Below are 115,343 nucleotides of genomic sequence, written 5' to 3'. Positions count from 1 at the left end.
TCTTTAACATTGCTAATGGTTACTTTGGAAGGAAAAGATGCCCTGATATTGGGATCTGTTTCATACACTTCATTTATGGTGTATTCGACCCAATTGAAGCCCTTTTTCAATTCGATATCAAATTTGTATTCAGTTTCTACCTCTTCATTATCGGCTGCATACACACTGCTGTTGCAGGTCATATTTAAATTGACATCATCAGCAACGTACATCACTTCATAAAATGATCCTTTTATGGCATTGTTATAGCCGGAGTCCTCTATCCATGGTCTTAGGCCTTCGTCAGAAACCAGGAATACTGTCCCAGCCCAGTCTCCGCCTTTAGTCAACCTTACAAAATCCTGCCTCGCAGCCGGTTTTTCTGCATTATCACCAAAAGCATCTGAACTATTACAACCGAAGAAAAAGTTAAAATATAGTGGACCTATAGACAACGACTTGTTATCTTCAGGTATATGGTCCATGGTCAGATTGGCCAGGTTAACAGTAAACTGACCCTTTTTATCAACCTTACCTATTGAGATCGGATAATCCATCCCAAATAGCATCAGAACCATATCCATATCAGATTTACCATGATTTTTGATCTTTCCTGTAATTTCCTGCGCATTTGCCCAGAAAAAACAACACATAAAACATAAGATTAGAATAGGCTTCATATTTATACTGTTTGTTATTGGTAAAACATTTAATAGTTTGAATAGTCAAATTTATTTCATTGCATACCCTTACAATATCAATTATGTATCAAAGAATATTACTGTTGTAACATCGTGGGGAATTCTGTAAATAATTGTGAAAAATGTTTGATGATAGATGACCGATGTTGGAGAGGGTACAGAAGACGGAAGACGGGAGACAGAAGAGAGAGGCGAGATGCTAAAGCCGAGATCCGAAATTTGAGAACCAAGAACCAACCAAAGCCTGTCTCGTACCGATAGCTATCGGCACGGGAAGTCAAAGAGCGAGAGATGATAATTGAGACCTAAGTAGCCGAAAGAATGGGACGAGATCTGTCAGTAGCGAGGAAAACGAGAGGGCAAAAGCCGCTTATTTGAGAGTTCTAAAATCCAGGTAGTCCGCAAAAGACCACAATTCCTCATTTCGAAGATGATGGCCCTTTAGGGAAACCAGAAATCTACTCTCATATATGAATTCAAGTTCTGAGATCTCTTCTTTGGTATTTTCTGATTCCCAGACTCTATGGCCTTTTCTTTTATATATTCTTGAATATGCACCCTCTTTCAATTCCTCAAAATCAAGATTCAATTTTTGAATACTGCCCGACAAAAGAACAGAAGCCACTGGACCTGCACCATCAAGGATTTCCATTACCACCTGTTTTGATGGATCAGATTGATTGCTATAAGTACCTTTGATGGCACTCATGTCCACCGATTCCTTATACCCAATGACGGTTTTAATTATTTTGTATTCGCCAATTTGATTCGGGATCCAATTTTTAAGTTGTTCTCTGGTAATGGGTATGATTGATGCCAAATCCTGCGTTGACAATTGGGTAGTTTTTCCTGATTTTTCAACAATCGCTTTTTGGGAGGATTCATTATTTTGACAGGAAATCCCTAAAATCAACAATAGAGCTATCAAAGCTTGAATTCTGAAAATTCTCCTTTTACATTTTGGTTTATCAATCATCATTATTGCCGAGTTTAATAAAAATGATGGCAAATATAGATTTGCAAAAATCAACAGGATATATCCATTGTACCACAGGATAAGAATATTGTAACATTACTAAAGGGATTAAAGAAATAAATTGAAAATAACTTACTTGATATTTTTCCCAAAATGCTTCCTTTGATAGACACATCGATGTTATAAAATTAAAAGGTGCTGATCATAAACGTTTTCGAACGCATGAACTTGAAATAAATATTTTTTTTGAAACTTAAATACCATATTTTTAAAAAAATGAAACACTTTTCCAAAATAAAAAAGGCCTCATATTTAATTGCCATTATACTTATTTTGGCAATTCCTGTTTTTGGCCAAACAGAACTTTCCTTCCGTCAGCTATCTGTCAATGATGGCCTTTCCCAAAATTCTGTGGTTTCAGTTACTCAAGATGTTGATGGTTTTTTGTGGATTGCAACACAAGAGGGGCTGAACAGGTTTGATGGCATTGAATTTAAGATTTACAACAAAAAATTTGCGGATATCACCCAGGAATCCCATTTGCAGTTGGGCAAGGTCATCGCCGATCGTAAAAATAGGATTTGGATCATTCCGGAATCATCAGTTCCAGAACTTTTGGATCCCCTAAAAAATGAATTTATCCCTATAAAAGGTATTAATGCAGCAAACAGCATACATGAAGACCTGAGCGGAAACATCTGGATCGGGACCTTTTCAGGACAGTTGTTTAAATGGAATGAAAATATCCAATCTCCGGAAATGATATGGACAGACCCATCCCGTCAGATATTGGATATCTCTGATTTTGATACCCAGCAACTCATCCTTACATTTAATGATGGCGTAGTATTGCTGAATAAACAAAATCAATCAGTCACTGATTTTCAATCGCCCGATAAAAACAATATCTATTCCTGTGCTATTACCGATTCTGATGGAAACATTTGGATTGGCACCTTGAATGCAGGAATCTGGCTGGTCCCAAAAGGCGAAAAATCCATCAAACCGATCAATACCCTTGTTGACAATCTTCCTGATGACATCAAAAGACAGATGATTTTGGATATCATGAAAGATTCCAAGGGCAGGATTTGGGTAGCTACTTATGGACAGGGTCTCATACAGCTGAATACAAAAGATGGTACTTCTCAAAATTATGTTTATCAAAAACAGAATCCGAGATCGGTGCATTACAATGATGTTTTATGTCTTTTTGAAGATTACACAGGCACTTTGTGGTTTGGAACTGATGGTGGAGGCTTGAGTTTTCATGATACTTATCTGGAGAAATTCAATTTTTTTCACAACCAACAGGTCCCAGAAAATATCAATATTGATGTGGTAAGGGCCTTGTATGTGGATGAAAAGGATAAAATTTGGGTAGGAACCTCGGGGAAGGGTCTCACCTCATTTGATCCAAAAACTAAAACTTGGGAAACCCTGTCAAGTACCGGAAAATCCCCTCTTAGCATTTCAAGTGATAGGGTCATGAGTTTGATGGGAGATGGTCAAGGCAAGCTTTGGATTGGCTATCAGGAACAAGGACTCAGTATCATGGACCTTGAAAAAGGTGTTTTCAAACACTTCAATACCGATAGCAAGGTTCCATTACCTAGTAATACGGTCTGGAAAATATTCAAAGACAGTGAAGGCAGGTTTTGGTTAGCCACTCGAAATGATGGGCTGATCCAGTTTGATCCACAAAAGGGTGTTGTCCAACAATTCAACCATGATCCAAATGATCCTAACAGTATCCCAAGCAATAATATCAGGGCCATTGAAGAAGGTCGAAAAGGTCAATTGTGGATTGGAACCGAAAATCAGGGAATAGCAAGCTTTGATATGGACTCGGGAAATTTTGAGCCCCTTTCCCACCAACAAGATGATCCCAACTCAATTTCTTCCAATAGCATTAAATCCCTTCATTTTGACGGAAAAAACACCTTGTGGATAGGAACAAATGGATCTGGAATCAATGCTTTAAATATTGACAGCAAGGAGTTTACGCGAATTTCTACCAAGGAGGGCTTGGCCAATGATGTGGTTTACGGTATTTTGCCTGATGCTGCAAACAACATCTGGCTGAGTTCCAACAAAGGAATTACAAAAATAACCATACTACCATCTCAACCGCTTGAATATTCCATCACCAACTATACCAACTATGATGGACTGGCAACGGAATTCAATACAGGGGCATATTTCAAAAATAAAGATGGTTTGCTTTATTTTGGAAGTTTGGAAGGCTTCTATTGGTTCAATTCTGAGGATATATCCCTGAATGAAATCCAACCAAAAACAGCTATTACTGGTTTATATGCTTTTGATCAACCCATCCCTACTACTGACAAAATCAAGCTGAAGCACAATGAAAATACACTTACCATCAACATGGCAAGTTTGGTATTTTCTTCTCCTGACAAAAACGAATTCCAGTACAAACTTGAAAGCCATGATGAGAATTGGATTCAGGCCGGAAACAACCATCAGGCGAGGTATACAAACCTTGCACCAGGTTCCTATAATTTTTTGTCCAAATCCAGCAATTATGACGGAATTTGGTCCGCTGAACCCGTATCGCTTCAATTCACGATCCTTCCGCCCTGGTACCTGAGCATTTGGGCTAAGTTGGTATATTTGGTATTTTTCATTTTAGCAATAGTGTGGATTTACCAATACCTCAAATGGCGCTGGGAAATAAAGTTTCTGATCAAGATGAAAGAAGACGAAGCAGAAAGACTCATGGAAATAGATAGGTTTAAAACAAATTTCTTTACCAATATATCCCATGAATTCAGAACGCCCCTGACCCTGATAGCTGGACCTGTTGAAAGGCTGATGAGTCAGTCAGAAAATCCTGTATTCAAATCTCAGCTTAACCTGATAAAACAAAATTCTCAACGTTTGCTCAACTTGGTAGATCAGCTGCTGGAAGTTTCAAAAATCAAATCCGGCAAACTACAACTGGGCATCCGAAAAGGAAATATGGGGCTGCTATTACAGTCTATTGTATCCAACTTTTTCTATTTTGCTGCAGAGAAGGACATTAGAATCAGAACCGAAATCCCATTGATGACAGAGGTATGGTTTGATCCTGATAAAATTGAAAAAATAGTGGGTAACCTTTTACAGAATGCTATCAAATATGGCAAATCAGGAACAGAGGTCTTGGTCAGATCAAAAATTCAGGAGAACCAACTGCATCTCACAATTTCTAACCACAGTATGGTCAAATATTCCAAAGAAGAAATTTCTCATCTATTTGATAAATTCTATAAGCCGGATACCAAAATAGAAGGTTTTGGTATTGGACTTCCTTTGGTCAAAGACCTGGTTGAGCTCCATAAAGGTAAGATTAACCTATGTTTAGAGGATAAAGATTATTTTGAAGTGAACATCATTATCCCTGTTGAAAAGTATTCATTCAGACCCGAGCAAGTAATAGAGGAAGAGGAATACCCTGAAGACCAAAAAATGAAAGGACATCAAATCACTGCAAGCGAAGATGCTCCGCTTGTTTTGCTTGTTGAAGATAATTACAAGGTCAGATCTTTTATTATCGAAGAACTCAAACCGTATTATAAAATCATTGAAGCTGAAAATGGACGTGAAGGTCTTTTCCTGGCTCTAAAAAAAATCCCTGATTTGATCATTTCGGATGTGATGATGCCTGAGATGGACGGGATTGAACTCTGTCAAAAGCTCAAATCTGATGAAAAAACTTCCCATATCCCGATCATCCTTCTTACAGCAAAATCCGAAGAAGACACCATCCTTAAAGGACTTCAAGTAGGTGCAGATGATTACATGCTCAAACCCTTTGGCATCAAACAGCTTTTGGTGAGAATCCAAAAGCTGATCGAATTGAGAAGGAATTTAAGAATAAGGTATTCTGGCAAAACAAGTATTGCACCCAATGAAATCGCGATCACTTCCACAGACGAGAAATTCCTTGAAAAAATCCAATATATAATAGACGAAGATCTTGGAGACGCTAACTTCACCGTAGATGAATTTTGCAAAAAGCTTGGCATGAGCAGAATGCAGCTTCATAGAAAACTTACCGCCCTCACGGGTCTTTCGACTTCAGCTTTTATCCGCGACCAAAGGCTACGACTTGCCCTCCAAAGACTTGAAAAATCCGGCGAGTCCATTTCAGAGATTGCTTATGCCGTTGGCTTCAGTTCGCCCTCCTACTTTATCAAATGCTTCAAAGAAACCTATCAGATGACACCAAATGAGTATCTGGCCAAGGAAAAATAAGACAGGAGACAGGAGACAGAAGAAGATTACTTTGTTAACCGATGACGGATGTTGGGCAAGAAGGCAGAAGGAACCTAGGAATTAAAATTTATAGGATATCCTGAAGTCAATATTCTCGGCCACATGGCCATGAACTTTAAGTGAAAAACCCATTGAAAAACCCTGAAGAACCTGATACATCAGGCTATATCTTTGGTAAAAAATAAAATCGTGGTAGCCGGCAGGTTTTTGTAGATAAACGGCCATCCTTTGGTTAAAATCAAACCTTCCGAACAAAAAATGATGGGCGATAAATGGTGCCGGCATCAATGCCTCTATCCTGCTATTGTCGACTTTCAAAGCGTAATCTTTAGTAAATTCTATACCTGCTCCTAATGCATTAATGGCGGAAATATTTTTATAAAAGCCCCCCAATACTGAAAAAACCGGTTTTCTCCCCTCAGACCAATTTGACTCTCTGTTGGTGTAGGCTGTTTCCAAATACCATTGGAGTTTATTGGCTAAGATGGACTTTTCATAGATTGGGAAAGGCCCTGACTCAAAATACCGGTTGATCCCGATCCCAACCATAGGGTAATTGATTCCTTTATTGGGTTGACTTTGGCCACCATTGGAGATATGGTTATAGGCCAAGGAAAAATTTATGCCCCAATCTTCCCCAATCCTATATTCGAATTTTGGACTAACAAAGAGCAGGAAACTTAATGGAGCGGAAAAGAAGAGATTATTCGGATTCTGCACGGGATCATATACCTGATCCATGTAGCTGAATCCCATACCCGTAGACAAACTAAGAAACAATGGGCCTTTTTTCCATAATATAGGCTCAAAAGTTCCTGAAAGATGGTAAGCCGAACCTAATACATCCGGATTTTCAAAGTTGTGATAGGAAGCCTGAATGCCTAGAAAATGAAAACAATTGCAGGCATTCCAATTTTTTTTATCCTGTTTCAATAGCTGATAATGTACCGATAGACCAAAGGGATTACTTTCCGAAATGGGGCGGAGTTCTGAGGAATGAGGTATGATGAAACCATAACTCCCTTCCAACCCCAACCGTCTGACCTGCTGCCCCGTCGCGGCAAAGACTGTCGACAAAAAGAAAATGTAGAAAAGGTGCTTTTTCATATCTGAGTTCCCAAATTGGGGAATAAAAAGTTTTCCCACAACATGATGTGCAAATCAGCAACTGCAACAAATCCTCCCGAATACGAAGGGATTTTTGCAATTATTCGGACAGAGACGGATGAAGGTTACGCTTTGATAACAGAAATAAGGTTCAACTAGGAGGAAAAACATCTCTACAACCAATCCCTTAGAAATTTTAATATATCCGCCCGCATCTCAGCTGTTTCCTCATGGGCCACATCATAAATTTTTAATTTCCATGCCTCAGGTGCTCCGTCTTTAGTATAAATTTTCTTCAGGTTTTCATCGATGATTGACAAACCTTCCAACGGGGTAAGCGGATCAAATTTTCCCGCTAGACCAAAATGCGGGCGGGGTGAAATCAATCCATTGATTTTTGAAGTAGAAAAGTGGTTCAATAAATCAGGAACGTAATAATAAATACCATGAAGACTAAGGTCATTTTTTTCCAAAAGGGTATGGAAGTCCGTTAAACAATTCAGATCCACCACCACTTGAATACGCTCATCCAATGCAGCAAGCCACCAAGCCATGGTACTTCCCATTGACATGCCCATAGTGGCTATCCGTTCCGTATCAATATCTTCTCTGGAATCCAAATAATCCAATGCCCGCAAATTGTCATATACCATCATCCCAAAAAGAACCTGTCCCTTCCACAACATTTCTTTGAACAAATCCAATTCGGACTTTCCCGATCTCTCGCCAAATCCCCAGGAATCCAAACAAAAACCTGCATACCCTTCCCGGGCCAAAGCAAAAGCATACGGTGGCGCCTGCATTTCTTTTCTGCCATTTACAAATTCATTCTTTCCCACCTCATATTGACCGAAATGAGAGTGGTTAAAAAGGACCACCGGCAACTTCCCTTTGTCATCCTTTGGTTTGGTAAAGAAGGCAGGCACCTTCTCCAATCCATTGATGTCCAGCAATAATTTTTCAATGACGACCCCATCCTTTTCTTCAGTGGATACCAATTCTACGGAAATATGCCTTTCCCGATCCGGAAGCTTCCCCAGGAGCTCATACAGTTCTTTTCTTAAGCGCTTTTTATCTTTGATTTCATACATATCTTCAGTCATAGGTAATGGTTTGTTCTGGGAACTGGCTTCAGGTATGCCAATGAAACTAAGGAATTGCAACAGGAATAAAGCGAAGAAATAATACTTAAAACGTCTCATTTAAAATTGCTTTTAGTTTATAATCTCTAATCCCCCATTCCAAACCATTTCACTGCATTTTGATAATATACCTTATCCACCACTTCTTTGGGCAATTGTAAACCCATAAATGGTTGTGTGATCAGATTGCTTTGCATAGCATGATCCGTCACGAAAAACTCCCAATCCCGTCTCCAATTTTCATCTATGTTCCTGTACAGATTTTCCTGAGAACCCGCCCCATTATCGCCCAAGTCAGTACCATACAAAATCCTGTCCTGGTATTGAATGAAAAAATTCCGGACTTTTTCCCGATCATTGGCCGTTTGATAAAACAATTGCCCCATTCGTGCGGCCAAATCAACGGCCATGTTTGGGAAACGATCAAGGCGTTCTGCCAACACGTCAACGCTATATTCCAGACTTCCCAAATGAGCCCCTACAAACCTTAACTCAGGATGCTTTCCCAACATTCGATCCCGGGCGTCCATCAAATCCTCATGAGAAGGCATCTCCGGTTGAAGGTACATGTGGTATTGGGGATGGTTATTGAAATAGTTGCGGTCATTTTCCGTTGTCATGGAATCCAATGGCAACCAGCAGTTTTTGGGTTCACCAAGATGACCCATCAAGGTTTTTCCACGCTCCTTAATGAACCGGAAAACAGGATCAAACCTATCATCATCAATCGAGATTAAATTGCCTGAAGTGTCTCTGGAAACCATTCCTATATTTTTCCAAACCTTTACTCCCAAAGCCCCCTGATTAAAGCAACTGTCCAACCAGGAAATCACCTTTTCTTCCCAATTTTCATCATCCCAGTCAGAAACTGCAAAAGAAGTGATCATATCCACCGTTTTGGGAAAAGACTGATACTGATGTAACCCATCCCCATATTTCCTATGAACATCATTCCAACCGTCATCAACCTCCAGACTCACATTGATAAGACGAAAATTATCTGCCGTTGCCTTTTCAACAAAGGCTGACCTGTCTGTATCAAGATGTACATGTGCATCGATTTTGTTGACCTTCGAAAAGTCTTCAAGCGAATACCATTGTTCATTTTGGCTGCAGGCACTTAGCATCAAAAGTAGCATACAAAACAAGACATATATTTTCATGATTTTTTTCTGGATAATGGATTACCTGTAATTCGGTGGTTACAAATAGCCATTGTGAATTAATAGTAAAAGGGATCAAATAAGACAGGATGCCAATTTACATCAAGTCTAGCATGTATGAATATATAAAAGAAATAATCAATAATGTATCTGTCAGATTAAAAAAATCCTTTTTCAAAGGTTGTTGGAAAGGTCATTTCACTGTCATCCGATTTTTACAGAGGTCATGGTCAGTGAACCCGCCAATGCTTTGTCGTTGAACAAACACACCTGGTCATTTTCATCTTTCAATGCCAGTGAATAAAGTAAAGGCAAATAATGTTCCGGTGTCGGGATGGCTAAATCAAATACCTTTCCGTGCGACCGATAGTTGATAAGTTCTTGGTGGTCTCCACTAAGAATATATTTTTTCATTTTTTCACTGGCTTCAATTGCCCAGTCAAAGCCAAAGTTTTCATTGAGCTTTTGCCATGCCACCATGCGGAGGTTGTGCACCATATTGCCGCTTCCGATTATCAATACTCCTTTTTCCCGTAAGGATTTGATTTGTTGCGCCAATTCATAATGATATCGCGGTGTTTGGCTGTAATCCAAGCTCATTTGAATAACCGGAATATCTGCATTTGGATATAAATGCTTGATGACACTCCAAGCACCGTGGTCAAGCCCCCATTTATCATCCAAACCTACTTCTGTTTTTGTGATCAGAGATTTTGTTTCTTCGGCTAAGCCAGGGCTTCCCGGTGCAGGATATTGCACTGCAAACAACTCCTGTGGAAATCCCCCAAAGTCGTGAATGGTTTTAGGATTTTCCATGGCCGTCACAAAAGTACCCTTTGTTTCCCAATGGGCGGAAACACACAATATCGCATTTGGCTTTGGGATTTCTTTGGCTATATTACTAAAGCCGGTGACAAATTCGTTTTCCTCAATGGCATTCATTGGACTGCCATGGCCCAAAAACAAGACAGGCATTTTTGCTGTGTAGCTCATTGGGGCTGTCAGTTTGTTTAAATCTTTCAGTTTCATTGCTATTGATGTGATGTTCCAAGTTGAGCCTTAGCAGCCTGAAGATGTTCTTCACTTTGGGTTTTAATAGCAAAAAATGCATAGTGCAAAGGAGATGCGGCACTTCTCTCTATGGCCTGTTCAAATAGATGGTTCCAGACTCTTCCTCCGAGTTTTTCATACTCAGTGATCAATTCTTTGAGGCTTTCTTCACCGAATACTGCCACATGCCCAGAAAAATCCATGGAAGGATCTCCCACCTGACCCTCCGACCAATCAATGATTCCTGTGATGTCTCCTTCGGTCGCGGATAAAATATGACCAGCATATAAATCACCATGAATAAATGTGGTGAATTCAGGCCATAGCCTGTCATTGTCAAGCCACTTTCTCCAGCGCCTTTCTAATTCAGGCCCTATACCCACATCCTTTTTTACCAAGTCTACCCGATCCAAAATCTCTTGTCTTACCATTTCAGGGGTAAGAGATTTGATCCCAAGGGATTTGGCTTTTTGTACCGGAATATGATGTAATTCTACCAGTACTTTTGCCAAAGAAGGTACAAATCGGGCACTTTTTTGATCCATATTCCAGGTCACCTCATAGGTGTGTGCATCATAGGTTAGGACGGGTTTGTCTTCCAACAAAGGATAAGAAATCAACTCCTGATTGGCTATTTGCCAGTCAGGTACAGCTACAGAAAGGTGTTGTTTAGCAAGAGACAGTATTTTTCCTTCTTTTTCTATTTGATCACCCAAATCCTTTCTTCTCGGAATTCTAAGCACCCAAGGCTTCCCATCCATAGTAGTCACAAAACAAACCTTAAAGTCAATCCCCATTTCATTGAAAGTCATTTCATCTTTCAATTGGAGACCATTTCGTTCGGCGAGTTTTAGAATATCTTGTGGGGTCATGCGAATTCCGAAGGGTTTTTAGGGAATTAAGCCATTAATTTTAAGTTATTTAAATTCATATATCACAAATTGGTTCCGATGGTTATTCCGATGATTAATTTAATTAAAAATCAGGTGGTCTATTTTTTTTTTACAAATTAAACAAAATGGAATAGGAGGAAAATCAAAATGGAAAATGATTAATGGGATAATACAAAAAGTAGCCAAAACCCACTATCACAAATTTAAGGCAATTACCAGAGCTCAAATCACTTCACCATCTCCTGTTTTCCATCTAGTTCATAAGGTTGGATAAGTACTTCTACTGGTAAACCCAGCAATTCTGTAAGATTCCAGCCATATCCCTCACCTCCAAGCACTAACCCAATCTACCTTCTACCCTCTAAAACCTGCCTAGCCGGCAGGCAGGTCTACCTTTACCCTTCCCCAAAATCAATCCATAGCTGCTTCCCAAAATGTATCCGCTCCTCCTCCACATTGAGGTTAGAAATACCAATACCGAAAAGGCGGACGGGGGATTTCAGTTCTTCTTGGGCTAACAGCTCCATTACCGTTTCCCAGATTTTTTGTTCCTCGGGATATTGCTCGAAGGTTTTGCTTCGGGTTTGGACCGTGAAATCATGGTATTTGATCTTGAGGGTGACTGTCCTTCCCTTCACACCACTGCGGCTGATACGCCGTTTCAGTTCCTCAAAAATGTCTTCCAAGGCATAAATCCATTGTTCTTCTTTGCCCAGATCGGTCTCAAAAGTGTTCTCTGCGCTGAGGGATTTTCTCAGTCTGTTGGGTTGCACTTCACTGAGATGAATGCCTCGGACAATATTGAAAAAGTGCAGGCCGGACTTCCCAAATCGTTTGGTCAGAAATTGTAAGGAATACTGTTTAAGGTCAAAACCATTATGAATGCCCAATTCCTTCATTTTTTCGGCAGTCACTTTACCAATACCAAAAAACTTTTCTATGGGCAATTTCTCCAAAAATGCCTCCGCATCTTTGGGCAAGATGACCGCTTGCCCGTTGGGCTTGTTGATATCGGAGGCAGTCTTCGCCAGAAACTTATTATAAGAAATGCCAGCCGAGGCACTCAGCCCGACTTCGTCTTTGATTCGCTTCCTGATTTCCATGGCAATCAAGGTGGCTGAGGGATTATTGACCTTATTTTCGGTCACATCCAAAAATGCCTCATCGAGGGAAAGGGGTTCCACCAATTCTGTATAGTCGTGAAAAATCTCCCTGATCTGATTGGATATTTCTTTGTACCGGTCAAATCTTGGCCTGACAAAAATCAATTGGGGACACTTCAGTGCTGCCATTTTACCCGACATCGCAGATCGCACTCCAAACTTTCTCGCCTCATAGGAAGCGGCTGCCACCACTCCCCTTTCCTGATTCCCTCCCACTGCCAAGGGTTTGCCACGGAGTTCAGGATTATCCATTTGCTCTACGGAAGCATAAAATGCGTCCATATCCACATGAATGATTTTCCTGGTTTTTTCCTCCATTACATTTTCTTTCCTTCAATTCCCTTGCAATACCTCAACAATGGCAGAGGCTTTTAACAAACACTCTTCGTATTCATAGGCGGCATCGGCATCATAGGTGATGGCCGAACCCACTGCAAAATAGCCTTTCCCTGAATCTTTATCGAAAACAATGCTCCTGATAATCACACATAAATCAAAATCCCCATCTGCGTCAAAATATCCCAAGGTACCGGAAAACCAACCCCTTTTAAAATCCTCGTATTGATCGATCAACTCCATACATTTGATTTTTGGGGCTCCTGTCATACTTCCCATTGGGAAAGTGGCATGGATGACTTCCATCAGGCTTTTCTTTTCAGAAATGGTAGAAACCACCGTTGATATCATCTGATGTACCCTGGTAAAAGGGTATACTCCGAAAAGTTCTTCAACTTTTACTGAACCTGTTTGTGAAATCCTACTGAGATCGTTGCGCATCAGGTCTACAATCATGAGATTTTCTGCCCGTTCCTTTTCGGAGTTCAATAGTTTTTCTTTGAGCAGGCTGTCTTCCAATTCATTTTTACCCCGTTTAATTGTCCCCTTTATGGGTTGTGCAATCAGCTTATCTCCTGTTTTTTTGAGAAAACGCTCCGGTGAGGCACAAATTAGATAGTTGGATTCAGCTTTGAAAAATGCTGAAAAGGGCATGGGAGATTTTTTCCTCAGATCAAAAAATCCCTGAACGGGATTCCATCCATTTCCTCCAAATTCAAAACCCATACAATAATTCAATTCGTACATGTCCCCTTCGACAATGTTATTTTGTATGGCCTTTACATTTTCCAAATAGGTATTTCGGCTGGTAAGTGCTGAGATTTCCAATGAAGGGTTTTTGATAGGGTTTTGATTAAAAGAAATTATTTCATCAAAAATTCGCTGGGCATCGGGATGATGAATTTTAACCTGATCAACAAGTATTTCTATTTTCACCTCAGGAATAAAGAAAATTGATTCAGGACAATCCAATGGCGATCGATTATTGCTTTGGAGTTTTTCAACTTTGTTTTTGTAATCATAAGATAGTATGGCAGCCATTTCTTTTTCACCTAACCATTGGTTTGCAACTTCTAGGTCAAAAGCCTGTTGAGCTGCCAATAAAATCCTTTGAAAACCACCATAGGGGTACTTTATATCATTATGGTCAAAAATACTAACATAGGGATAATGCAAATCCGCCCAATAAAGTAATTGCTGGACAAATTGATTTTTCGATGACAAATGAAACTCCTTCATGATAGACATATCCCAAAATTAACTTTTAGACACAAAAAAAAGGGAAATCTTTCGACTTCCCCTTTAGAAACAAACATTAATCTTTGATTAGTTGGCTTTGATGTCAAATCCAATACTAACAGTGTTGTAAATAAACTGATCTTTTGCCTTGTCAACGGCACCACTCTCGTCATTATATGACAAGCCCCAGTCAGTTCTATCAATATTGAAACCAGCTTTGGCAGCTACAGTTCCATCTGCTATTGATACATGTGCTGGGAATTTGATATTTTTGGTCGTACCTCTCATGGTCAGGTTACCTGAAACCCAATGAGTAGGATTTTCTGGAGCTACTTCTGAATCGCTTTTTGGCGTATTTTCAGTTTCAAATTCTTCTTTATCTTCAATCGTACCTGCTGAATAAGTCTCAACGCTTGTCAATTCAAATACTGCTTCAGGATGATTGGCTGTGTCAAAAAAGTCATCTGATTGCAAGTGGCCCCAGAGTTTAGGATAATTTTCATTTGACTCCTCCATATCCTGGATTTTCAAACCTGTAATATCAAAAACAAATCTTGCACCTTTCAACTCATCACCATCAATGGTAATTTCGCCGTCAGTTAATGGAATGAAACCATAATGCTGCCCTGTTGGCTTGTAACCTCTCCAATCAATTTTGCTCGTAGATTGATCAATCGACAAGGTCGAACCCGATGCCTCAGCTACATCTTGAGCCTCACCCGTTTCTACTGTGTCTCCTGGTTTATTGCAAGAAGCCATGACCAATGCCGCAGCAAATAATAAACCTGTATTTTTAATTAAATTCATAATGTTGTGTTGTTTGTTTAGTTTCACAAATTGTGTGTATATACATCAAAACTATTTAAGCTTAAAAAAGTTCATTTTAATCTAAAAAAAAATACTTTTGAATTGAGACCTTTCATTGACACACTATAACCAATTGGAAATTAATGGCTTTAATTAAGAATGTAAGGGGTTTTTCCCCTGAATTTGGAGAAAATTGTTGGCTGGCAGATAATGCTACCGTAATCGGTGATGTTGTCATGGGCAAAAACTGCACAGTTTGGTTCAATGCAGTGGTAAGGGGTGACGTCCATCAGATACGTATTGGAGATAATAGCAATATTCAGGATGGAGCAGTAATCCATGGAACTTACCAAAAATCAGGAACTTATATTGGCAATAAAGTATCCATAGCCCACAATGCTGTTGTTCATGGCTGCACTATTCATGACAATGTATTGATAGGTATGGGGGCCATTGTGATGGACAATGCAGTCATACATTCCGGTGCGGTGATCGCAGCAGGCGCCATCGTATTGGCAGGGACAATTGTTGAGGCTAACAGTATTTATGCCGGCATGCCAGCAAAAAAAATCAAGGATACTGGACCAGAAATGCTGGAAGTTATTGAAAGAACTGCCAAAAACTATCCTATGTATGCTAAATGGTATGGTTGAAACGATAATACAATAACTTCTCTCACAGATGGCTCATATTTGAGCAGATATCTGTTTTTTCTATCTGAAAAAATCTGTGTGATCAGGAAGAAATTTAAATTTTTGAAATAACATTGAAAGTGGTTTTTATTTACTCAACAATTTAATTCCCAAAAAGTATATTTTGAAAAGACTTCAATTTCTGCAAAAAGGAGATACTTCAAGTACCTATTGAACAAGCAACGGAATTTTATATATATAAAGGAAAATTTTGGATATTTAATTTTAGCTACTATCGAAATGAATCAAGCCAGATTATTATGGAATAAATAAAATTCTTTGTTGATTTTTTTTTGCGAATCAATAAAAGCCAACTATTTTTATTCAGATTAGAAAATTGATTTTATGAAAGAAGAATATTTCAAATGGTACTCTCCTCATCTTCACCGGGATGTGGAGATGTTGGTTTTTGGACACGCAGGTTATCCGGTTATTTTATTTCCTACCTCAATGGGCTCCTTTCATGAAAACAGGGATATGGGTCTTATCGGTTCAGCAAGTTGGTTTATAGAACAAGGATTGGTACAGGTGTATTGTCCAGAAAGCAATGATAAAAATAGCTTTTACAATAAACACGTTCATGCACATCAAAGGATACAAAACCATGTCGCTTATGACAAAATGATATTACATGAAATTGTTGAAAAAGTTCGGTTAAATACTGGAGTTGGAAAAGTTGTGGTAGCCGGATGCAGTTTTGGTGGTTTCCATGCTGCTAATTTTGCTTTTAGGCATCCCGGGTATGTCAGTCACATGTATTCCTTATCGGGCGCCTTTGAAATCCGCAATTTTATGGATGGCTATAATCATCAGGATATATTCTATAATTCTCCACTCGAGTTTTTGCCCGGTCTTCATGATGGAGAGCTTTGGAAAATGGATATTGTTTTGGGCACCTCCAATTGGGACATCTGTTTTGATGCCAACATCAAATTGAGTGACACATTGGAAGGGAAAAGGACCCGTCATTGGCTTGATGTGAGAAAAGACCGTCATCATGATTGGCCTCTTTGGAAAGAAATGTTTCCCCATTATTTATCAAGAATTAAATTTACATAATTTATAATACCAACCGTTTATGAAAAAGATAGGAATTCTATTTGGCATGGAAGACACTTTTCCCCATGCATTTGTCGAAAGGGTCAATGAAAAAAAAGAGAAAGGCATCATCGCCGAACCGGTGTTGATAGACAAAGTTGTACAGAACCGTTTGACGGATTATGCTGTCATTATTGATAGAATTTCTCAGGATGTACCCTTCTATAGGGCATATCTAAAAAACGCGGCTTTAACCGGTACCGCTGTTATCAACAATCCTTTTTGGTGGAGTGCTGATGACAAGTTTTTCAATAACTGTCTAGCAGATCAGTTGGGTGTCCCACTACCCAATACAGTGATTTTACCATCTGCAGAACATCCTACAGATACCACAGGAAAATCATTCAGAAACCTTAAAATGCCTCTGGACTGGCAGGCAATATTCGATTACATCGGATTTCCTGCTTACATGAAACCTTATGCAGGCGGCGGATGGAAGAATGTCTATCGGCTGGAAAATAAAGAGGAGTTTTATGCCAAGCACAAGGAAACAGGGCAGTTGGTCATGCTGCTTCAGGAAGAGATCAAATTTACGGATTACTTTAGGGTGTATTGTTTAGGTGGAAAAGCCGTGCGCATCATGCAGTATGAACCCAGGAATCCCCATCATCTCCGTTATGTCATTGACGGACCTCCTGCTTCCAAAAAACTACTTGCCCTCGTCAAGGATTATACCTTGAAGCTCTGCCATGGTTTGGGTTATGATTTCAATACTGTAGAATTTGCGGTGAGAGATGGTGTGCCTTATGCCATAGATTTTGGAAATCCTGCACCTGATGCTGATGTCAATTCAGTGGGTCAGGCCAATTTTGATTGGGTGGTAGAAGAATCGGCCAAAATGGCCATAGCTTATGCCAAAGCCCAAAAACCGGGTCAGGTCAACCTCACTTGGGGAACATTCATGAAGGATGCAGTCAACTCAGCAAAAAGATTTTAAGCTATGAAAAAGTTACCCGTTTTTACTTTGGGGGTTGAAGAGGAATACCAGATCATTGACCCCAATACCAGAGAGCTCCGGTCCCATATGTCCAAAATTGTGGATGGTGCCAAAATCATTTTAAAAGAACAGGTCAAGGCAGAGATGCACCAATCTGTAGTCGAAGTGGGTACCAATATCTGCCAGAACATCTCTGATGCCAGAAAGGAAGTTTCATTTCTAAGAAAGAAAATTGTAGACCTTGCAGCAGAACAAAATCTGATTGTCGGAGCTTCCGGTACGCATCCATTCTCCAAATGGCAGGATCAGCCCATTACCGATGATCCCAGGTATGATATGATCGTCAAAGAACTACAGGACACGGCAAGGTCAAATTTGATTTTCGGATTACATGTACATGTGGGAATCGAGAACCGTGAAACCGCCCTGCACATCATGAATCAGGCCTGTTATTTCCTGCCTCATATTTATGCGCTTTCCACCAATTCCCCATTCTGGGAAGGAAGGGAGACAGGATTTAAAGCCTATCGAGCCCATATTTTTGCCAAATTCCCTAGAACAGGATTACCTGAGTACTTTGATTCTGTTCAGGCATATGATAATTTTCTGGAAACATTGGTCAAAACCAACTGTATCGACAATCCTAAAAAAATCTGGTGGGATCTTAGAATGCATCCCTTTTTCAGTACCATTGAATTTAGGATTTGCGACATGTGCCTTACGGTGGATGAAACCATTTGTATCACCGCTCTCATTCAGGCTGTGGTCGCAAAATTATATAAAATGTGCATGATGAATACCAGCTTCAACATTTACCGGATTGCACTCATTAGAGAAAATAAGTTTAGAGCAGCAAGGTATGGCACTGAAGGCCTGATGATTGATTTTGGGCAAAAGAAAGAAGTGGAATACAAAGCCTTGATGCTCGAGTTATTGGAATTTATTGATGATGTGGTTGATGAATTGGGCAGCAGGGAGGAAATAAATTATATTCACAAGATTCTGGCAGATGGTACAGGGGCAGACCGGCAACTTAAAGTCTTTGAAGAATCAGATCATGATCTCGTTAAAGTAGTTGATTTCATTACAGGCGAATTCTCTAAAGGTCTTTGATCAAGAACCAATTATTGATTAGGTTTCTAAAAAAAGAATCTCTTCTCTTTGATCTCTGCCTGTAAACCATACTGTTTCGAAAAACAAAAATTGCACTTTCTTTATTGTTCATTGAACATTTTCGTTTGGAAACTTTAAATTGCGTCGGCTTAATCAATTAAATCATGCAGGAGAAAATAAAGGTGGCAATTTTGGATATGTATAATGGCATTACCAATCAGGGTATGCGTTGTATCCATGATATTGTGGGAAGATTCAGAGATGAACTTTCCATCGAAGTATTTGATGTCAGACAAAAAAACGAGGTTCCGAATTTAGAAGAATTCAATCTCTATATCTCCTCAGGTGGTCCGGGAAATCCTGTTGAGGGAGATGGTATTTGGGATAAAAGTTATTATGGTGTCATTGACGGCATATACAACTGGAACCTGACCAATGATCGTAAAAAATATATACTGTTTATTTGTCATTCCTATCAGATGGCCGTTCAGCATTTTGGATTGGCAAAGGTGACTAAAAGAAAATCAACCTCTTTTGGTGTAATGAACATTCATAAAACCGAGGCTGGAATGGTAGATCCATTATTTGAAAATCTGGACAATCCTTTTTGGGCCATTGATTCACGTGATTATCAGGTAGTGCAGCCGAACCAAAAGAAATTCCGGGAGATGGGAGCAAAAATAATTGCCTTGGAAAAAATCCGAAATTATGTAGAGTATGAAAGGGCTCTCATGGGAATCCGTTTTACCTCTGAGATGGTCGGGACACAATTTCATCCCGAAGCTGACCCCGTGGGTTTTTTACAACATCTCAAAAAAGCTGAAGTAAGGGATCAAATCATCGATTTGAGGGGTAAAACAAGATACTTAGCCATGCTGGAGCATGTTGTGGAAGAACACACAATTTATAAAACCAATGCCACCCTTATTCCTAATTTTCTGGAACGATCCATACAAAAAATCAAAGAACAGGAAACCATCTTACATTAATCATTCATGATATGATTCAGAATTACAGAAACCTCTTCAATGGAAATTTTTCTGATGAAAAATACCAATCCTTTCTGATTGACCTGGCATCAGATTTTGGAGGTCTGCCAACTTTCCGTGTAGCTGAATCACCATTTTTTATTCCCAATGAACTCAAAGAACAATTGCTGGAAGGTTCCCAACAGATTGTTGATTTTATCAAAAGGGAGGATTTCAACCAACTCACTCAAAGATCCCTGAACATCAATTTCAATGTCCCCAATCAGGATTCCCATACACAATTTCTGGCCATTGATTTTGGAATCTGCGAGGAAAACGGAAAAATAATCCCCAAACTGATTGAAGTCCAAGGATTTCCCTCAGTATTCAATTTCCAGTACAATTTGTTTGAAAAGATAAAAAACGCCTATCCATACTTATCTGAATTGACTCCTTACTTTGGAGGCTTGGATGAGACCGGCTATCTGAACAAATTTAAAGAGACAGTATTGAATGGACATCAACCGGAAAACGTGGTTTTGCTGGAAATAGAACCTGAGAAACAAAATACAAAGGTTGATTTTTATTATTGTAAAAAGGATTTGGGAATACCCTTTGTCTGTGTAACGGAAGTCATCAAAAAGGGGAAGCAGCTTTTTTACAAAAACGATGAAGGTCAAGAAATCCAAATCAAAAGAATTTACAATAGGGTGATATTTGATGAATTGGATGCCCGAAAAGACCTGAAAATGGAATTTTCCTTTTTGGAAGAACTTGATGTGGAATGGGCAGGTCATCCCAATTGGTTTTACAGGATAAGCAAATTTATACTTCCCTATTTGGAGGGACCCTATTTCATTGAAACCACCCTTTTGAGTGACCTGAAAGAAATCCCAGAAGATTTGGAAAATTATGTATTGAAACCACTGTTTTCATTTTCAGGAAGCGGAGTTATTTATCATGTCAAAAAATCAGATGTAGAAGCAGTCACTGAAAAGGACCTCTTTATACTTCAGAAAAAAGTCCATTACCTACCCGTACTAAAAGCAATAGAAGGAGAAGTTAAAGTGGAAGTCAGGATGTTGGTAGTTTGGCCAGAAAAGGACGAAAATCCGACCATCATAGGCAACCTTGTCAGGTTAAGCCGCGGCGAAATGATCGGTGTCAAGTTCAATAAGGACCGTAACTGGGTCGGAGGGACTATTGGGTTGATGGAAAAAGAGTGATCCTATTCTGTCTCATAAATTACCCACTCATTTTATCAAGTATAGTGAGTTTTCAAAAAAAATTTCTTTTCATTCTCCCACTCCCAACAAGTCTTTCAAAGGCACTACAGAATATCCATTATCTTCCAGCCAATGCAGTAACTCGGGTAGCATTTCGTAAAATTTATCTTTTCTTTTTTCACCTACCCCAACATGCATCAACAACAAAAAGCCATTAAGTCCTGTAGATGAATTAGCTTCATACTCTTGAATACTTTTAAAAATAGCTCTTGAAGAAACATAATTACCCATGGATGGGTCAGTGTAATCTGCATGGCTTCGTGTTCCGCTGGAAAAATTGATCAATTGTAATCCTAAACTCTTTGACCAATGGCTGATGCTATCATTGTACCATTCATAGGGCGGTAGAAAGTAAGGTGCATCCTCAAAACTTATCCCAAATCGCTTCATTTCCTTATAATTTGCTTTTAGATCATTAAAAAATTCCTCTTTACTTACTAAAAGCTTATCCCTGTCTTCCCAAGTACAATACAAAAGATGTTTGTCCGAATGGGCTCCTAGGTAATGTCCTTCTTTTTTCATTCTGATCAATAAAGTCTCAAAATCAGGGTTCCTATAAAAATCTCCTGTTAAAAAAAATGAACCTTTGGCATCAAACTGATTTAGCGTATTCAAAATATCTTCACCACCTTCCGCAAATTCATGTCCTGTAAAAATCAAACTTATATTCTTTTCATTGGAATCACCACGAACAATTGCCCCATAGTGATAGTTTCCTTGGCCAATAAGATTCGTGGAAGCAATGCATTGCATTAGAATCACTAAAGTAATATGATAATAAGTGGCATTAAATTTCTGCATACATATCAAACAAATATTTGCTGGAATATAAAGTGTAATTAAAATAAATAACCGAAATATTAAACTGCACATATAAAAAAACTTTCATTTTCGATTCTTTTTAATAGTTTCATGACTTCAAATTTATATTCAAAAATATTTCTCGCTTTATCCTAAAAAGCAATGATTATAGGGATTTTAAAAGAACCCACAACCGAGGCCCGGGTAGCATTGTTACCTGAAGCTGTAAAAACTTTGATCAGCTGGAAAGTTTCGGTTTGGGTAGAAAACAATGCTGGGGCTAGTGCCTATGCCTCAGATGAACTTTACAAAGAGGCCGGTGCAGAAATTCACCAAAGAGCAGAGATTTTGCAACAATCCGACATGATTCTGGGTATTCAGCCCATTGCTCAGGAGGAGATATCAAAAATGAAACCTGCAGGAGTCCTAATGGGACAACTTAATGCATTGTTCAATCCGGAGCTCACCAATTATCTGGTTCAGGAAAAACGAACGGCATTCAGTATGGAACTGGTTCCAAGAACCACCCGTGCCCAAGCGATGGATGTACTTTCTTCCATGGCGACTGTGTCGGGATATAAGGCTGTTCTGATGGCTGCTGATCTGCTTCCAAGGTTTTTTCCAATGTTTATGACAGCGGCCGGTAGTATCACTCCTTCCCGGGTATTGATCCTTGGTGCAGGAGTCGCAGGACTTCAGGCCATTGCTACTGCCAAAAGATTAGGGGCTGCGGTTTTTGCATTTGATGTTAGGCAGGCTGCCAAGGAGGAAGTCCTTTCAATTGGAGCCAAATTCGTGGATGTGGAAGGTGCTACTGAAGACAAAGGTGCCGGAGGATATGCAGTAGAACAATCTGCAGAATACCTTCAAAAACAAAAGGATACCATCCATGAACACGCCATGAAGGCTGATGTAATCATCACCACAGCGCAGATTCCTGGTAGGAAAGCTCCTCAATTGGTGGAAGAAAGGACCGTAAGGGCTATGAAGCCTGGGTCGGTCATCATCGACTTGGCAGCATCCTCAGGTGGAAATTGTGCGCTATCACAACCTGACCAAACTGTAGAGGTCAATGGCGTCAGGATTGTAGGTGTTGGAAATCTCGCCGCCAATATGCCACAGGATGCCAGCAAGATGTATGGGAAAAATTACCTGAACTTTTTAAAACTGATCATAAAAGATGGCAGCTTAAACCTGAATTTTGAAGATGACATTGTAGCAGGTACTTGTGTGTGCCATGATGGAAATCCTGTCAATTCTAGAATCGTTCAAATGCTAAACACTTAATCATGGAATTATTATTGGAATACCTAGGCAATAACATGGAGATGATATATTTCCTTGTTTTGGCCATTTTGTTGGGGGTGGAAGTAATTTCCAATGTCCCCGCCATATTGCATACCCCGCTGATGTCAGGAGCTAATGCCATACATGGTGTGGTAGTGGTCGGGGCGATCATTGTCATGTTACAAGCTTCTCCTGATAATTATTTGGCACTGTCGGTAGGATTTTTGGCTGTCGTGGTCGGGATGCTCAATGTAATTGGCGGCTTTGTGGTCACAGACCGGATGCTGGAAATGTTTAAGAAAAAACCCAAGAAATCATGATAAGTCTGAATATTCTGGAGATCACCTATCTGATTGCTTCTCTCACATTTATAGTGGGATTGAAGATGCTCAGCCACCCTGATAGCGCGAGGAAAGGAAACCTAATCGCCGCTGCCGGTATGCTGATTGCTATTGTAGCCACACTGACTTTGTACCAGGAATTTGATTCAGGTAAAGGTCTGAATTATGGTTTGATATTTTTGGGACTTGCTGTGGGTACAGGTATCGGCACAGTTATGGCCAAAAAGGTGCAGATGACTTCCATGCCTCAAATGGTATCCTTCTTCAATGGAATGGGAGGCGCATGCGCTGCATTGATCGCCATCATAGAATTCCAACACCATCAGCATGCTACTGTAACAGGATTTGACGGGGAACTGTTGGTGATGCTTTTGGGACTTCTGATCGGTTCAGTTTCTTTTGCAGGCTCCATGATTGCTTATGGAAAGTTGGAGGGGAAAATCAAGGACAAAGTTCTTCCTATGAATCAGGCGATCAATATGTTTTTATTGGCAGTGATCATTATCCTGATAGGAATCCAAATGTTCAATGGGTCTGATCCATTGTTATTCTACGCATTACTTGGCATCGCGCTTATTTATGGAATTCTTTTTGTAATGCCGATAGGTGGTGCAGATATGCCGGTTGTGATTTCCTTGCTTAATTCCTTTACCGGAATGGCCGCTGCATTTGGCGGATTCCTTTATGGCAACAAAGCCATGTTGACAGGTGGGATTTTGGTAGGTTCAGCGGGCACTATCCTGACCATATTGATGTGCAAGGCAATGAACAGATCCTTGACCAATGTGCTATTGGGCGCTTTTGGAGTTGGTTCTCCGGGAGCAGCCAAAACAGGCAGCAGCGACCAAACTGTCCGCGAAATCACCATTTCAGACACAGCAGTATTGCTTTCATATTCTCAAAGTGTAGTGATTGTACCGGGTTATGGATTAGCTGTCGCTCAAGCTCAGCACGTGTGCCACGAGCTGGAAAAACTACTGGAAGAAAAGGGTGTCGAAGTCAGTTACGCCATTCACCCTGTTGCCGGTAGAATGCCGGGCCATATGAATGTACTTTTGGCAGAAGCCGATGTGCCTTATGAGAGATTACAGGAAATGGAAGAAATCAACCCTAGATTGGCCAATACAGACGTAGTGGTTGTCATAGGCGCCAATGATGTGGTCAACCCTGCTGCAAAAAATGATCCCACCTCTCCTATTTACGGTATGCCGATTTTGGATGTGGATTTGGCCAAAAATGTGATCATTCTCAAAAGAGGTATGGCTTCAGGTTACGCAGGAATTGAAAACGAACTTTTCTTCTATCCCAAAACCAGAATGCTCTTTGGAGATGCCAAGGACTCCTTGCAGAAATTGACAGCAGAGGTGAAGGAAGTCTAGGGAAGGATGAAGGAGAAAGGATGAGGGATAGGGGATTGTACCAAGTACTATGTACAAAGTACAAAGAAGGGGGTTAAAATTTGGAATAAGGTTATGTGCTTCTGAACTAGCTTTGGGGGATTCTTTCCTAAATAAAAATCTGTTTTTAAATGAACCCCTTGTTCAGAAAGACAAATAGATGAAGCTGTAATTCAATAACCTGAAATTTTATAAATCATAGGCGTGGGATACAACCCATGCCTTTATTTTTTATTGGTTTTAACAGGTGTATTGAGACTAAATAAAGGTATTTATACCATTTCTATGATGTATTGAGACAGCGTTGTTTTAAATGGCTTCATTTTTGGCATTGAAAAAGAAAAAACTTTACCAACAATGAAAAAAGTATTTATTTATGCTATTGCGGTCACTATTTTGGCCGGTTCATGTGTTTCTAAAAAGAAATATGTGGAATTACAGAATGATCTGTTCAAAACAGAAGTTACGCTTGCCGACACCCGAACTGAAAAGGAAAAGCTTGAAGAAGAAAAAAGAGTCCTTGAAGACAAAATGGGTAAAATCGAAGCCAGGGTTGAAGAGTACAATGCCCGTATCAATTCCTTAAGATCCGAAAGCGATGCCAAATTCTCCCTTGAGGGTAAGACGCCAATGTCCAATATTACAAGAGAAAAATTAAAAGCAACCCTCACTCATGTAGATCAAGAATTGTTAGCCCAAGCACAGACTTTGGAAGATTCCATCAATCTCGCTATTGCCCATAACATGAAGAAATCAATTTCAGATGGTTCATTGGAGCAGGAAGATGATATTCAGATTGATATTGACAAGACTGTGGTAATGATCAATGTTTCAGACAGGTTGTTGTTCAACACAGGAAGTTATCAGGTATCCCGTAATGCAGATGGATTATTGAAAAGACTTGCTGAGGTGATCAATTCTGAACCTTCTTTGGAAGTCATGATTGAAGGACATACTGATCCAAGGACAATCCAAACAGTAGATCTTCAGGACAACTGGGATCTGAGTGTAAAAAGAGCAACTTCGATCGTCAGGATTTTGGAGAAGAAATACAATGTAGCTCCAGAGAAACTGATTGCAGCCGGTAGGGCAAGCTACATTCCTCTGGTGGAAAATGACAGCAAAGACAATATGGCCAAAAACAGAAGAACAAGAATCGTTTTGATTCCTGATCTTGACAAATTCTTTGCAATGATAGAATAAAAATAAGAGGGGGAAAGACGCGACGTGCCTGTCCCCCTCTTATTTTTATTCATATACCTATTGGATGTAATTTTTTCAATTACTTGAATTAAAAAAGAAAAAGATCTCTCCTTGTCAGTTCAATGAAAGAAGATACCTTTTTTATATCTGACTTAATTCAACTGGTAAAAAGCCGAATTTTAATTTAGCAATAATTTTAGAGTCTTCTAAAAACTCCCTCTTGCATTTTCAGCCTTGTAAGGTTCAAATGGATAAGTTTTTGGCAGCACTTCCACTCCTGTGGTGAACTTGATAGGCGCTTCTCCTGGATAGGTGATTTCTACAAAGTATCCTGAATAACCTTTTGCAGGTTCTTTCAACTCCACCTCATATTTTCCACTTTCGTTGATTAGAATTTCAGAAGATGTCCATTTAGGTCCTAATATATCGATTCTAAAATCCCTTGATTCCTCATTTGTAGCAGACCATAACTTGATAGAAGCAGGTTTTTGGTTTGGGTCAGTGGTGATTTCTATGCTATTGTCATTGACTGACCAAGTGTATTCCGGTCTTGGAACATCATTCAGGATTGAAGCATAAAAAGCAATCAAATTGGGAAAGGCATCTGACTCACTGAGGTCATGACCATAATTAGGGACATATTGTATATGCTTTTCTCCAACCAGTTCGTCCCAATAAAATTTCCAGCTATCTGGAAGGAAAAACTGATCTCCTGCAGCGTTGATCAATAATTTGGGAATGTCCTTATATTCTTCCAAATAAGAATATGGCTCGGTGATTTCCAAAAGTCTTTCGTATTCTATGGAGCCCATCCAATCCATTATCCCCTCCCGCACATAATCATCCACAGCTGGGGCCCAAAAACCATAATTCCGCCAATGATGCTGAAATGATGGCACAATATTGAGTAAATCAATCACCACAGGAACCATACCCACTACCCTATCATCCACTGCCGCTGTGGTCCAAGTGGTCCAACCTCTTTTTGAGGCACCAGCCACCACGTATTTTTCCAGCGTTTTCCCATGCTTTTCTTCGGAGATTTCAGTCACCACGTCCATTGCCAATTTCACTGCCCGTGTCATGGGCAATCTTGCCAACCAAATGGCATCTTCATCTTTGGCCCCTCCTTCCAAAAACTTTCTCCAGCCATAGGCTATGATGGCATCTTCATAACGCTCGCCAAAAGTATCATTGGCGAATACCAAAGGTTGAAAAGGGACATTGTGGATCTGGGCAACAATGGAATTGGTGCGTAATGCGGCTTCATAGATTATTGGATCCGGTTTTTCAGGAATCTTGGAGTTTTTACTTCCTCCTCCAATCCACATCATACCTGTTTCATGCTGGGTTTCTCTTGGAATCACCATCGAGACATAGTGCCACCATTCGGTTTCATTGACGATATCATTTTTGAGCCAATGCTGAGAATACATTTTTGCCACATGATAGTCGAATCCCTCCCCCTCAAGGGAATGAATTATTTCATACCTAAAAGTAGGGTCTTCAGCATGGACATAGTCTTTGAGGATTGTTGCCGACCTTTCTAAAGTGCTGATCTCCACATCCGCATTCTGTGTCTGACAACTCAAAAATATTGAAATAAAAAAAGCTGGAATTAATCCTTTGAGGATTATTTCATTAAATTTCCTGACCATATATTATTTTGGGTTGAGTTCAATTCAAAAGGTAGTTAAAAAATAAAAAAGGCACAAAAGTGACTTTTTTTTAGTGCCTATATTAGAATTATTTTAGAAATTCAAATTATGCACTGATTATCTTATCGAACATTTTATCTATATCAAATACTTTGTCTATAACAACTTGATATAAATCCTTAAAAGTTTCAAATGCTTCTTTAGATTTCAACTCTTCGGTAGAATACTTAACATAATCTTCTTCCATCCAAACAAGTGGATTTGAAAATTGATCAATTAATAACTCATTTGAAGGAAAAAAATATACTGCATAAACCCCGCTATTATCCCTTTCAATTGCCCATTTAAATTCTCCATCAAATAAAAAGAAATATGCATTTCCATTTGGTTTAACATTAGAAATTTTTTCTTTTTTCTCAATAATTGAGTTCAAAACCTGTATAATTTTCATTTTAACCTCCTTTAGTCTTGATTAAGATCTTTGAACCGATCCAATTCTAAATTTCTCAAACTTTCTCTTAATTCACTAACCAAACTTCTTTTTTTTGGTTCACTTAGATTGAAAGGGAATTCATTAAAATCCTTTATTTTCATGAATTGTTTATCCATCAACCCCCTTAATTTTTCATTCCCTTGAAATTGGCCCTGAATTTCGTGTAAGATTTCAATAATGGCCTGTTTACCTTCATCCGAATTTACATTATAGTCATTTAAACGTTCGATTTTATTTTTCAACTCAGATATTGACAATTGAAATGTATATGAAAGAAGCAAATTGAAAGCAGATTTTATTTTGGATCTATTCTTGAAAAATAAAAATATTGCCAAACCTGATGCAATTATGGTCATCACATTCGAAAAAAAACTAGCAAAATTTACAAAATAATCCATTTAATAATTTTTGAAGCCTTCAGGTTTGATAAAAATAGTAACTCAAGAATATTCAGGACACTCTCTTTTCAAATGCTTTACTAATTTGGAAAAAAAATAGCATAAAGGAAAATCCCTTTATGCCATTTTTAAATCGATTCTTAAAATTCTTTTGTGGTTCAATAATTTCCTATTTCACATACAACTGATTGAACAGCAGCTTAAAGGTATTATGTGCCTGAGCTCTGAATGTAATCTCCGGGCCGAAAGCGTATAATTTTCCTTTTCCGATAGGTGCTTCAAAAGCCACTACTCCATTTCTCAGGTAAGACTCTCCCCATGCCCAACCAGACACCAAGGGTGATTCTGTGCCAAACCAAGCCAATGGTTTGACTCCTTGCATCAATGCATCAGGGGCCAAGTTGAAGACAGGGCTGTTGTTGTACACCATATTAGCTGTACTACCCATTCCCCAGTTTGCTGGATGATTGGCATCCAGACTTGCTTTTAAGATACTTCCGGGTATGTAAAACTTATCACCCGGCAGGTTTCTTTGTTTCCCATCTGCCATTGTTTCCATGAGTGCATTGGTAACGGGCAAACCTAAATCGTAAGCCAAGGAAGTACTGGCACCAACGGCTACCACGCTTCCGCCATCTTCCATAAATTTCCTCAATTCAGGGACAGATTTGTCTTTGGTGAGATTCCCTAGAAGTTTATGGTATTGCGCATCTATGTCCTCTTCTTTCGGTTGACCACCCCAACTTCTGACTGTTCCCGGTGCACCAGGGCCAATAAATAAAATCACATCATATTTTGCTTTCAGATTTCCGGAGTCAATATCTTTAGGGTAAATCACTTGGAATGGGAAGTTGTATTGTTCCAACATCCATCTCACCCAGCCTGATGGCATAGAACCTCCATAGTGGTCAAACAAGGCTACTTTGGCAGGCTTTACAGGAACTGACCCTGAAGGCCTTGAAGCAGAAATCATTTTTACACCATAATCTTTTGCAGCTTTTTCCAAAATGGCTTTTCCTCCGGACACGAAGAAACTTCCCGCAGGTAATCCAGAAACTGTGCTTGTGGTACGGGAAACATTTACCCCTGTTTTCAACAAATCATTGACGACGATGAAGGCATTGTTAGCCCTTGCATCGATCAGAACAGATCCTCCTGGAACTCTTGTTGCCGGGAAATCCAAAACTTCCCCATAAGGTAATGCTTCAAAAGGCCCATCAAATCCATCTAATATCCTATCAAACTCCACACCCATTTGGAAGGCTAATGTCCAACCTGCTGCATCATAAGGACGCTTGGGAGGTCCCCCAGGATATTCAAAATCATTGGGGTGATCCTGTGGTTCAAACATATCCAATAAATGAGGTCTGAATGCTTGTGCAGATTTAAAAACAAGCGAACCCTCAGGATAATTTTTTCCTGAAACTGTAAAGGCCTCTGTAGCACGATGGACCTGAATGCCTGATTTGATCAGGGCATTGGCGAATCTTATGGCAGTGGGAAAATCAGGTTGATCAGAAGAAAGAATAAACCCTCGGGGATCTCTCAAATTCAAATCCTTAAATACTGAATCGAAAAACTGAACAGGTAACCCACTCCTCATGCCATAATAAGCCATTTCAGGATCATCAGTTGATTTCTTGGCTTTGGAATCTTCAAATGCTTGCTGAACGGCTGCGGATCTTTTTGGATATTTGGTCCAATGATCCATATTTCCTCTTTCAATACTGTTTCTACCCATTTTGTAGATATTGTATAATAGCGCATCAGAGTTTCTGCTGGCAAAATCCAAAATCGCGTAATTCATGGATACTGAATAATCGATTGATTTTTTGAAATTCCAGGACTGTGGCTCTATCGGATAAGGAGTGGCATGGGTTGGGATCAATCTTTCTGGCACCAAAGGTATTTCAGAAGGTGTCGGTCCACCCGTGGTCTCGGTCAAGACTCCGATCATGTTATGGAAATAAGGAGTAGTACGAAGTCCTCCGTTCCACCAAGAAGAAAACACAGAACCTCCCAATCGGGTATATCCAGGTTTTCCTTCGATATTCAGCCTGTTGATCATGGCAGCACCTACCCCGTCCAAACTTGTCATGATCAAAGGATCAAAAACATGGTTAAAAGGATCACGGTATGGCGGACCTGCCACAACAGTTCCTGCAGGAGAAGTCTGATGGTGGTTATAAATGATCTGAGGCAACCACTCCACATACTGTTGAAGGGAAGTATTGGTGGTTTCCTTCATGTTATTCATGAAAAAATCCCTGTTATTGTCATGTCCCACATATTTTTGGTACATATAGGGAGATCTCATATTTCTTTTTTCAACATCTTCAGGTCCCATGTACCAATTGGTAATGATCTCATGACCATCAGGATTGGTATGTACCATCAAAATAATCAGGTCATTGAGGATACGCATATTCTCAGGATCATTTCGGGTCACAAGATCATAGTAAGTTGGAATCATCTGATGGGATCCAACAGTTTCAGTAGAATGCAGACCGCCATCAATCCAAACTACTGCTTTCCCTTCTAATGAAAGCATTTTGGCTTCATCTTCAGTGATTTTTGCTCGACCTAGAAGTTGGGAGATTTCTTTGTAACGGTCCAGTTTTTGGTGGTTTTCCGGAGACGTAATGATCATCATCGGCATCTGTCTACCCTCTTCCGTAGGACCGATTTCAATAAATTTTACCCGATCGGATAACTCTGCTACTTTTCTAAAATAGGCATCGGTAGCGGTATATGTGGCCAATTTGTAGTCATCGCCGATCTCAAAACCAAAATGTTCTTTGGGAGTCGGAATCTTTTGTGCAAAAACAAAAGCGCTTGTACAAATTGCCAATACAAGGGATAAGTATATTTTTTTCATCATAAAATATTGATTAGCTTTTTCTAAAAATACATCAGCTATCCTTCCAAAACAAAAGAGGCCTTTTGATCGGAAATAAAAAGGTTTGATTGGTATTTGTTCGGCTTTGGTAATAGTGGAAACTCCTATTGTGGACTATTTTTATGAAGTCATCGCACAATTACTTAATTTAGATATGGATTAAGAAAAAAACAGAATTTCATTTTAAATGTTTCTCCATCAAATCTTCTTTGAAACTAAACACCAAATATCATGTACAAAATAATAATTTTCTTCAACTTGATCATATTCAGCCTGATTGGTTGGAAGGTCATTTCCTCAAATCCCGAGGTAGTTATTGATGACATTACCATTTGCCATACAAATACAGGCCCATCAGAAATGATTGCCTTTTTGGATGATCCCAAATTTGTCGCTTTTCACCCTGCCCCTGTTCCTTTTGATTTCAATCCAATGGGTGAAATGATCTCATTTTCTGCACCGGATGGAAAAGATGCCGAGGGTTATTTCTTAAAAGCCAAAGAACCTTCCGATCACTGGCTTTTTGTTTACCAAGAATGGTGGGGGTTAAATGACAACATCAAAGAAGAATCAGAGAAGTTTTACAATGATCTTGGTGGAAAAGTAAATGTACTGGCATTGGATATGTATGACGGCAATGTAACTGCAAATCCACAGGAGGCCATGGGCTTTATGAGAGGAACAGATGAAAAAAGGCTGGAAAACATCGTTTTAGCTGGAAAAAACTTTGCAGGAAAAGATGCTAAAATCGCCAATGTTGGCTGGTGCTTCGGAGGAGGTTGGTCACTGAAATCCGCCTTGTTATTGGGCAGTCAGAACGTCGGTTCCGTCATTTATTATGGTATGCCCGTTAGAGATGTTGCACAATTGAAAAAACTGAATTCAGATGTTCTGGGCCTATTTGCTACTGAACAAAACATATCCAAGGAAGTAATAGAGGAGTTTGCCACGGCTATGGATAAAGCAGGAAAAGAGCTGGAATATAAGATCTTCCCTGGTGTCCATGGCTTTGCCAACCCTTCCAATCCAAAGCACGACCCTGAATTGACAGAAGAAGCTTATGGAATGGCTTTGGGTTATTTGAAGGGGAGGTTTGGAAATTGAAAACCCAATTATTTATTTCAATTCCAATTGCTCAATTTTGCCGTATTCAATCCCTCTCAGTTCCTCAAATTTTTGCTTGAGTTTTTCGAGTAAATCAGGATTTGATTCAGCAAGATTATTTATTTGTCCAGGATCTTTTTTAATATCATAAAGTTGATATTCACTGTTATTCCCCAATTCAATATTGACAAATGTATTAACAGCCGGCCCGCTATAAGGTGGAATCATCACGTAATCTCCACTTCTAAGTGCTGTTCGGGTGGTGGCTTCAAGGATCAAGTCTTCTCTTCCTTCATCTGATTCCCCCATCAAAACTGCCAACATATCCATACTGTCCTCCGTGTCAATATCACTTCCAACTAACTTGGATAATGAAGTGAGTAAATCCAATTGAGAGACCAAGGCATCCGATATGCCCGGATTGATTTTTCCTTTCCAATAAGTCACAAAGGGCAATCTTGTTCCAGCTTCAAAAAGACTGTACTTCCCTCCTCTTAATGGACCCCAAGGTTTATGATTTCCCAGTTTTTCCACAGCATCATCATAGTAACCATCATTCAATACAGGTCCATTGTCAGATGAAAAAATGACCAGAGTGTTTTCCAACAATCCCTCTTCTTCCAAGGTCTTCATCAATTCGCCAATACTCCAATCTGCCTCCAAAATTACATCCCCCCGAGGCCCCATACCTGAAGTGCCTACAAACCTGTGATGTGGTGTTCTCGGCACATGTGGCTGCTGCATGGCAAAATACAAGAAAAACGGATCTGTCTCATTCTTCCTTCCTCTAACATAATCTTGCGCCTTTTCAAGAAATTCATCTGCCATATCTTCATCAATCCACTTGGCATTTTCTCCACCTTTCATAAATCCGATTCTAGGAATACCATTGACAATACTGTTGTTATGTCCATGGTGCCACATCATTTTGAGAAGTTCAGGGTTGTCTTTACCGGTAGGTTCCCCTTCAAAGTTACTGTCATAATCCACCAGAATAGGATCATCTCCTTCAAGACCCACTACATGACCATCTTCAATGTAAACAGTAGGCACCCTATCTTGTGTCGCTGCCATGATATAAGCATAATCAAACCCAACTTCATTTGGACCAGGCGAAACTCTTTGGTTCCAATCCACATTCCCATCACCCAAACCCAAATGCCATTTACCAACGATACTGGTATGATAGCCCTTGGTCTTCAGCATTTTCGGAATTGTCATCTGATCCACATCTATCAATAGCGGGGCAGTGCCTGCTAAGATTTTGGCATTTTCATTTCTCCAAGGATACACCCCCGTCAGCAATGCGTACCTGCTTGGTGTACAGGTAGCGGATGTAGCATAGGCATTGGTGAATTTCATCCCTCCATTTGCCAATCTGTCCATATTAGGTGTCTGCAATTCGGTAGCACCGTAAGCACTCAATTCACCATATCCCAAATCATCCATATAGATGATGACGATATTGGGACGCTTTGCTTCGGTCTTATTAGAAATTTCATTGCTTTGACAAGCAGTCCATAACAGAATGATGGCCAAACTTGCCAAACAATTAATATATCTTTTGTTTCTCATCATAGTTCAGTATTTAAATGGGTTCATTATTAGCTTTTAAAAATTTTCGTCATTAAACAAGTTACTTCTGTCTTCCGTCTTCGGTCTTCTTTTTATTTATTTTAAGGTTAGGTGATTTAGCATTGTATATTTTTTAAATCATTTTGCAATTCTTCCCACGACTTCTTCCTAAAAGAACGTATAGGAAAGTGATAAATCCAAATTCTCAAGATAGTTTGCGCAATTTATTGATAAGAAGAAAAAATCACTTTAATATTGATTAAATCAAAGACCATTAATGATGACAAAGCCCAAAATATACAGTTCCTTGATTCTTGCCATCATGCTATATTGTATAAACTCCATTGGATATACTCAGCAGGGGGAAAAGCCAAATGTATTATTCATTCTAGTTGATGATTATGGTTGGAAAGATGTCGGCGCTTATGGAAGTGAATTTTACGAAACTCCGAACATTGACCGATTGGCCAAAAACGGGATAAAATTCACTAATGCTTATACAGCATCTCCTGTATGTTCTCCAACCCGGGCAAGTATCATGACGGGGAAATATCCATCCAAAACCTATTATACAGATTGGTTTGGCGCTCCGCAGCCCTGGAATTATCAAAACCATTGGACAAAAAACAAACCCTTGATCCCAGCCGAGTACAGTCCTAATATGGCTTTAGAGGAGTATACCCTCGGAGAGGCATTTCAAGATGCCGGTTACAAAACCTTCTTTGCCGGCAAGTGGCATTTGGGGGAAACTGAAGAATACTGGCCCGAACATCAGGGATTTGATATCAATATCGGTGGAACCAACAGAGGAGGCCCATATGGTGGAAATAGATACTTTTCACCCTATGACAACCCTAGAATGGAAAATGGTCCGGAGGGGGAATACCTACCTTTAAGATTGGCGCAGGAAACCGCTTTTTTTATCGATAGCCATAAAAAAGATCCGTTTTTCGCTTATCTATCTTTTTATTCGGTACATACTCCATTGATGACGACGGAAGAACTCGAACTGAAATACCTTAGGAAGCGGTCCAAATTAAACCTGACGGACGAGTTCAATCCTGAATATGCAAACAAGAACAGAACCACACAAGCCCATGCTGTCTATGCCGGTATGGTAGAAGCCATGGATACCGCAGTAGGGATAGTGTTGGAAAGTCTGGAAAAGAATAATTTATTGGAAAATACCATTATTGTTTTCTTCTCAGACAATGGTGGTCTTTCTACTGCAGAAGGAAGTCCAACATCTAACCTTCCACTCAGAGCCGGTAAGGGTTGGTTGTATGAAGGAGGAATCAGAGTTCCAATGATCATTTCCTGGAAAGATCATACCCTTGCTGGGATTGAAAACGATACGCCCGTCATCAGTATAGATTTTTACCCGACATTAGTTGAATTGGCAGGATTGAAAGAAAGCTTTATAGGAAACGGGGAAATGGATGGTGTGAGTTTATCCCCTCTACTTCATAACCCATCCGGATCAATATCGAGAGAGGCACTTTACTGGCACTATCCGCACTATGGCAATCAGGGCGGAAATCCTGGTTCGGTGATTCAGGAGGATGGCTGGAAGTTGATCTATTTTTATGAAGACGATAGGATCGAACTATATAATCTTAATAATGATCTTGGAGAAAGAAACGACCTTTCTGCAAAAGAGAATAAAAAATCAACTTACCTTAAAAACAAACTGATGGATTGGCTTCAGAATACCAAAGCCAGACTACCGGAAAGGAGGATAGAACAATGAATAAATTCTCAACAACTCTTATAAAAATGTTGCTGACCAAGCTTCCGTTCGATTTCTTTCGCGGTTTTGGTAATGGATAACCCACCCAAATTTGTACATCTAAGAGTATTGGGGATACTTTTACCAACTTCGTACATGGTCTCGATCACTTCATCCAATGGAATAAGATGGTCATAATCAGCCAATGCCATATTACTACATGAAAGTGCATTGGAAGCAGCCATTACATTTTTATTGAGGCATGGGGCCTCTACCCTGTTTCCTATTGGATCACATATCATTCCAAGGGAACTTTGCAGTGCCATGGATGCGGCGCAAATACTTTGATTTACATTACCTCCTGCCAAATACACGATTGCTGCAGCAGCCATGGTGGAACCAGAACCGCATTCAGCCTGACATCCGCCAACTTCCGCGGCAAATGTGGAATGAGCAGCAATAAAAACACCTATCAAGCCTGCAATGAGCAATGCCTTTACCGTCTCTTCATCTGATAAGCCCAAAGAATCCGCAACACCTAAAACTGCCCCCGGCATTGCACCGCAAGAGCCCGCGGTAGGTGCTGCCACTATCACGCCCATGGAACTTTTTACTTCCATGATTGCGGAGACATACATAATGATTCTATTGAGGACATCACCATCTACCAACTTTCTGTCTTCCATCATGGATTTAAATTTCACCGATTGTGGACCCAAAATCCTGTCCTCGAATTTGGTACCTTTCAACCCTGTTTCTACAGCATTCTTCAGTATTTTCCGGATGTCATTCATCTTGTCAAGGACTTCTTCCTCCGAAATATTCCCCCGCTCGCTTTCATATTTTGCAGCCAATTGCCAAAGACTTAAATTTCTATCCTTATTGTAGGCCAACATTTCATCACAAGTAATGAATGGGACATTTTGTTTCTTTCCGGAAAGGATCGGTAAAACAGGTCTGATTTTTTTGATATGGCTGACCTCTTCCATTGCCAATAGCTCATCCAAAAAAGTTTTATCCAGAAATTCCCTTGACTTAATCTCAATAAAATCATGATCACCTGAATGTAAATTTATACTATCAAAAGTTCCGTTTTCACCAAGATATTGCTGAATTCTTTGTGGTTCTGTAGTATAAATCAAAGTCAGGAAACTATCCCCCTGCAAGGAAACCTCCGCTCCATCAATTTCTATCACCTCAATCATCCCTCCACCCGTGGAAATGGCTATTAAGCTTCTCGTTTCCCAAGGGTTTGAAAGGGAAATTTTATACGTGTTGGGGTGATCCGCTTTAATATCTTTGATATTGATCTTTACCTTTATTCCAGCTGCCCCAATGTGTTGTTCGGCATTGACCAATCTTTCATCATAAGCCTCCCAACCCAAAAACCCACCAAATAATCCCATATCTGAGCCTTGTTCTTTGTGGGTGGTGGCCAAGGAACCATTAGGATCAAAGTCAATTTCAATTTCAGAAATTCTTCCGTTCATCAAATCATGACATATTCTGCCTATCCTTAAGGAAGCTGCACAATGTGAACTTGAGGGACCTCTCATTACCGGTCCTACTACATCATTGAAAATACTTGGAAAGTTCATAGGATTGATATTTGATAATAATCATATGAAGATAAGAAAAAAAATTGTTTGGTTACTCGCTTTATTTGTAAGGAGAATCCTTTATTTAATAAATTGTCAGATGTCGGATGACGGATGATGCGTTCAATTTGACCTATCCCTAAAGATGCACCATCTATTCGATTACTGTTGACAGTGCTTATATCTTTACTTCAATGGAGTTAAATTGCCTCATACCTTTAAATACCAACCCAAAAAAATCAAAGTCTTCTTTTATTTGGATTCAGATTCAGGTAGCTGATCAATTCGTCATACCTTGAGGCCATGTCCCTGTAATAGACGAATACCTCATATTCATTTTCCGTTTCAAAATAATTACCCTCAAAAGAACTCATGTCCCATCCTTCTTCCGTCTTGAAAGCATATTGGTAATCATACCATCCTTGCTTCAACAATAAAGTGGCTTGATAGGTGTTCGTCTTTTTATCGAGCACCATTTTGGATGAAGGTTCATTTCCCCATTGGGTAAGCGCCCCGATGATGTATGGGGTCTGCTTTAGATTTTCAGCTGCCAAATTAAAGGTGACCAACATGTATTCGCTTTCGCGTTCATGATTCTGACGCTCTAGGTTCATAATGGCAAACTGCCCGTTCATATCCAAGTATTCAGAATAAACTCCCTGTGGTCTTGGCTTGTCGACGACTGCCTCTGCATAGACGATATCATCTTCCATTCTGACCCATGCAATATTCATCCCTTTGGCCCGGACAAATCTCAGATCCACAAACCTGAATTCATTGCCACCCCAGAAAACATTGCTGCCATCAAAAAGCTGATATTCAATCATCTTGGAATCTTCTCTGATCATGGTGGGATTACCAAGAACCCTGCTATTATCCCATCGTTGATTTTGGCGGATCATGACACGAAGATTATTCTTTGGATCGAAAAGTTCACGGGCCTTGTAGTTCAGGTTAACATTGATCTGCTGCACCTGTCTCCTATTTTCTGTTTGGCTAGGCGGTACTACTCTTGCCGCCATATTGGCTATTTTCTCAAATACCATAAACCTTTTAGTCAAAATTACCTGATTTTGGTCTCTCCCTCTGTAAACAATCAAGGCATAATTACCGGATTTGGTAACCCTTGGGGTGACAAAATTATAATGGATATAGGGGACTCTGGTATCAATTGCATAATTGTAATCAAGAATATTGAATTCATTGTATTCATTCAGATACTCCGGTTCTTTGAGGTCAGAAGGTGTCCAGTCAAAATTACAATGGATCACTTTTACTGAATACATATCAGGATCGTAAGCGAGGTCATCAAAAGTTAAGTTGAGAACACCACCGTTCAACTCAATAACAGGAGAGTTCATTTGTGCTGCAAATTCACCTGAACGCGGAAATAACCTAACGGATTGGATATTCTCTTCAAAAACACGATCCTCATAAACCTTTTGGGCCGAAGCGGATAATGAAAAAGTCCAAATTGAAAGTAGCAATAAAATTCTAATCTGCATTATACTTTAGGTTTTAATTGGCTTCAATATAAAAAACTATGCCAAAATCAGGAAATGGTATCCTGAAGTTGGCCAATTTCTTCTACCAAAATTTCCCAATCGGTATTTAACTTTGCTTCATTTTCTTTCAAATCATTATAATCCTGATTTATTCGAGCGAGTTTTTCATTGTCTTCATAGACTTCACTGTCAGCCATTTGAGCCTCAAGCGTTTTTTTCTTCTCCTCCAACTCAAGGATTTTTTCTTCAATCAACTCTAGCTCCTGTTCTTTCTTCTTGAGATCTTTTTTGGCCTGTAAGCTTTCAGTAGGATTGAATTCCCTTTTTTTAACTTCTGGTTTTGGAATATTATCAGATTTTTTTGTTTCTGCAGGTATCAGGTCTTGTTGGGATTTCCAAAAGACATATTCATCATAAGTACCCGGATATTCTTTTATCTGATTGTTTTCGATATACCAGATTTTATTGGCAACCCCTCTGATAAAATGTCTGTCGTGGGAAACTGTAATGAAAGTTCCTTCATACTGCTCCATGGCCTGAATCAGGATATTGACAGACTGCATGTCCAAGTGGTTGGTAGGTTCATCCAAAAGCAGGAAATTAGCTTCTGAAATCATGGTTTTGGCCAACGCTACCCTTGACTTTTCACCACCTGAAAGGACCTTGATTTTCTTGAATACATCCTCGTTGGTGAAAAGAAAACAACCCAAAACATTCCTTAACTCAGTTTCGGTCTTCTTGGATCCTGCCTGCACCATTTCCTGCAAGATTTCATTGTCCACGTTCAAAGCTTCCAACTGATGCTGTGCATAAAAGGATTTGATTACATTGTGTCCCTGCTCCCTTTTTCCCTTGATCGGTTCTGTACCATCTATGATTCTCAACAAAGTGGATTTACCTTTTCCATTTGCACCGATTAGGGCAATTTTATCTCCCCTCTCAATTCTGGCAGTAGTATCTTTTAAAATCACCAAATCCCCATAGGCCTTGGATACATGGTCCAATACGACTACATCCCTACCTGATTTTTGTGAAAATCTAAATTTGAAATTTACGGAAATGTTGTCATCTACAACCTCATTGACCCTATCCAACCTGTCCAAGGCTTTGATTCGGGATTGTACCTGATTGGATTTGGTGGCTTTGGCACGGAAACGCTCAATAAAACGCTCCGTTTGTTTGATCATCTGCTGTTGGTTTTCATAAGCATTCTGTTGAATTTCCATCCGCTCCACTTTTTCCTCTTTGTAAAAAGAATAATTTCCGGAGTAAGTCGTCAGCGTCCCATTGGAAACTTCCACAGTGGTATCGATACAATTATCCAAAAACTCCTGATCGTGGGAAACAACCACTACGGCTCCTTCATAGTTTTTGAGGTAGTTTTCTACCCATTGAATTGATGGTAAATCCAAGTGGTTGGTAGGTTCATCCAGCATCAGGAGTGCCGGTTTTTCCAAAAGTAATTTGGCCAACATCACCCGCATTCTCCAGCCTCCCGAAAAAGTTTTTAAAGGTCTGATGAGGTCTTTGGTATTGAAACCAATTCCTTCCAATACCTCTTCTGCTTTGGCTTTAATGGTATAACCTTCATTGGCCTCAAACTGATCCTGAAGCTTTGCCAGTTTATTGATGACTTCATCTGAATAGTCTGTCTCCATTTGCTTGAGGACAGCATCTATTTCTTCCTGCAATTTTAAGGTCTCCTTAAACGCCTCCAATGCCACATCCAGGATACTGTCTTCGGATTGATAGGAAAGCAAATCCTGATTTAAAAAACCTATCGTTGTTCCTTTGGCTTTTTGTACTTCACCGGAGGAAGGTTGGTAATCACCGTTGATGATTTTTAATAAGGTAGACTTACCGGTACCGTTGAGTCCGACGAGTCCGATTTTGTCTTTTGGTTTGATATGCAGGGAAGCATTTTCATACAAAGCCCTGCCGCCGATGAAATATGAAAGATTACTGATTGATAACATGCTGCAAAAATAACTATTCTGCCATTAATAAAGGATTTCGAAAGGAATAATAAAAGTAAAGTGTCAAAAAGGGGAAATTTGGGTAAATTGGATGGAAGTGGGGAGTTGGGTAAGTTGGGAGTTTGGAACAAAGTACCAAATACAAAATCCCGGGGGAGTGGTAAAAAAAGGTCCATTATTCAGAACGAGTTTGACATGGCCTAATTTCATCATCAGCGAGTGATCGACTTACACATAGAAATACGAGGAATCTCTCAGAAAAGTATAAAGTTAATCCAGTCGCTAGAAGGAGTACAAGGATTGCTCAAAATCCCGGAGGGATTAAATACCGTAGGTTATTTGCCCCGGCTGAAACCCGGAGGGAGAAATCAAGTAATGAACATTCCCTAAAACCCTGAAAGGGTTTAACATTTCACAGTTCACCGAAAGTTTATAATTAAAAATTAACACCATGAAAAAACTCCAAATATCTCTCATAATATTTTTTTGTCTTGCAGCATTTTCCTGCAATGCCCAAAAGAAAGAATCCTATATCCAACTGGAAACCATCAAACTGCCTGCAGGTTTTAAAATCGAGGTATGGGCAGAGGATGTGCCGGATGCACGTTCCTTGGCTATGAATGCGGATGGGAGTACTGTTTTTGTAGGAAACCGTCAGGGCAAAAATGTCTATGCCTTAAAGGATACCAATGGCGACGGAAATGCGGATAAAAAATATACCCTTGCTTCTGGTTTAAGAATGCCAAATGGAGTTGCATTTAAAGATGGGGATTTGTATGTGGCTGAGGTTAGTAGGATTTTGAGATTTAAGGATATTGATAACAACCTTGACAAACCTACCTTCGAAGTAGTCTATGACCAATATCCCGATAAAGCACATCATGGTTGGAAATTCATCGCTTTCGGACCTGATGGAATGCTTTATGTACCGGTTGGTGCTCCCTGTAATATCTGTGACCCAGAAGAAATTTTCGCAACTATCACTCGAATTGACGTAAAATCCACTAATATCAAACCTGAAATCTTTGCTCACGGAATCAGAAACAGTGTTGGATTTGCCTGGCATCCTACCACTAAGGAACTTTGGTTTACAGACAACGGCAGGGACATGATGGGCGATGATATTCCTGACTGTGAACTGAACCGTGCGCCTCAAAAAGGACTGCATTTCGGTTATCCTTATTGGCATGCCGGGGATGTCAAAGACCCTGAGTTTGGTAATAAAGGAAAAGACAAATCCGCCTATATTGACCCTGCTTTGAAATTAGGGCCACATACGGCGCCATTGGGTATGCGCTTTTACACAGGTAGCCAATTCCCTACACAATACATAAACAATATTTTCATCGCCAAGCATGGTTCTTGGAACAGAAGCAAGAAAATCGGATACCAAGTTACCAATGTGGTCTTGGACGGTAATCAAAAAGTGGTCAAGGAGGAAGTCTTTGCCGAAGGCTGGCTCAATCATGACACCCAAGATGTCTGGGGAAGACCTGTGGACGTGATGCAGATGCCAGACGGCAGTATGCTCGTTTCAGACGATATGGCCAATTGTGTTTATAGAATCAGTTATGGGGGGAAGTGAGGAAGTTTGCAGTTTTCAGTGGGCAGTTTCCAGTGTTCAGTGGGCAGTTTCCAGTGTTCAGTGGGCAGTGGGCAGTTTTCAGTGGGCAGTGGGCAGTTTTCATGTCGTGTTAATAAGTAGGCACTATTGGTGTTCAGTTAAGAAGGATGTGAGTATGGGATGAAGGAATAGGCCTGAAAGGCCTTGATACCAAAGGAATGGGCACCGCCCATTCATAAAAGAATAATAATCGGTCCATTTTCATGGGCCTGAAAGGCACGGATATCTAAAATTGGGCTGTTCCCAATAATGAATACCCGGGCCTTTAAGACCTTAACTTTATCAATAGACGAATTTATTTTTGATGTTCAGCATAAATTGCATCCAAAAGGCTTCCTTTACTTTTGGTGTCATTTCCCAATTGCCAGAACATGATACCTCCCAATCCCTTTTGAATGGCATAACGTGTTTTGAGCGCAACAGAGACAGTATCATCGTAGGACATAAAAAGACTGTCTACGGAATTGTACATAAACGGTGCCTTAGCGTTATCATCCCAAAAACGTTGAAAATTGCTGTCTGCCTCGTATTGGCTGCGAATCTTATCGTAGGCTAGCCAACCAATCTGAATGTCATTGCTCAGCTGATATAAACCATTGTTGACGGGAGGAACGCCTTTCCATACACGCCCATAAAAAGCCGCCCCAATCACTAATTGCTCAGGTTTTACTCCTTCATTAAGGAGAAAATTGATTATTTTTTCCGCGGATCGGGGATGGTTATCCGGATTTTCCTTGGCTGCATACAGACTGTCCAAATGCTTTTGAAAGGGAGTCCCTGCAATGTCTTCACTAGGTACATTTCCTAAAGGAGTGTGATGTCCTGTATAAATGGATTCCCCGGAAACTTGGTCATAGGTCATGACATTCATAAAATCGGCATATTTCATAACTTCATGAACTTCAATAAAATCATAATACCGCTCCCATCCGGCAGAAGCAAAGGTCAGGATCTTGGGTGAATCGAAAGTATCGAGCATTTGTCTGAGACCTTTCATCAGTTGGGTGAAGTTCTCGGTATCTTCCGGCCTGGCTTTGGTTCCTGCACCTGAAATTCCCGGATATTCCCAGTCCATATCCATGCCGTCCAATTGGTATTTTTCGATGAAACTCCTTGCACTTTGAATAAATTTTGTTCTACTCTCATCGGTCAAAGCCATATCAGAAAACCCATCTGCTCCCCAACCTCCACAGGCGATCATTACCTTCAAGGATGGATTCCGCTTTTTTTGCGCGACCAAAGCTTCAAGCTTTGGGCCAGAAATTTCCTGCTTGCTGAACGCCATTTCCCCATCAATAACTTTGGTAAAAGAAAAAATAATATGAGTCAATTTTTCAACAGGAATAATCTCGGGCTGATACTCCCTTTCAGGGACATAATAAGCCATAATGACTGTTTTATCCGCCTCGGTCTTGCTTTCATGGACTGGCTTAGAATTGCATCCAAAGAAAAGCGTGAAAACTAAAATAATTACAGAGAAAGAAAGAAATTTGCCGAGCATGAGTATTGTGGTATTGATTAATTTTTTTAAAAATGATGAAATACTTTTTAAAAAAAATTATAAAATTGGAAAAAACCAAATATTTTTATCGAAGCAAATTTCATGGTAGTTCCTGCAGAAGATTATTTAAGCCGGAAAAACAAAATTCATGAACTGAATTTATGATGAATTTTCGCTTTCGGATATTCCCTGTTTGCTCTATCGAGCATTTGAAAAGGCTTTTAATTTATGTTTAGTATTTGCTTTATGAAATCAGTCAAAGAAGTTTCCCTTTATTTTGCTTTAATACTAACACTTTTATATTCCTGTCAAGGACCACAGTCTTCACCATTTGATGTTTCTCCTGCTGAATCCATGGACCCAAATCGTTTATCAAAGCCATTTCCTGTTGTCAGCATTCCGGAAGGAGCAGATATTGAATCAAAAACCTGGAAAGGAATAGACCTTAGCCCCAAACCTCCTTTAGTCCCTGTTTCCGCCAATGAACAAAAGAAATCTTTTGTCCTAAAGCCCGGATTTACTATGGAACCTGTGCTATCTGAACCACAGATACGCGAACCCGCTGCCATCCAATTTGATGGGAATGGCCGGATGTATGTCCTGGAACTCCGGACTTACATGCAGGATTTAGATGCAACAGGGGAGCTGTTGCCAACCTCGCGAATCTCACGTTGGGAAGATTTGGATGGAGATGGGGTTTATGAAACGGGAATTGTCTTTTTGGATAGTTTGATTTTCCCACGTTATGTGGTTCCCTTCGGACCAAACAGCATTTTATCCATGGAATCCAATGAAGACCATGTCTATCGGTATACAGACACCAACCTGGATGGCAAAGCGGATAAAAAAGAACTTTTTGCATCGGGATTGGGCAGGTCAGGAAATGTCGAGCATCAGACCAGTTTCCTGACATGGGCTTTGGATAATTGGATGTACAGTACATACAACAATAAGCGGATCCGGTGGACATCAACCGGAGTGATACAGGAAGAAAGTGGAAATCCATGGGGACAATGGGGAGTAACCCAAGATAGTTATGGTAAACTTTTCTTTCAGGACGGGGCAGGTGGTGTTCCGCAAGGCTTTCAGTTCCCTATCGTCTATGGAAATTTTAATGTGAAAGGGGCACTTAAAGACGGATTCCGGGTTCCTTATAGTCTTGTTACTTTAGCTGATTTTCAACCGGGGATGCAGGAAGCAAAACCTGACGGATCATTATCAAATGTAACTGGCGCCGCTGGAAACGATGTCTTTAGAGGTGATAGGTTGCCCAAAGACCTTATAGGGGATTATCTTTATGGTGAACCCGTAGGTAGAATTGTAAGGAGAGTAGTGTCAGAAAATGTGGAAGGGTTGACCTATTTACAGAATAAATATATCAGTGAAGCTTCGGAATTTATCCAATCTACGGATCCTTTGTTCCGGCCGGTGGATATGGCTACTGCACCGGATGGGACCCTTTATATCGTGGATATGTATCGAGGGATTATTCAGGAAGGTGAATGGACACAAAATGGAAGTTACCTGCGTACAAAAATCCAACAATATCAGATGGATGATATTGTCGGTAATGGTCGGATTTGGAGACTTTCCTATGAAGGAATGGCCAGAAATACCCAAAAACCAAGGATGTATGAAGAATCAGCCAAGGAATTGATCCGGCATTTGGAGCATCCCAATGGATGGTGGCGGGATATGGCCCAACAAACCCTAGTCCTCAGTCAAGACAAATCCGTGTTGCCTGACCTGATCACCATGGCGGAAAGTTCTACCAATGAACTTGCAAGGATTCATGCCCTTTGGACCTTGGAAGGTCTGGGAGAGCTGAAGTCTAATCTGGTTAAAAAATTAATCCAAGACCCCAATCCCAAGATAAGAATCCAAGGGTTAAGGGCTGCAGAAACTTTGTATAAGTATGGGGAAAAAAGCATTTCGGAAGTATATAGGACAGCAGCAGAGGACAGCAATCCGGACGTGGCCATACAGGCACTTCTTAGTGCGCATGTGTTAAAAATTGATCTAGTGGACTTGCTTATCCAAGAGACATTGAAAACAAACAACTCGAATGGAATTCAGGTAATCGGAAGTCAATTGCTGGAGAAAATCGAGGAGGCAAAAAAGGCATCGGAAACAAGGTTTGAAAAAGATGAGTTGGCACTTTTTGTCAAAGGAAAATCCATCTATGATAACTACTGTTCGACCTGCCACGGTCCCAAAGGTTTGGGTTCACCTGCAGGAGAAGGCCGGTTAATTGCACCTCCTTTTTCCGGATCACCGAGGATCCTGAACCATCCCGAATATGCTGTCAAGGTCATGTTGCATGGACTTTCCGGCCCAATCGATTCCAAGGAATATGAAGGGGTCATGATTGCCATGAATACCAATGATGATGAATATATCGCTTCGGCCCTGTCCTATATCCGAAATGACTTCGGAAACAGTGGGATCTTTGTTACTCCTGAATATGTAGCCAAAATTAGAAAGGAGACCGAAAACAGAAAGGAAAACTATTCTTTTGAAGAATTGATGGGAGAGATTCCCAAAACCTTAATCTTTCAGGATAATTGGATAGTGGATGCCAGCAGCACAGCTTTGCCTGGAGTGGGATCGACAAAAGATCCCTCCTATGCATTTTCATTTAAGGGTTGGAAAACAGCATCCGCCCAAGAGCCCGGAATGTGGTTTTTGGTCCAATTGCCTTCGCCCCAGTCTCTGACTGAGGTACAATTTGATTCCGGTAAAGATGGATTCCCGATCGCTTATACCGTTTCCATCTCCCAAGATGGAACTTCCTGGACCAAAGTCGGACAGAAAAATGGTGTTCAGGGAATAAATACCTTGAATTGGAAAGCTCAAGGAAAATCAACCTATTTAAAAATAGAAGCAAATAGTATGTGGGAGAAACAATGGTCTATGAAAAGGTTGACGCTGTTTTCGAGATAAATAAAAAGGATTCGATTGACAATCATTGCCTCATCAATAGGTCATAAGGAATTTTGAACTGATTGTGAAGATTTTCTATTTGGGTTAGGCTGAGTTTTCGTTTTCTGTTCATAATTTCTGAGACCCTGCTAGCTGGTCCAAGAATAGGGACTAGGCTCTTTTGAGGCAAACTGTGTTCCGAAAGATAATAGCTGATAATGTCCACAGCATCTACATTTTCATCTACTAGCTTATACCCAGCTTCCTCTTCAAATTTTTCTACTAACAAAGACAACACCTCCAAGTAGTCTTCATTTTCTTCTGCCACACCAGAATCCATCAAACTTTTGATCGCTTCTAAAGCCTCATCATATTCTTTATCATTTTCGATGATTTTGAGTCTGGGTGTATCTTGAAGTTTCATTGAATCTAAAGGTTTTTAATCCCCAATAATTTTTATTGATTCAAAAAATATAAACGAATTGAGAACAAAAAACAACAAAGCTGGTAGCATTTCCAAAAATCCATCCTTTACTCTTAGCCTTGCCCCTACTCCCAAAAGCATCAATAATGCTAAACCTCCAGCGGATATCAATAAAAAAAAATTAAACATCAAACCAACGAGTAAGCCCAAGCCTCCCAAAATCTCTAGAATAGCTGTAAGCGTTCCGAATTTTTCTAATCCAAAACGGATGAATTCACTTTTCATTTTGGGTGATGTAAAATAAGCTATCCCATAAATCAAAAAAGAAAAACTTGAGAATAGCACCAATCCAATTAATAAACTCATTCAGGAATTAAATTGAGGGAAACTGCAGCTATAAACAGACATAGAATCAAAAGAAACAAAGAGGGCATACGTTTCTGCCAAGGATTATTCACTTTAAAGTGAAAATACTGGGCACTGACCATCAGAAAAGCCATGAGTAAAGCAGGGATAAGAACCAAAGAAGGATACCAAATGCCTGCAACAAGTAATGTTGCCAATGCTATTTTACCAGCCCCCACAGCCGAACGCATCAACGTATTTAACCCATACTCTTTAAATTCTTTTTCAATATTCTCAAAACGGAATACCCAAACAATTACAATAGAAACAGCAACGATAAGTTGCGCAATCACAGATAAATTTGTCATCATCATATTTTAATTTTCTTTCCACATTCGAACTTACTGGTTTTAAACTACTTATATTAAGTATACCCGAGTTTTCTATCAAGATGCATAAATCAATTATGAATAAAAAGTATTTATGCATCTATCAATAGATCTCGTCAATTGAATGGTTTACCAAAACTTAGTACTAACAAAGAAGTTTTCATGATGTGAAAGAAAAAAAGAGACAAATCCATTTCTTTTTTCCGATCATTTTATCCATTCAGGTTTCGTTGTATTCACTTCAGCCTTTAATTGATTGAGTAAATTATACAAACCAAAATAGGTTCTATTGATATAAAGGCCATGTCGGGAACCCCTGGCCTGCCTGGACTTTCGAAACATTTTATCATTGGAGATTCTATCTCCCAATTGGAATATCTCATTGAAGAAATCATCATCTGCAAAGTCAAACTTGTCAACATGAAAAGGTTTTCCCAACAGCGAAATCATTTCGGTGAAGATTGCTTTAAAAAAGGACTTTTCAACCTCAGTATCTTTATCAGAGATAAATTCCAAATCATAGAAAATTTGATCCAAATCCTTTTGATTGATCAACAGTTCCTTTTTGATCAGTGCGAAATATCCTTGGTAAAAATCTTCGGGGATAACCTTCACGCAGCCAAAATCAATGATACCCAATTGATCACCGTCTTGAATGATGAAATTACCCGGATGAGGATCTGCGTGTACTTGCTTTAAATTATGCACTTGATGGTGGTAAAAATCCCAAAGAGCCTGACCAACTTGGTTTCTGGACTCTTGCGAAGGATTGGTGTCCATCCATTCTTTGATGTGTTTTCCCGAAATCCAATCCATGGTGATGATACGATCTGCACTCAGTTCATCGTAATAAATCGGAAATTTGAGATTTGGAATATGTCCACATGCCTCAGATATCTCTCTGGACCGCTGTACTTCCAACAAATAATCCGTTTCTTCAATCAATCGTTCTTCAACCTCACCCATATAGTGGTCAAGTTCAATTTCATTCATGTTGAGCAGGCGCAATGCAAAAGGCCTTACGAGTCTCAAATCAGAAGTTACTGAATCTGCCACTCCAGGATACTGGATTTTAATGGCTAATTTCTTTCCGTCTTTGGTAGCCTGATGTACCTGACCGATAGATGCCGCATTGACAGCAGATCGTGTAAATGTGTCAAACATCTGATCCGGTGATTTCCCAAAACTCTTCTGAAAGGTCTTTACAACCAAAGGATAAGACAAAGGCGGTGCAGAATATTGCGCCATGGTAAACTTGTCCTGATATGCTCTTGGTAGCAGGTTTTTATCCATGGACATCATTTGAGCTATTTTCAAAGCTGATCCCTTCATCTGACTCAATGAATTGTATATGTCAGATGCATTGTCAGTATGCAGCTGTTCATTGGTCATGGAAGGATTGACGACCTTTTTGGCGTAATGCTTCATGTAATTACCACCAACTTTTGCACCTGTACTTATAAATTTGGCAGCCCGCTGAACTTTGGATACAGGGATACTTTGCTGCTCTTTAATTTTATTACTCATAGAAATAGTCTATTTATTCTGGTACAAAAATTTGGCGAAATCAATAAAGGTATCCAATGCGCTTTTTCCCATCAGGTCAAAGGCTAAGTTTACGGATTTTTCAATCGCCGCATCGGTTTTCTCGAAGGCAGGAGAAGTATCTTTCAACCAAAATTGAAATACAAACCAAACCTGCAGCCAAAGCGCCTCATCGTATCGGTCTGAAATCACCGGTCTGCTGGCAATTTCCTCTGTCTCTTTGCCTTCCAAAATGATTTCATTTGCAAAATCCTTAAATTTGCTTCTGAAAATTTTTACCTCCGTAGGTAGAAGACTTTTCATATTTTTCTTCTCCCCATAGAGAGAAAGTAAATAAGAACGGTTTTTCTTCAGCTCTTCCACAAGGGTAAAAAGAAATCCGAGTAGTTTTTCCCTGGCACTGTATTCTTTGAAAACTTCCTGTGATTCAAGGTTATTGATGGTGTCCTCAAATAGCTTTGACCAAACGGCTGATTTGATGGCTTCGAAAGAGGTGAAATAGTTATAGAATTCCTCTTCGTTCATTTTAAGTGCCTTTGCAAACTTAAACACCGAGGCAGGTTGTTTGCCATGTTCCAAGACATGTTCGACGTATCCGGCTATTATTTTTGACCTATGATCTACTTTGGTAGTTTTATTTGGCTTTGCTTTTTCCATGTTGGTATTGTTTACTAAAGGCATAACCTAGAAAAGGGATATGAAGTTTAGAAAAGTGGGATAAATTGGGTTGGATTATTGAAAAATGGTTTAGTTTTATAGAAAATGTTTTGGTAATTATTTAGGAAAGAGAACTATTACCTTCCATACAAATGAAAACTCTGAATCATATTCCAATACTTATCTTGATATGTACTTTTGTCAATTGTTCTGGAAAGAAAGAAATATATCACGAATTTGAACCAACAGCGTCAGATTTATCAATAGTCGAATGGAATATTTCTGAAACAAATTTGCCAAATTACTTTTTAATTGAGACCATTGACTGCAAAGGGCGAGTAATCGAATTGAAATTTTTTGAAAAAAATAAAATTATAACAAACCGTCTATGCTATCTCGTACCCTGGATAAAATTTGAATATCCTAACGACACAACAATTATTCAATTCAACCTCGACCATAATGGAAATCCGGAAAATGGCTTAGAGTGTGAAGTGCCTTCAAAGGTCACTTATACTTTAAACAAATCTAAAATTCGAATTTTAGGATCAAATCCTGAATATCAATTTGATTTTCAGCATTATCTGGATAACAGGTGGACAAATGAATCAATCTCACAAGCAATAGAATCGTTAAAAGAAAATCAAATTAGATATCAAACCATAGACTACTATTCGAAATCAAAATCCAAGCTCAATGGTAAATATCCGGTTTCAAAAGACTTTGAAATCTCTAGTTATTATTTCAATCAATTAGAAAAACAAGAAATTGAAAAAGCATTAAATAGGTATTAAATTCTGGTAATAACCATGTTTTTAAATGTTTCCTTAAAGACAATTTTATTTGGACTACTTTTTCTACGCAGATTGTGTTTAATGCACTTAATGTTAGGGAGCAAGCATAAAAAAACCAATTATGCAACGAATAGCTCCCTTAATCAACGCAAATTACGCAACGATTAATTTTGCAATGCGACGAATAACACGGATATTCGTTGCAAATCATACTGCGAATGGGAACTTTTATTCATCAACTAACCAATTGGCCTCATTTCACCTGGAATATTGATGAAATAGTTAATTTATTAAGTGAGGCGAGAAATCTGCAAGGAAGACTCCTTGGGAAGATGGAATCTCTTGGATTCGACCTAAGGAATGAAGCCATATTGGATACTTTAACGCTTGATGTACTTAAATCCTCAGAAATAGAGGGAGAATATTTAAATCCTGAACAAGTTCGTTCCTCAATCGCCCGTAGATTGGGGATGGAAATTGCAGGTTCAGTGGAGTCAGACAGAAATGTTGACGGTGTGGTTGAAATGATGGTGGATGCAACACAAAATTGCTTTAAACCCTTAACCACCGAAAGACTTTTTGATTGGCATGCGGCATTATTCCCAACAGGAAGAAGCGGCATGTACAAGATTACAGTTGCCGATTGGCGAAAAGATACAACCGGACCCATGCAGGTTGTTTCTGGGGCTTCCTACCTACCGGACAGGCAGGTGGGAAAGGAAAAAGTTCATTTTCAAGCGCCAGATTCCATATTGGTTGAAAAAGAGATGCATCAGTTTTTAGATTGGTTTAACAATAATTTAAAAGTTGATTTAGTAATCAAAGCTGCTTTAGCCCACTTATGGTTTGTCACCATATATCCATTCGAAGATGGAAATGGCAGGATAACCAGGGCATTGACAGATATGTTATTGGCCCAATCGGATAAAAGCAACCAACGTTTTTACAGCATGTCGGCACAAATCAGAATAGAAAGAACAGCATACTATGAAATACTGGAAAAGACACAAAAAGGAAATCTTGATATTACGGAATGGATCCAATGGTTTTTGACTTGTCTGATAAATACTTTAAAATCCACAGATTCCTTATTAAACAGGGTTCTATTCAAAGCAGATTTTTGGACCGAGCATACTGGAGTTTTGATAAATGAAAGGCAAAAGAAACTGTTGAACAAGCTGTTGGATGGCTTTGAGGGTAAACTCACTTCATCCAAATGGGCAAAGATTGCAAAATGTTCGAAAGATACTGCGCTAAGGGATATCAATGATCTGATAGACAAAAACATCCTGCAAAAAGAAGCTGCAGGAGGAAGAAGTACCAGTTATGAATTAAAGGAAAGATCATGAATAAAGAGAATATCAAAAATGCCAAAAACTTTGATGAGTTATTAGACATTAAATATGGAAAAATTGGTTCTAAAAAACGAGATGCTTTTGAAGAGCAAATTCCCTTGTGTCTAAATTTTCAAAGTTGATATAGTTAAAATCAGGGAAAATATCTTTTAGCAAAGTTGTTTTACCAGATTGTCTCGGCCCTGTCAATCCAATGATGGGGTAATGGCTCAATGCCGTGCTTATTTATTCAGATAAAGGCCTGTATATCATTCGATAAAGGTAATATATTTTCATTTTGCATAAATAGATGGGGAATGAACAAAAAAAGACCTTCCGAACAATTGCTTGCTAAAAGGTCTATTAGATGATTCTCGCCTATGGTAAAATTTAGAAGGATATAACCCTGCTATTTCATTAGGTTCCAAATTTGGTTTCTTTCGTCTTCTGTCTTCCAGCCAATTAAATAGAAAACTAACCTAACTTGAAGACAAGCTGATAAAATAATCCCTCTCCTATTTCTCCACTTTCTCAACCACCAAATTATGGTTGGTATAAATACAAACATCTGCGGCAATACCCAGACTTTCCCTTACCATTTCCTCAGCAGATAGTTGGGGAGCATACTTTTTCAATGCCCTTGCGGCTGATTGTGCATACATGCTTCCTGAACCTATGGTAGCAATTTCCAAATCCGGTTCGATCACATCCCCTGTTCCGGAAATGATCAGGATATCATTGCTGTCGGCCACGATCATCATGGCTTCCAATTTGCTCAGCATCCGGTCTGTTCGCCATTCTTTGGCCAATTCCACCGCTGCCCTTTTCATATTGTTGCCATAGGCACCCATCTTTTCCTCAAACTTTTCGAGTAAGGTGAAGGCGTCTGCAGTAGAACCCGCGAAACCTGTCACGATTTTTCCGCCCTGCAATTTCCTGATTTTATTGACCGTGCTTTTGGCAATGGTGTTACCTAAAGTAGCCTGTCCATCGGCACCGATGACTACTTCTCCATTGTGTTTGATGGCGACTACGGTAGTTGATTTTATTTTTTCCATATTTAATTAAGACATGAGATTTGAGACATAAGACCTCCCTATCAGCAGGCAGGCGTGAGATTTGAGATATTAGATGAAATAAATTGAAATATGCCTACGGCGAAATAAAATAGATATAAGTAGAGATATTAAACTGGCATTTGAATTTTCAACCAACAACCAGATTCATTGCTATCTTTTGCGAAATGTTTAGCGAAACTTATTTCCACCATCTCTCGCGAAGCATATTTCTATTTTATTTCACGAAGTATATTTCTACTATATTTCAAGAAATAATTTTCTTTCAATAACCATACAAAACCAAAAAGTCCTGAATAAACAGGACTTTTTGGCATATTTTATTTTTCAGGATCAGATCAAGATTCTGACCGGATCTTCCAATAAACCTTTGAGGGTCTTTAGGAAGGCTGAACCTACTGCGCCATCTACCACTCTGTGGTCACATGACATGGTTACTTTCATGACATTCCCTATCTGCATCTGACCGTTTTTCACAATGACCGTCTCCTTAATCCCTCCTACTGCCAATATACAGGCATCAGGCGGATTGATAATAGCTGTGAATTCCTCGATGCCAAACATTCCCAAATTAGAAATGGTAAAGGTATTTCCTTCCCAATCCTTTGGTTGCAATTCCTTGTTTTTGGCTTTTCCACCCAAAGTTTTGGCTTCATTGGAAATCTGGGACAAAGACTTGCTGTCAGCAAAGCGGATAACAGGAACCAAAAGACCCTCCTCTACTGCCACTGCCATTCCTATATGGATATGCTCATTGTATCTGATTTTATCTCCCAACCAGGATGAATTTACCTTAGGATTTTGACGAAGTGCCGCTGCAGATGCTTTGATCACCATGTCATTGAAGGAGATTTTTACAGGGGAAATCTCGTTCATGCTGTTTCTGGCCTCGATAGCTTTGTCCATGTTGATCTCCATGGTCAAGTAGAAGTGCGGCGCCTGAAACTTACTTTCAGCAAGCCTTTTGGCAATCACCTTACGCATTTGGGACACTTTTTCCTCCTTGTAGGATTCCTGTCCAAGAGCAGGCGCAGATGTAGCTGGTGCTGCTGAACTTTCTTTGGCCGCTGGTTTAACACTTGCAGGGTCAAAAGTTTCCACATCACGTTTCACAATTCTTCCACCTTCGCCCGAACCTTTTACCAAGGAAATATCAAAGCCTTTTTCTTCAGCCATTTTTTTGGCCAAAGGAGAAGCTTTTAACCTTCCGTTTTCAGAAGAAGTAGAAGCTGTTTTTTCAGGTGCCTCAGATTCCTCAGTTTTACTTTCTTCTTTAGCGTCTTCCTTATCTTCCTTTTTCACCTCTTGCTGAGGGGCTTCAGATTTACTTCCTTTTGATTTTTGGGCTTTTAATAATTTCTCATAATCAGCACCTTTTTCACCAATAATGGCAATCACTCCATCGATTTCCACAGAGTCACCTTCTTCTACACCGATGTAGAGCAAAGTACCATCTTCATAAGACTCCAATTCCATGGTAGCCTTATCCGTCTCCACTTCTGCAATGATATCACCTGATTTGATTTCATCACCTACTTTTTTCAACCATGCAGCTATCGTACCTTCTGCCATGGTATCACTCATTTTGGGCATGGTGATCAATGTGGCATTGATATCAGATGTGTCAACTTCCTCTACAGTAGGATTTTCCTTTTTAGGTTCTTCTTTTTTGGATTCTTCCTTTTTGGGTTCCTCCTTATCTTCGGATTTCTCTTCCTTCTTACCTTCTTCTTTGTCCTTTGACGCAGAGGCACCCCCTCCTTCTATTTCCTTGAGCAAATCATCAATATTTTCACCTTTTTCTCCAATAATAGCAATCACCCCATTCACAGGTACAGCGCCTTTCTCTTCAACGCCAATGTGCAGTAGAGTTCCTTCCTCATAAGATTCCAATTCCATGGTAGCCTTATCGGTCTCCACTTCGGCTAGAATGTCTCCTGGTTTGACTGCATCACCAACTTTCTTCAACCACGCTGCGATAACCCCTTCTTCCATGGTATCGCTCATTTTGGGCATTCGTATTATTTCGGCCATAAGCTTTTATATCCTATTCAAAATTTAAGCAGGTCAAAAATAGTTCTTAAAATATCTTTATTCAAATTTAATAGTAGTAATTTCAGGATTGTAAAATTCCTAAAGTCCCTTTTTGTATTAAAATGCCTTTGATAAAAAAAACTGATTACGATTACCCAAAATGGCTTTTTAATGGCCATTTGCAAACAATTGTTCCCAGTCTTTTTAGAAATCCTTTTACCCTACCATTTGAAAGAGAAAGGGTTAACACACCTGATGGTGACTTTTTGGACCTGGACTGGCTAAGGCAGGGATCCAAAAATCTTGTGATCATCAGCCATGGATTGGAGGGGAATAGCCAACGTCCTTACATGTCCGGTATGGCCCGACAATTTTACGTCAATGGTTTTGATGTGCTCAATTGGAACTTCAGAGGATGCTCGGAAGAAATCAATAGAAAGCCCATTTTTTACCATTCTGGAGCTACTTATGATCTTGATTTCGTTGTTCACCATGCCGCAAATAATTACGACTCCATCTATTTGATAGGGTTCAGTCTCGGAGGAAACCTGACATTGAAATATCTTGGTGAAAAAAGAGAAAGAAATCCCAAAATCCGAAAAGGAGTAGCCATCTCGGTTCCTCTCCATTTGGAAAGTTCTTCTATTCAGATATCGAAAGGGGAAAACATTCTTTATGCCAAACGCTTTCTCAAAACATTAAAAGAAAAAGTCGCCAAAAAAGCAGTCTTTTTTCCTGATGAAATTCCGGTCGGGACTTTACGCAAAATAAAGACTTTACAGGATTTTGATGACCACTTTACCGGTCCCTTGCATGGATTTGAAGATGCACATGATTATTACGAGCAAAATTCTTCTCTGTATTTCCTTGAAGGCATCAATGTTCCTGCCTTAGTTCTAAATGCCCAAAACGACCCTTTTTTAAGTGATAAGTGTTTCCCTGTTAAATTTGCTCGCAAACTGGATGATGTCTGGATGGAATTTCCAAAATACGGCGGACATGTTGGATTCAGTCCAAGAAAAAGGGAAGATATCTATTGGTCTGAAAAAAGAGCATTTGAATTTATCACCGGAGATCTGTAATTTTCAAAAAAACCATAATTCATCCCATGTGCGGAAGATATTCATTAAGTAAAAGTAAAATTGAACTGGAAGAAAGATTTCAGGCAGAAATGCTTTCGGACTTCAAACCAAGATACAACATCGCACCAACGCAATTGGTCCCTGTGATTACATCAGACAGCCCAAAGGGTTTCTCTTATTTCTATTGGGGAATTACACCTGATTTTGCAAAGAATAAACCCGTTTCCCAAAAATTCATCAATGCCAAAGCGGAAAGTGTCAATGAAAAAATCTCCTTCAAGACTTCTTTCCAAAAAAGAAGATGTTTGATTCCAGCAGATGGATTTTTCGAATGGAAAAAAATAGGTAAAAAAACCAAAACACCTTACCGTTTCACACTTGCCAACGAGGAACCCTTTGCTTTTGCAGGGATATGGGAAGAATATGAAAATGAAAAGGGAGAAAATAAGCATACTTTCCTGATACTGACCACATCTCCCAATAGCTTAGTATCTGAAATCCACGATAGAATGCCTGTCATTTTAAAACGGGATGATGAAAAAAAATGGCTTGACAAATACAGCAAAGAAGAAGATCTTATCAAGTTATTAGAAACTTATTCTGCCAATGAAATGATCAGTTATACAGTTTCCCCGTTGGTTAATAGCGTGGGGAATGATAGTCCTGCAATCATCAGAAAAACATCTCCCATGGATCAATTTGGAAATTATACTTTATTCGGATAATGGAGAACATTGCAATTATTGACCTTAAATTTTTGGATACCAATGAAGCCATTGCGAGTTTTTTGGTGGAAACTTCTCATGGCCCTGTGTTGGTCGAAACCGGCCCGGAAAGCACCTTTGAGCAATTGAAAGAGGGGGTAGAAAGGAATGGATATCAATTGGAGGAAATAAAGCATATTCTTCTTACGCATATACATTTTGACCATGCGGGTGCGGCTTGGAAACTTGCCGAAACAGGGGCAAAAATATATGTTCATCCAGTTGGGGCTCCACATTTAGCTTCACCGGAAAAGCTATGGAACTCTGCTAAGCAGATTTATGGTAACGAAATGGAAAGGCTTTGGGGAGAAATGAAACCTATTCCTGCAGATCAGATCATTGAAGTCCAACACGAGGAGGAATTGGAGTTTGGAAATATCAAATTCAAAGCTTTACATACTCCCGGTCATGCCACCCACCACATTGCATGGAAAATGGGAAATGTGATTTTCACTGGTGATGTGGCCGGTGTTAAAATCAATGGTGGTCCTGCTGTACCCCCTTGCCCACCACCTGATATCAACATCGGGGATTGGGAAGTTTCATTGGCTATTCTGAAAGCAGAAAAACCGGAATGCCTTTTTTTGACGCATTTTGGAATTATCAATAATGTCAACGAGCACTTGGACAATCTTTGCTACATGCTGCACGATTGGAGTAAATGGATCAAACCCCATTTCGATGCAAACAGAGAGCAAAAAGAAGTCATCCCCCTTTTTATGGAATACACCAAAGTTCACTTGACCCGGGAGGGCTGTGATGATGCATTGATCAAAGTCTACGAATATGCCAATCCAAGCTGGATGTCAGTGGCCGGATTGTATAGGTATTGGAAGCTGAAAAGTCAAGGAAGGATATAAAAATAAAAACCGGGCTTAAAGCCCGGTTTTTATTTTTTAAAACACAATCTGTTGCTGAATGGGTGCCATATACCAACCATCACCAATCCTTGTTTGAAGAGTTAAACCTTTATTGTAATGCTGGATCAAAGCAAATGCCACTTTGTCATAAACATTTTCAATTTTCCCTGAATTGTCTACTATCGCCGTCCTAACGGTTAAAACTGCAAAACCTTGCAATGAACCATTTTCTCCAGCACCATTTGTTCTTTGAACTTGACTGCCGTTTTTATAAATATATACTCTTGCCAAATTTCCACCATTTTTATCACCTTGCCTCGCTTCCCAAATATCTCCTGTCTCAGAGTCTGTCCAAGTGGACACTCCATTGGTAGGACTTATGAAAGTAAATTGATTCAATTTATTAGGATAACCAAAAGTAAAATTCGGTGTAGCAATAGCCGGCCTATAATTTCCTGCATGGTATTTTCTTAATAAAACAAAAGGAACATTCAGTCCCCAAGCAGTATTATTCCCGCCTTTTTGATATGCGAAAATTCTATTGGGTTCTCTTAATTGATTATTGCCAGCAACTCCTGCTAATACTTCACCAGTATCTTTTCTTCTCAAATAATACCTATTTACACTTCCCGAATTGTTGCAGTCATTATTTTTATACTCAATATGCCAACAAACTTCGGTAGAAACTGTTTCGCCTGGGAAATTCTGGTTTTGCCTATTCAAAGCACCTTGAACCCAAGAAATTTCATCACTACAAAGTTGATATTCATTGATTGCGAAGGCTCCAACAAAAAACTTGGTTCCTTGAGCCAATTGAACTCCATTTGTATTCGGTCCTGCCGTGATTTCAAGTTTGGTAAAAGACTCTGAAAAACAAAGCTCGACAGAATTGGATGAAGAAAGATCCACAATGGTTTCACCAAGACATTTATTACCTCTAGAAGCTTTTACCACTACCAAATCATCCGGATCCCCTGTTCCTCTAAAGGTAAGGCTTGCTTTAATTATTTGATCTGTAGTACCAACAGTTTGAATGACCAAAGTTTCATTGTTATTAATGAATTTCTTTTTAGAAGTATTAAAATCAATAGTTGGGGTTGTTACTCCAAAACCCTCTCCACCACCAATTTCCACTTTGTCCCCTGAAGAAGTAAATCTCAATGGTCCAGCATTCACGATTGAACCACCCGATGCTGTATATAACTGATCCGCAAAATTTGTAACTCCTTTTGTTGTAATTCTGGCTTGATTATGTAGGTGGCTTAAGGATATAAATCTGTCCTCATCAACTGTAGGACAAACATCAAGTAACCTAGCGTTTGCATTGATTCCTGTTAAGGCATCACTTAAAGACTCAATTTCCTGTTCCATTTCAGTGGTTTGAGAATCCAAGATTTCTTCTTGGCAGGAATTCGATATGATTAAAATTATAAATAAGGCTGTTAGCCTCAAGAAGTTTGTTTTCATTGCTATTGTTATTTAGAAGAATTTAAAATTGTCTGAATGATTAGAATAATTTCCCCAATTTAATTATTGGTACCCTACACAAACAGCCCAAAAGAATTTACCGAAATTCTTGTAGCCCTTCTGCAATAGCAGGAAAAGATAAATGGTTTTTGTTTTTTAATGAAATGTTTGATTTTATAGTTAAAATTAAATATTTGATCTAATTGATAACAATGTCCAAGGTCATTAAACTCATAACTTGCTGAATAATGAATTCTCCTGTGACAGGATCAAGGCAGGTTTGGAAAGTCATTGTAGCACCAGCATTAATTTTTGGATTAAATTCCAACTTTGAACCATTCTTATTTTCAATTTCTACACGGTCATTTATATCAGGAATAGAATATGTTGTAAACCAAGAACCTGATTTATACATATTTTCACCATTGAATTTCGGGTTTGTTTCAGGCTTCAAAAAGTAAGGTGAAACCAATATTTGTGCATATGGATTTTTGATTGGAACCTCAATTTCTTGTATTCCTGATACTTGGTACTTTACTGATAATTCCCCATAGAAATATAATTCATGAGATTGGACCGGCAATTCAATTTTTTTATTATTGGTTGCAATGATTTTATAATCACCAAAAGGAATATCAAATTCTTCCAATCCAAACCGCCTGTTTTCGAAAATCAAAGTGTCTTTTCTATTGGTCTCCACAAAAAATACCTTAAACAGATTTGGTATTCTATTACTCGGTTTTTGGGGAGATGGACAATATAAATCCTCCAAAATTCTGGAAGTTAATGGATCTGGAGAATTTATTAAATTTTTGAGATTAATTACAAGTCCTAATTTTCCAAACTCGGTATCTTCTTCAATAAAATCATTTAAATCTTCATCTAAACCATCAGAACATGAGATGTTGAACAATAAAAGAATGGCAACAAAATGAAAAATCCACGAACACTTTTTAAAGTATATCATATCTTTGTTTTTTTTAGGTTAAAAAAAGAAAGAAAAGTCCACCGTATGGCGAACTTTTCTTTTTGGAATTTTGACAAATTAGTTTCCGTCGATAATCACATCATTTGGTAAATCATCAAATACTGATTCTACTGTGATATCCAAAGTTGAATCCAGACACAACAGAAATCTGTATTGTTGATTGGCATCAATTGCACTTAAAATCTGATCCTGCGCATCTCCTCTGATATCTGTGATAGCTAAAGTCAATGAAGGATCAGCCTTAGTATAAATCAGATAATATTGATCACCTGAAGCCAATAAAAGTGGATTACCTCCCAATTCGGGAACCCCATCCAACTGGTAGTTATTTGCCACCATTACTGCGGCATAAGGGTTTTCTACTACGACTGTACCGTTTTTCACAGCAGAGTAATCTATAACACTGCTTCCAACCATAAAAATTTCGTTAGCGAAGTCAGGAAGATTATTGTAAGGATCAGCTGAACCATCATCAAAGTTAGTTACCCAAACAGTATATTCTTCCAAAGGAATTGTTAAAACTAAAGTTGAAGTACTTGAAACATTTTCCTCAATAATTGTAGCCCCACCGCCAGTAGGAACAAAATACACATCAAATACAGAAGGAGCAGAGTGTGCGAAAGACACAAACTCGCAAGGGTCTGATTCACAAGCCACAGTTTCGTTTTCATTTGTGGATGCAGTGCCTACACTACCTCCATCCCAAAACATGCTTACACCTGCAATTGGACTTGGTGTCAAAAAGAAAACTTCTGTAAATGCCCCCAAAGTAGGAGAGGACCAAATAACATTACCTCCCTGCCTAACTTCTACATCGCTTATCGCTGCATTAGTTGCATTTCTTGCGCGAAATTTATAGCCAATTAAATCGCCTTCAGAATCAACAATTTTTGCGATAAATGTTATCCTTCTTTGTTCAGCAGGAATATTGGTCACAACAATTTCTGCTTCAGGACTACAAAAAGGACTAGCTGGATTATAATCCAACACTCTAGCATTAATAGGTTTACTATTTGATAATAGATTTACCATTGAGAGGGAAACTTGACCCTCCTCTATATTCACCTGAGGGGTGATATCTTCCTCCTGATTACAGGATACTAAAAACAACAAGCCAACAAAAAAGGCTACTAATGGAAATTGAAACTTTCTCATAATAATTTGATTTAAATAATTAATAAAGAATAAGTGAATTACAAAATACTTTTTTATGTGTTTAAAATAATATTTCAAATATATAAAAAAAAACATTACCTAAAATAGCCAACCACTATACTATGTGATAATTTAATGTTAAATACATAAAAGGTATTTATTATCTTTTAAAGGATTAAAAATAGTTTAAATAAAAAAATTAATTAAATTAAAATATAATTATTATAATTTAATATTTAATTTTTAATGTTTTTTTTTACAATTAATAGATAATGATTATTAAATATTTATTAAAAGGTTCATTTTTCTTAAAATGAACTTGTTAAAAATTTATACTCACAATTAATAAGTATAGAATTAATTTGTTTGGGATAAACCATTTATCATTATTCTTAAAGGATTTAGAAAAGAAAGTTGAAATTTGTAGTAATGAATCTTTAATATATAATACTTGCCCAAAACAAACCATATATGAAAAAATCCAGAATAATCGGTGTAGGACATTATGTTCCTGAGAACATCATCACCAATGAATACCTCTCTACAATCATGAACACCAATGATGATTGGATTGTAGAGAGGACGGGGATTCATGAAAGAAGATGGTTTACGCCTGGAAAAGATACAGTAACCAGTATGTCAGTGACCGCTTCCAAGATGGCTTTGGAAAGAGCCGGCTTGTTAGCCAAAGACATTGATTTTATAGTTTTTGCCACCATCACTTCCGATTATTTTTTACCTGGAAATGGCGTACTGCTACAAAGAGAATTGGGAATGAACGGTATTGGCGCCCTTGATATCAGAAATGCCTGCTCAGGATTCATCTATGCCTTGTCGGTAGCAGATCAGTTTATCAAAACAGGCATGTACAAAAATATACTTGTAGTTGGTGCAGAGATCCAATCTTCTGCTTTGGACAAAAGTGACGAAGGCCGATCGAGCGCAGTCATATTTGCTGACGGTGCCGGGGCCGCTGTATTGAGTGCTGTAGAGGCTGATGAACCGGGAATTCTTTCTACCCACCTTCATGCCGACGGTGCGCATGCAGAAGAATTATATTGCATTGCACCAAGCAGTAGCAATAAGGTGAGAGTTTCTGCTGAACTCATAGAGAGAGGAGACTTCTTCCTCAAAATGAACGGAAATGCGGTTTTCAAACATGCCATTGTCAGATTTCAGGAAGTCATAGACGAAGCTTTGAAAGCTAACGGTAAAGATAAATCTGAAATTGATTTATTGGTACCACATCAGGCTAACCTGAGAATCAGCAACTATATCCAACAAAAAATGGGGCTACCTGACGAAAAAGTTTTCAATAACATCATGTATTTGGGAAATACCACAGCAGGAACCATACCTATTGCATTAAGTCAGGCTTGGGAACAAGGCCGAATAAAGGAAGGGGATTTGGTTTGTTTGGCGGCGTTTGGAAGTGGTTTTGCTTGGGCCTCTGCATTATTGAATTGGTAGAAAATGCCTGAATCAAATTTTGACCTTGACCTAATTTTCGACCCTGTCCTTTACCATCGAATCAAAGAACAAACAGATTTATATATACAACTTTTTGAGCAACTCGCCGGTGAATTACCACAACAAGAACTCTCTTTGATACATGGGTCTTCCAAAGGCACTAAAATCACAAATGGTTACAGACTAGACGATTGTCCCTATCAGGTTCTTGATATTGTCAGGGATTTCAATCTTGAAACTGCCTTTAATATCAGAATCTTAAATTGGTGGGGAAACGGACTTTATATTTTCGTTTTATATGGAAAAAACACTTCTATCATAATGAAAGATTCTATCGACCGAATGTTAAAACATTATGTGGTTTCCGACCAAAAATCTCCATGGGATTATAAAAAAATCATTCGTAAGACTCCTTCCAAAAAAATTGGGCATATAAACCCTACATCAGATTTCATTCAAATTTACAAAAGACTAGAACCATACAGGGACTTTCAAAAAACATATTCTATTTTAAAAAAAGAAATTACATTTATCTTTGATAATCATTACTAAAACTTTCCTTATTTCACAAATTAAGCTAATTTAGAACCGACCTTAACAGCATCTCGTTATTTACTACAACCAGAAATCTCGCTTTATGAAATATATTTTTGGATTAATCGTTTTCCAAATCCTTAGTTTTGCAACATTTGCCCAAAACAATACCAATATGGTATCCCTTTACAATGCCGATTCGACTTTGGTAGGCATTGGGGTTTTGAGAAACGGAGCAATGGAAGGTCTTTGGAAATTTCAAAATCCTCGAACCAATACTTTGGTTCAAACTATTAACTTTTCTAATGGTAAAAGGGAAGGTTTGGCCGTAAAGTTTTTTTCCAACAACAACCGTAATGTTGAGGCTGAATATAGGGACAATAAACTCACCGGTATTTACAAAGAATATGACCAATCAGGTGCCCAAATAATTGAAATGGTATTCAATGACAGTATCCCTGTTGGTCCCTACAAAGAGTATTATGGCAGGGTAAATCAACCGGAATATTTTAATCCCCGTCAGGTTAAGATAGAAGGACAATACCTCAATGGAAAAAAACATGGAAAATGGGTCACTTTTTACAACAATGGGGATTTGGCAGTGGTTCGGAATTTTAATAATGATAACATAGAGGGTCCTTATGTCGAATACGCTATAGGGGGTGAATTGATGGTACAGGTCAATTATAAAAACAATAAACCTCATGGACCCTTTACCCGATATACTTTTGGGAACATGGTGATAGAGAAAGGCGAATTTGCAGATGGGAGAAAAGTAGGGAAATGGACTACGTTCTTTCCTGGTACCAAAACAGTGGAGTCAGAAAAATATTATACTGATAATGGCATTAAAACAGGACAGTGGAAATATTTTTATGAAAACAAAAGACTTGCCAGATCAGAAAAATATGAAAATGATTTGCCGGTAGGTACTTGGGAGGAATTTTATCCTAACCGATCATTATCCAAAAGAAAGACTTATGAGCTTGGCTTACCGATTGGGGAATACCTAGAATTCCATTCCAATGGCAACCCCTCCGTCCAAGGACAATATACCAATGGCGCTAAAGATGGTCTTTGGAAAAGCTTCTTTCCCGAAGGAAAAATCTATTCTATAGGTGAATACAAAAACGATCTTAAATCCGGACTTTGGAAATATTTTAATAAAATCGGAATTCTCATTGCGGAAGGAGAATACACCCTTGGATCTGAAAACGGACAATGGTTTTATTATTATGACGGAGGCCAATTGAAATCGGTGGGTAGTTATTTTCTGGGTTTTGAAGATGGAACTTGGGGATTGTTCTATGACAATAAGCAACTGACCCAAGAAGAATTTTGGAGCAATGGAAGATTGATCAATGTGGGCGACTATTTTTCTTATGATGGTTCAAAGACCTTGGATAAAGGTACATTAAATGAAGGTGATGGCGTCAGGATCACCTATTACGTAGATGGATCTAAAGAGTCTGAAGGAACTTACAAAAGTGGAAAACCTGAAGGAACATGGACATACTACCATGAAAATGGCAGAAAAGCCTCTGAAGGAAAAATGGTTGATGGAAAAAAAGAAGGACCTTGGAAATATTATAACCTAAGTGGAAGATTGGAACAAATCATCAACTTTAAAAATGATGAAATTGTAGAGGAAAGTCAACCTGCAAACGTCATTCAATTCAAATATTGATTTATTTTTCAAAACACTTTATCTCTAGGCTTGTTCTAAAAATAAAAACATGTTTGGATTATTTAAGAAAAAATCAGAAATAGAGAAACTTCAGGAATCTTATTCCTCTATGCTTTCAAAAGCACACAAAGTTTCTCACAGCAACAGAACTGAAGCGGATAGACTGATGGCTGAAGCCGAAGAAATTGCTAAAAAAATTGATGCCCTAAAAAATAAATCCGGAAACTGACCACCGGATTTTTTTTACATTCTACTTTTCAAAAGTCATCCAATTATTTTTCACTAAAAAAGATCGAGTGATCTTAAATCCTATTAAATGTTGGTTCAAATCACCTTCCTTGCGCTAATTAGAATGTTCAATACTCACCCCTTATCCTTGCTCTCCCCTATCTCCTCCACAATCTCTTTCCCAATTACCTCCCCTTCTATTTTCTTGCCCTGAGAACACCTTCCTACTTCCTGTTTTTTTCAATTCGCCCTCATCTTTCATTCATTGACATTTCCTCTTTCAAACTTCCTACTTTCAGGAACAAAGGAAATGTGGTAAAAACCATTTAATCGTGTAAACACATATTATATTATTTTTACATTAAATGTAATTAATTAAATTGCTAAAACGTTTTTACTAAATATATTTGCTTTTTCTTAATATTATTTTAAAACTTTTTGTTTGAGTGTGCCGTAAAATCACCCAAACGCAAAAACCACTCTATTATGAAAAAGTCCTCCATTTACCGATACAGCTTCTTACTCTTGCTAGGCATGAGCATCGCTTTCAGTCAAAATGTGACTGCATCACCTCATAGCGGAATTTCCTTCCAGGTCTTTTACAATGAACTTAGTCCTTTCGGCGATTGGATCATGGATCCTGCACATGGATATGTTTGGGTTCCTTACGTAGACCAAGGTTTTCAGCCATATGCAACTAATGGGTATTGGGAAATGACAAACTTCGGTAATACTTGGGTTTCAAATTATTCTTGGGGATGGGCACCATTTCATTATGGCCGCTGGTTTTTCACCAATTATTATGGCTGGGCTTGGATACCCGGATATGAATGGGGGCCTGCTTGGGTAAGTTGGAGAACAGGAGGCGGATATTATGGTTGGGCTCCTTTAGGCCCTGGAGTCGGAATCAATGTTTCATTCTACGCTCCTGCTGCACATTGGGTATTTCTTCCTCAAAGAAGATTTAGACATAGACACTTCCATAGGTATTTTGTACCTCACTACAATGTTATGAATATCTATAACAGAACTACTATAATCAACAACACCTATGTGTACAATAACAATACCTACATTACCGGTCCTGCTAGAAGAGATATTGAAAGGGTCACTAGAACAAGGGTTCCAGTCTATCAGATAAATGATTCATCGAGACCCGGAAGAGCGGTGGTCCAAAACAACAGGTTGAATGTTTACAGACCTCAGGTTAGTGAAAATAGGTCCGCCAGCAATGCCCCAAGACCGTCAAGAGTGTATTCTGCTCAAGAATATCAGCAAAGATCTGCAACTCAAAATCGTTCTACTAGCACTGCTAACAGAACCGTTCAAAGTCCAAGTCGAAATTCTCAAGCAGGTGTGAGCGAATCAAGACAGGTAAGAACAGGAAACCAAACAGCTGCCAGCCCTTCTAGAAATTCCACTGCGACACCATCCAGAAATGGACAAGTTCAAAATAGGCAGAATTCCAGTAGAGAGACTCAGGTTGGAAGCCAGAATAGAGTTCAGCAGCAACAATCGGCTCCAAGGGCTTCAAATTCCAGCAGGAATCCTGCAGTGACCAATAGAAGTTCTCAAAATAGTCAAGTTAATCGTGGGGGCTCAGCCAGTCCTTCGGTTACCAGGCAATCAAGACCTGCTTCCAATCAAGTGGCTAGACCTGCAAGTTCTCAAAAAAGTCAGCCAGCTGTGAGAAGTAACTCTTCCAGTAGACAAAGTCAGCCTGCTGTGAGAAGTAACTCTTCCAACAGACAAAGCAAACCCGCAATGAGACCACAATCCAGCTCAAGCGGCAGGTCAAGTTCAGGTACAGTTTCAAGAGGAAGTTCGACCACCAATTCAAGATCTTCTTCCGGGGCAAGAGGCGGAAGCAGAGGTGGTGACTAATTATACCAGATTAATCATTAAAAAATGGCTCATGAAAATGAGCCATTTTTATTTTCTGGCAAAATCATCCTCTACCCTAACGATATCCTCCTCATCTGAAGGATTATGTTTATCAGTGTGCATCCATATCTCCGCAACAACCCCCCATGAATCCTTTCCTACCAATCTATGCCTTTCTCCTTGATTTAACCTGACCAACTCTCCTTTTAACATGTCAATTGGTTCATTTTGAACATCAGTATTACTCCTGACTATTGCGGCATGCCCATTTACCAATTTCCAAACCTCTGCTCTTCTATGATGATATTGCCATGACAGTCTTTTACCAGGAGCAACTAAAAGAATCTTTGGACTTAATTTTTGTTTTAATTGTACTTGATCCAAATTCAGCTCAGGAAAAAATTTAGTTTTAAAAGCTGTAATCTGATTTTCATCAATTACAAAAAACCCACCCCATGGTCTTTGCATATCTTGCTGATCTATTTTGAAACCTTCGGAAACAAGAATTTCTTCCAATTTTTCAAATAGCGTTTCTTTAATGATCTCTTTTCCAAGAAATTTATTTTCAATCATCATCGATTTGTGTTTTCAAGCTTGCAATTAAAATCAAAGTTATCAAATAAAAAATGGTGTGAGGCTATTTTAAGTTAAAGTAAAATTTCCTCGATATAAAAAAACTTTTAAATCGATTAATGGATTTAAGTTAGAAGTTGACTTAATTTGCACAAATCTCAATCCCATCATACATTTTTTCTAATAAGCACCTTTGTTATTCTTTAAAAATTTATTTAATTGTCTTATACAAACCCCATAAAATGAACTTAATAGAGCCTAAAAAATCTTTAGAAAAAATAGCCGGTGTGGTGGAAACAAAAAGTTTCACCAATAAACTCAAATTAATCAAAAACCTTTATACCAAAGGGAGCAACACTGCGGGCGAAATCTGTACTGAAGTAGGTATTTCCTTACCTACCGTAAATTCGCTGCTTGGGGATCTTATGAATTCAGGAGAAGTCATAAAGAATGGCAGAGCTGAATCCCAGGGAGGCAGAAAACCTGATCTTTACCAATTGGCCAATGATGCATTTTATATTCTAAGTGTTGATATCAACAGATTTAGGGTTCGCACGGCCATATATAATTGTTCCAATGAGGCGCTAACTGAAGCGGAAACAATTAAACTCACCTTGAACAATGAAAAGGAAACATTTGATCAGATATGTGAATTCCTGATAGACCACAAGAATAAATCCGGACTGGATAATGAAAAAATAATTGCAGTTGGAATTTCCATGCCCGGATTGATTGATTCAATTAACGGAATAAACCACACTTATTTAAAATTCGGTAAAAAGAGCCTTGTTGAAAACTTTGAGTCCAGACTTGGAAGAAAGGTTTTTCTTGAAAATGATGCCAGGGCAATGACTTTGGCGGAGTTTAAATTTGGTCAGAATGATCACTTTAAAAATGTGCTTGGGATTTTTATTGGTTGGGGCATTGGTCTTGGAATTCTCATAGATGGGAAAATTTATCAGGGCGCCTCCGGATTTGCCGGAGAATTCAGCCATTCACCGATTTTTGAATCAAGAGATATTACCTGCTCATGTGGAAAAAAAGGTTGTTTAGAATCCGTTGCCTCAGGAACAGCTATCGTCAGAATGGCTAAAGAGGCAATCTCGATAGATTCTGATTCAATTTTGGCAAGGATGGTCAGGGAAAACCAAGGAGAATTGGAGCCGTATGTGGTTGTAGATGCTGCCTTAGCAGGAGATCAACGCGCCATCACCATCCTTTCAGAAGCAGGCCTTGACCTGGGAAGAGGAATATCAATATTGATCCAATTGCTCAATCCTGAACTTATTATCATAGGAGGATCCGTTGCCGAAGCTAAGCAATATTTGATAACACCTATACAACAAGCATTGAACATTTACAGCATGGCAAAAGCAAGAGAAAACACTCAGATCAGTCTTTATAAATTAGGGAAAGAAGTAGGACTAATGGGAGGTGTAGCTGTTGTCAATGAAAAAATATTTGAAGATGTTTTACTTTAACCCTTTCTTCTTACTATAAAATATTCCTTTTGCCATTTCTTTAAAACTATGTAGCATCGTCGTCAATTTGACTATGTTTTGCCATTAAAATGAAAAAGTACAGCATATTGAAAATTGGAACAATACTCATGATTTCTTTTACAATAGGAATCAATGAATCACTTTTTGGCCAAAAGCATAATGAACCTACAATAGATTTATTCATTGATAACCTGTTTTATGTGACCGAAGTGATGGTTACTGATGTAGCTTCCCCGCCTGCAGCTGCTAGGTTTTATGCCTACTCGATGCTTGGTGCCCATTTGGCATGGAATCAGTTGACGAGTTCATCTGATGAATCATGTCTTTTTTCTAAAAGCAATCTTCCATCTCCTGATTTAATAAATGGAACTGAGAAAAAATTATCTCCTGAATTTGTAGCAACCTATGCTATGATGGAAGTGGGTAAAAAAATAATGCCCTCGGGTAAACTTCTGGAAATTAAGCAGGAAGAACTGATCAAAACATTCACCAAATCAAAATGGCTGTCAAAACGTAATTTAAATGAACATGTCTTATTTGCCCAACAAGTTGCTGCTGAAGTATTAAAAATATCAGGTAGTGATGGTTACAACCAATTGAGCACTTTAACCAGGTATACACCAAAAAGAAATGAAGGTCATTGGTATCCTACTCCACCTGCCTACATGGCTGCGGTAGAACCGGAATGGCGAACATTAAAAACATTTTTCATTTCTGATTTGGCGCCATACAAACCAAATCCACCTGCTCCATTTAATCTTGAGGAAGGAAGTTCCTTCAAAAATCAAATGACTGAAGTGTTTGAAGTCACTTCCAATTTGACAGACGAACAGAAACTAGTTGCTAATTTTTGGGATTGTAATCCCTTTATGGTCCAATTCTCAGGTCATATGGCTATTGGAATGAAAAAGATTTCCCCAGGTGGACATTGGGTAGGAATCACAGGAATCGCAAGTAAAAAAGCAGGTTTGTCTTGGAAAGAGACAATCTATATACATACATTGGTTTCTATGGCTTTACATGATGCATTTGTGAGTTGTTGGGAAGAAAAATATGATTCAGATAGGATTAGACCAGAGTCAGCTATCCAAAAATATGTAGACCAAAGTTGGAGGCCCTTGCTCCAAACTCCCCCCTTCCCTGAATATACCAGCGGTCACAGTGTGATTTCCAAAACCAGTGCCATGGTACTCACCGATTACTTTGGCGATAATTTTGATTTCATTGACGACTCGGAGGTGTATTTTGGACTTCCAGAAAGAGAATTTAATTCTTTCAATCTAGCAGCAGAAGAAGCTGCAATATCTAGGTTATACGGAGGAATTCACTTCCGGGACGCTATAGAAGAAGGTGTTAAACAGGGGGAGAAAATTGCGAAATTTATCCTTGATAGGGTCAATTAAAAACTAAAAATCAGTATCAAGTCCGGTTATACAAACTTTTAAGAATAAGGTTTTGATCCACCTGATTATTGTCTTCCAAAAATAGTGTCAAAGCCCCGCAAACAGCACTTTTCTCACCCAACTGACTGACTTCTACGGGTATGTATAACCCGTTTCGTTGAAGATTATATTGTAATCTATTCATAAAATGAGTAGATGATAATGAAATATTGCCTCCCAGGATTATCTTTTCCATTTGGATTTCCGGGTAATTCAGCAAAATAAATTCTGCTAGATTATCGGCAAAAACATTAAATACACTTCCCGCTTTTTCAAAAATTTCTTGGCTTTGGATTATTTCTTTGACTCCATTTACCTCAATACCGGTCTCTTTTTTAACCCAGTCCACAAACCAAGAACTCCCCAAATAATCCTCAGCAATCCCATCTCTAAATGGAGATTTCCATAATTCCCCGTCAATTACCTGTTGGCCTTTTTTAATGGATGAACCAAGTCCTGAACCCAATGTTAGACCCAGAACCCTTTTTGCACCATTCAATTGACCAAATACAGTTTCTCCCAAAAGAAATGCTTGAGCGTCATTGATAAATTTAATATCAGATGGGGGTATACCCAATAATTCCGACAGTTCATCTCTGAGGTTTACTTCGTACAAATGTTTGAATTTGCCCTGTTCTTGGATCAGGCAGATACCTTGGTTGTAATCAAATGGTGCAGGGAATGCAAGAGAAAGTAAGAAACTTTCCCCAGGAAGAACCATACGCTGAATCAATGATTTCCACTCCATCAAAATCATTGATTTTGTCGCATATGAATCAATCTGTTTTCTCTGAAAATCTTCCAATAGAATATTACCGGGATTTTCAACAAATCTCCCGATAGTAATATGCGAACCACCGATATCCCCTGCTAAAATGGTTCTATTTGACATATTTTGAATATTTTCTAGGCTTCAAAAACCCATGATACTTTATTAATAGACCTGTTTTCCCAAAAACAAAATACCTATTAATCGTAAATAAGTTTACTAAAACGATTTATCAAAATTATAATTATTTTATTAACAATCATCGTTATTCAAAAACCTGTACATCAATTTTTCCCAAATTATACAAAAATGAAAGTACTGAAGATTAAAAGTTTGATTATATACCCCTTAAATAGTGGATGATTCCCTGATATTTAACTTATTGGAAAGAATAAATTGTTTTGGCCCACTATTCATTTCAGCTTCATCAAGTTGATGTAAAATAGCCTCCATGAGTTTTTCCGCAATCAATTCCAATGGCTGTTCGATTGCTGTTATTTTTGGTTTATACAAATTGAAAAAATAATGGTCATCAAATGAAACCACCTTGACTTGACCGGGTACATCAATACCCAAATTGCCCATCGCTTCAAGTCCTTCGAAAGCAAGATAATTTGTGGTAAAAAACACGCCATCAATACCAGGGTTGTTGGAGAAAAAGTCCAATATTCTGTCATATCCCTGTGCCATATTATGAAATTTCACTTGAAAGACATAGGGTGAGAGTTGGTTTTGGCTTATTGCATTTTGATAACCTTTTAACCTATCAGTCATTTGTATCTGGTGGGATTCAACGGTTATCAAAGCTACTTTCTTGCAACCCCGGTCTATCAAATGTTGCGTTGCTTCAAAGGCACTTTTTTCATTCTCAACAATGACATAACTGCAAAGAACATCCGGCATCCACCTGTCAAACAAAACCAATCCGAATCCTTCATCTAAAAGCCCTTTGACGGATTCTTCCAAGTCAGGAGTTGGAGTTATGATAAAGCCGTCCACATTCCTGACTTTAAAGGTATTGATCAATTCCTTGGCTTTTGCAGTCTCATTTTCCGTACTGCAATAAATGATTTTATAACCGTTTAGATAGGCCTTCTCTTCAATCAATCTTGCTATCGATGCAAAGAACTGATTAGAAATGTCCTCAACCATAAACACAATAACCTTGGATTTGCCCAGACGAAGACTTTGTGCCAGATGACTTGGTGTATATCCAACTTCCTTGATATATCGCTGAACTTTTTTGGTCAATTCCTCACTGATTCTTTTTTCCTTTGCTTTACCATTAAGGATAAATGAAACGGTAGTTATAGAAACACCTAGTGTTTTGGCAATATCTTTTATGGATAATTTCTTTTTTGCCATATCTTATCAAAGTTATATTACAATAGGAAAAGGTATATGACCAATTTTTTTATTTACCCCTTCGTTTTGCGGAAATTAAGGATTTTTGAAGCCATTATAAATTGAATTCAACAATGTTCTTTCATCTGAATCTTCGTTGTATTCCCAAAACATGGCACCACCCATTTTATGTTTTTTGATAAACTGGATTTTATTGTCAATAGACTCAGGATCCTCGTAGGTTACAAATATATTTTCATTGGCATTCCATAAATATGGTGATTTAGAAGCATCATCCCAATATCTCAAATACTCACCACTAGCAATCAACTCTTCAATCGCACTAAAGGGAAATCCTTTTCCTGCCTTTCCCATCTGGTATAGCCCATTGTCATCAGGATTGACTTCCTGCCAACTTCTACCATAAAAAGCCATGCCCATCACCAGTTTTTCAATAGGTATTCCTGCATCAACATGTTCCAAAACGGCATTTTCTGCAGATCTTTTTGCTCTATCTTCTGCATACAAATTGGTGTGATGACCTGTTGGTTTATTCCCTTGAACAACAAAATCATAAGTCATGATATTGATAAAATCCAAATATTTTTGGGCTTCAGCCATATCATTGACATCAAGATATTCTTTGAATCCAGCAGAGGCTATTGTACTCAGGTAATAAGTGTTGTGCAAGGTTCCTAGGCTATCCAATGCTTCCCTTACCGATTTTAACATAAATACAAAATTCTCTTTATCCTCACTCCTATAAGTGTTGTTGTCACCCGGTAATCCCGGGTATTCCCAATCAAAATCCAATCCATCCAAGTCGTGCCTTAATAGATAATCAACGGCAGAATCTGTAAATATTTTACGTGATTCTTCAGTAAGTACGGCATCAGAAAACCCTCCTGACCAAGTCCAACCTCCAATGGAAATAAGGATTTTCAAATCAGGATTTATTGATTTTAAAGACTTGAGCTTTGATAAATTTTCTTTATCCTGTTCTTCCCTACCTTCACCTTCGATGACAACACCATCAACCACATTGGCAAAGGCATAATTAATATGGGTCAGCTTTTCGGCATGGATTTTTTCCAGATCAACACCTTTCCAACCTGCTATGTAGCCGATGATTTTGTAGGGAGGTGAATCACTTTGGTCAGACTTTTCTAAATCCTTTTGTGGTTGGCACGAAACACTAAACACGGCCAACCCCATCAATGCAATACATAATATCTTGTTCATAGATTTGAATATAATAAAAAAGGTGCCTTGAGGCACCTTTTTTATATAATATAGAGAAAGAGAAATATCAATTCCCTCCATCCCACCACATTTTCGTCATAAGATTGTCTCCTCCAATTCTCGCACGGGCTGCTTCATAGTTTTCTGGATTAGCTCCAATTTCAGTTTCCCAATAACGAAGCCTTCTTGGAATTTCGTTAGCTTCAAACCTGTTTGGATCTTGGGTAGGAACAAGCGTAGGATATCCTGTTCTTCTCCAATTGGACCAAGACTCAATATCATTCAACCAAGTGGCTGCCCAATATTCCTCTCCGATCAATCTCAACTTATCTTCAGCTGAAGCAGCGGCAAAACCTCTTCCTGCGATATATGCATTGATTTGATCAGCAGATCTCGCAAAAGAAGGATCAAAATCTACCCAAGAGTTGATTGCAGCTGCAACACCATTTGCGAAATGGGTGTTGGCATCTGAACTTATCCAACCTTTTAAGGAAGCTTCAGCCTTCATCAATTCCACTTCTGCGTAAGTGATTAATTTATATGGGTCTTCCCAATCTAGATATTTCAGGTTCAACATTGAAAATGCGCGCTGACCTGCAGGAACTAACGCATCAAAATCAGCCAATTGATCTGCAGGTAGAGCAGTTCTCATGGTGGTAGTATTATATCCATTAGGCATTCCTCTTTGAGCAGCTGGATCTGTATTCCATGTTGAAGGGTCCTCAGGGTTACCTAGTCCCCCGGAAATGATCATTAACCTTGGATCATCATTAGCAATCATCCAATCCATAAAAGTTTTGCTGATTTTACAATCCCTTGAATACTTATATGTATTCCAATAACCATCATTTAGACCATTTCTATTGGTACCGATTGGACCAACTGTATATTGGATGTAACCATTATCGGCGTTAGAAGTAAAGGCACCACTAGTATTCGCTTCTATAAAAACTTCTCTAGCCTTGGCAGCATCTACATTGGACATTCTCATGGCGATTCTCATCAGTAAGGAATTGGTAAAACGTTTCCACTGATCAATATTGCCTTCATAAAGGAAATCCTGTGCACCTAAAGATCTTGCTGAAGGAGAAAACTTATCTCTGGCTATTTTTAGTTGGTCTATCATATCCAAATAGATATCCCTTTGATTGTCATATACAGGGAACCAGTTTTCCTCAGATTCTAAGCCTTTTCCAGCTTGGAAATAAGGAATGTCACCGTATATGTCTGTCATCCTATGCAAGTCATAAATCCTTAAAATAGTCGCAGCTGCATTGAGATTAACTTCATTCGGATCATCTGCTGTCCTTGAAATCACATGCGAAAACAACCTCATCACACCTGTGTAATGCGTTTCCATGTAAGCTCCTGAATATTGGGCGTTATAGAAATACTTGTCACCACTGAAATAACCCGCCATAGAAGACGTGTGCTGAATCATAGTAGCTGCATATAACATGTTGGCACGGGTATTTTCATATTCACCGCCAATCCTAAGAGTAGCCAATGAAAACAAAAATCTCATATCCATATCAGTAACCGCATTTTGGTCGACATTCAAATCCAATAAGGCTTGTTCATCACATGACGAAAACGTCAAAGTAAAAGCCAAGAGGATAACGGTAATTTTATGTAGTCTTTTCATTTTTCTTTCAATTTGAATTTTAAACATCCCCATGATTAGAAGTTAAGGTTAACATTAAATCCAAAGCTTCTTGTCGTAGGCATCGCGAAGAATTCAAGACCTTGGGAATTACCCCCTACTGTGTAAGCAGATTCAGGGTCAATGTTTGGAACATTAGAATAAATCAGGAAAAGATTTCTTCCCACAAGAGAGACTGAAGCCGAGGTAAATGGAGTTTTGTTCAATAGGCTATTTGGAATAGTATACCCAAAAGAGAATTCTCTCATTTTGATAAATGATGCATCATAGACAATATTTTCAGTGACCATCGCATATCTACTGAAATAATTATCTATCAGATAATTTTCAGGGTCTCCTACAGTTGCAGGAATGTTCCATGTCCTAGCTTCTCCGTTGGGATCGACGCCTGAAACCGATATGCCATTTTCTCTGGCTGAAAGGGTTTCATTATGTAATCCATTGGCATAAGCAAAGTAGTTTGTTCCAGATACCAAAGACCCGCCAAACCTGCCATCAAATAGAATCATCATTTTGAAGTTTTTGTAGGAAAAGTTATTGATAAAACCAACTGATACAGGATGACGACCCTCAGCCAAAGTTTCTAATCCATTGGTAGGAACTGGGAATCCTTCATCTGTGTAAACTTTTTGACCATTGATTTCTTGATGCTTAAATCCAGCTATCATACCCAATGGCTGACCTACTACATGGCGAATTCTTTCCCTTCTCAATCTGGATTCATCAAGATTAATAAATCCGATAGGGTCACCAGCAGCATTTGTGCCGAGGTTCAACACTTTGCTTTGGTTATTGGCATAATTCAAAGAAACATCCCATTGAAAATCTTTTTTCTGCAAAACCACAACATTGATCAACAATTCAAGCCCTTTATTGCTCAATTCACCAATATTCACCAAAGTTGAACCAAATCCCGAAGTGGGAGAAATACCGGTTGCCAAAATATCATTGGTAGTATTCCTACTATAGTACGCTACATCAATACCTAATTTATTTTCAAAAAACCTTAAATCGGCACCAAATTCATATTCGGTAGAGAGATATGGCTTAAGTCCAAAGTTAGGGATAGTACCATTGTTGATTTGCCCTAAGCTACCTCCTAAATGACCTGCACCAACCAAGCCATAGGTCAAGGCCAATTCATAAGGACGAGGAGCACCTCCACCTGTCTGACCCCAAGAAGCCCTAAACTTGGTGAAAGTAAACGCCTTTGGCAACTCTACTACATCTGACAGCACAAAGCTTGTTCCGATAGAAGGATAGAAGAGTTTACTGTTTTCTTTGGCTAGCGTTGAAAACTGATCCTGACGTGCGGTCAAATTCAAAAACCAAAAATTCTTATAGCCAATATTCGCATATCCAAAGACTGAATTAATACCCAATTCAGAAAATCCATAACCTACTTGAGGAGCAGCAACATTTCGAATACTATGGAAAAAAGGTACCACCAAATCATTCCCACCGCCTGAAAGCGTTTCTGATGACTGTCTCATTCTGTTTCCACCCACCAAGGCATCAACAGAGAAATCACCGAATTCTTTTTGAGCACCTACAAACAAATCAATGTTGTCTTCTCTAATGGTTCTTTTGGATTGTCTATAATCACCTCTGGGCTTATAAGCAGTTCCGTAAGGTTCAAAGCTATCATCTGTTCTGGCTTGAAAATCTGTTCCAACTCTACCCATAACATACAACCAGTCCGTCAAGTCATATCTTAACGAGATTTTTCCAATCACCCTATCGGTAACATCTTGTCTGAAAAATTGATGTGCCGCCCAATAAGGGTTAGTCTGGAATACATTTGGCTGATATCTCATTTCAGTTCCATCTTCGAGGGCACCCAATTTATTAGGGTCACCTTGCATAGCAGAGAAAGGGAGGTTTCCTGGTCTGTTCAAAACCGCAAAATTCGCATTTCCCGGAGAATCAGACAGTCTTGGTCTGTTTTTGGCATTTTGCTGTGAATACTGTCCACTAAAGTCAAGCGTCAGTTTTTGAAGTTTGCTATTAACATTTAGATTTACCACATCTCTCTTGAAGCCTGCATTTGGCATGATATCCTTGTTGTCCAAGTTAGAGTATGCAAACCTGTAGGTCCCTGACTCATTTCCACCGCTCAGGGCAACTGAATTATTGGTGGTAATACCAGTTCTATAAAAAGCATTTAGACCCTCACCTGTATGAGAATATGGCCTTGAAACTCCGTCAAATTGCGGAAGTGAAGCTCCATTATATCTTCCTCCCCAATGGCTGTTTCCAACATCCAATGATTCTCCTGCAGTCTGTGGAGCCAATCCATCTCTACCCGGACCATATTGTCTTTGATAATCTGTGAAATCCCAAGCATTGTCAAAAGTAGTATTTGAATTCAATGCCACACCGATACCTTTTCTTGCTTTACCGGATTTGGTAGTAATCAAAACGACACCATTTGCTGCTCGCGCACCGTACAAAGCAGCAGCAGCATTACCTTTCAGCACCGATATACTTTCAATATCATCAGGGTTGATCGCGGCAAGTCCATCACCTCCATCATTACCACCCCACATACCTGCACTTCCCAGGTTTCTTGTTTCCATAGGCATACCATTGATCACGTACAAGGGCTGGTCATTACCATCCAATGAAGAACCGCCCCTGATTACTACTCTGGTAGAACCCGCAGCACCCGAAGCCGGTGGCGTAACATTTACTCCGGCAATTTTACCTGAAAGTGCATTTCCAAGGTTTACAGCTCGTGATTCAGTGAATTGCTCTCCACCGATCTGCGTAACGGAAAAGCCAAGTGCTTTTTTATCCTTTTCCATACCAAATGATGTCACAACCACCTCAGCTAAATCTGAAAGGTCTTCTTCTAATGAAACATCCAAAATGCTTCTATTACCCACTACAAATTCCTGCGGGGCGAAGCCAATGAATGAAAATACCAATACTGAAGTATTGGTTACAGTAATCGAATACTTTCCGTCCAAATCGGAGGTAGTACCCGTATTCGCTTCTTTGTCCAAGACGTTGACTCCTGGAATTGGTTCTCCTGTAGCATCTGTGACTGTTCCAGTAAGAACCCGCGTCTGGCCATAAGCCTCAAAACCTGAGGCAAATGTCATGACCATCGCTAACATTAATAGTAAAACTCTGTTCATAGGATTTAATTAAGTGTTATTTCATTTAGCATTGGTTATTGATTGTTTATTGGTAAGTAATATTTATTTATTAATGTATTTCATGTATGAAATAAGAATGATCATTTAAAATAAACTTATCAAGAAGAATATTATATCGTAAAATCTATTTTATAAAGAATTGAGGAACATGTAAAAATATTAAAAAAAAATTACTGATAAAATTATTTAATCTTTTTTTTTAAAAAAGTATCTTAACTTTTATTATTTATTACATTTAATAAAACGGTTTAGCAAATAAATTTATTTATTAGGAATAGTTTAGGCAAACTTTTTAATATTTTAATAGAAGCATTTCGCTTATAATTAAAAAATTCAATAAACTACCGCTTAAATAATATTTTTATTACTATAAATTAATTATAGTATGGATTAAAAATTTAAAATATCAATTAAGCAATCATCAAACTTGATAAAATAAAAAACCTGCACGCAGAATTTTACGTGCAGGTCAAAAAAAAAGAACCGCCAAAGGCGGCCCTTAATTTTATTTGATAAATAACATTTCTCTATACTTTACTAAAGGCCAAAATTCATCATCAACTACCAACTCCAACTTGTCAACTGCATATCTGATTTTTTCAAAATAAGCCTCTTTGACATCTGTACCATATCCTTTTGCCCTTTTTACTATATCATCTTCTTTGTTGAGTTTTTTCCTAGCCTCTATCATATCATAAACACCCTGTCTAACCGATTCCAGGTGTTTGCTGATTTCTTTAATAGTTTCAAGTGTCGGAGTGTTATCAAGTCCTAGTCCTTTCAACCCATTGGCATTTTCAATTAGTTTATTTTGGTACAAAATTGCCGTTGGAATCACATGGTTTAAAGCAAGGTCACCCATTACTCTTGATTCAATCTGAACTTTCTTGATAAAATTTTCCAGCATGATTTCATGTCTGGCTTGAACTTCAATGGCATTCAATACTCCATGTTTGCTGAAAAGATCAATTGTCTTTTTATCATGGTAAACATCCAGAGCAAATGGAGTGCTCTTCAAATTTGATAATCCTCGCTTCTCTGCTTCCGCAGTCCACTCATCAGAATAACCATCACCTTCGAATCTCACTTTCTTACTGTCTTTGATATATTTCCTCAAGACATTGACGATAGCAATCTTTTTCTCTTTACCGGAATTGGTTTCTTTTTCAATATCCTTGACAAGTGACTTTAATACTTCGGCAACAATCACATTCAATACAGTCATGGGACCAGCTGAATTGGCACTTGAACCGACAGCTCTGAATTCAAATTTGTTACCTGTAAATGCAAAAGGAGAAGTCCGGTTTCTGTCTGTGTTATCTAAAATGATCTCAGGGATTTTGGATATGCCTAATTTCATGTACATGTTATCACCTTTTTCGATTTTAACATTGCCGTTCTTTTCCAACTCATCCAAAACGGATGTCAAGGTAGATCCCAAGAATACAGACATAATTGCCGGAGGCGCCTCATTGGCTCCAAGCCTGAAGTCATTGCTGGCAGATGCAATGCTTGCCCGCAACAAATCAGCGTGGTCATAGACAGCCTTTACGGTCGCTACCACAAATGTCAGGAACTGTAAATTTTCCCTTGCAGAGTTACTTGGCTGGAAAAGATTCACTCCTGTGTCTGTAATTAAAGACCAGTTATTATGCTTACCACTACCATTAACACCTGCAAATGGCTTTTCATGAAACAAAACTTTGAGATTATGCTTATCAGCAACCTTGTCCATTAAGTCCATCAACAGTTGGTTATGGTCAACTGCTTTGTTGATTTCTTCAAATAACGGGGCAACCTCAAACTGTCCGGGTGCAACTTCATTGTGACGGGTGGAAACAGGAATTCCGAGTTTATGAGCTTCTATTTCAAAATCCACCATAAAGTCCTTTACCCTGGTTGGGATAGATCCAAAATAATGATCTTCAAGTTGTTGTCCACGGGCAGGATTATGACCAAATACTGTTCTTCCCGCCATGACCAAATCGGGTCTTGTTGCGAAAAGTGCTTTGTCTATCACAAAATACTCCTGCTCAACACCCAATGAAGGTGTTACTTTTTTGACATTTCTGTCAAACAGCTGACATACTTCAACTGCAGCAGCATTAATTGCCTCCATGGATTTAAGCAAGGGTGTCTTATAATCAAGTGCCTCACCGGTGTAAGAAACAAATATTGTAGGGATACAAAGAGTTTTGTCAAATATAAATATAGGAGAAGATGGATCCCATGCAGTGTATCCCCTTGCCTCAAAAGTTGAACGAATTCCACCATGAGGAAAAGAGGAGGCATCCGGTTCTTGTTGAACCAAGGCGGATCCTTTGAATTTTTCAATACCGGCATGTGCATCAAAAAATGCATCATGCTTCTCGGCAGTAGAACCTGTCAAAGGCTGAAACCAGTGTGTATAGTGTGTAACGGATTTGGATAATGCCCAAACTCTGACCGCAGATGCAACTTCTTCGGCAGTGGCAGGGTCAATTTTACTGCCTTTTTCTACGGCTTCCATTACCTTCTTGAATACAGTAGGCGCCAATGATTCTTTCATCTGCTTAATTCCAAAGACGTGGCTTCCGAAAAAGTCAGAAATCTTTGGAGAGGGGGGATTGACAAAAGTTCTTTGCCTTCCTTGCGCTATTAGAAGCGCACTTTGTCTTAATGTTGCCATTTTCTACAATAAGTGGTTTGATTTTACACCCACAAAAATAGAAAATAATATGAAAATCAAAGACATGAACCCGTTTTTGGAGCCAATATTTTTAATTTTTACATTATTTTGAAAAAATTAGGGCTTATTTTAATTAGGTTACTTATAAAAAACAGAGTTTGACCCTAAAAAATAGAAAATTGAAAACTTCAAGATAATATTTAACTTTGCTGCCTGTAAAGTTTGGATATAGGTGAAAAAAGTTGCGTTTTATACATTAGGTTGTAAATTGAATTATTCAGAGACATCTACCATCAGTAGAATGTTTGAGGCGAAGGGGTATGAAAAAGTAGATTTTCAAGAGCATCCTGATATTTTTATTATCAACACTTGCTCGGTGACAGAGAATGCTGACAAGAAGTGTAAAAAGATTGTTAAAGAAGCAAAAAAAATATCGCCAGACTCTTATGTCACCATCATTGGGTGTTATGCACAGCTAAAACCAAAGGAAATTGCAGAGATTGAAGGTGTAGATGCAGTCTTAGGTGCGGCCGAAAAATTCAGGCTCATTGAGTTGCTTGATGGATTTGCCAAAGAACAGGAAACCAAAGTCCTTGCGTCAGAGATTCAAGAGGCCATTATCTTTAACAATGCCTATTCTCTGCACGACAGGACAAGAACATTCCTGAAAGTACAGGATGGCTGTAACTATGGTTGTGCTTTTTGTACTATCCCACTTGCCCGAGGCAAAAGTAGAAGTGACAGTATAGAGAACATTCTTACATCGGCAGAAGAAATTGCTAAAACAGACGTCAAAGAGGTCGTATTGACAGGAGTCAATATTGGCGATTTTGGAATACAGGAAGGTAAAAGAAAAGAACGATTTGCAGATTTGGTGATGGCACTAGATCGTGTAAATGGAATTAAAAGATTTAGAATTTCTTCAATCGAACCTAATCTGTTGACCAACGAGATTATTGAATTTGTTTCCCGGTCAGAAAGATTTGTGCCACATTTCCATATTCCATTACAGTCGGGTAGCAATACGATTTTGAGAAAAATGGGTAGAAGATACCTAAGAGAATTGTATGAAGACCGGGTTAATAAGATCAAAAGCTTGATGCCTCTTTGCTGTATAGGAGTAGATGTTATTGTCGGCTTTCCGGGGGAATCGGATGAACTGTTTCTTGAAACTTATAATTTCCTCAACGAATTGGACATCTCTTATTTACATGTCTTTACTTATTCAGAAAGATCCAACACCAGGGCTACTGAAATGGATGGCGTGGTACCCATGAAAAAGAGAAATGAACGCTCAAAAATGCTCAGAATATTATCCGAGAAAAAACGAAGGAAGTTTTACGAGGAAAATTTGGGAAAAACCTTTAGTGTCCTTTTTGAGGAAGACATTGAAAATGGCCAAATGCATGGATTCACTGAAAACTATATCAGGGTTGCTGCAAAATACGATCCTTTACTTGTCAACGAATTAAAACAAGTTACCTTAAATGAGATTAATGACAATGGAAATGTTGAGGTGTTTGAACCGGAGATGATCTTTGAAAAACACTGATTATTGCAGATAAAATACTGTAAATACCAAACAATCTATCCTTTTTTTTGGTTTAAATTATATGAAATCAATATTTAATCCAGAAGGAAGAATTACGAGAAGAAAATACCTGACATTATTTTTAATTTTTTACTCTATCAATGTATTAAGCCTGATGATGATTTTTCAATCATTTCAATCTCAAGAATGGATTATTTTTTGGGTGTTTGGAATCATGCTTATCAGTTCAATTGTGTTGTTAATGGTACAGGCAATTAGAAGATTGCACGATTTAGGTTATGATTGGAAATATTCATTATATCTTTTGATACCACCGCCAGTAAACTTTGTGGGTTTTATTTGGTTGGCTTGGGCAGAAGGTCAAAATGGAAATAATAAATATGGTGCAGATCCTAGAAAAACTGATTTGATATAAATTACAGCCTTCCTTTTTTCATTTCCTTTACAGCATAATCCACAGCCCTCGCTGTTAATGCCATATAGGTTATAGATGGATTTTGACTTCCTGTAGATGTCATGCATGCACCATCAGTGACAAAAACATTTTTGCAATGATGCATTTGGTTCCAGCCATTCAACAATGAAGTTTCAGGGTCCTTTCCCATACGGACACCCCCCATCTCATGAATATCCAATCCAGGAGCTTGTTTGGTATCTCTCGTGTTGATATTATGACAGCCAGCTTTTTCCAACATCTCAGTTCCTTGTTCAAAAAAATCATTCATGGATTTGATATCATTGTCATCATAATCCACATCTATGTGCATGAGTGGCATGCCCCATTCATCCATTTTATCTTTACTCAGAGTCACTTTGGATTTTTCTTTAGGTATGGTTTCACCCTGCATCATCATAAAAACACCCCAAGGACCGGGTTTCGAATTCAGATCTTTGAATTCTTCTCCAAATGGGGCATTGGGTTTACCTCCCCATCCTGCTCTTCCGGCACTGTAAAAAGTCATGTATCCTCTTAAAAAATCCATCTCTTGTTTTTCAACATTCCGGAAATTGGGCATCATTACTGCACACGGTCTCCTTCCAAAATAAAATTTATCCTGATATCCTTCAAAAGAGGCACTGATATTTCCTCTATAATTATGGAATGCAATGTATTTACCCAATAATCCACTGTCATTCCCAAGACCATTCGGGAATCTTTTTGAAGTACTGTTTAATAAAATCAGATTTGAATTGATTGTGGAGGCATTTAAGAAAATAACTTTTGCATGGTATTCTGTGATAGATTTGGTAACCCTATCAACTACCCTTACTCCTGTTACTTTTTCTTTTACATCATCATAAATGATTGAATGCACCACAGAGTCGGGTCTCAAAGTCAAATTGCCAGTATATGCAGCAGCGGGTAATGTCGAAGAGTTGGAACTGAAATATGCCCCAAAAGGACAGCCTCTCTGACATTGATTCCTTGCCATACATTGCCCCCTGCCCTGTTGTAAATGATGGGATTGAGGTTCTGTCAAATGGGCACATCTTCCAATCATGACAAATCGGTCTTTATAGGCCTCTACGATTCTATCCCGGATTACTTTTTCGACACAATTCATTTCCCAAGGAGGAAGAAATTCCCCATCGGGCAAAGTCTCCACTCCTTCTTTGCTGCCACTGATTCCGACAAAGCGTTCCACATAACTGTACCAGGGGTCTATTTCATTGTACCGAATTGGCCAATCAACAGCAAAGCCATCTCTTCCCGGTGCTTCGAAATCATACTTACTCCAGCGTTGGGTCTGTCTTGCCCATAGTAAAGACTTTCCCCCTACCTGATATCCCCTTACCCAATCAAATGGCTTTTCCTGAACGTAGGGATGTTCTGAGTCCTTAACAAAAAAATGTTCGGTATCTTCTGCATAAGCATAGCAACGGTTGACGACCGGGTTTTCCTGTTTATCAGATAATGGCATCTTATTGCGATGTGGCATATCCCAAGTCGTAGCGGTCATGGTAGGATAATCCTTTTTATGCTCCACATTTCGGCCTCTTTCTAACACAAGTGTTTTGAGCCCTTTTTCACATAATTCCTTTGCTGCCCATCCACCACTAATGCCTGATCCGATTACAATTGCTTCAAATTCGTTTTCTTTATTCATTCTTATTCATATCTGAGTGATTCGATTGGATCAAGTTTGCTGGCTTTTCTCGCAGGAAAATAGCCTGAAGCCAATCCTACAAAAATACAAATCGCAAGCCCAACAAAAATCCAAAGCCATGGAACCAAAAAGCCTCCAGGACCTATGATATTTGCAACAATATTTCCAATAGCAATCCCTATAATCACTCCCAAAATACCACCCAAAATACAGATTACGATTGCCTCAATCAAAAATTGCTGTCTGATCCTCAATGGGGTTGCACCTAAGGCTTTTCGAATTCCAATTTCCCTTGTCCTCTCCGTCACCGAGACTAACATAATGTTCATCAGGCCAATTGCCGCACCCAAAAGTGTAATAAATCCTATACCAAATCCTCCGATCCTTAAATATCCCGCAACTTCCTCTAAACTTTCTGCAACAGATTGGCTTTTGACAATTTCAAATGAATCTTCTTCAGCTACCCTGTCCTGACGTATTTTCCGCATGATACCTGTGGCCTGACCCATTTCGTATTCCAGTTTAAGGGGATCAGAACCACTCGCCGTGAGGGAGTATCTAAATGTTCCTCTGCTATCCAATCTGCTCGCGTTTTCTACAGGTATAAAAATAGCCCTGTCAGCCCCTGAACCTCCCCCTACACTACCTTGTTCTTCCAAAATACCAATTATCGTGTAGCGCCTTCCGTAAAAAGTGATGTAATCATTCATTGGATCTTCGTCCTTACCAAATAAGGTCTCAACAATATCTAATCCGATTACACATACATTGGTACCATAACGAATTTCAGTATTACTGAAATTTCTCCCTTGTTCAACTTTTAATCCCTTAATCTTGAAATATTGGTCATCAACTCCTGTAACCCGAACGTTTGGATTGGTTTTTTTGGATCCCTTTTTTACCTCAACTGCTCCTGAAACACTTGTGAAAACTGTTGATGGCCCAATAGAACTGAATTGTTCCTGAAAGCTGATAGCCTCTTTGTATCTTACAATAGGGTAGGTCTTTTCAGCAACTCCCTGCTGTACTCCTCTTCCTCCAGAAAACCCTTTTGATCTGACGTCAAAATTATTGGCCCCCAAACCAGAAAAACTATCTGCTATCTGTGCCTTGATGCCATCGATGGCCGTAAGCATTCCAACAAGAGACATAATCCCTATCGCAATAATGGTACCTGTCAATATGGTCCTAAGTAAATTAACTTTAACAGACTTCAGCGCTTCTTTAATATTTTCGATCAAATTCATATTCTGTACTAAAATGGGACACAAATTCATTCTTTCATCCCGATCCAACTTTAATATTAAGTATAATCCGGAAAAAAATCCTCCCTAGTTGAAAATATTTTATGGTAATTTTGGCAGATCAATCTTAGAATCAATGCATCCTATCACCTCTCAATTCTAGACTCTTGATTACTTCTGCCTCATAGGCCAACCATTCTTTCAATCTATTATTGACTTTTTCTTCATTCTTGTATTTTCGAGCCAATTCTATAAAATTCACATAATGACCCGCTTCTGAAACCATTAATTCATAGTAGAATTTTTGGAGTTCTTCATCAGCAATATTTTTGGAAAGCAGTTTGAACCTTTCGCAACTTCTGGCTTCAATCAAAGCATTCATTAATAATTGTTCTACAATTTGATCTGACCTGCTTCCTCCTTTTTTTACAAATTCTGACAACTTGATCACATACTCATCTCTTCGAGGTTTTCCGAGTTTGTATCCTCTTTTATTGATCTGTTCCAATACCCTTTCAAAATGGCTCCATTCTTCGGCTACCACAGGTGTAAGCATTTCAACCAATTCTGCGAATTCATGGAAATTAACTATGAGAGAAATGCAGGAAGATGCTGCTTTTTGTTCACAATAGGCATGGTCAACCAAAATCTCCTCAAGATTCATTTCTGCAATATTTACCCAGCGTGGATCTGTAGGCAATTGCAGGTGCAGCATTTTGTTTTTTGTACTTTCTTCCCAATTCATATTCTTTAATCAAACAAAGGCCAACTAATCCCAAGGTCCAATGTTCTCCTTAAACCTGTGAAATAAGGAGTTACAAAATAACCGGGCTCACTCATCATATTGATATTGATATGATTCATCCTCACCAATACCCTTGTCCTGTTAATTCTCAAATTCATGAAGAAATCCAAAACAGGGTAAGCAAATACATTGAAATCATTTTGTAAATGGAATTGCTGCAAGGCGGGATTATAGGACTCAGCAAAATTATCACTTCTAAAGCGTCCTTCAAGACCGATTTGAACGAAAAGGTTTTCATCAAACATTGGGCTATCAAAATAAATCCTGGAGTTTGCCAAGATTTCTGGTATCCTAAAATTATCCTTTCCTTCCCCTGTAATGATGGTATAATATAATTCCGACTCCCAGAAAAATTTCTTTTTGATATTAAATGAATAAGTCAAACCAGGGATTACCATGAAAGCCTCTCCATCAGATTGTGTGGCCTGCTGTTCTTCATTGAAAAACACATAATTATTCACCCTGTTTAAAGTAATATTTGGCCTGAAATTCCAATTTGGGAAATCCACTTTTATAACTCCTTTGATTTGATCTACACCAATATTGGAAAATGAATTATCCCATCTGTGGTGATTTCCTGAATAAAATTCCTGCACGGAGGTCGGTTTATACAAAGATTTGGTATATGATGCCTCTAAAAAGGGCGAGACAAAAAGCCCCTGAATCCTAAAAGCTCCTGGCAGCAAATATTCTCCTTCTGCCTCAAATCTCCATTTTTCACTGATATCTCCCCTTAAGGCTCCACCCAAAAAAAGCTCGTTGAAATTGTTTCTTCTTCTTACACTGTCATATAAATGCATCCTTCCTGACCTGAATTTTGCAAATGCGTTGTAATACAAAGGCCCTATATCACCTTTGAATCCTACCTCATTTCTCCACTCTGAAAAATGACCCCTGTTGTAGGTACTATCCTGGGAGATAAACCTTTCTGGGTTGAATCTATTGAAAAACAAGGAATCGGAACTAGTGAGATCGGTTTTGAAAAGGACATCTTGCTTTCTTTTATCAAACACATGGTAAACCTGCCACCCTTTTGCAATTTCGTACTCATGATAAATATGATAATCAACCCGAAGATCAGTAGCCCTGGAATTTCGCAGCCAGACTTTGGCGTCTTCATATGCAAAGAAAAGGGAAGTAGTATCTATATCCGGTGAAATGATCCCACCCTGTTCATTGACCAAATGTCTCATCCTCGAAATGTTGGCCAATATCAAATACTTTCCGTCCTCAGACTTGTAATTGGTATGGAGTGAATAAGAGGTGTTTTCAGTCAAATTATCATCCCTAGCATTTGGATTTAGGGTTTTTCTTGCCCTGATCGTATGGAAATTGAAGCCTACGTTCCATCTTGGATTGATGTTTCTGGCAAAAGAAAGGTCCAGCATATTCCTGTTACCTCCACCAAAAAATGCGTCCATTTGGGTATAGGGTGATTTGCTATCAAAGTACCTCATACTGTCTGCTGAATGATGATATAGATCATAAACATGGAATCCAGAAGTAGTACCAATCATTTGGGGAGTATTATAAAAAATAGGCTTGGCAGCGCTCCCAATATTAGCCAAATCTTGGTACATCCAGCCTGATTTGGCTACAGGTTCATAATTATGAAAACCAGTCAGGACAGTGTCCACTTCAAATGTTTTTGTTAAATTTTTCTTGATGTCCTTTTCTAAAAAATAAAGAGTGGTTTTGGGTCCGAAAACCATTTTGGTACTGTCATCTATCAGTTTTTTGCGCTCACCGGACTGTTCTTGCAATTCTTGATTCGGATCCCCTTGTTGCAGATTCGGATTGCGCTGTTGGGGAAATCCAGTTGGAGGACCAGTTGGAGGACCTGTAGGCCTAATTTGAGCCTGAGACTGAACTGCCCAAAAACAGATGAGTAAAAAAAGAAAGATAATGGGGTTAAATCTCACGGATATACGCTTTGTCCTTGACAATTTTGGTGATCTGTTTGAAAAGGAATTCCTTGTCCTTTTCAGCCAATTTTATTTTTATCGGTAGGGCAAAAATCGGAATTTCTGCCAAATATTTATAAAAGGCTCTGTTTTTAAGTTTGACTGCATCCTTTTCGGTAGTCAAAACCATGCAATCCTGATTTCTTTTTATCAAACCGGATATTCTGATCAAGTCCGCTTCTATATACCTGTGATGGTCTTCAAAGGTTATGATTTCTATTACCTGATATCTTCTTTTTACCTCCGACACAAACAATTGATTATTGGCAATGCCCGAAACAATAATAACCTTATTGAAGTCCTTAGATACGGGATTGAAAATCGGAAATGGATCTCCGTATTCAATTCCGGAAAACAGCACAGGAACATCCGTAATATTATTTATTTCTTTTTGATAAATCTCTGTTTCACTTTCTGATATTTGATCCGGACATTTGGTTACTACGATCACATTAGCCCTTTTTGCCCCATTTACATTTTCCCTTAAAGTACCCAAGGGAAGAATACGGTCTCTAAAAAAAGGTTGCTGATATGTCGTCAGAAGGATATAGTAGTCTCCTTTAACATATCGATGCTGAAATGCATCATCGAGTAATATCAATTCAGTTTGTGGTTTTTGAAATATGATTTCGGGAATTGCCATAATCCTTTTTTCTCCAACTGCCACAGAGACCTCTTTTCCGAATTTTTCAAAAATCTGAAAAGGCTCATCCCCGATTTCAGATGGCCCCAAACTATTATTCGCCATCAAAAACCCCTTAGTTTTCCTTCCATATCCACGACTTAAAGTTGCAATCCTTAGATGAGGAAGTAACAATTCAATCAAAAATTCCACCATTGGTGTTTTACCCGAACCTCCAAGATTCAGGTTTCCCACTACGACAGTTGGGATTGAAAACGAAATACTTTTCTTTTTACCCGTTTCAAACATCCTATTCCTGTAACCTGTGATACCGTCATAGATTGCAGCAAAAGGATAAAGCAAGGGTTCGTACCAGCGCATTGGCTATTTTTCCTTAATTTTGGACAAATTAAAAGAAAAAATATGGTTTACACGATTCGGGAAATAGTTTCTTATCTGGAAAAAATAGCACCGCCTTCTTTTCAGGAATCATATGACAATGCGCAATTGATTACCGGGAACCCTATTGATAAAGTTACAGGAATACTTTGCACCCTAGATACAACAGAGGAAGTCGTTGAGGAAGCCATCAGCTTAGGCTGCAACCTGATTGTATCCCACCATCCTATTGTGTTTAGAGGATTGAAAAGCCTTACGGGTAAAAACTATGTCGAAAGGACTGTGATAAAAGCCATTAAAAATGGCATCGCGATTTACGCCATTCACACCAATTTGGATCATGTGTCTCATGGTGTTAATAAAAAAATATGTGATAAGCTTGGACTGATCAACACCCGAATTCTTCAACCCAAAAGAGAATTGTTATCAAAGTTGACCACATTTGTTCCTCATGAAGCAACTGAGAAGGTTCTTGATGCATTGTTTGAGGCAGGTGCAGGATCGATTGGTGAATATTCAAGCTGTAGTTTTATGACCGAGGGAACGGGTACTTATACTCCCTCAGAAAAATCAAACCCTCACAAAGGTTTTAAAGGTACTCCCCATAGAGAGCCAGAAACAAGAATAGAAGTTCTTCTTCCCAAACACTTAGAAAGAAAAGCACTTCAAAGCCTTCAGGCAGCACACCCTTATGAGGAAGTAGCCTATTTCCTTCAGCATCTTGAAAACGAGAATCAGGAAGTTGGAGCAGGAATGATCGCTGAATTAGATGAACAAATGGAAGAAAAAGATTTTTTAAACCATTTAAAAGACAAAATGAACCTACAAATTATTAAACATACACCATTGCTAAATAAGCCAATCAAAAATGTAGCAGTTTGTGGGGGAGCAGGCTTTTTTCTTTTATCTGAGGCTAAAAAATCGGCGGCTGATATTTTCATAACATCAGACATTAAATATCATGAATTCTTTGATGCTGATAATCAATTGATTATTTGTGATATCGGTCATTATGAAAGTGAAATCTTCACAAAAGAATTACTCATGGATTTATTGTCGCAAAAATTTACTAATATTGCACTCTATTTGACAAAAGTAGTTACGAATCCCATAACTTACATATAGTACATGGAAAGTACAGTTGCACAAAAGCTTGAAGCCTTATTAAACCTTCAGAAAATTGATTCCAGACTCGACGCGATTTTTAAAGTAAGAGGAGCACTCCCAGAGGAAGTACAAGACCTTGAAGATGAGATTATTGGATATGAAACGAGATTGGAGAAATTCAATTCGGATTTAGTTACCTTGGAAGATGACATCAAAAGATTCAAAGATAATATCAAAGAATCTGAGAAGCTCATCAAAAAATACCAAGAACAACAGATGAATGTCAGAAACAACAGAGAGTATGACGCCATCACCAAAGAATTGGAATTACAGGATTTGGAAATTCAAGTATCGAAAAAGAAGATAGGTGAATCACAAGCCAGAATCGAAACCAAAAACATTGAAGTTGAAGAATTGAAAGGCATTCTTTCTGAGAGAAAAAAAGACCTTGACAATAAAAAATCTGAGTTGGACACCATAGTTTCTGAAAGTGAAAATGAGGAATCCAAACTTAAGGCAGATAGAGACAAAGCCTTGAAAAAAATCGAAGAGAGGCTGTCAAAATCTTATACCAAAATCAGAACCAACGCCAAAAACGGTCTTGCAGTGGTAATGGTAAAAAGAGGTGCTTGCGGAGGTTGCTTCAATGTGGTACCGCCTCAAAGACAGGCTGATATCAGAGAGAAAAAGAAACTCATCGTCTGCGAACATTGCGGAAGAATATTTGCGGGTGTGGAAGACGAGATAGAGGAAGAAGTAACCAAGAAAAAGAGAAGCAGAGCTTAATCCATATTACGAAAGCCCGATATTATATCGGGCTTTTTCTTTTTTCAGAATATTTTATTGAATGTAAACCATTTTTTGTTTAACCCGTTTTCTTTTTATAGTTTGCAAATATGAAAAGAATATCCTTCATCATCTTTTTTATCAGTATTGTTTCTTTGGGCTTTGCAAAGGAGCCTGAAGAAAAAACCTTTTTGATTCTTTTTGATAAAGCAGAACTCAAAGCCAACAAGACAAGTACTACTTATATTGAGTTGAGTTTGAATAATGTATTCAAAACCAAATCCTATGCTGGTAATTCTGATGCTGCCATCATTGTTAAGGTCCCATACGATAACCTGGATACATGCCAATTAGCAGATTTTTTCATTCGTGTCAATTCCAATAAAGTGGCTTCATTGGGTGAAATAGCCCTTCAGATCATTGATATGAATGAATGCAAAAATACCTATGATTATTTAGTAGCTTCTTTTGACGATAAGACACAAAAAAATAAAAAATCCGGGAAAGCAGTTAAAGCAGCTCCAAGTCCTTGAGATGTTCCACACTGTTAAATTTTTCAACTATAAAATCACCTGATTTATTTTGTTGTAAAACGTACAGGCCTAGATTTTTATGTGAAAACACATCCATATATCTCAGGTCATAACCTAACAGAACAGCAAGTAAAATCCTCATTGCTCTTCCATGCATACAGATCAAAACAGTTTCAACTTGCTGTGAAAGAATTTGATTGATACCCATTTGAAGCCTTTTGGCTACCATCAGTGGACTTTCTCCTCCTTCAATTGCATAATCTAAATCACCTGAACTCCACTTTTCCAACATTGATTCATAATATTTATTTTCCTCTTTGGTCATGGGAACACCTTCATACCTTCCCCAAGAAATCTCGTTCAAATAGGGTACCCCTTCATGTGGCAATCCTAGATCAATAAAATTCTGAACAGACTGCTTGGTTCGCTGAAGGCCTGTATAATAAACCTTACCAAAAGGCACATGCTTATAGTGTTCAAAAAAAGCAGCGGCCTGTTTATGGCCATTCCAATTCAAAGGTGCATCTATCCCACTTCCCTGTACAACTCCTCGGAGGTTGTAATCAGTTTGCCCGTGACGTACCAAATAGATTTTTTTAGTTAGCAAGTTTCTTTATTTTTGTTTTCAGATACCAAAGAAAAAACTTTTATCCCACAATCCATGATATTTCCTCCAAACCTTAGTTTAGAAGCCCTAAATGACATGGGAAAAAATACAATGACAGATTTTTTGGATATCAGATTTACAAAGATAGGTGAAGACTTTTTGGAAGCAACTATGCCAGTGAATTCGAAAACTAAACAGCCACTTGGCCTGTTACATGGAGGAGCGAATGTAGTTCTTGCTGAAACCCTAGGATCAGTCGCAGCAACAATGACTGTCAACCAAAAAGAACAATATTGCGTTGGGCTTGAAATAAATGCCAATCACCTCAAATCCGTCAAAGACGGATATGTCAGAGGAGTCACAAGTCCAATCCATCTGGGTAAAAAAACTCAGGTATGGGAAATTAAGATCTTCAATGAGGAAGGCGGTCTAACATGTATCAGCAGGATTACAATGGCAATCATTGATAGAAAGTAATATGCAAACGACTTCGGACATCAATCAAATATCGCTGGAAAACTATATCGGCAATCTCATTTGTAAGCACATGAATGAGGGCCATCAAATTGCAATTTGGAGGAAACCAAAATCCACTTTTTTGCAGGTATTGATTGATACGACGGGAATTTTGAAAAGAGTAAAACCAAATCTCGAAGAACTGCCTTCCGGATTTATTGTACATCCTTTTGAAGATCAGGAAGACAAAAAAGCTTTTTTCCTTGATGCCAATAGTTATTTTAAAATTGATCTCAGTATAAGTATAGCAGACCAAAAAGATGATTTGGAGTCAAACCTACAAATTAAAACCAAAGAAGAGTTTGCTAAGGATATCAAAAGGAATTTTATAGAAGAGGAAAAATCAATAGGAAAAAAAGATCCTGAAGAGTGTACAAAAAATGAATTCTTAGAGCTGGTGGATAAAGGAGTCAATGCAGTAAACTCAGGTCATTTAAACAAAATCGTACCTGCTAGGATTAAAAAAATAAAGTTAAATAATGATTTTGACCTGATCTCTTCTCTAAAAAGCTTGATTCAATCCTATCCCAATGCATTCATCAATTTCTTTCATATACCTGAATTAGGTACTTGGATAGGTGCTTCACCCGAGATCCTCATCCAAACTCATGGAGATGAATTTTATACCATGTCGCTGGCAGGCACCCAAAAAGCGCAAGGAGACAATCCTCTTAAATCAGCAGCATGGACGCAAAAAGAAATTGAAGAGCAGGCATTGGTAAGCAGGTATATTGTTGATTGTTTCAAAAAAATCCGATTACGGGAGTATGACGAACAGGGTCCCAAAACAGTATTGGCAGGCAATCTATTGCATTTACGATCTGATTTTAAGGTCAATATGAAAACGACCAACTTCCCCCAGTTAGGTTCGGTCATGCTGGAATTGTTACATCCGACTTCTGCTGTTTGTGGTATGCCCAGAAAAGAAGCCTTTGAGTTTCTCCGAGAAAATGAAAAATTCGACAGATCACTGTTTGCAGGTTATATTGGACCTGTAAATATTGAAGGAGAAACCTTAATCTATGTTAATCTTAGAACTGCCCGGTTGAAGGAAGGAGTTGCCATTTTATATGCTGGAGCAGGGGTCACTGAAGATTCCATACCTGAAAAGGAATGGGAGGAAACTGAAATGAAATGCGATATTATTGGACAACACCTTAACTTGAAAACCGGATTTTGATCTTACAACCCATCATCAACTTAGTGTCTCTTTGCCACAAAAAAGGCATATCCAATGCGATATTGTCCCCAGGTTCAAGATGTGCACCAATTACTTTGGCATTTACCCGTCACAAGGGCTTTCATTGCAGGACCATATCTGACGAAAGATCCGCAGCCTTTATTGCTCTTGGTATGGCTCAACAACTTTCTGATCCGGTTGTCATCGTCTGTACCTCAGGTTCAGCTGCCTATAATTATGCCCCTGCTATTGCGGAAGCTTTTTTTCAAGAAGTCCCGCTTTTGGTGATTACAGCAGACCGACCACCTGAGTGGATAGACCAATGGGATGGTCAGACCATCCGACAAACAAATATATATGGCCAACATGTCAAAGGGTCTTTTCAATTTCCGGACGAATATGCTCATCCGGATAAGGTTTGGTATGCCAATAGGTTGGCAAATGAAGCCATCAACCTTGCCATGCAGTTTCCTCAAGGTCCTGTGCATATCAATATCCCATTGCGTGAGCCTTTTTACCCTGAAACAAATGAAGATTTTAGATTTACAGAAGAAATCAAATCAGTTGAGGTAGTTGAACCAGAAAAAGTGCTTTCAGATGCAGTAAAAAACTTTCTTTCTGTTTCATTGGAAAAGTTTGAAAGGATAATGATTGTACCTGGTCAGCAAAGACCTGATCAAGAGATTCAAAAACTCTTGGATAATATCTCTACTTCAGGAAAGGCATTGGTGGTTTCTGATACCATATCCAATATGCAGTCAGACCAAACGATTGTTTTTCATGACCATTTTGTTTCATATTTAGATTCAGAACAAAATCCTGATCTGATCATTTCATTTGGAAAGTCAATAATTTCAAAAAGCCTCAAGCTATTTCTTAGAAATTCAAATGCTGAACATTGGCATGTCCAGCCAAATGGATATACACCGGATACTTATCAAAATCTGACAAAAACCATTCTTTGTGAGCCTTATTCATTTCTTCAGTTACTATTGGATAGAGACAAAACTTCCAACAATACATATTTAAAACACTGGAAAAATCTGAATCAGAAAATTGCTGACTTGATTCCTCTCCTACTTCAAAAGGCAAAATTCGGTGAATATAAGGCCATATCCATATGCTTGGAAGCCATCCCGGAACAATCCAAATTACATGTTGCCAATAGCATGGCAGTGAGATACCTGAATTTTCTTGGCGCAAGAAATCAGGAAATCATCTGCAACAGAGGCACAAGTGGCATAGATGGCAGTAACAGCACGGCAGTAGGTTGCACATTTACGACAAAAGAACCTGTTACATTGATTACCGGAGATATGGCTTTTTTTTATGATAGGAATGCATTTTGGCATAACTATCAGATGAACAACTTAAGAATTATTTTACTCAACAACCATGCGGGAGGAATATTCAGATTGATCGATGGGCCAGCCAAACAACCTGAACTTGAGGAATATTTTGAAACCCATCAGCGGTTAAGTGCCGGATATCTTGCCAAGGATTTTGGCTTTGAATATCACCTTGCCACAGATCAATTGAGTCTTGAAGCTGGTCTGAAAAGCTTCTATGAGAAATCCCCAAATCCAAAAATCCTCGAAGTACAATCTGAAAGTGCAAAGAATGCCAAGATCCTGAAGGGTGTCAAAGTGGGAATCAAGAAGATTTTAGAAGAGGAAAGTTAAAAATATTGAATTTACATTCAATTATTTTGCTTTGTCAATCTTTATTTAAATGCCTTGCGATATTCCTAAAGGACATTGACCTTTTTTATTTATAAAAAAAACAAATGAAGTTTAAAAAATAGATGACTTATTATCTGACATGAGTTTTAGATTCCGCCCAATCTCACTTCCACAAGCCTAACTTCCTGACTTCTACTAAATATGGAAGCAGATAATTCCTTCGATAATGTAAATCCTTTGATCAATTCAAGGCCTCTATCTCCTGAAAAATAAACCTTGATTTCCTTACTCTCTGACCGAAAGTATTTGATGGGTACCTGACAGTAGGTAAAGGCCAATTCTCCTGCTTTTAATTCCAAGGATTCTTCCTTCCCCTGCAAAGAAATATAATTGAAAGTATCAGGCTTTTTCAACCATTCATTTTCGTTGAGAAATGTTGGTTGGAAATGAATCATACCATCTTTCACCTTCACTCCTAGTTCTGCCCACCGGCTCAAAATATCTTCTTTTACCTGTCCTGTCATACCCGGTTGCTGTGCACCCCTGTGAAAAGGCGTATGGCTGTAAGGGTCAGTTGGAAATGCTCCATACAATCCGGGTGACTTGTTGATGCCGATCCCTGCTCTGATTTCATAATAATGATCCACCAAGGACCCTCGGACACTTTCCTCAATTTCTTCCTCATTGCTCAAAATCTCCTGAACAGCCAATAAAAGTTTGGATACCATATGCCAGTAAATACTCCCCAAACCTTCAAAAGCAAAGAAAGTTCCTGACCTTCCTGTGAAGGCCTTGTGGTTGAAGACTTTCTCATAGATTGCTTCGATCTGCTGAAAATCGGTCTCATTAAACACCATATAATCCTTCTGAACTTCTTCGAGCACAGCTTTCAAGGCGCTACCATTATTGAGGTCGCCATTGAAATATGCATTATTTTCACTGTCTTTTTCAACGATTCGGAAATCCGATTTTTGTAGCATTTCCGTTAAAAACGCATTTGAATTCAAATCTGATTGAGAAAGATGGTTTTTTTGGAGAAATCCAGACAAATCCCTATTTGGATAGAGCATGTAGCTGTATTGATCCTCTCTATAAAGCTTGCTCGACTTCATTGCATTCAGCAAATCAAGACTTTCCTTCGCACCGAGAAACCCAGAAGATAAAACCGATACTTGACCCTCCAACATTTCATAGAGGTAATCTACTTCCAAACCATCTTGCGTGAATGAAACGAGATTATAGGCATGATACAATCCATCTTCCCTTTTATTGTTTTTTGTTGATGCCTGCAAATACAACATGGTTTCCCCAAATAGATTTTGCAATGTTTGGCCATCTATAGAAACAAGATCACCTGAAAAACCTGCATAGGCATTGGACCGATATTCTTCTGCCAAATTTCCGAATTCATCAACAAATGATCTTCGGCTTTTGTCGTCAAATCCACTTTTGAGAATTCCACGATTTGAAACAAGTATAGCCTGACAATTTTTAATTAAATCTGCAATTTCTCTATGGAGCACTATCTCATTTAAATCCTCATCTTTTGCCCAATCTGATAAAAACTGAGTAAAACGGTGCATGTAGTAAAGGGTGACCATCGATGTGCCGTTGCCGACAAGGGCATTGTTGGCGTCATTCCATTCCGGTCTTTGGGTATTCATCCATATTCCGGCATCAGGGATTAAGTTGCACAATTTGGTGAGCCAGGAAACGAGAATTTTTTCCACAAAGCCGCTTTTGAGGAGTTGGCCTTTTTGATCATATACCAATTTTCCATCTGCTCCGATGTTTTTAAATCTTTTTTGGGCCTCGCTATCAAGTGCTGCATCGAAATCAATCGTGTCTTGGGAATCCGCAACGATTTGATCGTAAGATTTAATTCGATAAGGTACATCTGCATAAACAAACCAAGGCTTATTAGACAAATCAGAAAGCGAGAGGCTTTCATGACTGCGGGCGACTTCAAGAAGCTTCAATAGATAAATCAACTGATGGTCTCCCCAATAACCAATATACGACCATGGATCATCATGTTCTATCACTTCCCAATCCACACCACTTCTTGAAATACGGTAAGGGTTATATCCATCCAATGTAGATGCATTCAGGAATTTAAAAATCATTCCTTCAATGAACTTTGGATAGGAAACCGCCAAAGCTTCCCAATTTTGGAAAATATCGCGCCAATTCCCTGCGTATGCCCTTCTTGCTGAGCCATCATCATTGGTCAGGTCTATGGAGAATTTATTCCATGGCCTGCTCGGGTCACCATGCCTACGACTGAAAGAAAGCGGCAGATATTCCGCACAAATCCTGATCAAATCTGAATTCCCCTGCTTTACCGCTGATACTTTTAAAGTCGAATAATCAAGTATTTCGGGTAGGGAATTCAAAAAACTACTTAAACTTTCGGATAAAGGCTGATTTACTTCTTGGAGATAATTCAAAAAATCTTTTTTGTCTATCCCATAATCTTGCTCAAAAATCCCTCCCCTCATCACATTGAACAAAACATTGGCATAGTGTCTTGAGGTGGAAAGTTTGTCAGCTGTCAATTGAAGACCGTCTGCTTTGGCCACAATGGTTTTTAACTGCGCTGTACCTTTTTGCAAATCATCTTCAATATCATGAAAGACTTCCTTTTTATTTATTTCAAGACGCTTGGTAAGGTTGTGAATGGCAGGTTGGGATTGATTGATCTCGAAGCAGCAATACCAGTTTTTTGCTTCATCTGGGTTCAAATCCAAATTTACATGAATCATGTATGAACCTGCCTCCCCTTTCACATCCGTCTCAGTATGGATTTGATGGCCTCGACAAAAGCTTTCCAACTGACGGGAAGAAAGTAATACATGGGTTGTCTCAATCCCTATATGCCAACCAATAGTTGCTTTTAAAGCTTCACTTGGTTCTGCCCTATCTACAATCATGGCACTCAAAGCAAAAATACCAAGGCCACTGTCTTTATCAAGTTCATTCCGCTTATAAGCATTGACCAGGTTACTCCTTTGTAATTGGAGTTGACTGGACACACCGTAGGGCAGTATATTCTGAACACCATCGAGGAGTTCAACCTGAACAGGCTTCTTACCATTGTTGACAATTATGGATTTTCTAATAAATCCGAATTTGCTTGAAAAAGACCATGAATAAAGAAAACTCAATCCCAAATCCCCATTGATCTCTTCAAATAGCAATTCGTTTCCCCATTGATTTTTGTAAAGATTCCGGGTGACATTGTACAAGCCATTGTAGCTATCAGAAAAAGGCTGCCATAGGATTTTCTTTCCATTTTCAAGGAGCAGCACCAAGGTTTTTGAACCAACTTGGTCTGAAGAAGCTATGATTTTATCATCGGTGTAGTATGGAAAAAGTGCATTTTCCTCATCTTTCCGCCCTGCTGATAATGCCCCATTGCTACCGATAAACATCCAATGATCTGAATGACTGACCAAGGATATGAAAAACGGAGGCATCTGATCCACATTTTGGATTTTAAAATATGCTTCACCGTTGATTTCCACGCTAGTTCCTGTCACCTCAAGTTGAGGAAAAAGAATTTGAGCGTCCTTGATTTGGATTTTACTGTCAGCCATAAAGCCAATGTTTAGAATTATGATTTTAAATTAATTGACTACTTTTTCTGGTAAACCCTAACGTAGTCAATCAGAAACTTTTGACTGGTAACAGTTGGATCAAGACCTTGGGCACCTCCCCAACCACCGCCCATGGCGAGATTTAGAATGATATTCTGAGGGATATTAAAAGGCCATTCCTTTTCATTGGCCGTTTTATCATAGAGGTAATAAGGTACATCATCTACCAATATATTGATTTCTGAGGGAGTCCATTCCACGGCATAAGTATGCCACTCGGCAGCTATTTTACTCACATCTTTTGTATTAGAAATCTGATTCCCAATTTTAAAATAGTAAGCTGGTGTATGGACTGTAGCATGGGCTATTCCATCACCGGTCTCATCATCCACCTCATAGCCAACACTTTCAAGAATATCAATTTCACCACAGTAAGGCCAGTCTTTTTCATCTACATAGGTATTGCCCAAAGTCCAACCTGCTGCCCAATTCCCTCTTTCTCTAGGCACCAAGGCCTTGAATTCGATTTTCCCGTAAAGAAAAGCCACATTACCACGGGTGGTCAATCTTGCTGAAGTCCATTCGTTGCCCAAATCACCCTTTCTTGCCTCTATGACCAAAGCACCGTCTTCTATTCTTGCATTTTCGGATCGGTTATCCGTATAATACTGCAATTCATTATTACCCCAACCCCAATCACCAAAATCAAAGGTCCACTTGCTTTGGTCTATTTCAGTTCCATCAAATTCATCAGACCAAACCAACTCCCATTCATTACCTTCATATGTCTGTGTTAATATCTCAGGAGATGCTTTGTGAGGCTTCATTAAGGTGAAAATCACATTGTCAATGTCCACTGTACCTCCTGAGACATACACCTTCATCTTGTGCAGACCTTGATTAAAAGGAGTTCCTTCAACAGTATAAGATTGAATATCAAAAGAAGGGCTATTTGTCATTTTTCCTGTGACATCATAAGTCCTTCCATCAGGATTATCATAATAATCTTCCATCCAAACCACCGAAGTATCAGAACCAACAGGCGTTCCCGTTACTTCTATGCGATACCTTCCCGCTTCCTCAAAATTCGCATCGACAGCTAGCCATTCTCCTTTAGATAATACTACTGATTTTCCTTTAGATGCCTCATCCAACCGAGCTTTATCCGATATATCATGTAGGCTTTCAGCTTCTACAATTAGTGTGTAAGGGCTTTCTCCTGCAATTTCCTGAACTGCAATCTCACCTGAATTCTGAGATGATGAGCAACTAAAATAGAGACTTGAAGATATAAATATGATTACATTATATGTTTGCTTTAAATTTTTGTTTTGAAATGCTTTCATGGCTCAATAGAGTTTATTAAGGTTGATAAAATGGTTAATTCTTGATTAATATATCCTCCAGTTCTTCTAAGGATTTATTTTTGGTTTCCGGCACTACAAACCAAACAAAGAATACCCCGACTGCCGCAAATAGACCATAAATCAAGAATGTATTGCTGCTGCCTAGGTTGTCCAACTGCCAAGGGAAAAACTGTTGGACCAAATAGCTGACCAATGAATTGATAAAACCTACAAAAGAAATGGCGGCACCTTTTATCCTAATCGGGAAAAGTTCGGAAAACAAAACCCACATCACAGGACCAATTGAAATCGCAAAAGATGCCACAAACCCCAAAATACCGATTAGTATAAGGGAAGGGTTCATCTTAATGGCCGCTGTAATTAAGTTGGACTCATAAGCAGTTGCAAGCTTTTCTCCAAGCGTAGACCTAATAGCCTGTTTGAAACTCACATCATCCATGTAGACTACATCGATCATGCTCGAAATTTGTGCCATTCCAACTTCCTGTGGAAGATCTTGAACTGAACTTTCAGTCAATTGGTATGTAGCTTGTCCAAAACCATAAGCAAGTAAGCCCATGCAGATCGCAATCCCGGCAAGTCCACCTAGAAGGAGGGGTTTTCGACCTAATCGGTCAATAAATAAAATAGCCAAAACCGTAAAAACTAAATTGGTCAGACCGACTAAAATAGCTTGAATGAATGATGCATCTGTACCGATCCCCGATTGTTCAAAAATCATGGGTGCATAGAAAAACACCGAGTTAATACCTGTAATTTGTTGTAGGATGGCAACCACTACACCAATGACTAAAACTAACCTGTAAGCTGGCTTAAAAAATTCTGTGATTTTGGCTTCCTCTTTTTTCTTATCCTCATGAATACTACGGATCGCATCGTTGATTTGCTTTTTGGAATCCTCTATGTCAGTAAATTGATTCATAATCATTAAGGCTTGGTCTGTTTGACCCTTCATTACCAGCCACCTGGGGCTTTTGGGAACAAAGAATAGCCCGATGTAAAATAATATAGCCGGCAACAATTCCAAGCCTAACATCCATCTCCAATTCCATTTGTCAAAACCCAGATTAACGGCCCACGCTGCATCCGAATCACCCAATTTTAAGATTAAATAATTAGTGAAAAATGCCACTGAAATACCAATTACAATGTTGAGTTGGTTGAATGAAACCATTCTACCGCGCATGGCGGGTGGAGCAATCTCAGCAATGTACATAGGAGCAAGAATCAGTGAGGCCCCAACACCAAATCCACCTACCATTCTGGCGATTACCAGAAGAATAAATGACGGCGCTAGCGCAGAACCTATTGCGCTAACGGCATACAGTATTGCAGCTACTTGTAGAATCTTTCTTCTACCATACTTGTCGCTGAGTGGTCCAGCCACCATCATAGCAAGTGTGGCAGTTAAGGTCAGTGAGGCAACCGACCACCCTAATTCAAGTTTGCTGAGGTTAAATTCCGGTTCAATAAACTTGACCACTCCAGAAATAACAGAAGCGTCAAATCCCATTAAAAAGCCTCCTAGAGCAACGATAAAGGCTATTTTAACCGTATATGCTTGATTTTTAGTCATTTGTTTTGCTTGGGTTATATTGAGAATAATTTAAAGAGAATACTTTCATTTCGAAAAACCATAAATGGGATTCCTCAATGGGTAAAATTTTTCAATTTTTAAACTTGATATTTAAAAAAGCCAACCTTCTCAGGCTGGCTTTCTCATTGGCTCAAATATTAATTTCTCTGAAATACTCTGATGTAATCCACTACCATCTGCTGCGGAAAATTGGTACTGGAGTCCGGGCTTCCAGGCCAGTTACCTCCTACTGCAACATTAAATAAGAAAAAATGAGGCTTTCTGAATTCATCTAATGCTTGTGGGGTGGTGTCGATTTGGTGGTAAGGTACATTATCCAATAACCAAACGATTTTACTTTCATCCCAAATCACAGAAAACACATGGAACTTATCGTTAAAGATTCCCTGAGAAAGCGAAACTGAACCTCCAAAATTTGCATATTGCCCATTGTTATCCCAATGAACAGTTCCATGCACCGTATTATCGCGACCATTGGCACTTCCCCCTACCAATTCCATGATGTCAATCTCTCCGCAAGCAGGCCAGCCTACTTCCGGAATATTGTCACCCAACATCCATATTGCCGGCCAAATACCCTGCCCCTTTGGAAGTACTGCTCGTATATCAAACCTCCCAAAAGTAAAAGACTTTTGGCCTTGGGTTTTTATTCTTGAGGAGGTGAAATTTTTGCCACCAACACTTTCCTGCACAGCTTTAATGATAAGAAAGCCATCCTGCAATTCAGTGTTTTCTCTACGGTAAAACTGAAGCTCATTGTTACCCCAACCACATAAGTTAGGGCAGCCATCACCTATTTCAAATACCCAATCATTGGATAGGGTATTACTCTCAAATTCATCCTGCCATATCAAATCATATCCATCATATGATAAAGGACTTTCATAGCCGACATTCGGGATTCCAATACCAAGGTCTTCATTTGATATGGTCACAGATTCACTGGAAGATATAAAATCATTTTCCGTGGAATGTGCCTGTACTGTGATGGTATAGGTCCCAGGTTCCTGATAATTGAAAGAAGCTGAATTACCTGTTGCTCTATCTGCTGTACTGTTAGGCAAACCAAAATTCACACGAAAGAAATTTGCGTTCACCGCCATAAAGGATGCTCTTACCGCACCATTGGCTTCTTTAACTATTGAGACTTGAAGGTTAGATGGAAGTAATACCTGATCTTCATTTTTTTCCTCTCCACATGATGATGCTAAAACTAAGGCCATCAGGAAATAAGAAAACATTTTGACTTTCATAAGCATAATCATTTAGATATCCTCTGGAATCAATACAAATGTCCAGAAAACACCACCATTGTCCGTGATATCAATGGAGATAGTCATTTCTTCATTCGTATAATCGATGATGTCGTAAGTTACAGATCTATTTGCAGCTGGGGGGCCTGCTGTATACTCACCACCATTAAATGCTTTTGGAAGTGCTATAAAGGCACCTGTTCCTGTCACAGTTATTTTTGGATTTACTGTAGCTGTTCCTTCTGTAAAACTGAAAGTATGAACTCCTGGACCCCAAGCTTCGCCTGAGGTGCCTACTAGGTTGGATGCTGGTTGACATTGTTCTTCAGCCAATCCCATATAGAATTCTCCAAAAATATCCCCCTGTGCATCATATTCGAATTCACCGTCTTCTCTAAAGATAAATAAATCATTAAATAAACAGGGACGCTCACCTGAAATATCATTCCCATTAGGATAGAATTGATCACTGCCAGGGTTTGGACCTACTCCGAAAGCCCCTGCGGCAGGTTTTAGTTTCCATGCTTTTTCTCCACTTCCAATTAAATCCTGAAGGGTAAATGCAACATCTCCACCAGTATCGGGATCTGGATCTGGGTCAGGGTCAGGATTTCCTTCTCCACTGTCAAATCCCGCTGGAATCAACCTAACATACCAAGCCAAACCATCATTTGCCTGATCAATCAAACGAACAAACATTTCATTTTCTTCAATGCTAATTATCTGAAATGAATTGGTCCCTGCATAGTATCCTAGAAATCCAGGTGAAGTCAGACTTAAAACAGGAAATTCACCCTCTTCTTCCACAATATTCCATGTCAAACCACCTGGAGAAACAAAAGGTGCTGAAAGATCACCTACTCCAGGATCAAAAGCGCCTGGGAAATTTGCTCCCTGTGCACCATTGAGATAGATAAACCCATTGGTTTCCCAATCAAACTCAAAATCATTCAGGTAAAATGTATATCGGTCAGTGTACATACCGCTACCGACTTTTTCATTTGCCTGTGCCTGATACCATTCTGGAAAATAACCTCCGGCTTGTACCGGGTCGGGTCCTACGCCAAAATGACCCACTCGGGCAGAATCCACCACCCAAGTCTTTCCTTCAAGGGCATCTACACCTCCAGTCAATAAATTATAAATCGGTCTATCCAACAAGGTCGGATCTGTTTGTTCGATGACAACTTCCAAAGTTGTACTGGCACTTCCTCCTCTGTCAAAAATGGTTAGGGTGACATTGTATGTTCCTGCAGAAGGATAAATTCCTGTTACATTTTTACCTGTAGCTGATGCTCCATTACCAAAATCCCATTTCATTAGGAAAAACTCCTGATCTGCTGTGAAATTGATGATGTTATCATTTTCGGGGCTAGCTTCAAATGTAAATCTTGCTGCTTGGTCAGGAGGAGTGGTCGCATCTAACCTATAATCCTCAATACATGCCGCCAACAGAATCACTGGCAACAGTAAAAACAAATATTTTATATAATTTTTCATTTGATTTTATTTTAATATCCTGGGTTTTGAGCCCATCTTCCACCTGATAAATCTATCTCCACTTGCGGGATTGGAAACAATTCATGCTTTCCAACCTGAAAACCGGAAATGGCTTCTGCAGCTTTACCTGTCCTTACCAAATCCCAGAACCTGTATCCTTCTCCTGACAATTCCAATCTTCTTTCTCTATAGATATCCTCCAAAAGCTGCGCACCTGAACTTGTAATATCTCCAACTCCAGCCCTTTGTCTTACTTTGTTCAACTCAGTTCTAGCTCTTGCATCATTTCCCGATTGTGCAAATGACTCAGCAGCCATTAATAATACATCCGCAAAACGAATTGCTCTATAGTTTAATTGACTTGTCAAATCATCATCAGGAAGACCTCTCTCATCGGCTCTTTTGATATATTTATTGTTATAATAGCCGGTGTGACCACCTCCACCAACTGCGTAGGATATATCAGTTGGATTCGGTTGAGTTGCAATAAAGGCATCAAGATCCAAAATGGTCACCTGCCTTCTGGGGTCATTGCCAAAGAAATCATAAAGGTCTTGAGTTGGGAGATTATAACTATTCCCATCTGCATAAAAAGGACCTACATAATTTCGGATTGAATGAAATCCCACAGCAGGATTACCTTGCAAACAAACCAAGCAACCATAGTCACCACCTTGTAATCCCGAATGCTGAATTGTAAATACATCCTCACTTCGGTTTTGATTGACAGCCAACCACATTGTGTTCATATCTGAAATCAAGGCATAGTTAGCTTGGTTGGTGCTGATCAGTTCATCAAAAACCTGTGCAGCTTCTGAAAATTTCTGCTGGTACAACAACACTTTACCTTTCAAAGCCAAGGCAGCACCTTTGGTTATTCTTCCAAGCTCTGGATTAGTCCAATTCAGAACTTGAATCGCTCTATCCAAATCGCTTTCTATTTGCTCAAAAATTTGAATTTTTGGTGTTCTGTCGGATTGGAAAACTTCATTAATGGAAATCCTCCTATCTACGATCAAAGGCACATCTCCAAAATAATTGACCAGGGTAAAATAGAAGTAAGCTCTAATGAAGGAGATTTCCGCCATCAAACGCTCTTTCGATGCGAAGTCTATTTTATTTTCATTTTCAAAAATGAAATTAGCCCTTGCTATTCCCGCATAGTTAAATCTCATCACATCCCTCAATTCATTGTTGACTCCACCATGCGTCATGTTGTCAATCTCATGCAAACCTTGTGTATCGTTGACACTTTCACCTCCTGCTATAGAATTATCCGATGCGATTTCTCCTATCCAGATCTGTAAATAGTTTGTTTGCATCAAGTCATAAACACCTATGACTGCCCTTTGAAAATCCTCTTCAGTATTGAAGAAATTCTCAGCATCCTGTGTGTATTCAGGTTCAATTTCCAGCCACTGATCACATGAAACCAGTGACATGCTCAATGTAAGAATGATGATATATATTTTTTTCATGTCTTTTAGAATCTAAAGTTTAAACCGCCCATGATTACTCTTGCCTGGGGAAAGATCCCATTATCTACACCTGCAAATAAAGGGTTCCCAGATCCCACATCAGGATCAAATCCCATATACCTGGTTAAAGTAATGAGGTTATTGGCTGCTACATAAAATCTCATCGAACGGATTCCTATTCTTCCTGTAATTGCCTCTGGAAGGGTATATCCCAATTGAACATTTCTTAACCTGACAAAAGAACCATCTTCTACGTAGAAATCGGAAAACACTGTATTTCTTGTCTGACCTGTGGTCAGTCTTGGGATTTCATTTGTGGTGCCAGGACCTGTCCATCTGTTGACATTATATGCCAATTGATTGGCAAATGGTTGCTGTCGCTCGTAGTTTCGAATAATTTCCTGACCTATTGCTGCATAGACATTGGCAGAAATATCAAAACCTTTAAAATCCATAGCCAAATTCAAACCCATGATGAAATCAGGAATAGGTGAACCGATAAACGTCCGGTCTGAATCATCACTGAAATTGATCACACCATCTCCATTTGCATCTACAAACCTTAAATCACCAGGTCTTGCACCTTCTTGTACGACTGGGCTAGAAGCAATTTCTTCTTGAGATTGGAAAATCCCGTCTGTTTGAAAACCAATAAAATAACCAATTGGAAAACCTTCTTGGAATCTTGTGGCGATATTTCCTCCCACACTAAAACCTGCACCCGGTATAAAATCCAACCCATCTGGTACTTTTGTTACCCTATTTCTAATAAAGGTGGCATTGTAATCAATTCTAAAATTAACACCAGTTGCTTTTTGTGTGCCATATCCGATCTCTAATTCAAGACCTTTATTGGAAACATTACCTGCATTGATTACAGGAGGTGAACCGCCTGGCCCATAAGAACCCAGTAAGGCCGAAACAGCCGGTTGGAACAATAAATCTCTGGTATCCTTGATAAAGTAATTTGCAGTAAAATCAATACTTCTCCAAAGCGTGAAGTCCAAACCAATATTCGTCTGCAAGGTAGTCTCCCATTTCAAATCAGGATTACTGGTTGCACCGATCGCGGCACCGTTGATGATAAAGTCATTAAAGGGATACCTTGCCAACCCATTCATTTGACCCCTATATCTGAAAAGTCCGATTTGGTCATTTCCGGAAACCCCAAAGCTGGCTCTTAATTTCAGGAAATCAACCACACTGCTATTGCCAAAAAAGTCTTCGTCAGATAGAACCCATCCCGCAGACAATGATGGAAAATATCCAATTCTATTATTTGGGCCAAAATTAGTAGAGCCATCTCTTCTCAAAATGGCAGAGAACATGTATTTACCCTTCAATTCATACTCACCTCTAATAAAGGCTGACACCAATCTTTGTCTTGTCTGAAAAGATCCTGTCTGATTCAAAAATCCTCCTGGAGCCTGACTGGCTGAAATATCAGCAAATGCGAGATCATTGTTTGGGATATTAAAAGCTGTACCATTAAGGCCCAAGTTTCTGTTTCCAAAGTAACTGACACCCAAAGTGCCCTTGACTCTATGAATATCCTGAAATCTCCTGTCGTAATTCAAGAAAGACTCTAAATTATAATCTAAAAATGAATCCCTGTTCTCAAATACAGATGCTCCTCTTTCAATCAGTGTTCCGCCTACATCTACAAGGACAGGATCTAAATTGGCGTTTCTCGCACTATTGGCAAACTTACCGGGACCGAACCAAGCTAATGGAGAGAAAGATTTACCATCAACCAATGCGAAATTATAACCCGCTCTGCCGTTCAGACTAAAGTGCTCATTTATTTGGTATGAAATTTCCTCTTTACCAACAATTTTATTTACTGATGTTTCATTAAAGGTGTTCTCAATTTGGGCCAATGGGTTTATGATGTCTGCTACGTTTTCAAGATATGAAAATCTATCTCCGACAAAAACAGGCTCAGTTGGATAAGCATTTATTGTATTAAACAATACTGATCCAATGCCCCCTTGAGCAATTCCACTGGCTTGTTCGTGTGTGTACAAAAATACACTTGTCAACTTCACCTTGGGTGCCAGTTCAGTAACAAAGTTAATTCTGGCATTATATCGTTCGAAGTTTGATTTTGGACCTCCTACAATACCTTGTTGTCCAAAGTAGGAACCACCAATTGAATAAGAAGTCTTCTCAGACCCGCCAGTAACTGTTAGATTATATTCTTGAATTGGAGCAGTTTCGAAAACCTCATTTTGCCAATCAGTACCTGTACCCAAATTGACATTGTTGAATGGAGGCGCCATTCCTCCTGCTGCAAAAGCCTCATTTTTTAAAATAGCATATTCTCTTGCATTCAAAAGATTCAGCTTTCTGGCAGTTTCCTGTACTCCATAATACGCGCTAAATTCTAAGGAAGCTTTACTATTAAGAGAACCCTTTTTGGTTTCAATAATAATTACCCCATTGGCTGCTCTTACACCATATATACCGGCTGTTCCGTCTTTCAGCACATTGATAGTTTCAATATCATTGGGATTGAGGGAGTTAAGACCGGCAGCGTCAAAAATGACTCCATCTACCAAAATAAGTGGGTTATTATTTCCAAATGTACCTAATCCTCTGATTCTGATATTGGAAGTTCCTCCCGGAGCACCGGAGTTTGTGGTAATATTTACCCCAGATATTTTTCCTTGTAATGCCTGATCTAAACGCGGCATATTCATTTTTGCAACATCCTCTCCCTGCACTTGCGCAACAGCACCTGTAAGTTCCTTTTTGGTTGCAGTACCGTATCCAACTACGACCACCTCGCTGAGAGAGCTGATATCACTTTGGAGTGTTACGTTTAAAGTAAGGTTACTTCCAACTCTCAACGTTTGGGATTGAAACCCAATAAAGCTGAATTGAAGCTCATCTCCTACTTTACCTTCAATGGTAAAATTACCATCTAAATCCGTGATGGTACCTGTTGCAGTACCGACCTTAAGGATGTTGACTCCTGGAAGGGTTTCTCCACTATCGTCAACTACTCTTCCGGTAATCATTCCCGATTGGGCACTGATTCCGAAATGAATACCCATGGTCAAAATCAACCATAAAATTCTTTTCATAAGTATATTTTGGATTTAATTAATTAATACAATCAAATCACGACATATAAATAACAAAAGCAAAAAAGTAAACCACATCAATACTACATCACTTGACTTCCATTTCTTTCACAAAAACTCAGCAAAGCATAAAAAAATTACATTTTAAAGCCATCAGTTGAATTTTTATGGTTTAGTATAAACTCAACTTTCTTTTCAATTATATACATCAATAAAAAAAATTATTATCTTGGTGACCTACAATTTACCCAAGATGAAATATCGTTTCCTATTCTTAATTTTGACAATTGTCTCCTGGGATACAATTGCGCAGAGTCCAGGTCTTCCTTTCTCTAAATTTTATTCCAGCAAAGAATATCAGGGTGGAATTCAAAATTTTTCAATTACCCAAAGCATTTCAGGATTGATTTATGTGGCAAATAATTTTGGGCTTTTAGAGTATGATGGCACTACTTGGAGAAGGTATTCTTTGCCCAATAGCACCAAAATTAGAGACGTTCAGATTGATGAAAGAGGGATCATCTATGTCGCAGGACAAGGTGAATTTGGATATTTCAAGCCTGATGATACCGGATATTTAAGATATCATTCTTTATTGGAAAAGCTTCCTGAATCCAGTAAAAATCTAGAAGAGATCTGGAAAATAATTTTTATCCACGATCAGGTCATTTTCTGTACATTTCAGGAAATATTTGTTTTTTCGAATAACCAGGAACTGGTTTCCATCATTAAAGGAAGAACTGATTTCGAAAGTTTCCATTTCACCAACAATAAATTTTATACCAATCAAAGCGAGGATGGTCTTCAAGTATTTGAAAATGACAAATTGTTACCAGTCCCTTATGGAGAAGTCTTTGGAAATGAAATTATTAAAAGTGTCATTTCTTTAACCACCAATCAGCAACTTATTTTTACCCGAAACAATTCAGTTTTTATTTCCAATTCGAATACCATCAACGATTGGGAACCAAATATTCCAAAGAATGTCCAAATTAATGATGCCATAAGACTTAAAAACGGAAATATCGCGATCGGCACCCAAAGTGATGGTTTGTTTATCCTCAAAGATGATGGCCAACTAGTCCTCAAGATGAACAAGGACAATGGATTACAGAACAATTCCATATTGACCTTATTTGAAGATATGTCCGGTAACCTATGGATAGGGCATAATAACGGCATCACGCTTCTAGAACTGAGCCTTCCGTTCAGATTGATAGATCAATTTTCCGGATTGCCGGGGACAGGTTATGATGCCATTCTTTATGATAATTCTATTTTCTACGGAACTAACTTTGGCCTTTCGGTTCAAAATTCAAATGCCGAAAACCAAAACCCTATTAAAAAAATCAACGGCGGAACCGGACAGGTTTATCAACTGACCCAAATTCAGGATTTTTTGCTTTCAGCACAAAATGACGGCGCCTTTGTTATCAAAAACTCAGTGGCTGAGTCAATTGAAAATTTACCTGGAGTCTGGAACTTCCACACCTTAAAAGACCATCCCAATCTGATTATCAGTGGAAGCTATAATGGGTTATTGCTTTTTGAAATTAAGAACGATGAAATCAAATTTTTAAGAAAAATAAATGGTTTTGAGGAATCCTCGAGAATTTTAGAGCAAGACTTCAATGGTGATATCTGGATGACACATGGATACAAAGGCGTTTACAGGTTACGGATAAATGAAGCTTTAGACACTGTAGAATCAAAATATTATGGAACTGAATCCGGACTTCCAACCAATTTATTGATCAGTGTATGGAAAATCAATAACAGATTGATCTTTTCTACCGAATATGGATTTTACAGCTACAATTCCCAAGAAGATAAATTTGAAAAAGATACTTTCTTTACGAGATATTTTGACTACGATTTTTTGGCCACAAGTATGGTCGAGGACGCTCTGGGAAATATTTTTTTCATAGGAGATAAAGAGGTCGGGGTGCTTGAAAAACAAATCAATGGCACATATGTCAAAAATTACCAGATTTTCAATAAAATTATCCCCCTCTTGAATGACGACTTACAGAACATATCCTTGATCCGGGCCAACGAAGTATTGTTTGCAGCCAATGATGGTTTTATTTGGTACAAGCTGGACAATAAAAAAACTTCTTCCTCCTCTTTCCCTACCATGATAAGGTCTGTTTACCTGACCGGTGTTTCAGATTCTTTGATCTCGCAGGGAAACTATTGGGAAAAAGATTCTCTGCAATATTCCCAAGTGCCAATGGCCATCCCTTCCATCCCCTATCATTTGGCAAATATCCGTTTTGAATCAAGTAACCCTATTCCAAACAATGAAAATACAACCTTGTTCCAGTTCTGGCTTGAAGGTTTTGAGGATGGTTACGGAGATTGGACGTTAAAAAGGGATAAAGCATATACCAACCTGAGAGAAGGTGAGTATATTTTCCATGTTCGAAGTAAAAATATTTATGATCAGGTCAGCAGTCCAGATTCTTACGCATTCAGGATTCTTCCTCCTTGGTACAGATCGTATCCGGCCTATTTTATTTATTTTTCTATTTCGCTGATTTTACTTTCATTCATTTATAAATTAATAGATAAAAGATTCAAAAAGAAAACACATCAGATTACAGATGCCCAAAGGAAAGCGTTACTACAAAAAGAATCTGCACTGAAAAGCTCCCAAGAAGAAATTGATCGATTACGAAATGAAAAACTTTTAGCTGAAATTCAGAGCAAAGACAAGGAACTGGCATCAGCAACCATGCATCTACTCAACAAAAACGGCTTCATTGACCATACCAAAACCCATTTGAATTCTATTATCAAGAAATCAAAAAACCAGGAAGTCAAAAATGAAATACAAAAGGTCGTTCAAAGCATTGATAAAAATATAGCAGGAGACAAGGACTGGGAACAGTTTGAAATCCATTTTGACCAGGTCCATGGGGATTTTATGTCCAGGTTCAAAAAAGAATATCCGGATCTAAGTCCTCAGGAGATCAAACTCAGCGCCTATCTAAGGATGAATCTCTCTTCGAAGGAAATCGCTTACTTGATGAATATTTCAACCAGAGGAATCGAAATTGCCCGTTACAGGTTGCGGAAAAAAATCAAACTGGAAAGAACGGATAATTTGCAGGAGTTTATTTTGAAATTTTGAAAAAAAATAGAGATGAGATTTGATATTTAGTACAAAAACCCCTGCTTCGGAAATAAGAGCAGGGGTTTTGTATGAATTAGAATGACCTTTGTTTTATTCCAATAACCAATAACTCAATATCAGATTCCCAAATCAATTAACCAAAAGCATGGATATTCAAATTCTTTGTTTCCTTGCTTTTTCCTGTAATGGATTCATAGGCTTTGTACAGCAGTACCAACTGAAGGATTTCGAAAATGGTAAATACAAACAAACCTGGAATCGCCAGGATGATACTCAGGAAAGCAATTCCTGAAATGATGCTCAATATTCCTGTAACCAAAGCAAATGACCCAAATTCAGTTTGATACTTGATCAACCCCAAGCCAAATACGATGTAAAGCGCACCAAATAGAATGGCTTTGGAAAACTGAACTGATTGCCAAACTGAAGCATTGTTAAATCCATAAATGTCTGCTGCCACACCAAAGCAAGTCGCAATAATCAATAAAATACTCGCCGCCTTGACTATGACGTTTGGCTTGATCATGCTTAACCTATAATATCCAAAAGCAAAAATCCCAAAAGTAACCATGATACCGATCTTGACAGCGATATACCAAGGGGCTGCTGCAGGGCTGATTTCCTCCCCCGCTTCCCAAAGGCCGTAATCAAAACCCCCTTCCACAAAAGCCAATAGGAAATAAACGATTCCTACAAAAAAGGCGGTTTTCAGAAAAGCGGCTTTCCCAACCATTTCAGGGTTAATGACTGCATTTTCCTCAACGGTATGTTGGATTTCTTTAAAATCATAACCCAACACTTCCAATATACTTTTGATGGTATAACTCCTCGGGGTCACTTCCCCGGCTTCTATGCGCTGAATGGTGCGTACATTGATATTGCATAACTCCACAAGTTCTTCTTGTGTCAATCCTTTGGCTTTTCTCAGTTCGAGTATTTTTTGGCCCAATTCCGGTTGTTTCATGATAATATGGTTTTGTTTGACCATGGCAAGTTGGATTGATTTTCACAAATATAACCCGAAAAAAGGGAGGATTTAACCCGACATTTGCACGGCATTTCTTATTGACACAAGAATCAAGACGCAAGATACAAGACAAAAGAAAAAAGATGGGGCTGTTCGACATTTGTACCGATAGCTCCTAAAATCCGCATACAGATGTTTAAAAATACCGCAAAACCTTAAT

At 38.8% G+C, this 115,343-nt stretch carries 90 protein-coding genes (1 of these 90 running past the window's edge); 38 read left to right on the top strand and 52 right to left on the bottom strand.

Features of this window, described 5'->3' with window-relative positions; genetic code table 11:
• Together HMJ38_RS14600 and HMJ38_RS14595 are read right to left on the bottom strand one after the other, a co-directional pair.
• Positions 1-632, bottom strand: partial view of a hypothetical protein gene (locus HMJ38_RS14600; protein ID WP_194975147.1) — the 5' portion only. It extends 37 nt beyond the left edge of the window; 632 of the gene's 669 nt are visible here — the first part of the coding sequence; it begins with the start codon at positions 630-632; the stop codon falls past the left edge of the window.
• A gap of 418 nt (positions 633-1,050) precedes the next feature.
• Entirely contained in the window at positions 1,051-1,659 is a 609-nt protein-coding gene (locus HMJ38_RS14595) for a hypothetical protein (protein WP_194975146.1), read from the bottom strand.
• A 273-nt stretch (positions 1,660-1,932) separates the two neighbouring features.
• Here HMJ38_RS14595 and HMJ38_RS14590 point away from each other — a divergent pair, with 273 nt between their 5' ends.
• Positions 1,933-5,919 (top strand): hybrid sensor histidine kinase/response regulator transcription factor, encoded by a 3,987-nt coding sequence (locus HMJ38_RS14590; RefSeq protein WP_194975145.1) that lies wholly within the window; start codon positions 1,933-1,935, stop codon positions 5,917-5,919.
• Positions 5,920-6,000: 81 nt separating this feature from the next.
• Here HMJ38_RS14590 and HMJ38_RS14585 read toward each other — a convergent pair whose 3' ends face one another.
• From HMJ38_RS14585 to HMJ38_RS14550, 8 genes are all read right to left on the bottom strand, one after another.
• Positions 6,001-7,047, bottom strand: a complete 1,047-nt coding sequence (locus HMJ38_RS14585) for an acyloxyacyl hydrolase (protein WP_194975144.1) — start codon at positions 7,045-7,047, stop codon at positions 6,001-6,003.
• A gap of 173 nt (positions 7,048-7,220) precedes the next feature.
• A complete protein-coding gene (locus HMJ38_RS14580; RefSeq protein WP_194975143.1) occupies positions 7,221-8,249 on the bottom strand; it encodes a dienelactone hydrolase family protein in 1,029 nt (342 codons plus the stop codon).
• A gap of 26 nt (positions 8,250-8,275) precedes the next feature.
• Positions 8,276-9,352: an amidohydrolase family protein gene (locus HMJ38_RS14575; protein WP_228780068.1), complete on the bottom strand. Its 1,077-nt coding sequence runs from the start codon at positions 9,350-9,352 to the stop codon at positions 8,276-8,278.
• A gap of 204 nt (positions 9,353-9,556) precedes the next feature.
• Positions 9,557-10,381, bottom strand: coding sequence for a 4,5-DOPA-extradiol-dioxygenase (ygiD, locus tag HMJ38_RS14570; RefSeq protein ID WP_194975142.1), 825 nt, complete (start codon positions 10,379-10,381; stop codon positions 9,557-9,559).
• A gap of 2 nt (positions 10,382-10,383) precedes the next feature.
• Positions 10,384-11,274 (bottom strand): macrolide 2'-phosphotransferase, encoded by an 891-nt coding sequence (locus HMJ38_RS14565; RefSeq protein WP_194975141.1) that lies wholly within the window; start codon positions 11,272-11,274, stop codon positions 10,384-10,386.
• A gap of 416 nt (positions 11,275-11,690) precedes the next feature.
• Positions 11,691-12,776 (bottom strand): DNA polymerase IV, encoded by a 1,086-nt coding sequence (gene dinB / locus HMJ38_RS14560; RefSeq protein WP_194975140.1) that lies wholly within the window; start codon positions 12,774-12,776, stop codon positions 11,691-11,693.
• Positions 12,777-12,791: 15 nt separating this feature from the next.
• On the bottom strand, positions 12,792-14,042 hold the full coding sequence (locus HMJ38_RS14555; protein ID WP_228780067.1) for an anthranilate synthase component I family protein: 1,251 nt from the start codon (positions 14,040-14,042) through the stop codon (positions 12,792-12,794).
• 78 nt (positions 14,043-14,120) lie between these two features.
• Positions 14,121-14,840 (bottom strand): YceI family protein, encoded by a 720-nt coding sequence (locus tag HMJ38_RS14550; protein ID WP_194975139.1) that lies wholly within the window; start codon positions 14,838-14,840, stop codon positions 14,121-14,123.
• Between the two features lie 143 nt (positions 14,841-14,983).
• Here HMJ38_RS14550 and HMJ38_RS14545 point away from each other — a divergent pair, with 143 nt between their 5' ends.
• The 6 genes from HMJ38_RS14545 (at position 14,984) to HMJ38_RS14520 (ending at position 20,874) form a co-directional block, all read left to right on the top strand.
• Positions 14,984-15,493 carry a gamma carbonic anhydrase family protein gene (locus HMJ38_RS14545; protein ID WP_194975138.1) on the top strand — a complete coding sequence of 170 codons (510 nt, stop codon included), beginning with the start codon at positions 14,984-14,986 and terminating at the stop codon, positions 15,491-15,493.
• Between the two features lie 384 nt (positions 15,494-15,877).
• Positions 15,878-16,591 carry an alpha/beta fold hydrolase gene (locus tag HMJ38_RS14540; protein WP_194975137.1) on the top strand — a complete coding sequence of 238 codons (714 nt, stop codon included), beginning with the start codon at positions 15,878-15,880 and terminating at the stop codon, positions 16,589-16,591.
• Between the two features lie 19 nt (positions 16,592-16,610).
• A complete protein-coding gene (locus HMJ38_RS14535) occupies positions 16,611-17,567 on the top strand; it encodes an ATP-grasp domain-containing protein (RefSeq protein WP_194975136.1) in 957 nt (318 codons plus the stop codon).
• A 3-nt stretch (positions 17,568-17,570) separates the two neighbouring features.
• On the top strand, positions 17,571-18,680 hold the full coding sequence (locus tag HMJ38_RS14530) for a carboxylate-amine ligase (RefSeq protein WP_194975135.1): 1,110 nt from the start codon (positions 17,571-17,573) through the stop codon (positions 18,678-18,680).
• A gap of 164 nt (positions 18,681-18,844) precedes the next feature.
• On the top strand, positions 18,845-19,669 hold the full coding sequence (locus HMJ38_RS14525; RefSeq protein WP_194975134.1) for a type 1 glutamine amidotransferase: 825 nt from the start codon (positions 18,845-18,847) through the stop codon (positions 19,667-19,669).
• 11 nt (positions 19,670-19,680) lie between these two features.
• Entirely contained in the window at positions 19,681-20,874 is a 1,194-nt protein-coding gene (locus HMJ38_RS14520; RefSeq protein ID WP_194975133.1) for a hypothetical protein, read from the top strand.
• Positions 20,875-20,943: 69 nt separating this feature from the next.
• On the opposite strand, the gene HMJ38_RS14515 is transcribed toward HMJ38_RS14520, so the two are convergent.
• Positions 20,944-21,735, bottom strand: coding sequence for a polysaccharide deacetylase family protein (locus HMJ38_RS14515; RefSeq protein ID WP_228780066.1), 792 nt, complete (start codon positions 21,733-21,735; stop codon positions 20,944-20,946).
• Between the two features lie 162 nt (positions 21,736-21,897).
• Here HMJ38_RS14515 and HMJ38_RS14510 point away from each other — a divergent pair, with 162 nt between their 5' ends.
• From HMJ38_RS14510 to HMJ38_RS14495, 4 genes are all read left to right on the top strand, one after another.
• Positions 21,898-23,022: a Re/Si-specific NAD(P)(+) transhydrogenase subunit alpha gene (locus HMJ38_RS14510; protein WP_194975132.1), complete on the top strand. Its 1,125-nt coding sequence runs from the start codon at positions 21,898-21,900 to the stop codon at positions 23,020-23,022.
• A gap of 2 nt (positions 23,023-23,024) precedes the next feature.
• Positions 23,025-23,342, top strand: coding sequence for an NAD(P) transhydrogenase subunit alpha (locus tag HMJ38_RS14505; RefSeq protein ID WP_194975131.1), 318 nt, complete (start codon positions 23,025-23,027; stop codon positions 23,340-23,342).
• Complete coding sequence (locus HMJ38_RS14500) at positions 23,342-24,742, top strand: NAD(P)(+) transhydrogenase (Re/Si-specific) subunit beta (protein WP_194975170.1); 1,401 nt, start codon at positions 23,342-23,344, stop codon at positions 24,740-24,742. The genes HMJ38_RS14505 and HMJ38_RS14500 overlap by 1 nt, the downstream gene beginning before the upstream one ends.
• A gap of 375 nt (positions 24,743-25,117) precedes the next feature.
• Complete coding sequence (locus tag HMJ38_RS14495; RefSeq protein WP_194975130.1) at positions 25,118-25,963, top strand: OmpA/MotB family protein; 846 nt, start codon at positions 25,118-25,120, stop codon at positions 25,961-25,963.
• A gap of 206 nt (positions 25,964-26,169) precedes the next feature.
• Here the strand turns inward: HMJ38_RS14495 and HMJ38_RS14490 are convergent, their stop codons facing one another.
• The 4 genes from HMJ38_RS14490 to HMJ38_RS14475 all read right to left on the bottom strand — a co-directional run bounded on the left by HMJ38_RS14490 (position 26,170) and on the right by HMJ38_RS14475 (position 31,393).
• Positions 26,170-27,621, bottom strand: coding sequence for a PhoPQ-activated pathogenicity-related family protein (locus tag HMJ38_RS14490; protein ID WP_194975129.1), 1,452 nt, complete (start codon positions 27,619-27,621; stop codon positions 26,170-26,172).
• A 106-nt stretch (positions 27,622-27,727) separates the two neighbouring features.
• Entirely contained in the window at positions 27,728-28,072 is a 345-nt protein-coding gene (locus tag HMJ38_RS14485) for a hypothetical protein (RefSeq protein ID WP_194975128.1), read from the bottom strand.
• An 11-nt stretch (positions 28,073-28,083) separates the two neighbouring features.
• A complete protein-coding gene (locus HMJ38_RS14480) occupies positions 28,084-28,512 on the bottom strand; it encodes a hypothetical protein (protein WP_194975127.1) in 429 nt (142 codons plus the stop codon).
• A gap of 169 nt (positions 28,513-28,681) precedes the next feature.
• Positions 28,682-31,393 (bottom strand): M14 family metallopeptidase, encoded by a 2,712-nt coding sequence (locus HMJ38_RS14475; RefSeq protein ID WP_194975126.1) that lies wholly within the window; start codon positions 31,391-31,393, stop codon positions 28,682-28,684.
• Positions 31,394-31,642: 249 nt separating this feature from the next.
• Between HMJ38_RS14475 and HMJ38_RS14470 the strand changes: the two genes are divergently transcribed.
• Positions 31,643-32,515 (top strand): dienelactone hydrolase family protein, encoded by an 873-nt coding sequence (locus HMJ38_RS14470; protein ID WP_194975125.1) that lies wholly within the window; start codon positions 31,643-31,645, stop codon positions 32,513-32,515.
• A gap of 12 nt (positions 32,516-32,527) precedes the next feature.
• On the opposite strand, the gene HMJ38_RS14465 is transcribed toward HMJ38_RS14470, so the two are convergent.
• On the bottom strand, positions 32,528-34,090 hold the full coding sequence (locus tag HMJ38_RS14465) for a sulfatase family protein (protein ID WP_194975169.1): 1,563 nt from the start codon (positions 34,088-34,090) through the stop codon (positions 32,528-32,530).
• A 277-nt stretch (positions 34,091-34,367) separates the two neighbouring features.
• Here HMJ38_RS14465 and HMJ38_RS14460 point away from each other — a divergent pair, with 277 nt between their 5' ends.
• The gene (locus HMJ38_RS14460; protein ID WP_228780063.1) at positions 34,368-35,840 is read left to right on the top strand and encodes a sulfatase; all 1,473 of its coding nucleotides are present in this window, start codon (positions 34,368-34,370) and stop codon (positions 35,838-35,840) included.
• Positions 35,841-35,848: 8 nt separating this feature from the next.
• On the opposite strand, the gene HMJ38_RS14455 is transcribed toward HMJ38_RS14460, so the two are convergent.
• The 3 genes from HMJ38_RS14455 to HMJ38_RS14445 form a co-directional block, all read right to left on the bottom strand.
• On the bottom strand, positions 35,849-37,417 hold the full coding sequence (locus HMJ38_RS14455; RefSeq protein ID WP_194975124.1) for an L-serine ammonia-lyase, iron-sulfur-dependent, subunit alpha: 1,569 nt from the start codon (positions 37,415-37,417) through the stop codon (positions 35,849-35,851).
• A gap of 239 nt (positions 37,418-37,656) precedes the next feature.
• Positions 37,657-38,922 (bottom strand): type IX secretion system plug protein, encoded by a 1,266-nt coding sequence (locus HMJ38_RS14450; RefSeq protein WP_194975123.1) that lies wholly within the window; start codon positions 38,920-38,922, stop codon positions 37,657-37,659.
• 47 nt (positions 38,923-38,969) lie between these two features.
• Positions 38,970-40,898, bottom strand: coding sequence for an ABC-F family ATP-binding cassette domain-containing protein (locus HMJ38_RS14445; RefSeq protein ID WP_194975122.1), 1,929 nt, complete (start codon positions 40,896-40,898; stop codon positions 38,970-38,972).
• A 451-nt stretch (positions 40,899-41,349) separates the two neighbouring features.
• On the opposite strand from HMJ38_RS14445, the gene HMJ38_RS14440 reads away from it, so the two are divergent.
• Both HMJ38_RS14440 and HMJ38_RS14435 read left to right on the top strand, forming a co-directional pair.
• Positions 41,350-42,483, top strand: a complete 1,134-nt coding sequence (locus HMJ38_RS14440) for a PQQ-dependent sugar dehydrogenase (protein ID WP_194975121.1) — start codon at positions 41,350-41,352, stop codon at positions 42,481-42,483.
• Positions 42,470-42,646 carry a hypothetical protein gene (locus HMJ38_RS14435; protein ID WP_228780062.1) on the top strand — a complete coding sequence of 59 codons (177 nt, stop codon included), beginning with the start codon at positions 42,470-42,472 and terminating at the stop codon, positions 42,644-42,646. The genes HMJ38_RS14440 and HMJ38_RS14435 overlap by 14 nt, the downstream gene beginning before the upstream one ends.
• A 171-nt stretch (positions 42,647-42,817) precedes the next feature.
• Here the strand turns inward: HMJ38_RS14435 and HMJ38_RS14430 are convergent, their stop codons facing one another.
• Positions 42,818-44,023 (bottom strand): glycoside hydrolase family 18 protein, encoded by a 1,206-nt coding sequence (locus HMJ38_RS14430; protein WP_228780061.1) that lies wholly within the window; start codon positions 44,021-44,023, stop codon positions 42,818-42,820.
• Between the two features lie 246 nt (positions 44,024-44,269).
• Between HMJ38_RS14430 and HMJ38_RS14425 the strand changes: the two genes are divergently transcribed.
• The gene (locus HMJ38_RS14425; protein WP_194975118.1) at positions 44,270-46,966 is read left to right on the top strand and encodes a DUF7133 domain-containing protein; all 2,697 of its coding nucleotides are present in this window, start codon (positions 44,270-44,272) and stop codon (positions 46,964-46,966) included.
• Positions 46,967-46,988: 22 nt separating this feature from the next.
• Here HMJ38_RS14425 and HMJ38_RS14420 read toward each other — a convergent pair whose 3' ends face one another.
• The 5 genes from HMJ38_RS14420 to HMJ38_RS14400 all read right to left on the bottom strand — a co-directional run bounded on the left by HMJ38_RS14420 (position 46,989) and on the right by HMJ38_RS14400 (position 50,305).
• On the bottom strand, positions 46,989-47,369 hold the full coding sequence (locus HMJ38_RS14420; RefSeq protein ID WP_194975117.1) for a helix-turn-helix domain-containing protein: 381 nt from the start codon (positions 47,367-47,369) through the stop codon (positions 46,989-46,991).
• A 15-nt stretch (positions 47,370-47,384) separates the two neighbouring features.
• Positions 47,385-47,735, bottom strand: coding sequence for a DoxX family protein (locus tag HMJ38_RS14415; RefSeq protein ID WP_194975116.1), 351 nt, complete (start codon positions 47,733-47,735; stop codon positions 47,385-47,387).
• Positions 47,732-48,088: a DoxX family protein gene (locus HMJ38_RS14410; RefSeq protein ID WP_228780060.1), complete on the bottom strand. Its 357-nt coding sequence runs from the start codon at positions 48,086-48,088 to the stop codon at positions 47,732-47,734. The genes HMJ38_RS14415 and HMJ38_RS14410 overlap by 4 nt, the downstream gene beginning before the upstream one ends.
• A 222-nt stretch (positions 48,089-48,310) precedes the next feature.
• Positions 48,311-49,630, bottom strand: coding sequence for an ABC1 kinase family protein (locus HMJ38_RS14405; protein ID WP_194975115.1), 1,320 nt, complete (start codon positions 49,628-49,630; stop codon positions 48,311-48,313).
• Positions 49,631-49,639: 9 nt separating this feature from the next.
• Entirely contained in the window at positions 49,640-50,305 is a 666-nt protein-coding gene (locus HMJ38_RS14400) for a TetR family transcriptional regulator C-terminal domain-containing protein (protein ID WP_194975114.1), read from the bottom strand.
• 152 nt (positions 50,306-50,457) lie between these two features.
• On the opposite strand from HMJ38_RS14400, the gene HMJ38_RS14395 reads away from it, so the two are divergent.
• The 3 genes from HMJ38_RS14395 to HMJ38_RS25540 all read left to right on the top strand — a co-directional run bounded on the left by HMJ38_RS14395 (position 50,458) and on the right by HMJ38_RS25540 (position 52,576).
• Positions 50,458-51,099 (top strand): hypothetical protein, encoded by a 642-nt coding sequence (locus HMJ38_RS14395; protein ID WP_194975113.1) that lies wholly within the window; start codon positions 50,458-50,460, stop codon positions 51,097-51,099.
• Between the two features lie 218 nt (positions 51,100-51,317).
• Positions 51,318-52,448 (top strand): Fic family protein, encoded by a 1,131-nt coding sequence (locus tag HMJ38_RS14390; protein WP_194975112.1) that lies wholly within the window; start codon positions 51,318-51,320, stop codon positions 52,446-52,448.
• Positions 52,445-52,576, top strand: coding sequence for a hypothetical protein (locus HMJ38_RS25540; protein WP_262892896.1), 132 nt, complete (start codon positions 52,445-52,447; stop codon positions 52,574-52,576). The genes HMJ38_RS14390 and HMJ38_RS25540 overlap by 4 nt, the downstream gene beginning before the upstream one ends.
• Here HMJ38_RS25540 and HMJ38_RS25655 read toward each other — a convergent pair.
• The 3 genes from HMJ38_RS25655 to HMJ38_RS14375 form a co-directional block, all read right to left on the bottom strand.
• Positions 52,518-52,643, bottom strand: coding sequence for an AAA family ATPase (locus HMJ38_RS25655; protein WP_317174532.1), 126 nt, complete (start codon positions 52,641-52,643; stop codon positions 52,518-52,520). The genes HMJ38_RS25540 and HMJ38_RS25655 overlap by 59 nt on opposite strands.
• A 305-nt stretch (positions 52,644-52,948) precedes the next feature.
• On the bottom strand, positions 52,949-53,491 hold the full coding sequence (gene hslV / locus HMJ38_RS14380) for an ATP-dependent protease subunit HslV (RefSeq protein WP_194975111.1): 543 nt from the start codon (positions 53,489-53,491) through the stop codon (positions 52,949-52,951).
• Positions 53,492-53,842: 351 nt separating this feature from the next.
• Positions 53,843-55,543 carry a pyruvate dehydrogenase complex dihydrolipoamide acetyltransferase gene (locus HMJ38_RS14375; RefSeq protein ID WP_194975110.1) on the bottom strand — a complete coding sequence of 567 codons (1,701 nt, stop codon included), beginning with the start codon at positions 55,541-55,543 and terminating at the stop codon, positions 53,843-53,845.
• Positions 55,544-55,665: 122 nt separating this feature from the next.
• Between HMJ38_RS14375 and HMJ38_RS14370 the strand changes: the two genes are divergently transcribed.
• From HMJ38_RS14370 to HMJ38_RS14360, 3 genes are read left to right on the top strand one after another with little or no spacing between them, the layout of a single operon-like run.
• Entirely contained in the window at positions 55,666-56,625 is a 960-nt protein-coding gene (locus tag HMJ38_RS14370) for a YheT family hydrolase (protein WP_194975109.1), read from the top strand.
• A 26-nt stretch (positions 56,626-56,651) separates the two neighbouring features.
• Positions 56,652-57,350, top strand: a complete 699-nt coding sequence (locus HMJ38_RS14365) for an SOS response-associated peptidase (RefSeq protein ID WP_194975108.1) — start codon at positions 56,652-56,654, stop codon at positions 57,348-57,350.
• A complete protein-coding gene (locus tag HMJ38_RS14360; protein ID WP_194975107.1) occupies positions 57,350-58,249 on the top strand; it encodes an MBL fold metallo-hydrolase in 900 nt (299 codons plus the stop codon). Before HMJ38_RS14365 ends, HMJ38_RS14360 begins: the two co-directional genes overlap by 1 nt.
• A gap of 36 nt (positions 58,250-58,285) precedes the next feature.
• Here HMJ38_RS14360 and HMJ38_RS14355 read toward each other — a convergent pair whose 3' ends face one another.
• The 3 genes from HMJ38_RS14355 to HMJ38_RS14345 form a co-directional block, all read right to left on the bottom strand.
• On the bottom strand, positions 58,286-59,716 hold the full coding sequence (locus HMJ38_RS14355; protein ID WP_194975106.1) for a hypothetical protein: 1,431 nt from the start codon (positions 59,714-59,716) through the stop codon (positions 58,286-58,288).
• A 199-nt stretch (positions 59,717-59,915) separates the two neighbouring features.
• Positions 59,916-60,365, bottom strand: coding sequence for a hypothetical protein (locus HMJ38_RS14350; protein WP_194975105.1), 450 nt, complete (start codon positions 60,363-60,365; stop codon positions 59,916-59,918).
• Positions 60,366-60,761: 396 nt separating this feature from the next.
• Positions 60,762-61,859, bottom strand: a complete 1,098-nt coding sequence (locus tag HMJ38_RS14345; RefSeq protein ID WP_194975104.1) for a hypothetical protein — start codon at positions 61,857-61,859, stop codon at positions 60,762-60,764.
• Positions 61,860-62,330: 471 nt separating this feature from the next.
• Here HMJ38_RS14345 and HMJ38_RS14340 point away from each other — a divergent pair, with 471 nt between their 5' ends.
• From HMJ38_RS14340 to HMJ38_RS14320, 5 genes are all read left to right on the top strand, one after another.
• Positions 62,331-63,329: a 3-oxoacyl-ACP synthase III family protein gene (locus HMJ38_RS14340; protein ID WP_194975103.1), complete on the top strand. Its 999-nt coding sequence runs from the start codon at positions 62,331-62,333 to the stop codon at positions 63,327-63,329.
• 3 nt (positions 63,330-63,332) lie between these two features.
• Positions 63,333-63,881, top strand: coding sequence for a hypothetical protein (locus tag HMJ38_RS14335; RefSeq protein ID WP_194975102.1), 549 nt, complete (start codon positions 63,333-63,335; stop codon positions 63,879-63,881).
• Between the two features lie 85 nt (positions 63,882-63,966).
• The gene (locus tag HMJ38_RS14330) at positions 63,967-65,550 is read left to right on the top strand and encodes a toxin-antitoxin system YwqK family antitoxin (RefSeq protein WP_194975101.1); all 1,584 of its coding nucleotides are present in this window, start codon (positions 63,967-63,969) and stop codon (positions 65,548-65,550) included.
• A gap of 49 nt (positions 65,551-65,599) precedes the next feature.
• Complete coding sequence (locus tag HMJ38_RS14325; RefSeq protein WP_194975100.1) at positions 65,600-65,779, top strand: Lacal_2735 family protein; 180 nt, start codon at positions 65,600-65,602, stop codon at positions 65,777-65,779.
• A gap of 485 nt (positions 65,780-66,264) precedes the next feature.
• Positions 66,265-67,662, top strand: coding sequence for a DUF6600 domain-containing protein (locus HMJ38_RS14320; RefSeq protein WP_194975099.1), 1,398 nt, complete (start codon positions 66,265-66,267; stop codon positions 67,660-67,662).
• Between the two features lie 48 nt (positions 67,663-67,710).
• On the opposite strand, the gene HMJ38_RS14315 is transcribed toward HMJ38_RS14320, so the two are convergent.
• The gene (locus tag HMJ38_RS14315) at positions 67,711-68,238 is read right to left on the bottom strand and encodes a phosphoheptose isomerase (protein ID WP_317174528.1); all 528 of its coding nucleotides are present in this window, start codon (positions 68,236-68,238) and stop codon (positions 67,711-67,713) included.
• Between the two features lie 239 nt (positions 68,239-68,477).
• Between HMJ38_RS14315 and HMJ38_RS14310 the strand changes: the two genes are divergently transcribed.
• Entirely contained in the window at positions 68,478-69,716 is a 1,239-nt protein-coding gene (locus HMJ38_RS14310) for an ROK family transcriptional regulator (RefSeq protein ID WP_194975098.1), read from the top strand.
• Between the two features lie 89 nt (positions 69,717-69,805).
• Positions 69,806-71,140 carry a vanadium-dependent haloperoxidase gene (locus HMJ38_RS14305; protein WP_194975097.1) on the top strand — a complete coding sequence of 445 codons (1,335 nt, stop codon included), beginning with the start codon at positions 69,806-69,808 and terminating at the stop codon, positions 71,138-71,140.
• 16 nt (positions 71,141-71,156) lie between these two features.
• On the opposite strand, the gene HMJ38_RS14300 is transcribed toward HMJ38_RS14305, so the two are convergent.
• From HMJ38_RS14300 to HMJ38_RS14275, 6 genes are all read right to left on the bottom strand, one after another.
• On the bottom strand, positions 71,157-72,071 hold the full coding sequence (locus tag HMJ38_RS14300) for an ROK family protein (protein WP_194975096.1): 915 nt from the start codon (positions 72,069-72,071) through the stop codon (positions 71,157-71,159).
• Positions 72,072-72,296: 225 nt separating this feature from the next.
• A complete protein-coding gene (locus HMJ38_RS14295; RefSeq protein WP_194975095.1) occupies positions 72,297-73,313 on the bottom strand; it encodes a LacI family DNA-binding transcriptional regulator in 1,017 nt (338 codons plus the stop codon).
• A gap of 75 nt (positions 73,314-73,388) precedes the next feature.
• On the bottom strand, positions 73,389-74,534 hold the full coding sequence (locus HMJ38_RS14290) for a glycoside hydrolase family 18 protein (protein ID WP_194975094.1): 1,146 nt from the start codon (positions 74,532-74,534) through the stop codon (positions 73,389-73,391).
• A 67-nt stretch (positions 74,535-74,601) separates the two neighbouring features.
• A complete protein-coding gene (locus tag HMJ38_RS14285) occupies positions 74,602-76,179 on the bottom strand; it encodes a SusD/RagB family nutrient-binding outer membrane lipoprotein (protein ID WP_194975093.1) in 1,578 nt (525 codons plus the stop codon).
• 35 nt (positions 76,180-76,214) lie between these two features.
• Positions 76,215-79,340 (bottom strand): SusC/RagA family TonB-linked outer membrane protein, encoded by a 3,126-nt coding sequence (locus tag HMJ38_RS14280; protein ID WP_194975092.1) that lies wholly within the window; start codon positions 79,338-79,340, stop codon positions 76,215-76,217.
• Between the two features lie 526 nt (positions 79,341-79,866).
• Positions 79,867-82,029 carry a glutamine synthetase III family protein gene (locus HMJ38_RS14275; RefSeq protein WP_194975091.1) on the bottom strand — a complete coding sequence of 721 codons (2,163 nt, stop codon included), beginning with the start codon at positions 82,027-82,029 and terminating at the stop codon, positions 79,867-79,869.
• 232 nt (positions 82,030-82,261) lie between these two features.
• Here HMJ38_RS14275 and mtaB point away from each other — a divergent pair, with 232 nt between their 5' ends.
• Both mtaB and HMJ38_RS14265 read left to right on the top strand, forming a co-directional pair.
• Complete coding sequence (mtaB, locus tag HMJ38_RS14270) at positions 82,262-83,581, top strand: tRNA (N(6)-L-threonylcarbamoyladenosine(37)-C(2))-methylthiotransferase MtaB (protein WP_194975090.1); 1,320 nt, start codon at positions 82,262-82,264, stop codon at positions 83,579-83,581.
• 61 nt (positions 83,582-83,642) lie between these two features.
• Positions 83,643-83,996, top strand: coding sequence for a DUF805 domain-containing protein (locus HMJ38_RS14265; protein ID WP_194975089.1), 354 nt, complete (start codon positions 83,643-83,645; stop codon positions 83,994-83,996).
• A gap of 1 nt (position 83,997) precedes the next feature.
• Here HMJ38_RS14265 and HMJ38_RS14260 read toward each other — a convergent pair whose 3' ends face one another.
• The 5 genes from HMJ38_RS14260 to lpxK form a co-directional block, all read right to left on the bottom strand.
• Positions 83,998-85,689, bottom strand: coding sequence for a GMC oxidoreductase (locus HMJ38_RS14260; protein WP_194975088.1), 1,692 nt, complete (start codon positions 85,687-85,689; stop codon positions 83,998-84,000).
• Between the two features lie 2 nt (positions 85,690-85,691).
• Entirely contained in the window at positions 85,692-86,936 is a 1,245-nt protein-coding gene (locus HMJ38_RS14255; RefSeq protein ID WP_194975087.1) for an ABC transporter permease, read from the bottom strand.
• A 130-nt stretch (positions 86,937-87,066) separates the two neighbouring features.
• Entirely contained in the window at positions 87,067-87,678 is a 612-nt protein-coding gene (gene miaE / locus HMJ38_RS14250) for a tRNA-(ms[2]io[6]A)-hydroxylase (RefSeq protein ID WP_194975086.1), read from the bottom strand.
• Between the two features lie 5 nt (positions 87,679-87,683).
• Positions 87,684-89,660, bottom strand: a complete 1,977-nt coding sequence (locus tag HMJ38_RS14245) for a putative porin (protein ID WP_194975085.1) — start codon at positions 89,658-89,660, stop codon at positions 87,684-87,686.
• Positions 89,650-90,705, bottom strand: coding sequence for a tetraacyldisaccharide 4'-kinase (gene lpxK / locus HMJ38_RS14240; RefSeq protein WP_194975084.1), 1,056 nt, complete (start codon positions 90,703-90,705; stop codon positions 89,650-89,652). The genes HMJ38_RS14245 and lpxK overlap by 11 nt, the downstream gene beginning before the upstream one ends.
• A gap of 42 nt (positions 90,706-90,747) precedes the next feature.
• Between lpxK and HMJ38_RS14235 the strand changes: the two genes are divergently transcribed.
• The 3 genes from HMJ38_RS14235 (at position 90,748) to HMJ38_RS14225 (ending at position 93,149) form a co-directional block, all read left to right on the top strand.
• Positions 90,748-91,848: a Nif3-like dinuclear metal center hexameric protein gene (locus tag HMJ38_RS14235; protein ID WP_194975083.1), complete on the top strand. Its 1,101-nt coding sequence runs from the start codon at positions 90,748-90,750 to the stop codon at positions 91,846-91,848.
• Between the two features lie 3 nt (positions 91,849-91,851).
• Positions 91,852-92,616: a zinc ribbon domain-containing protein gene (locus HMJ38_RS14230; protein WP_194975082.1), complete on the top strand. Its 765-nt coding sequence runs from the start codon at positions 91,852-91,854 to the stop codon at positions 92,614-92,616.
• Between the two features lie 110 nt (positions 92,617-92,726).
• A complete protein-coding gene (locus tag HMJ38_RS14225; protein ID WP_194975081.1) occupies positions 92,727-93,149 on the top strand; it encodes a hypothetical protein in 423 nt (140 codons plus the stop codon).
• On the opposite strand, the gene HMJ38_RS14220 is transcribed toward HMJ38_RS14225, so the two are convergent.
• Positions 93,127-93,756 carry a histidine phosphatase family protein gene (locus HMJ38_RS14220; RefSeq protein ID WP_194975080.1) on the bottom strand — a complete coding sequence of 210 codons (630 nt, stop codon included), beginning with the start codon at positions 93,754-93,756 and terminating at the stop codon, positions 93,127-93,129. The two genes, HMJ38_RS14225 and HMJ38_RS14220, sit on opposite strands and share 23 nt — an antisense overlap.
• Positions 93,757-93,810: 54 nt before the next feature.
• Here HMJ38_RS14220 and HMJ38_RS14215 point away from each other — a divergent pair, with 54 nt between their 5' ends.
• From HMJ38_RS14215 to menD, 3 genes are read left to right on the top strand one after another with little or no spacing between them, the layout of a single operon-like run.
• Positions 93,811-94,233 carry a hotdog fold thioesterase gene (locus HMJ38_RS14215; protein ID WP_194975079.1) on the top strand — a complete coding sequence of 141 codons (423 nt, stop codon included), beginning with the start codon at positions 93,811-93,813 and terminating at the stop codon, positions 94,231-94,233.
• Position 94,234: 1 nt separating this feature from the next.
• Positions 94,235-95,452, top strand: coding sequence for a chorismate-binding protein (locus HMJ38_RS14210; protein ID WP_194975078.1), 1,218 nt, complete (start codon positions 94,235-94,237; stop codon positions 95,450-95,452).
• Complete coding sequence (gene menD, locus HMJ38_RS14205; RefSeq protein ID WP_194975077.1) at positions 95,449-97,134, top strand: 2-succinyl-5-enolpyruvyl-6-hydroxy-3-cyclohexene-1-carboxylic-acid synthase; 1,686 nt, start codon at positions 95,449-95,451, stop codon at positions 97,132-97,134. Before HMJ38_RS14210 ends, menD begins: the two co-directional genes overlap by 4 nt.
• A gap of 146 nt (positions 97,135-97,280) precedes the next feature.
• On the opposite strand, the gene HMJ38_RS14200 is transcribed toward menD, so the two are convergent.
• The 7 genes from HMJ38_RS14200 to HMJ38_RS14170 all read right to left on the bottom strand — a co-directional run bounded on the left by HMJ38_RS14200 (position 97,281) and on the right by HMJ38_RS14170 (position 111,017).
• On the bottom strand, positions 97,281-100,733 hold the full coding sequence (locus HMJ38_RS14200; RefSeq protein ID WP_228780059.1) for a hypothetical protein: 3,453 nt from the start codon (positions 100,731-100,733) through the stop codon (positions 97,281-97,283).
• 38 nt (positions 100,734-100,771) lie between these two features.
• Positions 100,772-102,079: a family 16 glycosylhydrolase gene (locus tag HMJ38_RS14195; RefSeq protein ID WP_194975076.1), complete on the bottom strand. Its 1,308-nt coding sequence runs from the start codon at positions 102,077-102,079 to the stop codon at positions 100,772-100,774.
• 34 nt (positions 102,080-102,113) lie between these two features.
• A complete protein-coding gene (locus tag HMJ38_RS14190) occupies positions 102,114-103,694 on the bottom strand; it encodes a sugar porter family MFS transporter (protein ID WP_317174531.1) in 1,581 nt (526 codons plus the stop codon).
• Between the two features lie 140 nt (positions 103,695-103,834).
• Positions 103,835-104,950 (bottom strand): glycoside hydrolase family 16 protein, encoded by a 1,116-nt coding sequence (locus tag HMJ38_RS14185; RefSeq protein ID WP_317174527.1) that lies wholly within the window; start codon positions 104,948-104,950, stop codon positions 103,835-103,837.
• Between the two features lie 12 nt (positions 104,951-104,962).
• Positions 104,963-106,450, bottom strand: coding sequence for a PKD domain-containing protein (locus tag HMJ38_RS14180; RefSeq protein WP_194975073.1), 1,488 nt, complete (start codon positions 106,448-106,450; stop codon positions 104,963-104,965).
• An 11-nt stretch (positions 106,451-106,461) separates the two neighbouring features.
• Positions 106,462-107,928, bottom strand: coding sequence for a RagB/SusD family nutrient uptake outer membrane protein (locus HMJ38_RS14175; protein ID WP_194975072.1), 1,467 nt, complete (start codon positions 107,926-107,928; stop codon positions 106,462-106,464).
• A 5-nt stretch (positions 107,929-107,933) separates the two neighbouring features.
• Positions 107,934-111,017: a SusC/RagA family TonB-linked outer membrane protein gene (locus tag HMJ38_RS14170; protein ID WP_194975071.1), complete on the bottom strand. Its 3,084-nt coding sequence runs from the start codon at positions 111,015-111,017 to the stop codon at positions 107,934-107,936.
• 253 nt (positions 111,018-111,270) lie between these two features.
• Between HMJ38_RS14170 and HMJ38_RS14165 the strand changes: the two genes are divergently transcribed.
• Positions 111,271-114,153, top strand: a complete 2,883-nt coding sequence (locus HMJ38_RS14165; RefSeq protein WP_194975070.1) for a two-component regulator propeller domain-containing protein — start codon at positions 111,271-111,273, stop codon at positions 114,151-114,153.
• A 136-nt stretch (positions 114,154-114,289) separates the two neighbouring features.
• Here HMJ38_RS14165 and HMJ38_RS14160 read toward each other — a convergent pair whose 3' ends face one another.
• Positions 114,290-115,120 (bottom strand): helix-turn-helix domain-containing protein, encoded by an 831-nt coding sequence (locus HMJ38_RS14160; protein ID WP_194975069.1) that lies wholly within the window; start codon positions 115,118-115,120, stop codon positions 114,290-114,292.
• Positions 115,121-115,343: the final 223 nt, after the last annotated feature.

Origin of the sequence: Aquiflexum lacus, from assembly GCF_015476655.1 — a bacterium.
In the GTDB taxonomy this organism is placed as follows: Bacteria; Bacteroidota; Bacteroidia; order Cytophagales; family Cyclobacteriaceae; genus Aquiflexum; species Aquiflexum lacus.
Note: the sequence above shows the minus strand (reverse complement) of the source record. Positions and strands in the feature narration are given on the sequence as shown.

What these genes read in the sequence shown, in the direction of transcription:
- HMJ38_RS14590 (WP_194975145.1), top strand. Translation starts at nt 1,933, where the DNA reads ATGAAACACTTTTCCAAAATAAAAAAGGCCTCATATTTAATTGCCATT.
- HMJ38_RS14180 (WP_194975073.1), bottom strand. Translation starts at nt 106,450, where the DNA reads ATGAAAAATTATATAAAATATTTGTTTTTACTGTTGCCAGTGATTCTG.
- HMJ38_RS14200 (WP_228780059.1), bottom strand. Translation starts at nt 100,733, where the DNA reads ATGGCTGACAGTAAAATCCAAATCAAGGACGCTCAAATTCTTTTTCCT.
- HMJ38_RS14430 (WP_228780061.1), bottom strand. Translation starts at nt 44,023, where the DNA reads ATGCTCGGCAAATTTCTTTCTTTCTCTGTAATTATTTTAGTTTTCACG.
- HMJ38_RS14485 (WP_194975128.1), bottom strand. Translation starts at nt 28,072, where the DNA reads ATGAAAATTATACAGGTTTTGAACTCAATTATTGAGAAAAAAGAAAAA.
- HMJ38_RS14370 (WP_194975109.1), top strand. Translation starts at nt 55,666, where the DNA reads ATGCCTTTGATAAAAAAAACTGATTACGATTACCCAAAATGGCTTTTT.
- HMJ38_RS14510 (WP_194975132.1), top strand. Translation starts at nt 21,898, where the DNA reads ATGATTATAGGGATTTTAAAAGAACCCACAACCGAGGCCCGGGTAGCA.
- HMJ38_RS14480 (WP_194975127.1), bottom strand. Translation starts at nt 28,512, where the DNA reads ATGGATTATTTTGTAAATTTTGCTAGTTTTTTTTCGAATGTGATGACC.
- HMJ38_RS14525 (WP_194975134.1), top strand. Translation starts at nt 18,845, where the DNA reads ATGCAGGAGAAAATAAAGGTGGCAATTTTGGATATGTATAATGGCATT.
- HMJ38_RS14325 (WP_194975100.1), top strand. Translation starts at nt 65,600, where the DNA reads ATGTTTGGATTATTTAAGAAAAAATCAGAAATAGAGAAACTTCAGGAA.
- HMJ38_RS14230 (WP_194975082.1), top strand. Translation starts at nt 91,852, where the DNA reads ATGGAAAGTACAGTTGCACAAAAGCTTGAAGCCTTATTAAACCTTCAG.
- HMJ38_RS14195 (WP_194975076.1), bottom strand. Translation starts at nt 102,079, where the DNA reads ATGAAAGCATTTCAAAACAAAAATTTAAAGCAAACATATAATGTAATC.
- HMJ38_RS14310 (WP_194975098.1), top strand. Translation starts at nt 68,478, where the DNA reads ATGAACTTAATAGAGCCTAAAAAATCTTTAGAAAAAATAGCCGGTGTG.
- HMJ38_RS14165 (WP_194975070.1), top strand. Translation starts at nt 111,271, where the DNA reads ATGAAATATCGTTTCCTATTCTTAATTTTGACAATTGTCTCCTGGGAT.
- HMJ38_RS14425 (WP_194975118.1), top strand. Translation starts at nt 44,270, where the DNA reads ATGAAATCAGTCAAAGAAGTTTCCCTTTATTTTGCTTTAATACTAACA.
- HMJ38_RS14345 (WP_194975104.1), bottom strand. Translation starts at nt 61,859, where the DNA reads ATGAGAAAGTTTCAATTTCCATTAGTAGCCTTTTTTGTTGGCTTGTTG.
- HMJ38_RS14305 (WP_194975097.1), top strand. Translation starts at nt 69,806, where the DNA reads ATGAAAAAGTACAGCATATTGAAAATTGGAACAATACTCATGATTTCT.
- HMJ38_RS14360 (WP_194975107.1), top strand. Translation starts at nt 57,350, where the DNA reads ATGGAGAACATTGCAATTATTGACCTTAAATTTTTGGATACCAATGAA.
- HMJ38_RS14340 (WP_194975103.1), top strand. Translation starts at nt 62,331, where the DNA reads ATGAAAAAATCCAGAATAATCGGTGTAGGACATTATGTTCCTGAGAAC.
- HMJ38_RS14355 (WP_194975106.1), bottom strand. Translation starts at nt 59,716, where the DNA reads ATGAAAACAAACTTCTTGAGGCTAACAGCCTTATTTATAATTTTAATC.
- HMJ38_RS14440 (WP_194975121.1), top strand. Translation starts at nt 41,350, where the DNA reads ATGAAAAAACTCCAAATATCTCTCATAATATTTTTTTGTCTTGCAGCA.
- HMJ38_RS14235 (WP_194975083.1), top strand. Translation starts at nt 90,748, where the DNA reads ATGGTTTACACGATTCGGGAAATAGTTTCTTATCTGGAAAAAATAGCA.
- HMJ38_RS14390 (WP_194975112.1), top strand. Translation starts at nt 51,318, where the DNA reads ATGGGAACTTTTATTCATCAACTAACCAATTGGCCTCATTTCACCTGG.
- HMJ38_RS14265 (WP_194975089.1), top strand. Translation starts at nt 83,643, where the DNA reads ATGAAATCAATATTTAATCCAGAAGGAAGAATTACGAGAAGAAAATAC.
- HMJ38_RS14550 (WP_194975139.1), bottom strand. Translation starts at nt 14,840, where the DNA reads ATGAATTTAATTAAAAATACAGGTTTATTATTTGCTGCGGCATTGGTC.
- HMJ38_RS14490 (WP_194975129.1), bottom strand. Translation starts at nt 27,621, where the DNA reads ATGGTCAGGAAATTTAATGAAATAATCCTCAAAGGATTAATTCCAGCT.
- HMJ38_RS14215 (WP_194975079.1), top strand. Translation starts at nt 93,811, where the DNA reads ATGATATTTCCTCCAAACCTTAGTTTAGAAGCCCTAAATGACATGGGA.
- HMJ38_RS14260 (WP_194975088.1), bottom strand. Translation starts at nt 85,689, where the DNA reads ATGAATAAAGAAAACGAATTTGAAGCAATTGTAATCGGATCAGGCATT.
- HMJ38_RS14285 (WP_194975093.1), bottom strand. Translation starts at nt 76,179, where the DNA reads ATGAAAAGACTACATAAAATTACCGTTATCCTCTTGGCTTTTACTTTG.
- HMJ38_RS14450 (WP_194975123.1), bottom strand. Translation starts at nt 38,922, where the DNA reads ATGCAGATTAGAATTTTATTGCTACTTTCAATTTGGACTTTTTCATTA.
- HMJ38_RS14455 (WP_194975124.1), bottom strand. Translation starts at nt 37,417, where the DNA reads ATGAACTTTCCAAGTATTTTCAATGATGTAGTAGGACCGGTAATGAGA.
- HMJ38_RS14295 (WP_194975095.1), bottom strand. Translation starts at nt 73,313, where the DNA reads ATGGCAAAAAAGAAATTATCCATAAAAGATATTGCCAAAACACTAGGT.
- HMJ38_RS14290 (WP_194975094.1), bottom strand. Translation starts at nt 74,534, where the DNA reads ATGAACAAGATATTATGTATTGCATTGATGGGGTTGGCCGTGTTTAGT.
- HMJ38_RS14335 (WP_194975102.1), top strand. Translation starts at nt 63,333, where the DNA reads ATGCCTGAATCAAATTTTGACCTTGACCTAATTTTCGACCCTGTCCTT.
- HMJ38_RS14460 (WP_228780063.1), top strand. Translation starts at nt 34,368, where the DNA reads ATGATGACAAAGCCCAAAATATACAGTTCCTTGATTCTTGCCATCATG.
- HMJ38_RS14505 (WP_194975131.1), top strand. Translation starts at nt 23,025, where the DNA reads ATGGAATTATTATTGGAATACCTAGGCAATAACATGGAGATGATATAT.
- HMJ38_RS14210 (WP_194975078.1), top strand. Translation starts at nt 94,235, where the DNA reads ATGCAAACGACTTCGGACATCAATCAAATATCGCTGGAAAACTATATC.
- HMJ38_RS14365 (WP_194975108.1), top strand. Translation starts at nt 56,652, where the DNA reads ATGTGCGGAAGATATTCATTAAGTAAAAGTAAAATTGAACTGGAAGAA.
- HMJ38_RS14255 (WP_194975087.1), bottom strand. Translation starts at nt 86,936, where the DNA reads ATGAATTTGATCGAAAATATTAAAGAAGCGCTGAAGTCTGTTAAAGTT.
- HMJ38_RS14445 (WP_194975122.1), bottom strand. Translation starts at nt 40,898, where the DNA reads ATGTTATCAATCAGTAATCTTTCATATTTCATCGGCGGCAGGGCTTTG.
- HMJ38_RS14530 (WP_194975135.1), top strand. Translation starts at nt 17,571, where the DNA reads ATGAAAAAGTTACCCGTTTTTACTTTGGGGGTTGAAGAGGAATACCAG.
- HMJ38_RS14410 (WP_228780060.1), bottom strand. Translation starts at nt 48,088, where the DNA reads ATGATGATGACAAATTTATCTGTGATTGCGCAACTTATCGTTGCTGTT.
- HMJ38_RS14400 (WP_194975114.1), bottom strand. Translation starts at nt 50,305, where the DNA reads ATGGAAAAAGCAAAGCCAAATAAAACTACCAAAGTAGATCATAGGTCA.
- HMJ38_RS14275 (WP_194975091.1), bottom strand. Translation starts at nt 82,029, where the DNA reads ATGGCAACATTAAGACAAAGTGCGCTTCTAATAGCGCAAGGAAGGCAA.
- miaE (WP_194975086.1), bottom strand. Translation starts at nt 87,678, where the DNA reads ATGAATTGGGAAGAAAGTACAAAAAACAAAATGCTGCACCTGCAATTG.
- HMJ38_RS14280 (WP_194975092.1), bottom strand. Translation starts at nt 79,340, where the DNA reads ATGAACAGAGTTTTACTATTAATGTTAGCGATGGTCATGACATTTGCC.
- ygiD (WP_194975142.1), bottom strand. Translation starts at nt 10,381, where the DNA reads ATGAAACTGAAAGATTTAAACAAACTGACAGCCCCAATGAGCTACACA.
- HMJ38_RS14225 (WP_194975081.1), top strand. Translation starts at nt 92,727, where the DNA reads ATGAAAAGAATATCCTTCATCATCTTTTTTATCAGTATTGTTTCTTTG.
- HMJ38_RS14535 (WP_194975136.1), top strand. Translation starts at nt 16,611, where the DNA reads ATGAAAAAGATAGGAATTCTATTTGGCATGGAAGACACTTTTCCCCAT.
- HMJ38_RS14330 (WP_194975101.1), top strand. Translation starts at nt 63,967, where the DNA reads ATGAAATATATTTTTGGATTAATCGTTTTCCAAATCCTTAGTTTTGCA.
- HMJ38_RS14175 (WP_194975072.1), bottom strand. Translation starts at nt 107,928, where the DNA reads ATGAAAAAAATATATATCATCATTCTTACATTGAGCATGTCACTGGTT.
- HMJ38_RS14420 (WP_194975117.1), bottom strand. Translation starts at nt 47,369, where the DNA reads ATGAAACTTCAAGATACACCCAGACTCAAAATCATCGAAAATGATAAA.
- HMJ38_RS14555 (WP_228780067.1), bottom strand. Translation starts at nt 14,042, where the DNA reads ATGTCTATCATGAAGGAGTTTCATTTGTCATCGAAAAATCAATTTGTC.
- HMJ38_RS14315 (WP_317174528.1), bottom strand. Translation starts at nt 68,238, where the DNA reads ATGATGATTGAAAATAAATTTCTTGGAAAAGAGATCATTAAAGAAACG.
- HMJ38_RS25540 (WP_262892896.1), top strand. Translation starts at nt 52,445, where the DNA reads ATGAATAAAGAGAATATCAAAAATGCCAAAAACTTTGATGAGTTATTA.
- HMJ38_RS14405 (WP_194975115.1), bottom strand. Translation starts at nt 49,630, where the DNA reads ATGAGTAATAAAATTAAAGAGCAGCAAAGTATCCCTGTATCCAAAGTT.
- HMJ38_RS14565 (WP_194975141.1), bottom strand. Translation starts at nt 11,274, where the DNA reads ATGACCCCACAAGATATTCTAAAACTCGCCGAACGAAATGGTCTCCAA.
- HMJ38_RS14300 (WP_194975096.1), bottom strand. Translation starts at nt 72,071, where the DNA reads ATGTCAAATAGAACCATTTTAGCAGGGGATATCGGTGGTTCGCATATT.
- HMJ38_RS14435 (WP_228780062.1), top strand. Translation starts at nt 42,470, where the DNA reads ATGGGGGGAAGTGAGGAAGTTTGCAGTTTTCAGTGGGCAGTTTCCAGT.
- HMJ38_RS14495 (WP_194975130.1), top strand. Translation starts at nt 25,118, where the DNA reads ATGAAAAAAGTATTTATTTATGCTATTGCGGTCACTATTTTGGCCGGT.
- HMJ38_RS14520 (WP_194975133.1), top strand. Translation starts at nt 19,681, where the DNA reads ATGATTCAGAATTACAGAAACCTCTTCAATGGAAATTTTTCTGATGAA.
- HMJ38_RS14545 (WP_194975138.1), top strand. Translation starts at nt 14,984, where the DNA reads ATGGCTTTAATTAAGAATGTAAGGGGTTTTTCCCCTGAATTTGGAGAA.
- HMJ38_RS14540 (WP_194975137.1), top strand. Translation starts at nt 15,878, where the DNA reads ATGAAAGAAGAATATTTCAAATGGTACTCTCCTCATCTTCACCGGGAT.
- HMJ38_RS14170 (WP_194975071.1), bottom strand. Translation starts at nt 111,017, where the DNA reads ATGAAAAGAATTTTATGGTTGATTTTGACCATGGGTATTCATTTCGGA.
- HMJ38_RS14185 (WP_317174527.1), bottom strand. Translation starts at nt 104,950, where the DNA reads ATGAAAGTCAAAATGTTTTCTTATTTCCTGATGGCCTTAGTTTTAGCA.
- HMJ38_RS14575 (WP_228780068.1), bottom strand. Translation starts at nt 9,352, where the DNA reads ATGAAAATATATGTCTTGTTTTGTATGCTACTTTTGATGCTAAGTGCC.
- HMJ38_RS14585 (WP_194975144.1), bottom strand. Translation starts at nt 7,047, where the DNA reads ATGAAAAAGCACCTTTTCTACATTTTCTTTTTGTCGACAGTCTTTGCC.
- hslV (WP_194975111.1), bottom strand. Translation starts at nt 53,491, where the DNA reads ATGGAAAAAATAAAATCAACTACCGTAGTCGCCATCAAACACAATGGA.
- HMJ38_RS14160 (WP_194975069.1), bottom strand. Translation starts at nt 115,120, where the DNA reads ATGAAACAACCGGAATTGGGCCAAAAAATACTCGAACTGAGAAAAGCC.
- HMJ38_RS14580 (WP_194975143.1), bottom strand. Translation starts at nt 8,249, where the DNA reads ATGAGACGTTTTAAGTATTATTTCTTCGCTTTATTCCTGTTGCAATTC.
- lpxK (WP_194975084.1), bottom strand. Translation starts at nt 90,705, where the DNA reads ATGCGCTGGTACGAACCCTTGCTTTATCCTTTTGCTGCAATCTATGAC.
- HMJ38_RS14395 (WP_194975113.1), top strand. Translation starts at nt 50,458, where the DNA reads ATGAAAACTCTGAATCATATTCCAATACTTATCTTGATATGTACTTTT.
- HMJ38_RS14515 (WP_228780066.1), bottom strand. Translation starts at nt 21,735, where the DNA reads ATGCAGAAATTTAATGCCACTTATTATCATATTACTTTAGTGATTCTA.
- HMJ38_RS14415 (WP_194975116.1), bottom strand. Translation starts at nt 47,735, where the DNA reads ATGAGTTTATTAATTGGATTGGTGCTATTCTCAAGTTTTTCTTTTTTG.
- dinB (WP_194975140.1), bottom strand. Translation starts at nt 12,776, where the DNA reads ATGGAGGAAAAAACCAGGAAAATCATTCATGTGGATATGGACGCATTT.
- HMJ38_RS14470 (WP_194975125.1), top strand. Translation starts at nt 31,643, where the DNA reads ATGTACAAAATAATAATTTTCTTCAACTTGATCATATTCAGCCTGATT.
- HMJ38_RS14320 (WP_194975099.1), top strand. Translation starts at nt 66,265, where the DNA reads ATGAAAAAGTCCTCCATTTACCGATACAGCTTCTTACTCTTGCTAGGC.
- HMJ38_RS14375 (WP_194975110.1), bottom strand. Translation starts at nt 55,543, where the DNA reads ATGGCCGAAATAATACGAATGCCCAAAATGAGCGATACCATGGAAGAA.
- HMJ38_RS14465 (WP_194975169.1), bottom strand. Translation starts at nt 34,090, where the DNA reads ATGAGAAACAAAAGATATATTAATTGTTTGGCAAGTTTGGCCATCATT.
- HMJ38_RS14475 (WP_194975126.1), bottom strand. Translation starts at nt 31,393, where the DNA reads ATGATGAAAAAAATATACTTATCCCTTGTATTGGCAATTTGTACAAGC.
- HMJ38_RS14595 (WP_194975146.1), bottom strand. Translation starts at nt 1,659, where the DNA reads ATGATGATTGATAAACCAAAATGTAAAAGGAGAATTTTCAGAATTCAA.